General features: G+C 67.5%; 110 protein-coding genes, 1 tRNA gene and 1 other RNA gene (2 of these 112 running past the window's edge). 36 read left to right on the top strand and 76 right to left on the bottom strand.

Annotated elements, in window-relative coordinates:
- From CQW49_RS11605 to CQW49_RS11585, 5 genes are all read right to left on the bottom strand, one after another.
- On the bottom strand, positions 1-197 hold the 5' end (the start) of the coding sequence (locus CQW49_RS11605; protein ID WP_003614069.1) for a hypothetical protein. 793 nt of this gene lie to the left of the window's left edge; 197 of the gene's 990 nt are visible here — the first part of the coding sequence; it begins with the start codon at positions 195-197; its stop codon lies off the left edge, out of view.
- A 39-nt stretch (positions 198-236) separates the two neighbouring features.
- On the bottom strand, positions 237-2,084 hold the full coding sequence (locus CQW49_RS11600; protein ID WP_024749754.1) for a hypothetical protein: 1,848 nt from the start codon (positions 2,082-2,084) through the stop codon (positions 237-239).
- Entirely contained in the window at positions 2,081-2,524 is a 444-nt protein-coding gene (locus CQW49_RS11595; protein ID WP_003614239.1) for a GtrA family protein, read from the bottom strand. The genes CQW49_RS11600 and CQW49_RS11595 overlap by 4 nt, the downstream gene beginning before the upstream one ends.
- The gene (locus tag CQW49_RS11590; RefSeq protein ID WP_003614241.1) at positions 2,525-4,024 is read right to left on the bottom strand and encodes an NAD(P)/FAD-dependent oxidoreductase; all 1,500 of its coding nucleotides are present in this window, start codon (positions 4,022-4,024) and stop codon (positions 2,525-2,527) included.
- 100 nt (positions 4,025-4,124) lie between these two features.
- Positions 4,125-5,048, bottom strand: coding sequence for a 50S ribosomal protein L11 methyltransferase (locus tag CQW49_RS11585; RefSeq protein ID WP_003614242.1), 924 nt, complete (start codon positions 5,046-5,048; stop codon positions 4,125-4,127).
- A 274-nt stretch (positions 5,049-5,322) separates the two neighbouring features.
- Between CQW49_RS11585 and CQW49_RS11580 the strand changes: the two genes are divergently transcribed.
- From CQW49_RS11580 to CQW49_RS11570, 3 genes are all read left to right on the top strand, one after another.
- Positions 5,323-6,543: a beta-ketoacyl-[acyl-carrier-protein] synthase family protein gene (locus tag CQW49_RS11580; RefSeq protein WP_003614244.1), complete on the top strand. Its 1,221-nt coding sequence runs from the start codon at positions 5,323-5,325 to the stop codon at positions 6,541-6,543.
- 58 nt (positions 6,544-6,601) lie between these two features.
- A tRNA-Arg gene (locus CQW49_RS11575) sits at positions 6,602-6,678 on the top strand.
- 146 nt (positions 6,679-6,824) lie between these two features.
- The gene (locus tag CQW49_RS11570; RefSeq protein ID WP_003614246.1) at positions 6,825-7,550 is read left to right on the top strand and encodes a class I SAM-dependent methyltransferase; all 726 of its coding nucleotides are present in this window, start codon (positions 6,825-6,827) and stop codon (positions 7,548-7,550) included.
- Between the two features lie 145 nt (positions 7,551-7,695).
- On the opposite strand, the gene CQW49_RS11565 is transcribed toward CQW49_RS11570, so the two are convergent.
- Both CQW49_RS11565 and CQW49_RS11560 read right to left on the bottom strand, forming a co-directional pair.
- Complete coding sequence (locus tag CQW49_RS11565; RefSeq protein ID WP_003614248.1) at positions 7,696-8,397, bottom strand: pyridoxamine 5'-phosphate oxidase family protein; 702 nt, start codon at positions 8,395-8,397, stop codon at positions 7,696-7,698.
- Between the two features lie 68 nt (positions 8,398-8,465).
- Positions 8,466-8,930 carry a nuclear transport factor 2 family protein gene (locus CQW49_RS11560; protein WP_003614250.1) on the bottom strand — a complete coding sequence of 155 codons (465 nt, stop codon included), beginning with the start codon at positions 8,928-8,930 and terminating at the stop codon, positions 8,466-8,468.
- Between the two features lie 127 nt (positions 8,931-9,057).
- Between CQW49_RS11560 and CQW49_RS11555 the strand changes: the two genes are divergently transcribed.
- Complete coding sequence (locus CQW49_RS11555; protein ID WP_003614252.1) at positions 9,058-9,957, top strand: LysR family transcriptional regulator; 900 nt, start codon at positions 9,058-9,060, stop codon at positions 9,955-9,957.
- 78 nt (positions 9,958-10,035) lie between these two features.
- Here the strand turns inward: CQW49_RS11555 and CQW49_RS11550 are convergent, their stop codons facing one another.
- Positions 10,036-10,941 (bottom strand): LysR family transcriptional regulator, encoded by a 906-nt coding sequence (locus tag CQW49_RS11550; protein ID WP_040567272.1) that lies wholly within the window; start codon positions 10,939-10,941, stop codon positions 10,036-10,038.
- Between the two features lie 90 nt (positions 10,942-11,031).
- Here CQW49_RS11550 and CQW49_RS11545 point away from each other — a divergent pair, with 90 nt between their 5' ends.
- Positions 11,032-11,526 carry a DUF4260 domain-containing protein gene (locus tag CQW49_RS11545; protein WP_003614257.1) on the top strand — a complete coding sequence of 165 codons (495 nt, stop codon included), beginning with the start codon at positions 11,032-11,034 and terminating at the stop codon, positions 11,524-11,526.
- A gap of 232 nt (positions 11,527-11,758) precedes the next feature.
- Here CQW49_RS11545 and bufA2 read toward each other — a convergent pair whose 3' ends face one another.
- From bufA2 to CQW49_RS11485, 9 genes are all read right to left on the bottom strand, one after another.
- Positions 11,759-12,025: a BufA2 family periplasmic bufferin-type metallophore gene (gene bufA2, locus CQW49_RS11535; RefSeq protein WP_003614259.1), complete on the bottom strand. Its 267-nt coding sequence runs from the start codon at positions 12,023-12,025 to the stop codon at positions 11,759-11,761.
- 828 nt (positions 12,026-12,853) lie between these two features.
- Positions 12,854-13,894: an ACR3 family arsenite efflux transporter gene (arsB, locus tag CQW49_RS11525; protein WP_024749757.1), complete on the bottom strand. Its 1,041-nt coding sequence runs from the start codon at positions 13,892-13,894 to the stop codon at positions 12,854-12,856.
- Positions 13,895-13,982: 88 nt separating this feature from the next.
- On the bottom strand, positions 13,983-15,752 hold the full coding sequence (arsA, locus tag CQW49_RS11520; RefSeq protein WP_003614264.1) for an arsenical pump-driving ATPase: 1,770 nt from the start codon (positions 15,750-15,752) through the stop codon (positions 13,983-13,985).
- A gap of 10 nt (positions 15,753-15,762) precedes the next feature.
- The gene (gene arsD, locus CQW49_RS11515; RefSeq protein WP_003614266.1) at positions 15,763-16,119 is read right to left on the bottom strand and encodes an arsenite efflux transporter metallochaperone ArsD; all 357 of its coding nucleotides are present in this window, start codon (positions 16,117-16,119) and stop codon (positions 15,763-15,765) included.
- 18 nt (positions 16,120-16,137) lie between these two features.
- Positions 16,138-16,575 carry an arsenate reductase (glutaredoxin) gene (arsC, locus tag CQW49_RS11510; protein ID WP_003614267.1) on the bottom strand — a complete coding sequence of 146 codons (438 nt, stop codon included), beginning with the start codon at positions 16,573-16,575 and terminating at the stop codon, positions 16,138-16,140.
- Entirely contained in the window at positions 16,572-17,084 is a 513-nt protein-coding gene (locus CQW49_RS11505) for an ArsI/CadI family heavy metal resistance metalloenzyme (RefSeq protein ID WP_003614269.1), read from the bottom strand. Before CQW49_RS11505 ends, arsC begins: the two co-directional genes overlap by 4 nt.
- Positions 17,081-17,425, bottom strand: a complete 345-nt coding sequence (locus tag CQW49_RS11500; RefSeq protein ID WP_003614270.1) for an ArsR/SmtB family transcription factor — start codon at positions 17,423-17,425, stop codon at positions 17,081-17,083. Before CQW49_RS11500 ends, CQW49_RS11505 begins: the two co-directional genes overlap by 4 nt.
- 143 nt (positions 17,426-17,568) lie before the next feature.
- Positions 17,569-17,901, bottom strand: coding sequence for a sensor histidine kinase (locus CQW49_RS26345; RefSeq protein WP_081735707.1), 333 nt, complete (start codon positions 17,899-17,901; stop codon positions 17,569-17,571).
- A gap of 601 nt (positions 17,902-18,502) precedes the next feature.
- Positions 18,503-19,114 carry a helix-turn-helix domain-containing protein gene (locus CQW49_RS11485; RefSeq protein WP_003614275.1) on the bottom strand — a complete coding sequence of 204 codons (612 nt, stop codon included), beginning with the start codon at positions 19,112-19,114 and terminating at the stop codon, positions 18,503-18,505.
- 147 nt (positions 19,115-19,261) lie between these two features.
- Here CQW49_RS11485 and CQW49_RS11480 point away from each other — a divergent pair, with 147 nt between their 5' ends.
- The gene (locus tag CQW49_RS11480; protein WP_003614277.1) at positions 19,262-19,762 is read left to right on the top strand and encodes a GlcG/HbpS family heme-binding protein; all 501 of its coding nucleotides are present in this window, start codon (positions 19,262-19,264) and stop codon (positions 19,760-19,762) included.
- Positions 19,759-20,703: a serine O-acetyltransferase EpsC gene (gene epsC, locus CQW49_RS11475; protein WP_003614279.1), complete on the top strand. Its 945-nt coding sequence runs from the start codon at positions 19,759-19,761 to the stop codon at positions 20,701-20,703. The genes CQW49_RS11480 and epsC overlap by 4 nt, the downstream gene beginning before the upstream one ends.
- A 140-nt stretch (positions 20,704-20,843) precedes the next feature.
- Here epsC and minE read toward each other — a convergent pair whose 3' ends face one another.
- The 6 genes from minE to CQW49_RS11445 all read right to left on the bottom strand — a co-directional run bounded on the left by minE (position 20,844) and on the right by CQW49_RS11445 (position 26,364).
- Complete coding sequence (minE, locus tag CQW49_RS11470; protein WP_003614281.1) at positions 20,844-21,119, bottom strand: cell division topological specificity factor MinE; 276 nt, start codon at positions 21,117-21,119, stop codon at positions 20,844-20,846.
- Positions 21,116-21,931, bottom strand: a complete 816-nt coding sequence (gene minD / locus CQW49_RS11465) for a septum site-determining protein MinD (RefSeq protein WP_003614282.1) — start codon at positions 21,929-21,931, stop codon at positions 21,116-21,118. The genes minE and minD overlap by 4 nt, the downstream gene beginning before the upstream one ends.
- Before the next feature lie 13 nt (positions 21,932-21,944).
- On the bottom strand, positions 21,945-22,724 hold the full coding sequence (minC, locus tag CQW49_RS11460) for a septum site-determining protein MinC (protein WP_003614285.1): 780 nt from the start codon (positions 22,722-22,724) through the stop codon (positions 21,945-21,947).
- Between the two features lie 233 nt (positions 22,725-22,957).
- Positions 22,958-24,475: an acetaldehyde dehydrogenase ExaC gene (gene exaC / locus CQW49_RS11455; RefSeq protein ID WP_003614287.1), complete on the bottom strand. Its 1,518-nt coding sequence runs from the start codon at positions 24,473-24,475 to the stop codon at positions 22,958-22,960.
- Between the two features lie 138 nt (positions 24,476-24,613).
- Positions 24,614-25,564, bottom strand: a complete 951-nt coding sequence (locus CQW49_RS11450) for a helix-turn-helix domain-containing protein (protein WP_003614289.1) — start codon at positions 25,562-25,564, stop codon at positions 24,614-24,616.
- A 218-nt stretch (positions 25,565-25,782) separates the two neighbouring features.
- A complete protein-coding gene (locus CQW49_RS11445) occupies positions 25,783-26,364 on the bottom strand; it encodes a recombinase family protein (protein WP_003614293.1) in 582 nt (193 codons plus the stop codon).
- A 564-nt stretch (positions 26,365-26,928) separates the two neighbouring features.
- Here CQW49_RS11445 and CQW49_RS11440 point away from each other — a divergent pair.
- From CQW49_RS11440 to purQ, 3 genes are all read left to right on the top strand, one after another.
- Positions 26,929-27,477 carry a hypothetical protein gene (locus CQW49_RS11440; protein WP_198586445.1) on the top strand — a complete coding sequence of 183 codons (549 nt, stop codon included), beginning with the start codon at positions 26,929-26,931 and terminating at the stop codon, positions 27,475-27,477.
- A gap of 343 nt (positions 27,478-27,820) precedes the next feature.
- Positions 27,821-28,060, top strand: coding sequence for a phosphoribosylformylglycinamidine synthase subunit PurS (gene purS / locus CQW49_RS11435; RefSeq protein ID WP_003614174.1), 240 nt, complete (start codon positions 27,821-27,823; stop codon positions 28,058-28,060).
- Between the two features lie 272 nt (positions 28,061-28,332).
- Positions 28,333-29,016, top strand: a complete 684-nt coding sequence (gene purQ / locus CQW49_RS11430; protein WP_003614175.1) for a phosphoribosylformylglycinamidine synthase subunit PurQ — start codon at positions 28,333-28,335, stop codon at positions 29,014-29,016.
- Between the two features lie 4 nt (positions 29,017-29,020).
- Here purQ and CQW49_RS11425 read toward each other — a convergent pair whose 3' ends face one another.
- From CQW49_RS11425 to CQW49_RS11415, 3 genes are all read right to left on the bottom strand, one after another.
- The gene (locus tag CQW49_RS11425) at positions 29,021-30,028 is read right to left on the bottom strand and encodes a CorA family divalent cation transporter (RefSeq protein WP_003614177.1); all 1,008 of its coding nucleotides are present in this window, start codon (positions 30,026-30,028) and stop codon (positions 29,021-29,023) included.
- A gap of 141 nt (positions 30,029-30,169) precedes the next feature.
- Positions 30,170-30,523, bottom strand: a complete 354-nt coding sequence (locus tag CQW49_RS11420) for a hypothetical protein (protein ID WP_003614179.1) — start codon at positions 30,521-30,523, stop codon at positions 30,170-30,172.
- A 148-nt stretch (positions 30,524-30,671) separates the two neighbouring features.
- Complete coding sequence (locus CQW49_RS11415) at positions 30,672-31,505, bottom strand: hypothetical protein (RefSeq protein WP_003614181.1); 834 nt, start codon at positions 31,503-31,505, stop codon at positions 30,672-30,674.
- Between the two features lie 251 nt (positions 31,506-31,756).
- Between CQW49_RS11415 and CQW49_RS11410 the strand changes: the two genes are divergently transcribed.
- Complete coding sequence (locus tag CQW49_RS11410) at positions 31,757-32,062, top strand: hypothetical protein (protein WP_003614184.1); 306 nt, start codon at positions 31,757-31,759, stop codon at positions 32,060-32,062.
- 30 nt (positions 32,063-32,092) lie between these two features.
- On the opposite strand, the gene CQW49_RS11405 is transcribed toward CQW49_RS11410, so the two are convergent.
- Positions 32,093-32,338 carry a hypothetical protein gene (locus tag CQW49_RS11405; RefSeq protein WP_003614186.1) on the bottom strand — a complete coding sequence of 82 codons (246 nt, stop codon included), beginning with the start codon at positions 32,336-32,338 and terminating at the stop codon, positions 32,093-32,095.
- Positions 32,339-32,527: 189 nt separating this feature from the next.
- Between CQW49_RS11405 and CQW49_RS11400 the strand changes: the two genes are divergently transcribed.
- The 3 genes from CQW49_RS11400 to CQW49_RS11390 all read left to right on the top strand — a co-directional run bounded on the left by CQW49_RS11400 (position 32,528) and on the right by CQW49_RS11390 (position 37,545).
- Positions 32,528-32,995, top strand: a complete 468-nt coding sequence (locus tag CQW49_RS11400; protein WP_003614187.1) for a MarR family winged helix-turn-helix transcriptional regulator — start codon at positions 32,528-32,530, stop codon at positions 32,993-32,995.
- A 99-nt stretch (positions 32,996-33,094) separates the two neighbouring features.
- Complete coding sequence (locus CQW49_RS11395) at positions 33,095-36,280, top strand: efflux RND transporter permease subunit (RefSeq protein ID WP_003614188.1); 3,186 nt, start codon at positions 33,095-33,097, stop codon at positions 36,278-36,280.
- Complete coding sequence (locus CQW49_RS11390; protein ID WP_003614189.1) at positions 36,277-37,545, top strand: efflux RND transporter periplasmic adaptor subunit; 1,269 nt, start codon at positions 36,277-36,279, stop codon at positions 37,543-37,545. The genes CQW49_RS11395 and CQW49_RS11390 overlap by 4 nt, the downstream gene beginning before the upstream one ends.
- 221 nt (positions 37,546-37,766) lie before the next feature.
- On the opposite strand, the gene CQW49_RS11385 is transcribed toward CQW49_RS11390, so the two are convergent.
- Both CQW49_RS11385 and CQW49_RS11380 read right to left on the bottom strand, forming a co-directional pair.
- Positions 37,767-38,015 (bottom strand): exodeoxyribonuclease VII small subunit, encoded by a 249-nt coding sequence (locus tag CQW49_RS11385; RefSeq protein WP_003614190.1) that lies wholly within the window; start codon positions 38,013-38,015, stop codon positions 37,767-37,769.
- A gap of 145 nt (positions 38,016-38,160) precedes the next feature.
- Entirely contained in the window at positions 38,161-39,564 is a 1,404-nt protein-coding gene (locus CQW49_RS11380; protein ID WP_003614191.1) for a cation diffusion facilitator family transporter, read from the bottom strand.
- Between the two features lie 167 nt (positions 39,565-39,731).
- On the opposite strand from CQW49_RS11380, the gene CQW49_RS11375 reads away from it, so the two are divergent.
- Positions 39,732-40,445, top strand: coding sequence for a glycosyltransferase (locus tag CQW49_RS11375; protein ID WP_003614192.1), 714 nt, complete (start codon positions 39,732-39,734; stop codon positions 40,443-40,445).
- Between the two features lie 79 nt (positions 40,446-40,524).
- Here CQW49_RS11375 and rplA read toward each other — a convergent pair whose 3' ends face one another.
- The 8 genes from rplA to CQW49_RS26075 form a co-directional block, all read right to left on the bottom strand.
- Positions 40,525-41,229 carry a 50S ribosomal protein L1 gene (gene rplA / locus CQW49_RS11370; protein ID WP_003614194.1) on the bottom strand — a complete coding sequence of 235 codons (705 nt, stop codon included), beginning with the start codon at positions 41,227-41,229 and terminating at the stop codon, positions 40,525-40,527.
- A 4-nt stretch (positions 41,230-41,233) separates the two neighbouring features.
- Positions 41,234-41,662, bottom strand: a complete 429-nt coding sequence (gene rplK, locus CQW49_RS11365; RefSeq protein WP_003614195.1) for a 50S ribosomal protein L11 — start codon at positions 41,660-41,662, stop codon at positions 41,234-41,236.
- Between the two features lie 258 nt (positions 41,663-41,920).
- Positions 41,921-42,451 (bottom strand): transcription termination/antitermination protein NusG, encoded by a 531-nt coding sequence (gene nusG, locus CQW49_RS11360; RefSeq protein WP_003614196.1) that lies wholly within the window; start codon positions 42,449-42,451, stop codon positions 41,921-41,923.
- Between the two features lie 132 nt (positions 42,452-42,583).
- On the bottom strand, positions 42,584-42,775 hold the full coding sequence (secE, locus tag CQW49_RS11355; RefSeq protein ID WP_003614197.1) for a preprotein translocase subunit SecE: 192 nt from the start codon (positions 42,773-42,775) through the stop codon (positions 42,584-42,586).
- A gap of 180 nt (positions 42,776-42,955) precedes the next feature.
- The gene (locus CQW49_RS11350; protein ID WP_003614198.1) at positions 42,956-43,174 is read right to left on the bottom strand and encodes a hypothetical protein; all 219 of its coding nucleotides are present in this window, start codon (positions 43,172-43,174) and stop codon (positions 42,956-42,958) included.
- 41 nt (positions 43,175-43,215) lie between these two features.
- Positions 43,216-44,079, bottom strand: coding sequence for a 16S rRNA (adenine(1518)-N(6)/adenine(1519)-N(6))-dimethyltransferase RsmA (gene rsmA, locus CQW49_RS11345; RefSeq protein ID WP_003614200.1), 864 nt, complete (start codon positions 44,077-44,079; stop codon positions 43,216-43,218).
- Positions 44,076-45,083 (bottom strand): 4-hydroxythreonine-4-phosphate dehydrogenase PdxA, encoded by a 1,008-nt coding sequence (gene pdxA / locus CQW49_RS11340; protein WP_003614202.1) that lies wholly within the window; start codon positions 45,081-45,083, stop codon positions 44,076-44,078. The genes rsmA and pdxA overlap by 4 nt, the downstream gene beginning before the upstream one ends.
- Before the next feature lie 132 nt (positions 45,084-45,215).
- On the bottom strand, positions 45,216-45,350 hold the full coding sequence (locus CQW49_RS26075) for a hypothetical protein (protein WP_274541219.1): 135 nt from the start codon (positions 45,348-45,350) through the stop codon (positions 45,216-45,218).
- Positions 45,351-45,579: 229 nt separating this feature from the next.
- On the opposite strand from CQW49_RS26075, the gene ccmI reads away from it, so the two are divergent.
- From ccmI to CQW49_RS11310, 5 genes are all read left to right on the top strand, one after another.
- Positions 45,580-46,668, top strand: a complete 1,089-nt coding sequence (ccmI, locus tag CQW49_RS11330; RefSeq protein ID WP_003614205.1) for a c-type cytochrome biogenesis protein CcmI — start codon at positions 45,580-45,582, stop codon at positions 46,666-46,668.
- Between the two features lie 4 nt (positions 46,669-46,672).
- Positions 46,673-47,113, top strand: a complete 441-nt coding sequence (ccmE, locus tag CQW49_RS11325) for a cytochrome c maturation protein CcmE (RefSeq protein ID WP_003614207.1) — start codon at positions 46,673-46,675, stop codon at positions 47,111-47,113.
- A 106-nt stretch (positions 47,114-47,219) separates the two neighbouring features.
- Positions 47,220-49,196 carry a heme lyase CcmF/NrfE family subunit gene (locus CQW49_RS11320; RefSeq protein WP_003614209.1) on the top strand — a complete coding sequence of 659 codons (1,977 nt, stop codon included), beginning with the start codon at positions 47,220-47,222 and terminating at the stop codon, positions 49,194-49,196.
- 182 nt (positions 49,197-49,378) lie between these two features.
- Positions 49,379-49,822 carry a cytochrome c-type biogenesis protein gene (locus CQW49_RS11315; protein WP_040567278.1) on the top strand — a complete coding sequence of 148 codons (444 nt, stop codon included), beginning with the start codon at positions 49,379-49,381 and terminating at the stop codon, positions 49,820-49,822.
- Between the two features lie 214 nt (positions 49,823-50,036).
- Complete coding sequence (locus CQW49_RS11310) at positions 50,037-50,963, top strand: outer membrane protein (RefSeq protein WP_003614212.1); 927 nt, start codon at positions 50,037-50,039, stop codon at positions 50,961-50,963.
- Positions 50,964-51,001: 38 nt separating this feature from the next.
- On the opposite strand, the gene lpxC is transcribed toward CQW49_RS11310, so the two are convergent.
- The 29 genes from lpxC to rimP form a co-directional block, all read right to left on the bottom strand.
- On the bottom strand, positions 51,002-51,943 hold the full coding sequence (gene lpxC, locus CQW49_RS11305; RefSeq protein ID WP_003614213.1) for a UDP-3-O-acyl-N-acetylglucosamine deacetylase: 942 nt from the start codon (positions 51,941-51,943) through the stop codon (positions 51,002-51,004).
- Positions 51,944-52,242: 299 nt separating this feature from the next.
- The gene (gene ftsZ, locus CQW49_RS11300; protein WP_024749761.1) at positions 52,243-53,979 is read right to left on the bottom strand and encodes a cell division protein FtsZ; all 1,737 of its coding nucleotides are present in this window, start codon (positions 53,977-53,979) and stop codon (positions 52,243-52,245) included.
- Positions 53,980-54,074: 95 nt separating this feature from the next.
- Positions 54,075-55,394, bottom strand: coding sequence for a cell division protein FtsA (ftsA, locus tag CQW49_RS11295; RefSeq protein WP_003615778.1), 1,320 nt, complete (start codon positions 55,392-55,394; stop codon positions 54,075-54,077).
- The gene (locus CQW49_RS11290) at positions 55,391-56,191 is read right to left on the bottom strand and encodes a cell division protein FtsQ/DivIB (protein ID WP_244441315.1); all 801 of its coding nucleotides are present in this window, start codon (positions 56,189-56,191) and stop codon (positions 55,391-55,393) included. The genes ftsA and CQW49_RS11290 overlap by 4 nt, the downstream gene beginning before the upstream one ends.
- A gap of 176 nt (positions 56,192-56,367) precedes the next feature.
- Positions 56,368-57,303 (bottom strand): D-alanine--D-alanine ligase, encoded by a 936-nt coding sequence (locus CQW49_RS11285; protein ID WP_003615781.1) that lies wholly within the window; start codon positions 57,301-57,303, stop codon positions 56,368-56,370.
- A gap of 75 nt (positions 57,304-57,378) precedes the next feature.
- The gene (locus CQW49_RS11280) at positions 57,379-57,621 is read right to left on the bottom strand and encodes an AbrB/MazE/SpoVT family DNA-binding domain-containing protein (protein WP_003615783.1); all 243 of its coding nucleotides are present in this window, start codon (positions 57,619-57,621) and stop codon (positions 57,379-57,381) included.
- On the bottom strand, positions 57,618-59,210 hold the full coding sequence (locus CQW49_RS11275; RefSeq protein ID WP_003615786.1) for a hypothetical protein: 1,593 nt from the start codon (positions 59,208-59,210) through the stop codon (positions 57,618-57,620). The genes CQW49_RS11280 and CQW49_RS11275 overlap by 4 nt, the downstream gene beginning before the upstream one ends.
- Positions 59,207-60,115, bottom strand: coding sequence for a UDP-N-acetylmuramate dehydrogenase (gene murB / locus CQW49_RS11270; protein ID WP_003615788.1), 909 nt, complete (start codon positions 60,113-60,115; stop codon positions 59,207-59,209). The genes CQW49_RS11275 and murB overlap by 4 nt, the downstream gene beginning before the upstream one ends.
- Positions 60,116-60,359: 244 nt before the next feature.
- A complete protein-coding gene (murC, locus tag CQW49_RS11265; RefSeq protein WP_003614705.1) occupies positions 60,360-61,766 on the bottom strand; it encodes a UDP-N-acetylmuramate--L-alanine ligase in 1,407 nt (468 codons plus the stop codon).
- Entirely contained in the window at positions 61,763-62,863 is a 1,101-nt protein-coding gene (gene murG, locus CQW49_RS11260; RefSeq protein ID WP_004448589.1) for an undecaprenyldiphospho-muramoylpentapeptide beta-N-acetylglucosaminyltransferase, read from the bottom strand. Before murG ends, murC begins: the two co-directional genes overlap by 4 nt.
- Positions 62,860-64,008, bottom strand: coding sequence for an FtsW/RodA/SpoVE family cell cycle protein (locus CQW49_RS11255; protein WP_004448590.1), 1,149 nt, complete (start codon positions 64,006-64,008; stop codon positions 62,860-62,862). The genes murG and CQW49_RS11255 overlap by 4 nt, the downstream gene beginning before the upstream one ends.
- Positions 64,005-65,426 (bottom strand): UDP-N-acetylmuramoyl-L-alanine--D-glutamate ligase, encoded by a 1,422-nt coding sequence (murD, locus tag CQW49_RS11250; RefSeq protein ID WP_004448591.1) that lies wholly within the window; start codon positions 65,424-65,426, stop codon positions 64,005-64,007. The genes CQW49_RS11255 and murD overlap by 4 nt, the downstream gene beginning before the upstream one ends.
- A 3-nt stretch (positions 65,427-65,429) precedes the next feature.
- On the bottom strand, positions 65,430-66,512 hold the full coding sequence (gene mraY, locus CQW49_RS11245) for a phospho-N-acetylmuramoyl-pentapeptide-transferase (RefSeq protein ID WP_004448592.1): 1,083 nt from the start codon (positions 66,510-66,512) through the stop codon (positions 65,430-65,432).
- Positions 66,513-66,523: 11 nt separating this feature from the next.
- Positions 66,524-67,948: a UDP-N-acetylmuramoylalanyl-D-glutamyl-2,6-diaminopimelate--D-alanyl-D-alanine ligase gene (locus CQW49_RS11240; protein ID WP_004448593.1), complete on the bottom strand. Its 1,425-nt coding sequence runs from the start codon at positions 67,946-67,948 to the stop codon at positions 66,524-66,526.
- Positions 67,945-69,396: a UDP-N-acetylmuramoyl-L-alanyl-D-glutamate--2,6-diaminopimelate ligase gene (locus CQW49_RS11235; RefSeq protein ID WP_004448594.1), complete on the bottom strand. Its 1,452-nt coding sequence runs from the start codon at positions 69,394-69,396 to the stop codon at positions 67,945-67,947. Before CQW49_RS11235 ends, CQW49_RS11240 begins: the two co-directional genes overlap by 4 nt.
- Complete coding sequence (locus tag CQW49_RS11230) at positions 69,397-71,145, bottom strand: peptidoglycan D,D-transpeptidase FtsI family protein (RefSeq protein WP_004448595.1); 1,749 nt, start codon at positions 71,143-71,145, stop codon at positions 69,397-69,399.
- Positions 71,142-71,531: a cell division protein FtsL gene (ftsL, locus tag CQW49_RS11225; RefSeq protein ID WP_004448596.1), complete on the bottom strand. Its 390-nt coding sequence runs from the start codon at positions 71,529-71,531 to the stop codon at positions 71,142-71,144. Before ftsL ends, CQW49_RS11230 begins: the two co-directional genes overlap by 4 nt.
- On the bottom strand, positions 71,531-72,547 hold the full coding sequence (gene rsmH, locus CQW49_RS11220) for a 16S rRNA (cytosine(1402)-N(4))-methyltransferase RsmH (RefSeq protein WP_004448597.1): 1,017 nt from the start codon (positions 72,545-72,547) through the stop codon (positions 71,531-71,533). The genes ftsL and rsmH overlap by 1 nt, the downstream gene beginning before the upstream one ends.
- 250 nt (positions 72,548-72,797) lie before the next feature.
- Positions 72,798-73,186: RNase P RNA component class A (gene rnpB, locus CQW49_RS11215), an RNA gene on the bottom strand.
- A 407-nt stretch (positions 73,187-73,593) separates the two neighbouring features.
- Complete coding sequence (murI, locus tag CQW49_RS11210; protein WP_004448599.1) at positions 73,594-74,436, bottom strand: glutamate racemase; 843 nt, start codon at positions 74,434-74,436, stop codon at positions 73,594-73,596.
- A 22-nt stretch (positions 74,437-74,458) separates the two neighbouring features.
- On the bottom strand, positions 74,459-75,007 hold the full coding sequence (locus CQW49_RS11205; protein WP_004448601.1) for a GrpB family protein: 549 nt from the start codon (positions 75,005-75,007) through the stop codon (positions 74,459-74,461).
- A gap of 34 nt (positions 75,008-75,041) precedes the next feature.
- Complete coding sequence (gene truB, locus CQW49_RS11200; RefSeq protein WP_004448603.1) at positions 75,042-75,941, bottom strand: tRNA pseudouridine(55) synthase TruB; 900 nt, start codon at positions 75,939-75,941, stop codon at positions 75,042-75,044.
- On the bottom strand, positions 75,938-76,327 hold the full coding sequence (gene rbfA, locus CQW49_RS11195) for a 30S ribosome-binding factor RbfA (protein ID WP_004448605.1): 390 nt from the start codon (positions 76,325-76,327) through the stop codon (positions 75,938-75,940). Before rbfA ends, truB begins: the two co-directional genes overlap by 4 nt.
- Before the next feature lie 61 nt (positions 76,328-76,388).
- Positions 76,389-76,730, bottom strand: a complete 342-nt coding sequence (locus CQW49_RS24565) for a hypothetical protein (protein WP_155931276.1) — start codon at positions 76,728-76,730, stop codon at positions 76,389-76,391.
- The gene (locus tag CQW49_RS24560) at positions 76,727-76,963 is read right to left on the bottom strand and encodes a hypothetical protein (RefSeq protein WP_155931277.1); all 237 of its coding nucleotides are present in this window, start codon (positions 76,961-76,963) and stop codon (positions 76,727-76,729) included. The genes CQW49_RS24565 and CQW49_RS24560 overlap by 4 nt, the downstream gene beginning before the upstream one ends.
- A gap of 292 nt (positions 76,964-77,255) precedes the next feature.
- Entirely contained in the window at positions 77,256-79,952 is a 2,697-nt protein-coding gene (gene infB, locus CQW49_RS11185; protein WP_099831782.1) for a translation initiation factor IF-2, read from the bottom strand.
- The gene (locus CQW49_RS11180; RefSeq protein WP_003614629.1) at positions 79,945-80,661 is read right to left on the bottom strand and encodes an RNA-binding protein; all 717 of its coding nucleotides are present in this window, start codon (positions 80,659-80,661) and stop codon (positions 79,945-79,947) included. Before CQW49_RS11180 ends, infB begins: the two co-directional genes overlap by 8 nt.
- A gap of 21 nt (positions 80,662-80,682) precedes the next feature.
- Positions 80,683-82,350 (bottom strand): transcription termination factor NusA, encoded by a 1,668-nt coding sequence (gene nusA, locus CQW49_RS11175; protein ID WP_003614632.1) that lies wholly within the window; start codon positions 82,348-82,350, stop codon positions 80,683-80,685.
- Between the two features lie 39 nt (positions 82,351-82,389).
- Entirely contained in the window at positions 82,390-83,154 is a 765-nt protein-coding gene (rimP, locus tag CQW49_RS11170; RefSeq protein ID WP_040566472.1) for a ribosome maturation factor RimP, read from the bottom strand.
- Between the two features lie 435 nt (positions 83,155-83,589).
- Between rimP and CQW49_RS11160 the strand changes: the two genes are divergently transcribed.
- The gene (locus CQW49_RS11160; RefSeq protein ID WP_003614636.1) at positions 83,590-84,528 is read left to right on the top strand and encodes a DUF1152 domain-containing protein; all 939 of its coding nucleotides are present in this window, start codon (positions 83,590-83,592) and stop codon (positions 84,526-84,528) included.
- 71 nt (positions 84,529-84,599) lie between these two features.
- Positions 84,600-85,094, top strand: coding sequence for a hypothetical protein (locus CQW49_RS11155; RefSeq protein ID WP_003614638.1), 495 nt, complete (start codon positions 84,600-84,602; stop codon positions 85,092-85,094).
- 23 nt (positions 85,095-85,117) lie between these two features.
- Here CQW49_RS11155 and mutT read toward each other — a convergent pair whose 3' ends face one another.
- Both mutT and CQW49_RS11145 read right to left on the bottom strand, forming a co-directional pair.
- Positions 85,118-85,519 carry an 8-oxo-dGTP diphosphatase MutT gene (mutT, locus tag CQW49_RS11150; protein WP_003614640.1) on the bottom strand — a complete coding sequence of 134 codons (402 nt, stop codon included), beginning with the start codon at positions 85,517-85,519 and terminating at the stop codon, positions 85,118-85,120.
- Positions 85,520-85,533: 14 nt separating this feature from the next.
- Positions 85,534-86,070 carry a hypothetical protein gene (locus CQW49_RS11145; protein WP_003614642.1) on the bottom strand — a complete coding sequence of 179 codons (537 nt, stop codon included), beginning with the start codon at positions 86,068-86,070 and terminating at the stop codon, positions 85,534-85,536.
- A 262-nt stretch (positions 86,071-86,332) separates the two neighbouring features.
- On the opposite strand from CQW49_RS11145, the gene recA reads away from it, so the two are divergent.
- The 4 genes from recA to CQW49_RS11125 all read left to right on the top strand — a co-directional run bounded on the left by recA (position 86,333) and on the right by CQW49_RS11125 (position 92,026).
- Positions 86,333-87,409, top strand: coding sequence for a recombinase RecA (recA, locus tag CQW49_RS11140; protein WP_003614644.1), 1,077 nt, complete (start codon positions 86,333-86,335; stop codon positions 87,407-87,409).
- 209 nt (positions 87,410-87,618) lie between these two features.
- Positions 87,619-90,312, top strand: a complete 2,694-nt coding sequence (alaS, locus tag CQW49_RS11135; RefSeq protein ID WP_003614645.1) for an alanine--tRNA ligase — start codon at positions 87,619-87,621, stop codon at positions 90,310-90,312.
- On the top strand, positions 90,309-91,556 hold the full coding sequence (locus CQW49_RS11130; RefSeq protein ID WP_003614647.1) for a cyclic nucleotide-gated ion channel: 1,248 nt from the start codon (positions 90,309-90,311) through the stop codon (positions 91,554-91,556). Before alaS ends, CQW49_RS11130 begins: the two co-directional genes overlap by 4 nt.
- A gap of 44 nt (positions 91,557-91,600) precedes the next feature.
- A complete protein-coding gene (locus CQW49_RS11125) occupies positions 91,601-92,026 on the top strand; it encodes a universal stress protein (RefSeq protein WP_003614649.1) in 426 nt (141 codons plus the stop codon).
- A 6-nt stretch (positions 92,027-92,032) separates the two neighbouring features.
- On the opposite strand, the gene CQW49_RS11120 is transcribed toward CQW49_RS11125, so the two are convergent.
- Positions 92,033-92,422, bottom strand: a complete 390-nt coding sequence (locus CQW49_RS11120) for a hypothetical protein (RefSeq protein ID WP_024749768.1) — start codon at positions 92,420-92,422, stop codon at positions 92,033-92,035.
- 87 nt (positions 92,423-92,509) lie between these two features.
- On the bottom strand, positions 92,510-93,007 hold the full coding sequence (locus CQW49_RS11115) for a Spy/CpxP family protein refolding chaperone (protein ID WP_003614653.1): 498 nt from the start codon (positions 93,005-93,007) through the stop codon (positions 92,510-92,512).
- A 394-nt stretch (positions 93,008-93,401) separates the two neighbouring features.
- On the opposite strand from CQW49_RS11115, the gene CQW49_RS11110 reads away from it, so the two are divergent.
- Complete coding sequence (locus tag CQW49_RS11110; RefSeq protein WP_003614655.1) at positions 93,402-94,022, top strand: transglutaminase-like cysteine peptidase; 621 nt, start codon at positions 93,402-93,404, stop codon at positions 94,020-94,022.
- A 3-nt stretch (positions 94,023-94,025) separates the two neighbouring features.
- Here the strand turns inward: CQW49_RS11110 and CQW49_RS11105 are convergent, their stop codons facing one another.
- Both CQW49_RS11105 and CQW49_RS11100 read right to left on the bottom strand, forming a co-directional pair.
- Positions 94,026-94,556: a gamma carbonic anhydrase family protein gene (locus CQW49_RS11105; protein ID WP_003614656.1), complete on the bottom strand. Its 531-nt coding sequence runs from the start codon at positions 94,554-94,556 to the stop codon at positions 94,026-94,028.
- A 130-nt stretch (positions 94,557-94,686) separates the two neighbouring features.
- The gene (locus CQW49_RS11100) at positions 94,687-96,150 is read right to left on the bottom strand and encodes a lipopolysaccharide biosynthesis protein (RefSeq protein ID WP_003614657.1); all 1,464 of its coding nucleotides are present in this window, start codon (positions 96,148-96,150) and stop codon (positions 94,687-94,689) included.
- 316 nt (positions 96,151-96,466) lie between these two features.
- On the opposite strand from CQW49_RS11100, the gene CQW49_RS11095 reads away from it, so the two are divergent.
- From CQW49_RS11095 to CQW49_RS11080, 4 genes are all read left to right on the top strand, one after another.
- Positions 96,467-98,287 (top strand): alpha/beta hydrolase family protein, encoded by a 1,821-nt coding sequence (locus CQW49_RS11095; RefSeq protein WP_003614658.1) that lies wholly within the window; start codon positions 96,467-96,469, stop codon positions 98,285-98,287.
- Positions 98,284-99,258, top strand: coding sequence for a glycosyltransferase family 2 protein (locus CQW49_RS11090; protein ID WP_003614659.1), 975 nt, complete (start codon positions 98,284-98,286; stop codon positions 99,256-99,258). Before CQW49_RS11095 ends, CQW49_RS11090 begins: the two co-directional genes overlap by 4 nt.
- Positions 99,255-100,538, top strand: a complete 1,284-nt coding sequence (locus CQW49_RS11085; RefSeq protein ID WP_003614661.1) for an O-antigen ligase family protein — start codon at positions 99,255-99,257, stop codon at positions 100,536-100,538. Before CQW49_RS11090 ends, CQW49_RS11085 begins: the two co-directional genes overlap by 4 nt.
- Before the next feature lie 99 nt (positions 100,539-100,637).
- Entirely contained in the window at positions 100,638-101,552 is a 915-nt protein-coding gene (locus tag CQW49_RS11080) for a DUF6492 family protein (protein ID WP_003614662.1), read from the top strand.
- A gap of 289 nt (positions 101,553-101,841) precedes the next feature.
- On the opposite strand, the gene CQW49_RS11075 is transcribed toward CQW49_RS11080, so the two are convergent.
- From CQW49_RS11075 to CQW49_RS11065, 3 genes are all read right to left on the bottom strand, one after another.
- A complete protein-coding gene (locus CQW49_RS11075) occupies positions 101,842-103,125 on the bottom strand; it encodes an MFS transporter (RefSeq protein WP_003616042.1) in 1,284 nt (427 codons plus the stop codon).
- Positions 103,126-103,164: 39 nt separating this feature from the next.
- Positions 103,165-104,535, bottom strand: a complete 1,371-nt coding sequence (locus CQW49_RS11070) for a glycosyltransferase family 4 protein (RefSeq protein WP_003616045.1) — start codon at positions 104,533-104,535, stop codon at positions 103,165-103,167.
- A 171-nt stretch (positions 104,536-104,706) separates the two neighbouring features.
- Positions 104,707-106,275: a glycosyltransferase family 4 protein gene (locus CQW49_RS11065; RefSeq protein WP_099831781.1), complete on the bottom strand. Its 1,569-nt coding sequence runs from the start codon at positions 106,273-106,275 to the stop codon at positions 104,707-104,709.
- Between the two features lie 246 nt (positions 106,276-106,521).
- Here CQW49_RS11065 and CQW49_RS11060 point away from each other — a divergent pair, with 246 nt between their 5' ends.
- Positions 106,522-107,253 carry a response regulator gene (locus CQW49_RS11060; RefSeq protein ID WP_003609840.1) on the top strand — a complete coding sequence of 244 codons (732 nt, stop codon included), beginning with the start codon at positions 106,522-106,524 and terminating at the stop codon, positions 107,251-107,253.
- A gap of 631 nt (positions 107,254-107,884) precedes the next feature.
- The gene (locus CQW49_RS11055; protein WP_244593380.1) at positions 107,885-108,793 is read left to right on the top strand and encodes an ATP-binding protein; all 909 of its coding nucleotides are present in this window, start codon (positions 107,885-107,887) and stop codon (positions 108,791-108,793) included.
- A 39-nt stretch (positions 108,794-108,832) separates the two neighbouring features.
- On the opposite strand, the gene CQW49_RS11050 is transcribed toward CQW49_RS11055, so the two are convergent.
- The gene (locus tag CQW49_RS11050; RefSeq protein ID WP_024749770.1) at positions 108,833-109,372 is read right to left on the bottom strand and encodes a TetR/AcrR family transcriptional regulator; all 540 of its coding nucleotides are present in this window, start codon (positions 109,370-109,372) and stop codon (positions 108,833-108,835) included.
- A gap of 147 nt (positions 109,373-109,519) precedes the next feature.
- Between CQW49_RS11050 and CQW49_RS11045 the strand changes: the two genes are divergently transcribed.
- From CQW49_RS11045 to CQW49_RS11030, 3 genes are all read left to right on the top strand, one after another.
- Positions 109,520-109,975, top strand: coding sequence for a copper uptake system-associated protein (locus CQW49_RS11045; RefSeq protein WP_040566473.1), 456 nt, complete (start codon positions 109,520-109,522; stop codon positions 109,973-109,975).
- A gap of 353 nt (positions 109,976-110,328) precedes the next feature.
- The gene (locus tag CQW49_RS11035; RefSeq protein ID WP_003609846.1) at positions 110,329-110,739 is read left to right on the top strand and encodes a DUF2946 family protein; all 411 of its coding nucleotides are present in this window, start codon (positions 110,329-110,331) and stop codon (positions 110,737-110,739) included.
- Positions 110,740-110,814: 75 nt separating this feature from the next.
- On the top strand, positions 110,815-111,695 hold the beginning of the coding sequence (locus CQW49_RS11030; protein WP_003609848.1) for a TonB-dependent receptor family protein. The gene runs 1,315 nt beyond the window's last position; only the first 881 of its 2,196 coding nucleotides appear in the window; its start codon is at positions 110,815-110,817; the stop codon falls past the right edge of the window.

Raw genomic sequence — 111,695 nt, 5'->3', positions numbered from 1 at the left:
GCGCGCACGCGCGGCGAGACGAAATCGAGCTCGATATTGTCCTTCTCGGCGCAGAGCTCCGGCGCGGATTTGTTCTCGATCCGTACTTGCAGATCGTCCTCCGCCTCGTGCGGAGCTTCGGCGAAGGCGCTCTTCGTGAGCGCGAGGCCCGACGCGGCGACGAGCAGGCGGCGGCGGTCGATGGGACGGGACAGCATGGGATTCCTGTGCGGGCGGACCAGAATGAGGGCGCGATCTTATTGCGCCGGCCGCAAGGCGAAAACACGGACGGGCGTCGCGCCGAGCGGAATTTCCGCGAGCCCTGCCGGCGTCTCGCCGCGCGCCAGCGCCGCCGCGAGGCCGGCGCGCGCTTGCAGCGCCTCGGCGGTCTCGCCGCCGCCGCACCACAGCAGCAGATCGGCCCCGGCCGCGCGCAGCAGCGCCTCGGCTTCGGCCGGCGGCGCGAGAAAGGCGTCGACGACGATGCGGCCGCCGTGATTGTCGCGGTGATAGGGCGCGGCGAACACCGAATGCGGCGTGAAGGCGAGGAGATGCGCGCCCATATCGATCGGCGCGGCGATGCGCGCCGGCGCGAGCGTGGCGAGCGGCGCCAGCGCGGCGCTCTCGAGGCAGGCGCGGCCATTGGGCTTCGGCGCCGCCTCGCGATCCGAATGCAGGGCCAGCGCGAGCCCCATGGGCGAGACCGCGAGCGCGGCGACGGTGGCGGCGAGACCGCGCAGCAGCGCCGAGGCGCGCAGCGTCCGCGTCGCCGCCGCGATGGCGCAAGCGAGCGCGACCATGGCGAGCGGCGTCACCGATGAGACGACGCGAATCTGCCACAGCGCCGCAGCGAAGCCGGTGACGATCGTCGCGGCCAGAACCGCCCAGCGCCGGCGGGCGACGCCTTGCGCGCGAAAGGCGAGGGCGAGCGCCGCGGCGAGGCCGGCGAGCACGGGCGCGGCGGTCGCCGCCAACGTCGCCGGATCATCGGCGACGGCGAGCAACGGCTTGGCCTCGGTCACATGCGAAAGCCACAGATCGCGCAGCAGCGGATCGAGCACGCCGAGCGGATGACCGAAGCACTGCGGCGCCGTCAGCTGGATCGTCGCCAGCGCCATCGCGCCGACGAGGGCGACGCCGACGGCGCGGGCCTTCGCCGTGACGAGGCGCGGCGAAGCGAGCGCGAGCGCGCCGAGGCCCGCAGCGCCGAGCAGCACTGGGCAGAGCTGCGCGGCCGAAAAGGCGTCGCAGGTGAAGAGCGCATAGCGCGATGGCGCGACGACCGCTGCGAAGCACAGCGGAAAGAAGAACAGCAGCCCGAGCGCGAAGCAGAGGATGCGCGTCTTCGCGCGCGCCCCCTCCTGCACGAAGAGCAGCGCGACCGCGGCGATTAGCACGATGAAGAAGGGCAGGTTCTCGAGGCTGACGGCGCAGGAGAGCGCCATGGAGGCGGCGGCGATGAAGAGCGCGCGCGGCGTCGCGGGATCGAAGCCTCTCGACGCGAGGCCGATCGTCGCCATCAGCAGCAGAATCTGCGGCGCATGATGATCGATGCGTCCCGGCGCGAATTGCCCGAAGCCGGGAGCGGAGAGGAAGATCAGCCAGACGGCGAGGAAGGCGGCGGCATTTTGCGACCCGCGAGGCTCGCGCTCCAGTGCGGCTGTGGACCGCGAGCCTTCAGGCTCGCCTCGCAGCGCGCGCGCGGTCCACGCCGCGAGCGCGAGCAGCGCGATGAGGCAGATGAGCGGAAAGGCGAGGCGTGTCGCCCGCTCGGCCGTCTCGGGCGAGAGAAACAGGCCGAAGAAGAGATCGAGCGCGGCGAGCGGAACATCGACGATCCGCGTCCAATGCATGAAGACCGCGGCGGGCGGATCGACGCGATAGGCGTTCATGTCGAACCAAGACTGGCCGGCGAGCCAATCGCGCACTTGCACGGCGCGCATGGCGTCGTCGGAATCATAGAACTCGCCGGCGCTCCACACCGCGCGGGCGCGGGGGAGGGTGAGCAGCGCCGAGCCGAGCGCGGCGGCGACGATCGCCGGCCACAGCGGAAAGCGCGCGACCCGCGCGCGTGGCGCCGCCTGCTCGAACGCCGCGGCGCTCACGCAGACGCGCGCGCCCGCAGCGCGGGTCGCGAGAACAAGAGGCCGCGGCGCACGACGAAATTGAACAGGAAGACGAAGCCCGAGGTCGGTAGCTTCGCGAGCTCCGGCACGAGCCCGAAATATTCGATGAACAGATGCATCAAGGTTTCGGTGATCAGCAGGCCGGCGAGGCCGATGGCCATGAAGGCGGAGAATTCGAGGCTCGGCCGCACGCTGCGCCGATCCTCGAACACGAACCAGATGCTGAGCAGATAGACGAGCGCGAGGCCGCTCGAGAAGCCGATGGCCGCGGCGATCGGATAAGAGAGGCCGAAGGCGCGATGGCAGGTGAGCAGCAGCGAATAATCCAGCGCCAGCGCCGCGACGCTGGCGAGGCCATATTTGAAGAGGTCGCCGATCACACGCGGAACGGCGCCCGAAAGGGTGACGAGCGCGCGCATTCAGGCGACCCTTTTCGGCGTGAGACGCTCGCTGGCGAGCGCTTCCTGCGCGCCGGAGACGCCCTGCTCGGTATATTCGGCGTCCTCGTTCACGCCCCAGACGTCATAGACGGCGCGGCCGGCGACGATGTTGAGCGCGGTCAGCATGCCGGTCATCATCGCATGATCCTGATTATTGTATTTGTGCATGCCGTTGCGGCCGATCGGATGCAGCGTCGGAAAGCGCGTCGCGATCTCGAGCCTTACCGCCTTCACATTCTCCGCATAGCTCTCGTCATAGACGGGATAGGCCTTGGGCTGGCGCACGACGCAGGCGTCATAGACATCCGCTGCGTTCATCAGACCGATCTTGCCGATCTCCGCCTTGGCGAGCGCGACGAGATCCGCATCCGCCGCGTTCCACAGCCCATCGCCCTCGAAGCAGAAATATTCGAGGCCGAGACAGGTGGAGACGCCGTCGGCGATCATCTCCGGCGACCAGGATTTGAAATTCTGCACGCGTCCGACCTTCACCGACGGGTCGTGAATATAGACCCAATTATCGGGCAGCTCCTTCTGCGGCCGGCCGATCAGCACGACGGTGAGGAAGTCGCGATAAGAGAGCGCGCGCGCGTTGAACAGCGACAGCGGCTTGGGCTCGATCGCATTCATCACCTCGCGCAGCGGCGCCGAGGAGAGGATGTGCCGCGCGCGATGGCTTTCCTTCGTCCCGTCGGCGCAGGCGACCGAGACGGTCCACAGGCGCGCGCTCTCGTCATAGGCGAGCGCCTCGACCTTGCGGCCCATCAGCAGCCGCCCGCCGAGCTTCTGCATCTTGCGCGCGGCGGCCTCCCACATCATGCCGGGCCCGCGGCGCGGATAGCGGAAGGATTCGATCAGCGTCTTCGCCGCGCCGGCGGAGGCGACGCGCTTGCCGCGGCGCAGCGAGCGCTTCAGCCCGTCGATCACCGCGGCGCCGAGGCTCAATCCCTTGATGCGCTGCGCCGCCCAATCGGCGGAGATGTCGTCGCAGCTCATGCCCCACACCTTCTCGGTGTAGGTCTTGAAGAAGATGCCGAACAGGCGCTCGCCGAACTGATTGCGCACCCATTGATGGAAGGAGCGCGGCTCCTGCACCGGAAAGGCCTTGGCGTAGGCGTAGGAGGCGACGCAGAGCGCGCTCTCGACGACGCCGAGATTCTTCAAAGCCTCGAAGGCCTTCAGCGGATAGGCGTAGAATTTCTCGCGATAATAGATGCGCGAGAGGCGCGGCCGGTCGAGAAAATCATCAGGAAGGAGCTCGTTCCAGAGATCGACGATCTCCTTCGACTTCGAAAAAAAGCGATGTCCGCCGATGTCGAACAGAAAGCCCTTGTGGCTCGCAGTGCGGCTGATGCCGCCGACATAGGTCTCGTCCTGCTCGAGGACGAGGACGTCGCGGCCGTGCTTGGCCAGCGTATAGGCGCCCGTGAGCCCGGCAGGCCCGGCGCCGATGACGATCGTTTCGATGATCTCGTCCATGTCGGCCCTGAGAAAACGCACACGCCGGTCCGGCGGCCGCGCGATGAAGCGAAGCTCCCGGTGCGTAGGGGCACTATGGCGAGGGGTGGTTAATTCGCTGTTACGCTCGCGCCGGGCGAGCCGCCGCTCCGCCGCGGCGCAGGATCAGCGTCGCCCAGCCGTCGATGTCGCGTCGCCGCGCCAGCGCGAAGCCCTGCGCGCGATAGGCGGCGAGCACGCCGGCGACGTCGCGGGCGAGGAGGCCCGAGAGGACCAGCTCCGCCTCGTCGGCGGCGACGGACGCGAGCGAAGGCGCGAGCAGGCGCAAGGGTCTCGCCAGAATATTGGCGAGGATGAGATCGTAGCGCGCCGGCGAAAGGCTCGGGTGGCGCACGCCGAGCGCGATCACCGGCCGCGCGAGCGCGCCGACGCCATTGGCGCGAGCGTTCTCGCGCGCCACGGCGACGGCGACCGGGTCGGCGTCGCCACAGGCGACGCGCGCCCGCAAGAGCCGCGCGGCGGCGATGGCGAGCACGCCGGTGCCCGTGCCGACATCGAGAACGGCGGCCGGCCGGCGGCGATTGCAGATATCGGCGAGGGCGCGCAGGCAGCCGAGCGTGGTGCCGTGATGGCCGGTGCCGAAGGCGAGCGCCGCCTCGATCTCGAGGCCGATGTCATTGACGGCGACGGCGGCGCGATCATGGGCGCCATGCACGAGAAAGCGCCCGGCGCGCACCGGCTTCAGTCCCGCGAGCGAGGCGCCGACCCAGTCTTTCTGCGAAATTTCGAAGAATTGCGCCGCGGCCGCGACCTCCGCGCCGGCCGCCGCGGCGATCAGCGCGCGCACGCCGGCTTCATCGGGCGCGGCGGCGAAGAACACCTCCACCGCCCAGGCGGCGCCGTCCGGCTCCTCGAAAGCGGCGGCGGCGGTCTCGGCCGGATCGAAGGTCTCGACGAGAAGATCGGCGACGGCGCGGGCGCGCGTCTCGCTGGTGACGAGGCGCAGGCCATGGCTGGCGTTGTTGGGCGGGAGTCCTTCGAGCATGTCGGGCGCTCGGAGCTTATCCGATCCGATCGGAAAAGCCCCGACATTCTTTCGTTTGAGCGAATTCTGATCGATCGAACGTTCGATCGGAAAGCGCTCTAGCACGGGCGCGCGGCGTCGTCATCCCGTCGGGCGCGTGTGGCCGATTGCCGCGCTCCTTTCCGGGGAAAATGCGGCCGCGCGCTTGCATGAGCCGCCGCAGGCGGTCAAAACGGGTTATCGTCGGCTCGGCCGGCCGGTCGGCCATCAGGCTGGGGCGAACGAGAGCGTTGCAATGGCGGAGACGAACCAGAGGCGCGTGGTGATTGCGGGAATGGGGGCGGTGTCGGCGGCCGGGCTCGGCGCGCAGACCTTGTGGGCCGCCGCGCGCGAGGGGCGCAGCCAGATCCGCCCGCTGAAGCTGGAGCGGCCCTATGGCGGCCGCATCAAGATCGCCGCCCAGGTTCCCGATTTCGATCCTCTCGCCCATCTCGAGCCGGAGATTCTGCCCTTCTGCGATCCGTTCACCCAATATGCGGTGACCGCCGCCGACGAGGCGATGGCGCAGGCGGGCTTCGCCCGCAAGGACATCGCCGGGCCGCGCACCGCGGTTGTCATCGGCAGCGGCATCGGCGGCTCCAAGACCATCGACGACGAGGCCTATAAAGCCTATGCGCTGAACGAGCGCGCCGATCCGCTGACGGTGCCGCGGCTGATCCCCTCCGCCGCGCCGACCATGCTCGGCATGCGCTTTTCCTGCAACGGCCCGACCTTCACCATCGCGAGCGCCTGCTCCTCGGCGACACAGGCGATCGGCGTCGGCCTGCAGCTCGTGCGCTCGGGGGCGGTCGACCGGGCCATCGTCGGAGGCGCCGAGGCCGCGGTCATCAACGGCTCGCTCCGCACCTGGGAGGTGCTGCGCGTGCTGACGCCGGACCTCTGCCGGCCCTTCTCGATCGGCCGCAACGGCATGACGCTCGGCGAGGGCGCCGCCGTGTTCGTGCTGGAGACGCTGGCGGCGGCCGAGGCGCGCGGCCATGAGCCTTTGTGCGAGCTCGCCGGCTATGGGACGACCAGCGACGCTTTCGACCCGCTGCGCCCCAATGTCGAGGGTCCCTCCACCGCCATGGCGCAGGCGCTCGCCGACGCCGGGCTCGAGCCCGACGACGTCGATTATCTCAACGCCCATGGCACCGGCACCTACGCCAACGACATCACCGAATCGGAAGCGATCCTGCGCGTCTTCGGCGAGCGCGGCCGCAGCTTGCCAGTGTCCTCGACCAAGCCCATCCATGGCCATGCGCTGGGCGCGAGCGGCGGGCTCGAGCTCGTCTCGACCATCTTCGCGATGCAGGAGGGAATCGCGCCGCCGACGATCAATTTCAAAGGGCCCGACCCCAAATGCCCGATCGACCCGGTGGCGCACGAGGCGCGCCGCACGCCGATCCGGGCGGCCATGTCGAATTCCTTCGCCTTCGGCGGGATCAATGCGGTTCTGGTGGTGAAACGACTCTGACGCGACGTCGCGATTGCGAATGACGCGCGCTCGAGGTAGTGAGAGAGAGCGTATCGCTGCACCCGTAGCTCAGCTGGATAGAGCGCCACCCTCCGAAGGTGGAGGCCGCACGTTCGAATCGTGCCGGGTGCGCCAAAATCTCAGCCTATCACGCCGTCACTTTTTCGGGGGCGCTGGAGAGTTGCCGGTCGCCTGGCCGGTGCTGAGAGCCGATCGCCTTGATCCACCGTTCCAGCTTCCTGCATCAGAGATGCGAAGAAAACGTCTTCAAAAAGGGCATCATGAACGAGGATCCTCGAGCGCATCTACCGTTCTCAAACCCGGCCTTCGTGTCGGACTATGCCAGCGAGACGCTTCGCAAGGTGCCGGGCTTGGCGGATTTACATCGCATGGCGATGCTCCTTCTGAGCGAGAGGGCGCCCGAGGCCGCCAAAATCCTCGTCGTCGGGGCGGGCGGCGGGGCAGAATTGAAGGCGCTGGCAGAAGCGCAATCGGCCTGGACTTTCATCGGTGTCGATCCCTCGGCCGAGATGCTCGAACTGGCCCGCCGGACCATCGAGCCGTTCGGGGATCGCGCTGAATTGTTGCAAGGCTACATCGACAGTGTGCCTTCGGGGCCGTTCGACGGCGCAACATGCCTGCTCACATTGCATTTCTTGGCAAAGTCGGAGCGGCTTTGGACGCTGAAGGAGATTCATCGGCGGCTTCGAGCAGGTGGATTTCTGGTGGTGGCGCACCATAGCTCCGCGGACGATGGTAACGCAGAACGCTGGCTGGCGAGGTCGGTGGCGTTTGCCGATCGCAGCGGCGTCGATCCGGCGAAAGCGGCCGCGTCTGCCGCCTCGATGGCCGCGCGGCTGCCTGTCGTGCCGGCTGCTGAAGACGAGGCGCTGCTGCGTGAGGCCGGCTTCGTCGACCTTGCGCTTTTCTATGCCGGCTTCTCGTTCCGCGGTTGGGTCGCCTCAGCGAGCGGAGCTGCTTCGGAGATTACAAAGGCTCCGCAATGATATAGCCGTTCTCGGTTTCATCTTCACGGGCGCCGTTCCTGAACACTATAGGCGCCGACCGCCGTCGAATGGCGAGCCGGAGGCGACGCTCCGGGAGCCTGTGGCTGTCGACCCGCTGTTCGCTTTCATCGCCGAGAGATGAAATTCAGCGCCGCAACTGTTCCACCAGCGCTTCGAGCTCGGCGATGCGCCGATCCCGCTTCGCTAGCAGATCGTCGACCTCGTCGGCGTCGATCTTGCGGGGAATGTGCTGAGGGCAGTTGGCGTCCCAGACCGACACCCTGAACAAAAGCACGCGCTCGGGCGACGCCGCATAGCCGTCTGGCGTCACGGATCGGAGCAAGGCGTCGTCTCCTTCCACCATCGAGGCCTCGCCCCAGATCTTGATGCGGCGGCGGTTCGCATAGTCCATCAGAAAAATGAACGCCTTGCGGCTCTCGAGCAGATTGCCTTGCGAGATGAACTGACGGTTGCCTCTGAAATCGGCCATCGCCAATATGTGCTCGTCGATCGGCCTGAGGAAGCCGCGCGGCCCGCCGCGGTGCTGGATATAGGGTTGTCCTTCGGCGTTCACGGTCGCGAGGTAGAAGCTGTTCTGCCGAGCGATGAACGCCGCCAGTTGCGGGGTGATGCGGTTCTGCCAGCCGTGCGTCTCCATTTTGGCGTAGGCGTCGCGCGAGCCATTGCGGCGCTGGAGCTGCTTCACCGTCTCGGTGAAGGCGATGTCGCTGTTGGGGCTTCGATTGTCCATGATCGATTCCTTCGCGGAGTCGAGGGAGCGGGCGCAGCAGTCGACGAGGCTGTAGCTTTGGTCGAGATAGCGCGACAGTTCGAGCGCGCCTCGCATTTGCCGATCGTTTCCGAAGCGGGCCTTCAGGCGCGCTCTTGTCCACCAGCGTCGGAGTCCGCTCCCCGTCAGAGGCCGAGATCGCTCAAGCCCGGATGATCGTCCGGACGTCTGCCGAGCGGCCAATGAAATTTCCGATCGGCGGCGGAGATCGGAACGTCGTTGATGCTGGCGATGCGCAGGCGCATGAGTCCCTGCTCGTCGAACTCCCAATTTTCATTGCCGTAAGAGCGAAACCAATTCCCGCTGTCGTCACGCCATTCATAGGCGAAGCGGACGGCGATCCGATTCTCGCGGAACGCCCATAGCTCCTTGATGAGCCGATACTCCAGCTCTCGCGACCATTTGCGCTCGAGAAAGGCCTCGATCGAATCGCGGCCGACGATGAATTCGGCGCGATTGCGCCAGCGGCTGTCGATCGAATAGGCCTGCGCGACGCGCTGCGGATCGCGACTGTTCCAGGCGTCCTCGGCGAGGCGCAGTTTCTGGGCGGCGGTTTCGGCGGTGAAAGGCGGCAGCGGCGGTCTCGTCATGATTTCCTCCTCCGATCGGCGCAGGCGAACGAGGCGTCTTGCCTGTCGCTCGGAAAATGATAGATGGCGACCGAAACGATAATCGCCTTTCCCGGCACGACATCGTTGCGGCGGGCGCAGCAATCCGATGGACCGCTTCGACACGATCACGGCCTTCATCGCGGTCGTCGACCACAAGGGCTTCGCGCCGGCGGCTCGAAGCCTCGGCGTCTCGGCGTCGCTGGTGACGCGCCTCGTCGCCGCGCTCGAGGAGCGGCTCGGCGTGCGGCTTCTGCAGCGAACGACCCGCTCCGTCGGCCTGACGGATGCGGGCGCGCGCTTTCTCGAGCGCGCCCGGCGGATCGTCGCCGATCTCGAGGAGGCCGAGCGCGTCGCGGAGAACGAGCGCAGCGCGCCGAGAGGACGGCTGAGCCTGTCCGCGCCGCTGATGTTCGGTCGCATGCATATAGGGCCGCTGATCGGCCGTTATATGAACGCGCATCCGCAGCTTTCGGTCGAGCTATCGCTCTCTGACCGCTTCGTCGATCTCGTCGAGGAAGGATTCGATCTCGCTCTGCGCATCGGCCATTTGTCCGATTCGGCGCTGGTCGCGCGCAGAATGGGGGCGACGCGGCGGGTCGTCGTCGGCTCTCCGGCCTATCTCGAGGCGAGAGGCGCGCCGACGACGCCGGCCGATCTCGAGCGGCATCGGCTGATTTCCTGCACATCCCTGACCTCGGCCGGCCGCTGGCGCTTCTGGTCGGACGGCGAACGCTTCGACATCGACGCGGCGCCCGCCTATGTGACGAATAGCGCCGAGGCGGCGATCTGGCATGCGGAGAACAATGGCGGACTGACCATCGCAGCCGGCTATCAGATCATCGAGCTGGTCCGCGCCGGGAGGCTCGCAGTCGTGCTCGTCGATTATGAGCCGACGCCGCTGCCGATCCATTTCGTCTATCCGAGCGCAAGGCTGCTGTCGGCGAAAGTGCGATCGCTGATCGACCTCGCGGCGCGCGAATGCGAATGGACTTTTGTCGATTTCTGATGCTCGCCCGCCGAGGCGGCCGGGCGAATCTATCCCGTCACCGTCGCTCGAGGCGCCGCGCGAAAGGCGTTTCGAGCATCACACGACGCCGATTCGGCTGAAGCGCTTCAGCCCGGGCTTCAGCGCTTTCATGGTCGCCGCGATCCGCGGAACGCCGATGAGCTGGGGATGCACGGCCAGCCACAGCTCCATGTCGAGCTTCAATTCCGGCAGCATGCGGATGAGATCGGGCGTCCGCAGCGCGAGCGGCGCCTGTATGAAGCCCATGCCGAGGCCCGCGCGCACGGCGGCGAGATGAGCGAGATCATCATCGGACCGGATATGAAAATCCTCGCGCTTCGCCTCGACGCCGAGAGGCTCCATCGCCTCGATGATCGCCGTCTTGCGGTCGTAGCCGATCATCCAGCCGGAGGCGACAGCTTCGGCGAGCGTCGCGGGAACATTCGGCAGAGAATCGACAAGCGACTTCGTGGCGAAGAGGCCGATCTCGACGCCGGCGATATGTTGGGCGATCAGATTTTTCTGGCGCGGGCGCGTCATGCGCAAGGCGATATCCGCATCGCCGCGCAAAATATCCTCGATGCGGTTGCTCGGATGAATCTCGAAGGAAAGGCGTGGATGGCGGCTTCGCAGCGGCGCGAGCAGTCGAGGGAGAACCTCCACCGCTACGACGTCGCTCGCGGTCAAGCGCACGACCCCGGCGAGCTCGTCGCGCTCCGATAAGGCGCGGCGAAGGAGAGCGCGGCTCGACGCTTCCATGGCTTCGGCGACCGGTCGCAGGTCGAGCGCGACGGCGGTCGGCTCGAGGCCGGACGGCGAGCGTGTGAACAAAGGCGTCTTCAGCCTTGTCTCGAGCGCCTCGAGATGGCGACGGATGGTCGGATGCGACACGCGCAGCGCCCGCGCGGCGCCGGCGAGGCTGCCTTCCCGAACAATCGCCAGAAAGCTCCGCCAAAGCGTCCAGTCGATGTCTGCTTCGATCATGACGAAATCGTACAACGAAGAGACGGGATTGTTCAATTCCATTGATGCGCTCGCGCGCCGATCCTATCGGCGCTTCGATGGAGTTGAAACATGGCCACCGCTGAATCATCGCCTGAACTCCTGCTTTCGCAACGCGCCGTGTCGCTCGGCGTGACGACGGGCGCCGTCCGGCTGCTGCTGCGCCTCGAAGGGGGCGTCGTGCTCGCCGCGGCGATCGGCGCATATGACTTCCTCGGCGGCGGCTCGCGAATGTTCGTTCTTCTGCTTCTCGTTCCCGACCTTTCGATCGCCGCATATTTCTTTGGACGAAAGGCTGGGGCTTTCGCCTACAACGCCATTCACAGCTATCTGGGGCCAGCGCTGCTCGTCGCGGCAGCGTGGCGTCTCGACGCTTCGCCGACGTTCCTTCTGATCGCTGCGATCTGGGCCGCGCATATCGGCCTCGACCGCCTGCTCGGCTTCGGCCTGAAATATCCGGTGGGATTCGACTTCACTCATCTCGGCGCGCCTGCGACTTCTCGCTTCGCCCGACGCGAATCCGCCGACGATATAGCCGGCGACGCGTCCGCGCTCGAGCGTCGGTAATTCGCGGCGGCAGGGCGGACGCCATGTCGCCCAGAAGCTCGGCAAGACGACCTTCCCGCGAAGCATGCGTCGACGCGTCGAAGGTCGAGCGCGCGCGAAGACGCAGCCTCCGCGCGTCAGAGCGCCCTTTGACGCGCACGACTCTTCGTCTCGGCAAAGAGCCGGCGACATATGCCGCCGGCTCGGCCACGAAGCGGTCGAGCCGAACATCCCTTCGACCGCGCAGGATCATTTACATCTCTGCGACCGTTCCGCCCTTGGCCTCGCAGGCCTTCGCCGATTTCGCGGAAATCCACCCCTGTCCCTTGCAGGAGTTCATACCCTTGCAGGAGTTGCTCGCGGTCTTGCACGCGCTCATTCCTTTGCAGGAATTGACGCCAGCGCAATGAACCGGCTTTCGCGCGGCCTTGGCGAGCGCGGCGCTCGGCGCGGCGCCATTCAGCGCGAGCGCGATCGTCGCCGCGGCGAGCGCCGCGCCGGACACGACTTTGGTCTTCATCGAGATCTCCTTGATAATTCGTCCGTCGATCGAACGTGTCGGGTCCAGATTGGACCGCAGATCATTCTTCGCTTCCGGGGCCGGCACGGTTACACGCAAGGAGAAGATTGTTCGCCTGCTACGTGTCGCCGCCCCAACGAGGCTCGATCTATGCCGGAATCATCAGCGGTCAGCGCGTCATTGGCGGCGCGCTGAGCTTCAATTTTCTCGCCTTTCAGGACAGTGGGCGCGGGCGTCGAATGGGCGCTCTCGCCCGATTGGTCGGTCGAGAGCGACCATCTGCGCTATGATCTCGGTCCGAACCGCCTCTTTCAACACGCCATGACGGCGTCGGCGCGTTTCGACGGCAATCTGATCCACGCCGGCGCCAATCGCCATTTCGATCTGTTCGCGCCGGCGCCTGTGAGCGAAGAGCGGCGACGCGGCCAAGCCGAGGCGGCCGCTTTGGTCAGGCGAAGGGCGCCGCCTTGGCGTCGAGTGAGCCCGGAACCACGATAAAACCCGACTCATCGTGCTGAGGCGCGAGCGGTCATGGGCCGATGGGTCGGCGAAGAGCAGAGGCGCCGCAAAATTAGGCGGCGGAGGAGGAGTCTCGCCGCGCAGCTTGGCTGAGCCCGCGATCGCCAGATACAGCCACCATGCATGTCTTCGTTCCGCCGGGATCAGATACCAGCAATTGTCTCCCCGCGGATCGAATGTCGCGCTCGGCATGCTCCTCTTCCTTTCTCATGGAGGACCGCCGCAAAGGTCGCGGAGCAATCATCGGGCCGGGGGCGCGTTTCCTCCTATGCGATAACTGAGGCTGCGGCCGCGAGCGGCGATGGCTGCTCAGGCGCGTCGGGCCACGCCAGCGCCTTCGTACCATGCGCGCGAGCGGCGGACGATATGGACGACGGAGAGCATGACCGGAACCTCGACCAGCACGCCGACGACGGTCGCGAGCGCGGCGCCCGACCGGAAGCCGAAGAGGGCGATGGCCGTCGCGACCGCCAGCTCGAAGAAATTGCTGGCGCCGATCAGCGCCGAAGGGCCGGCGACGCACCAGTCGACGCCGAGGCGGCGATTGAGGAGATAGGCGAGGCCGGCGTTGAAATAGACCTGGATCAGGATCGGCGTCGCCAAAAGCGCGATGACGAGGGGCTGACGCATGATCTCCTCGCCCTGCAGGCCGAACAGAATGATAAGAGTGAGCAGCAAAGCGACGAGCGAGAGCGGGCCGAGCACGCGCAGCGTCGCGGCCAGCGCCGCCGCGCCGCCCTTCGCCAGCAGCGCGCGCCGCCAGAGCTGCGATGCGATCACCGGCGCGACGATATAGAGGCCGACCGACAGCAGCAGCGTGCCCCATGGCACGGTGATGGACGACAGGCCGAGCAGCAGAGCGACGAGCGGCGCGAAGGCGACGATCATGATCGTGTCGTTGAGCGCGACTTGCGACAAAGTGAAATGCGGCTCGCCGTCGACGAGATTGGACCAGACGAACACCATCGCCGTGCAAGGCGCCGCCGCCAGCAGAATGAGGCCGGCGATATAGGCGTCGATCTGGTCGGCCGGCAGAAAGGGCCGGAACAGATGCGCGATGAACAGCCAGCCGAGCAGCGCCATAGAGAACGGCTTGACGAGCCAATTGATGCCGACCGTGACGGCGATGCCCCGCCAATGCTCGCGTACCTGGCCGAGCGCGGCGAGGTCGATCTTCAACAGCATGGGGATGATCATCAGCCACACGAGCGCCGCGACAGGCAAGTTCACTTGCGCCAGCGTCGCCGCGCCGATGGCGTGGAAGACGGAAGGCGTCGCCTGGCCGAGCGCGATTCCGACGATGATGCAGAGCGCGACCCATAGGGTCAGATAGCGCTCGAAGACGCCCATGGCGGGCGCTGCGGATGCTTTGCTTCGATCCGGCGCCGTGGCGGCCGGAGTTGCGCGCAGTTCCATCGGACTTCCTCTCGGTGAAATATCAGGCTGTGGCGATTGTGCGGCCCGCCAATTCCAGAAGGCGAGAAACGCCGACCGGCTCTTCCTTCAGCAGCGGGACGATCGCAAAGCGCCGCGCATGCGTGGCGGCGACGGCGGCGATCTCGCGTATTTCGTTGCGGGCGCGCTGACGCAGCAGCGGCGACTGCGGGCGCGCGGCGGCCACGCTATTGTTGATGATCCACGCCCAAGGCTCTATTCCGGCGCGCCGCAGATCGGCCTGCAGGCCGGCCGCCTCCAGAACAGGCGTCGTCTCGGCGAGCGTCGCCAGCAAAACCTTGGTCTGCTTTGGATTCTGCAATTGCATCATCGGCGTCGTGTAATGCGCGCCTTTGGCGTCCAATTGGCGCGCGACCTCGCGATGATAGGCGCCGGTCGCGTCCAGCAGCAGCAGAGTATGGCCGGTCGGCGCCGTGTCCATCACCACGAAGCTCTCGCCCGCCTCGCGGATGATGCGCGAGAAGGCCTGAAACACGGCGATCTCCTCGGTGCAAGGCGAGCGCAAATCTTCTTCCAGAAGCGCGCGGCCGGCGGCGTCGAGCTCGGCGCCCTTGGCGGCTAAAATCTCGCGACGATAGCGCTCCGTTTCCGCATGCGGATCGATGCGGCTCACTGTGAGATGCTCCAATGATCCATGGAGCGTTTCGGCAAGATGCGCGGCCGGATCGGAGGTGGTGAGATGCACGGGCAGGCCGCGGCGCGCGAGCTCCACCGCGACGGCGGCGGCGAGAGTCGTCTTGCCGACTCCGCCCTTGCCCATCAGCATCACGAGGCCGTGACCATCCGCCGCTATTGCGTCGACCAGATCACCGAGGCTCGACGCGTCGAGCGCGATCGGCTCGTCCTCGCTCGCGTTCGCCGGCGATGGCGTTGCGACGAGCAATTGCCGCAAGGCGTCCAGGCCGACAAGATTGAACGGCCTGAGCGCGACGCGATCGCAAGGCAAAGCGGCGAGCTCGGCGGGAAGCGCGCGCAACGCCGCCTGCTCGCGCTCATAGATGGCGGCGGCGAGTCGATCCTGCTTCGCCTCCTCTTCCGGCAGCAGGCCGTTGATGATGAGATATTGCTGCGCAATGCCGATCGCCGCCAGCTCCTTATGCGTGCGGGCGACTTCGGTCAGCGTGGAGCGCTGCGCGCGGGCGACGAGCACGAGGCGCGTGCGCGCGGCGTCGGCCAAGGCCTCGACGGCGCGGCCATATTGCGCACGCTGCTTGTCCAGCCCCGCCAGCGGCCCGAGGCAAGAGGCGTCGCCCTTGCCGGAGTCGAGAAAGCCGCTCCATGCGCCGGGCAATTGCAGCAGGCGGATCGTGTGCCCCGTCGGCGCGGTGTCGAAGACGATGTGATCGTAAGTCGCGGTGAGCGCGGAATCGACCAGCAGCGCGGTGAATTCGTCGAAAGCGGCGATCTCCGTCGTGCAGGCGCCCGATAATTGTTCCTCTATCCCTTTCACCACAGCGTCCGGAAGCAGGCCGCGCACCGGGCCGACGATGCGGTCGCGATAGGCCTGCGCAGCGGCCTGCGGATCGATCTCCAGCGCCGACAGGCCCGGCGCGCCGGGAATGTCGGTCATCCGATTGCCGATAATCGTTCCGAACACCTGCGCCACATTGGACGCCGGATCGGTGCTGACCAGAAGCACGCGGCGGCCGGCCTCGGCGAGCGCGATCGCGGTCGCGCAGGCGATCGACGTCTTGCCGACCCCGCCTTTGCCGGTGAAGAACAGGAAACGCGGCGGCCGCTCGAGGAATTTCATCTGGGGGCCTTCAGCAGCTGCCGCCGCCGCAGCATCCGCTCGGCTTCGCCTCCGTCGCGGTCTCGACGAGGCCGGCCCAGCGCGCGAGCTCGCTGCGGCTCGGATAGCGCCCGGCGAGCGCCACCTCGCCCGAAACGAGCACCAGCGGCAGCGCCTCCTGTCCGGAACGCTCCAGAAAGCCTTTCACGATCGCATTCTCGGCGAAGGCGAGCGGCTGCTGCGCCAGATTGAATCGCTCGATGCGAGCGCCGTTCTGCTTCGCCCAATCGGCGTCGGCGGCGAAATTCACCAGCGCCTGATCGACATCGGTCCCGCACACGCCGGTGCTGCAGCAAAGGGCCGGGTCATAGATTTCGATTGCCGTCACATTCGTCTCCCTCGATTGTTATGCCGTCGCCACGCGCCGGCCGGCGGAATCGACGATGAGCTCGCCGTCCTCCTTGTAAAACGCGCCGCGCTGCGGCAGCGGCAGAATGTCCAGAACCGCCTCCGACGGCCGGCACAGCTTCACGCCCATGGAGGTGACGACGATCGGCCGATTGATGAGGATCGGATGCGCCATCATCGCATCGAGCAACGCCTCGTCGGTCCGCGTCGGATCGCCGAGGCCGAGCTCTTGAAAAGGCGTGCCCTTCTCGCGCAGCAGCGCCCGCGTCGATATCCCCATTCGCGCGATCAGCTGCGCCAGCAGCGCCCGCGTCGGCGGCGTCTTCAGATATTCGATCACATGCGGCTCTATGCCGGCGTTGCGGATGAGGCCGAGCGTGTTGCGCGACGTGCCGCAATCGGGATTGTGATAGATGATCACATCGGGCGCGCTCATGCGGGCTCCTTCGCGCCGCAGCAGGGCGCCTGTGCGGAAAGCTCCGGTTTCGGCGGACAGCATTCGCCTTGCGGCGTCGTCGGCGCGCAGCAGGCGCCAGCCTCGCCCTTCAACGCGTCCAGCGCTGGATCTCCGCCATAGATCGGGCTTTCGCCCGTCGTGAGGAAGGTCTCCCACATCAGCCCTTGCGGATCGGCGATCCAGGATTTTTCTGAACGCGCATAGCAGCAGGTGGTCGCGCCCTCTTCATAGACGCGTCCGCCGGCCTGCTTCAGGCGTCCATAGACGTCTTGCAGCTCATCCGTGGTTTCGACCTGAATGCCGAGATGCTCCAATCCGAGGCTCGACCCGCCTCGCGCCGAAATGGCGAAGTTCACGCGCGGATCGTCGAGCATCCATTTGGCGTAATCGGGCTTCTCGACCGTCGGCGCGGCGGCGAACAGCGCGCTGTAGAAATGGATGGATCGCGGCAGGTCGTCGACGGAGACATGCAGATGCAGGCGCTTCATGGGACCCTCTCGGTCTGGCAGGTCGTATCGGCTTCTGTGACGCAGCAAGCGGCGGCGTCGCCCTTGCAGCAATTCTCCGTCAGATAGGCGAGCAGCGCGTTCATGACGGGATAGGCGGCCGAATAGATCAAGGAGCGACCCTCACGGCGGAAGGTCACGAGATCGGCGTGCTTGAGCTGATTGAGGTGGAAAGACAGCGTCGTCGAAGGAAGCCCGAGCCGCTCGCTGATTTTTCCTGCGGGCAGCCCTGCGGGCCCGGCCTGCATCAGAAGCCGAAAGATTTCGAGGCGCGACTCGTGTGCGAGGGCGACGAGAGCTGTGATCGCGGATAGCTTTTCCATATTTCCAATATAATTGAAATATTGTCGGCGTCAAGGTCGGCTGATAGGGGGCGCAAGCACCGACCCGTGACCCTCAGCCGCCCCGAAATCCCCCACCGCGGATTTCCTGCGCGTCGGCGACGGTTGCGCGCTGGCCAAGGACATCAACCTGGCGGCGACAACGGCCTGGAAGCCTGCTCGGCCGGCAGGAAATGTATCGAAAGCTCCGCGCCTCCACCTGAGCGATTTCCGACCGTGACGAATCCGCCGTGCGCCTCGGCGATGCGCTTTACGATCGAGAGGCCCAGTCCGGCGCCGCCCCGCCGTCGCCGCTGGAAACGTTCGAATATCCGCTCGCGCTCAGCGATCGGAACGCCCTCGCCCCGATCTATGATGCTGGCCGACCCGTCTATTCCGACAAGGATCTCGGCATCCGTTCCCCTTGGCGTGTGATTGAGTGCGTTCTCGACCAAATTACGAATGGCCAGACGCAGCATTTCCGGGTTGGCTTTGATCCAGACCGGCCCTTCTGCGCCGCTCTACGCGACGGCTTTTTCCTGCGCCAACGCAATTGGCGCAATGAATTCTGCGACTTCAGCGCAGACCTGTCGCAGATCGGCCTGCTCGTCGGATCAATGACAACCGCCTCCACCTCAGCGGCGTCGAGGAGCTGGCCGACCACACGGGTCATCCCTTCGACGTCACGTTTCAAGGTTTCCACAGCCAGGAAATTGACGGTCTCGCCGGAGGCGATGGAGAAGTTCTGCCAATTGATGATGGCGCTATTGGTCGACTGCGCGACATTGGTGACGCTGCCGGCGGAGGAGATCGTCGCCGCGCCATCCACCACGACGCCGCCCGTCGGATTGGCGGAGGCGAAGCGCGGAACAGCGAACACAGCCGCGATCGCGGTCATTGTCGTGAGAGACGCTCGCAGCTATATGCGGCAACCGGAATCAGAGGTTGTCGCATGCAGGTTTCGTTGCTGGAGATTTCGGACCATCGTCGCCGGGAAGGCAAGCGGTTCGATCTTTCGACCGTGCTGCACGCGATCGTCGCTATGGTCGCCGGCGCATTGATCTCGTCCCCAGCCGCGAGTCAATCCTCGTCGCTCGCCTCGGCGTAGGACATGACCAGATAGATGGTTGCGGGCACGACTCCGAGATTGCGATAGCTGTGCGGCACATCGGCGAGGAAATCGATGGCGTCGCCCTCGTCCAGCTGCGCCGCCGGCTCGCGTCCGACGACGATCTCGACCGATCCGCGCGCGACGACCAGATTCTCCTTCGTGCCGGGCGCATGGGCCTCCGAGCGCTCGATGTGCTTGGGCGCGATGGTGAGATGGTAGAATTCGACCGGGCGCCTGGAATCATATGGGTAGAGAGCGCGCGAGACGAATGCGCCGCCGACGGATTCGACCGATTGCGGCTCGCTCTTGCGAATGACCAGCAGGTCGCCTCGCTCCTTCGACGCGACGAGGCTGCCGAAGGGAACGCCGAGCGCATTGGCGATTCGCCACAAATGGCCGACGGAGGGAGCCTGGCGGCCTGCGGCGATACGCGCGATCTCATCGGCGTCGACGCCGCTCACTTCCGCGAGGCGTGTCAAAGACCGTCCGCGTCGATTGAGCAGTCGCTCGAGTCGTTCCGCGACGATGCGGGAGAGCCGCTCGGGGGAGGGCCGTGAGCGCTTGATGAGGGTAGGTTCCATCGATAAATCCTCTCGTCTGAGTCGGTCTTCAGCCGAGCGCTTGCCTAAGATGCGCGTCATTCTCGAGCATGACACATAATCATATCCTTGCAATAGATATATTAAGTGCTAGCATGCCCGCATCCCTCGAAAATGGATGGATCGACCATGAAGCTCGTCCTCGTCTCCCGTCTCGTTCTCGTCTCGATGGTCGCCGTTGCGGCGGCTGCGCCGACGGCGCGGGCCGATCTGCCGGCGCATAAATTTCTCCCCGTCGCCGCCGCTCTCTCGATCGCGCAAGGCGCCTATGACGCCTGCATTCAGCAAGGCCATCGCGTTTCGGTCACAGTCGTCGGAGGGGAGGGGCAGACGATCGTCGCTCTTCGCGGCGACGGCGCTTCGCCGCATACTCTGGAAAACAGCCAGCGCAAGGCCTACACCTCGCGCACCTTCCGCGCGCCGTCGGGCGACATCGCTCAGCGCGTGAAGGACAATCCCGGTCTCGGCCTCGTCCATCTCACGGGCGTCGTCGCCATTCAGGGCGCGCTGCCGATCAAGGTCGGCGACGAGATCATTGGCGCGGTCGGCGTCTCCGGCGCGCCGGGCGGCGAGAAGGACGAGGTCTGCGCCAAGGCCGGCATCGACAAGATCGCGGATCAATTGAAATGAACGCCCGATTCGGCGATGCTCGGGACGCCGTCGAGGCGCGCGACGCGGCGGTCGACGAGGTGGTCGACGCGCTGCGCGCCTTGCGCAAGACGTCGCAAAAGAGCCGCTACAAGAGCAGCGCTCTGCCCGAGCTGCCGTCGCGCGCCGCGGTCGTCGACATCGTCGCCGATCTGGTGGCCATTCTCTATCCGCGCCATTTTGGCCCTTCGCATCTCACCATCGAGACTGTCGACGGCTTCGTGGCGGCGACGTTGAAACGGACGATGCATTCGCTCGGCGAGCAGATCGGCAAGGAATTGCGCCTGTTCGCCGACGCGGACGCCGGCGGGAGGCGGGAGGCGGACACGCAGCGGATCGCCGACGCCTTTCTCGGCGCTCTGCCGCGCGTGCGCTCGTTGCTCGACACCGACATACGCGCCGCCTTCGAGGGCGATCCTGCGGCGCGCAGCCTCGACGAGATCGTATTCTGTTATCCGGGAATCGCCGCCGTTACCCGCCATCGTCTTGCGCACGAGCTCTATTGTTTGGGCGCGCCCATGCTCGCGCGCATCATCGCCGAGATCTCGCATTCCGAGACGGGCATCGACATTCATCCGGGCGCCGACATCGAATCGAGCTTCTTCATCGATCACGGCGCCGGCGTCGTGATCGGCGAGACGGCGCGCATCGGCAAGCGTGTGCGGCTCTATCAGGGCGTCACGCTCGGGGCGAAGCGCTTCGAGGCGGATGCGAGCGGCGCTCTCGTCAAAGGCCGGCCGCGTCATCCGATCGTCGAGGACGATGTGGTGATCTATGCCGGCGCGACGGTCCTCGGGCGCATCACCATCGGCAAGGGCTCCTCGATCGGAGGCAATGTCTGGCTGACGCACAGCGTCGCGCCGGGAAGCAACATCACCCAGGCGCGCGCCATCGAGATTTTCGACAATGGTGGCGGAATATGAGATTTCGACTGTGACGTCGCTCTGCTCACATTCCGCTCGCGGCCGAGGCGCAGACAGCGCCTCCGCTCACGGGGGGCCAGGCGCTTTCGAGCCGATGCGCCCGGCGTCAGACGTGAAAAGCCGAAAATAGAGCGCGGCGCTTACGCCGCTTCGCCGATGTCGGTGCGCTTCATCGCCGCGTCGATCTCTATGTCGATCTCGAGCAGGGAGACCTTGTCGCGCTCGCGCAGATTGACTTCCACGCGCTCGGGATCGATCGCGATGTGCTTCGACACCGCGGCGAGCACTTCCTTGTGCAGCAGCGCCACGAGATTGGCGTTGCAGACCGAGGCGCGCTCATGCGCGAGGAGAATCTGCAGCCGCTCGCGCGCGACTGGCGCCGAGGCGCGACGATCGAGGAACTTGAATAAATTCATGCCGCCCTCCGGCCGAACAGACGCACCAAGAGTCCTTTCTTGTCGACGGGAATGTCCATCGGCACATCGACGCCGCAGAGGCGCCGCGCCGCATCCATATAGGCGCGCGCCGGCGCGCTCGTCGTCGTGTGCAGCGTCACCGGGCTGCCGACATTGGAGGCGCGCAGCACATCCTCGCTCTCGGGAATGATGCCGATGAGCGGGATCGACAAAATCTCCAGCACGTCGTCGACATGCAGCATCTCGCCGCGGGCGGCGCGGCCCGGGTCGTAGCGCGTGAGCAGCAGATGCTTGTCGAGGCGCTCGCCGCGCTCGGCGCGCTCGGTCTTGGCGTCGAGCAGGCCGATGATGCGATCCGAATCGCGCACCGAGGAGATTTCCGGATTGGCGACGACGACGGCGACGTCGGCGAAGCGCATCGCCAGCGTCGCGCCACGCTCGATGCCGGCAGGGCTGTCGCAGACGATCCAGTCGAAACGCTCGCGCAATTCGTCGATCACGCGGCGCACGCCCTCCTCGGTGAGCGCGTCCTTGTCGCGCGTCTGCGAGGCGGCGAGCAGATGCAGCGTGTCGACGCGCTTGTCGCGGATCAGGGCCTGATGCAGCTTGGCGTCGCCATTGGCGACATTGATGAGATCATAGACGACGCGCCGCTCGGCGCCCATCACCAGATCGAGATTGCGCAGGCCGACGTCGAAATCGACGACGGCGACCTTGTGATTCGACTGAGCGAGCGCCGCGCCGAGCGCCGCGGTCGTCGTCGTCTTGCCGACGCCGCCCTTGCCGGATGTGACTACCAGTATTTTTGCCATTCGCCGTCCTCCCTCAGTCGAGCCTGACGATCTTGATCGTTTCATCCTGCAGAAAGGCGTGCACCGCACGCCCACGCAGATCGGCGCGGATCTCGTCCGCGGTCATGTAGAAGCCGCCGACGGCGACGAGCTCCGCCTCCAACTTGCGGCAGAAGATGCGCGCGCGGGTCTCGCCATAGGAGCCGGCCATCACGCGGCCGCGCACCGCGCCATAGACATGGATGGAGCCGCCGGCGACGACGTCCGCGCCGGAAGCGACCGAGCCGACGACGATGACGTCGCCGCCCGGATGAAAGATGGATTGGCCGGAGCGCACCGGCTTCTCGACGACGAGCGGCGCGACATGGCGGCGCTCGCTCTCGACGCTTTCGGCGAGCGCGGGCTTTTCCGCCCGCAGCGCCGCGCCGATCTCGGCGAAAGTGGTTTGCTCCTGCGGCGTCAGCGTCGGCTGCGGCGCTGCGGCGCTCGGCTCCTCGTCGGCGGCGTAGGCGCGTCCGCTGAGGAGGATCGGCGGCAGCTCGTCGCAGGCCCAGGACGGCTCGACGCCGGTGAGGCCCATGACGCGCACCTGGCGCTCGGAGAGCCGGCCCATGAGGCCGACGACCTCGTCGCGCTCGAGGCCGAGCTTGGAGACGTCGACGACGATCGCCTTGCGCGCGAAGAAGGCGGGCGTGCGCTCGAGACAGGCGTCGAGCTTCTCGATCCAGCCGTCGATCGGCGCATCGGGCTCGATGGCGAGGACCGGAAAGGAGCGGCCCCGGAAGCGAATGTGAGAGGATGAAGATTCGGTCAACGGGCGGACTCGCAAGCTCTGCTGCAAGTCCCATTTCAGGCCAGGATGGTTAACGGCGAGTTAAATTACCTAAGGGTAAATGCGTTATGACCAGGGAATCGCCCCGCGGCCCTGGATTGCTTCGCTTCACTCGCAATGACGACGACCCCGAGGGGCGCCGTCATTGCGAGGAGCGGAGCGACGAAGCAATCCAGGGCCACGGGGCGCGGCGCCGGATCGCTTCGCGCGAGCGATCAAAAGAAGCCGAGGCTGTGCGGATCGTAGGACACCAGCAGATTCTTGGTCTGCTGATAATGATCCAGCATCATGCGGTGATTCTCGCGGCCGACGCCCGATTGCTTGTAGCCGCCGAAGGCGGCGTGCGCCGGATAGGCGTGATAGCAATTGGTCCAGACGCGCCCGGCCTGAATGGCGCGGCCGACGCGAAAAGCGCGATTGACGTCGCGCGTCCACACTCCCGCTCCGAGGCCGAAGATCGTGTCATTGGCGATCGCCACCGCTTCTTCGTCCGAATCGAACACGGTCACCGAGACCACGGGCCCGAAGATCTCCTCCTGGAACACGCGCATCTTATTATTGCCGGCGAGCACGGTCGGCTTCACATAGAAGCCGCCGGAAAGCTCGCCCTCGAGCTCGGCGCGGCCGCCGCCGATCAGAATGTCGGCGCCTTCATTGCGGCCGATGTCGAAATAGCTCAGGATTTTTTCCATCTGCTCTCGCGAGGCCTGCGCGCCGAGCATGGTGCGCTTGTCGAGCGGGTCGCCCTGCACGATGGCGCCGACGCGCTTCAGCGCGCGCTCCATGAAGCGGTCATAGATGCTTCTGTGCACCAGAGCGCGGCTCGGGCAGGTGCAAACCTCGCCCTGGTTCAGCGCGAACATGGCGAAGCCTTCGAGCGCCTTGTCGAGCAGCGCGTCATCCTCGGCGGCGATGTCGGCGAAGAAGATGTTGGGCGATTTGCCGCCGAGCTCCAGCGTCACCGGAATGAGATTGCGCGCGGCATATTCGCCGATGAGGCGTCCGGTGCTGGTCTCGCCCGTGAAGGCGATTTTGGCGATGCGCTTCGACGAGGCGAGCGGGCGCCCGGCCTCGAGGCCGAAGCCGTTGACGATATTGACGACGCCGGGCGGCAGCAGATCGCCGACGATCTCGGCCCATATGAGAATGGAGGCCGGCGTCTGCTCGGCCGGTTTCAGCACCACGCAATTGCCGGCGGCGAGCGCGGGCGCGAGCTTCCATGCCGCCATCAGCAGCGGGAAGTTCCACGGGATGATCTGGCCGACGACGCCGAGCGGCTCATGGAAATGATAGGCGACCGTGTCGTGGTCGAGCTCCGATATGCCGCCCTCCTGCACGCGAATGGCGGAGGCGAAATAGCGGAAGTGATCGATGGCGAGCGGTACGTCGGCGGCGAGCGTCTCGCGGATCGGCTTGCCATTGTCCCAGCTCTCGGCTTCGGCGAGCGTCGCCAGATTGCTCTCCATGCGGTCCGCGACGGCGTTCAGCACGCGCGCCCGCTCGGCGACGCTGGCGCGGCCCCAGGCCTCGCGCGCCGCATGGGCGGCGTCGAGCGCCGTCTCGATATCGGCTTCGTCGGAGCGGGCGATCTCGCAGAGAATCTTGCCATTCACCGGAGTCTTGTTCTCGAAATAACGGCCGGCGGCTGGGGGGACCCAACGGCCGCCGATGAAATTCTCATAGCGCGGTTTGAACTGCGGCTCGGCGGAGCGGATGAATTCGGGCCTCGTCATGGGGGTTTCCTCTCGTCACGCGCCTTTTGCGTTTTCGTCTCGGCGTCGCGGCGCGATTGTCGACCCGCGCACGTGCGCCCGCCAGAGAGGAAACGCACGACGGGGTCGGAAGTGTCGCATTCTTGCGACAGGCGCCGTTCAGCGCAGGCCGAAACGGCTCAGCTTGCGATGCAACGTCGCGCGGCTGACGCCGAGCAGCTTCGCTGCGGCCGAGACATTTCCTTCCGCCCGCGCCAGCGCCCGCCGCAGGGCGCTGCGCTCGGCCTCCTCCAGCGCCTCGCCGGAGCCGCAGCGCAACAGATCGGCGGCGGGCGGCGTGGCGGCGAGCGCTGCGTCGGTGACGCCGAGCTCGAGGCGCGCGGCGCGGGTGGCGCCGATGACGAGATCGTCGCGATCGACGGCGAGGAGAGATACGGCGCCGCGCTCGGCGCCCGGCGCCAGCAGAATGCGCGCATCGGCGAAGGCGGCGCGAAAATGCGCGGCCTCGATCGCGCGCGCCGCCTCGGCGACGGCGGCGGCGACGAGCCCGATCATGCCGGGGACGAGCGTCTCGTGGCGGCAGGAGACATCCAGCGCCGCGGCGAGACGACCGCAATGGTCATGGATCGGCGCGACCGTGCAGCTCAGCGCCGTGTTGCGCGTGCGAAAATGCTGGTCGCGATGAATGGTGAGGGCGCGTCCCTCGGCGAGGCAGGTGCCGATGCCATTGGTGCCCTGCTGCGCCTCGCTCCAGATGGCGCCGGGCCGCAGTCCGCGCATGTCGAACTCCGCGGCGTCCGTGGCGGCGCTGCGCCGCTCGACGGGCGCGCCCTCGGCGTCGGTGAGCAGCACGCAGCAGCCGAGCTCGACCACCGCGGCGGCGAGCCGGTCGAGCGGCGCATGGGCCGCCCGCATCAAGGGCTCCAGCCTTTCGCGCGCGGCGCGCAGCTCGGCGGGGCCGAGCATTTCGGGCGCGCGGGACTGCTCGGGGTCGAGGCCGTAGAGCGTGACGCAGCGCCGCCAGGAGGCGGCGACGACCGAGGCGGCCGGAGCGGCGCCGTCATCGACGGCGGTGAGGATGCGATGGGCATGAGCGTCGCGCCGAGCCATGGCGGGGGGCCTCCCGTAGAGATCGGACTATAGCATCGGGGAACAAATGCCGAAGCGTTGTTGTGCAGCGCTTCGGAATGCGAGATCTGCCCGGGAAGCGCAGATCCTATCGGGACCCGACGCTCTTTCCCGCGATGATCTCGAATCCAAACCAATCGGGATCAGCTCGAATCTTTCACGTTTTATCGCAACATGAAAAGAGTTCTCCGCGCCTTTTTCTAATCCAATTGCTCGCTCCGACCGGGAAACGCGTTGCGCAGGCTTCGCCGCAGCGTGCGAACGGAGACGCCGAATTCCTCCGCGACGTCCTGCATCTGCGTTTTCTCGCTGCGAATGGCTTCGAAGGCGTCAGCGATCTGATTGGGGCTGAGCGATTTCGGTCGGCCGAGCGTGCAGCCGCGCGCGCGCGCGGCGGACAGACCCGCCCGCGTTCTTTCGCTGATGAGGGAGCGTTCGAACTCGGCCAGCGCCGCCATCATATGGAACATCAGCCGGCCGCCGGACGAGGTCGTGTTGATGTTCTCGGTCAGGGACTGAAAATTGACCCCGCGCTTGCCGAGTTGATCCATTAGCGTGACGAGAGCGGGCAAAGATCGGCCGAGCCGATCCAGGCGCCACACAACCAAAGTGTCTCCAGATTTCAGCTTTTTGAGCGCGCTCTCAAGCCCGGTACGACAAAAATCAAGTCCGGATCGGCCGTGATCGGTAAAAACTTCATCACATTGTACATTTTCCAACGCCTTTAGCTGCAGATCGAGTTTCTGCTCGTCTGTAGATACGCGTGCATAGCCGATGATCATTATTCGTTCTCGTGTCTCGATGCCGAAATAGCGCCGCCACGTCGTAAAGAATCGGTTTTTGTCTACGAACCTATCTCGTTACGGGACAGGAAGGCTTGACAAAACCGGTCCTTTCTTTCCGGCGCCTTGAAATATGCGCTCGGTTAAAATAATCCTGTAATTACAACGCTAACATGCGCCCGATGTCACAGGATTTTTGCGCGCTAGTTATGGTCATAAAGGACCGTTTATGCCGCGAAATCGGGAGTTCAAAGTAGTCGCCCAGCGCCGACCCGACTCATCGTTCGGCTGCAACGAGCTTGCTGTACCAGACGAGCGCGCGCGCCCCGGCGCACTCGAGGCCGGCGATGGCAGCGTGTCGGACACCGTCTGCGGAATGATGATCGCCGCAGTTTCTGGCTCGGTCGTCGGGCTTCTGGCCCGCGGAGGAGTAGCTTGCGCGGCGCTGGTTTTCGTGGCGGTGGTTGTCGGCGTCTATGCAGGCTGGCATGCTCGAGGCGACGACTGATGGCGAGTCGTTTCACCCGAGCCTCCGCCGGCGCGACGCCATTCGGACGGCGTGGCGTGCGCCGCCACGACGAGCCGAGCGGCCACCACCGATCAGGCGACGACCGGAACATGTATCGACGCGTCAGGCTGCGGGCGCTCGGCGCAGAGCTGACGCTCGTATATGTCGCGGACTTTCAAGGCCTGGCTCCGCAATTTCTCGTGCGGTTCGACGAAGACGGACCGTATCTCTCCGTGGGGGATCCGGTCGCGTTTTCGCTGGCGTCGAAGGACGAACCGATTGGAAAGGGTCCTCGCGTCCTCGTCGACGCCGCTTCGAGCCGGAATGGAATCCTGCTCGTCGCCGGAGAAGAGGGCGCGATCGATCGCGCAGCCACTCAACTCCCGCAAAGCCATGGACAAATTCCGCTCGACACAGCGGACATAGCCGTGGACATGCTCATTGGCTATTCGATCGAGGCCGTCGAACGCCGGCTTGTCCTGCGCACATTGCGCCGTTTCAACGGCGATTATCGCCAAACTGCATTCGCACTGGGCCTCTCGGTCGAAGCGCTGTCGGCGAAATTGTTGGCGCTTCTCTACCCGGCAAAGGATGAGGACCTTTAGCTGTTGTTTCGAATCAGTCCGCCGCTCGCCCCATCATCGCCGCCGCGGAATCGCCTTCTCGTGGACGACTGCGGCGGCGAGGTCATGTCCTCGCCCGGCCGCCGCAGGCCGCTCGCGACGGCGTTACGAAAAAGCGCGCGACAACTGCGCGAATATTTTCGTGCTGACGACGGGAGATTCTGGCAAGAGAGCGCCTGTGCGCGGTTCAGTCGCGATACAAAATTATCACCCGTCTATTATCGAGCTATCGGTGGCTTTCGACAGGCCCTGCATCTTGCCCTTGCGCTCCGCGTCCTTGCCCGGTAACCCTGCGCCCGAGATCAGCGAAGGAAAGCCCAAGCCCATGAAAGCGCGCGTCATCGTCACCCTCAAGGCCGGCGTGCTCGATCCGCAGGGCAAGGCCATTGAAGGCGCGCTGCGCTCGCTCGGCGTCGAGGGCGTCGCCGGCGTGCGGCAGGGCAAGGTGTTCGATGTCGAGCTCGACGCCGCCGACCGCGCCGAGGCCGAGGCGCAGCTGAAGGCCGCTTGCGAAAAGCTGCTCGCCAATCTGGTCATCGAGAATTTCGCCATCGAGATCGCTTGATGGGGCGTGGAGAGAGCGAGCCTGGGAACTTCTGCCGCAGCATCTTTCTCGCAGGTAAGGGCGCATCCCACTCCCAGAGGGAGAGGGTGGCCGCTGAGCGGCCGGGTGAGGGGTTTCCTCTCTCCGATTTCGGCGCGGCGTTCCCATCATCCGACCCCGCTTCGCGGGGCCACCTTCTCCCTATGGGAGAAGGAGTCCGCGCCCGACCGCGATTGGCTCCATTCGGCGCCGCGGGAACGGTGCCCACAAACACCTGATAGAGAGGACCGCGCATGAAAGCCGCCGTCGTCGTCTTCCCCGGCTCCAATCGCGAGGGCGATATGGCGCGCGCGCTGCGTCAGGCGACCGGCCGCGCGCCGGCCATGGTCTGGCACGCCGAGCATGAGCTGCCGGCCGGCACGGATCTCGTCGTGCTGCCCGGCGGCTTCTCTTATGGCGATTATCTGCGCTGCGGCGCCATCGCCGGCCGCGCGCCGGTGATGGAGGCGGTGCGCGCCCATGCGGCGCGCGGCGGGCTGACGCTCGGCGTCTGCAACGGCTTTCAGATTCTCTGCGAATCCGGCCTGCTGCCGGGCGTCTTGATGCGCAACGCCGGCCTGCGCTTCGTCTGCCGCATGCAGCATTTGCGCGTCGAGCGCGCCGATGCCGCCTTCACCCGCCATTATGCGCCGGGCCAGACGATCGAGGTGGCGATCGCCCATGGCGAAGGCAATTACGAGGCCGATGACGAGACCATCCACCGGCTCGAGGGCGAGGGGCGCGTCGCCTTCCGCTATTGCGACGCGGCCGGCGTCGTGGGCGGCGCCGCCAATCCCAATGGCTCGCGCAACGACATCGCCGGCATTTACTCCGACGCGCGCAATGTGCTCGGCCTGATGCCGCATCCGGAAAATCTCATCGATCCGCTGGTCGGCGGAACCGATGGCCGCGCTCTGTTCGCGAGCCTCGCCGCGTGAAGCGTCACTCGGCGCCGCGCTTGCGGATATAGGCGAGCGCGAGCAGCGCGGACGCCGCCGAGGCGACGCACAGCGCCGCGGCGTAGAGCGTGCCGTTCTCACTCTCGGCGAAGAACAAATTCTTCGTGTTCATGCCGAAGATGCCGGAGACCAGCGTCGGCGGCATCAACAGCGTGCCGAGAATGGTCAGCACATAGAGCTGGCGATTGGTCTCGGCGGTGAGATTGGAGACGATCTCGTCCTGCAAGAGGCGGGCGCGATCCTGCAGCGCCTCCAGCTCCTGATGCAGAGAATCGAAACGCTGCGAGAGCCGCCGCAGCGTCGCCTGCGCCGCTTCGCCGATGCGCGCCGATTGTCCGGCGCGGGCGAACACGCGCTGCGCGTCGGCGATCTCGCGATGCAGCCTGATGGTCTGCCGGCGCAAGCCGCCGAGCCGGCGGCGCTCGTCGCGCGCTTCATCGTCGAGCACGCGATCCTCGATCTCGTTGAACTCGCGGAACAGATTCTCGATCGCGGAATCCATGCCGGCGAGCGTCTCCTCGACGATCTGCTCGAAGAGATCGAGCGGCGATGTGATGCGGGCGCCGGCGAGCGCCGCCTGCCGGACCGCGGCGGAGGATTGCACGGCGTAGCGGCGCGCGGTGACGACGCCCTGCGCGGTGACGGCGATGCGCAAATGGCGCAGCACATCCTCGGGCCGCTCGAGATCGCGACCGCGGTCGGGCAGCACGCCCCACAGCGACGATTCATCGGCGGCGAGGCGCTGATGCGTGTCGGGCTCGACGAGCAGCGCCTTCGCCTCTTCGGGAATTTGCGGCTGCGCGGCGACCCAGTCGCGATAGCGCAGATCGGCGACATTGAGATGCACCCAGACGAAGCCGCCGTCGTCCGAGGACAGGCTCGGCGCATCCGGCGGCGAGACGAGAGTCGCCGCGCCTTCGGCGTCGAAGCGCAGAACCCAGAGAAAAGGCGAATCGCCGACGATGGCGCCGCGCGGCGGCCGCAGCTTCATGAGGTTCGGTCTCCCGCTGCGCGAAGCGAGCATCAAAATCACGTCTTCGAGCGGCGCCGCGCTTTCGCGCCGACGCAGCTGTTCATGCGGACCGAGCTTTATCTCCCCGATGCGACAATTCGCCGACGCCGCTCCCGGGCGTCACGGACCCCAGAAGGGGACGCCGTCGCTATAGGGCACCACATCGAGCCGATAGCGCTTCGGCAGGACCTCGTCTCCGTACCAGTTGGGCTGATTGCGCTCGATCGGATGATAGGCGAAGAAGGTCGTCTCGACGAAATAGCGATTGGTGGTTCCGACCGGAACGACCGGCCCCGGATCCAGCCAGCTGCGGCGCGGAACGGCGAGCGGCACGCGCGCATAGGGAATGGGACCGGACGCGACGACGACGACCTCGCGAACCGCGTGGCGCCGGTGCTTGGCGAGCGCGTCTCCGGCCGTCGTGACGGCGCAGAGGCAGGCGAGGCCCGCCGACAGACTGACGAAATGACGCATCTCCATCTCCCGATTCCGACAAGGGCGCACAGATCATAGCCGCTCGCGCGCCGATGCGATACGCCGCCCGAGGCCTTCGCGCGGCCTTGTTCGCGAATGTGTCCGACGAAACGTTAAAGCCGCGCGCGCAATCGTCGGTTTAATCGCGTCAATGACGCGCGCCGCGCTTCTTCGCCGGGCGCGCCGCCGCGGCGTTCGCCTCGGTTGTCGGGGCGGCGAAGCAGGACGGCGCGTCGACCTTGGCGAAGGCTTTCTGCAGCGCCTCGTTCTTGCCGCCGGGCAGATAATAGAGGCGGTCGAGCAGGCAGGTCGCGACGCGGCGGTCGACCGGATGGCCGGGCGCTCCGCAGGCCAGGCCGGCGATCTCGATCGACAGGGTGGAATCGATCATTCGCACCGCCGCGCAGCTGCGCTCGGTCGCCGGGCCGTCGCCCTGGCGCTGCGACAGGCGGATGTCGGCGGCCTCGAAGGCGCCGGCGCGGCCCGCGAGCGGCGTCGGCTGGGAGATGCGCACCACCGCGAGGCCCGCCTCCGCGGCATGGCGCGCCATATCGAGGAAGAAGTCGGAATTGCCGAGCTTGGCCCCTGCCGGCTGGAGAATGTCGACGCGCAGAAAGAAGCGGCCGGCGTCGAAGCCGCCGAAGCTCATGGACTCCTGCCGCCCGCCCGCCTGCCGCGCCGGCTCGACGGAGACGCTCTTCTCCTTGGCGAGCTCGGGGACATCGAGATCGAAGGCGGCCTTGGGCGCGACCGGCGCCGGCGCCTCGGCCCTCACGGGAGCGTTCGGCCGCGGCGCTATGGTGGCGGTGGGGAGGTCGTCGACCTGCGGGGGCGCGACGGGGCCGAGGAACAGCGCGGCGCCGACCAGCACGAGGCTGGCCGTGAGCCCCATCGAGGAGGCGGCGAGGCTGCCGAGGGGCCGCGCCCGCGCCGGCCCGCTCTCATAGACCGAAATGTCTTCGTCGGAAGCCGACCAACTCATAACGCCACTCCAACCGCCGGCGGCGCGCGCCGGTAACGCCACGATTCCTCGCACACTGCCGAATGATCTCGAGTTCGAGGTTTCACTGCCGCCACCATTTGCGCGAAGGGTAAATATTCGGTTGCGCGCGATCACCTTTCCGAAGCGAGGCAGACAAACTTCGGACAAGAAATTCATCGAGAGGGAGGAGGGCTGCAGCGTCGATCGCGACGCGGGGGGAGAGAAGCACCGACACATCTCGAGGAATCGGCATGAAGCTCCCTGCGCTCGCGGCCTTGGCGACCTGCCTGTCGCTCCCCGCCTACGCGGAAAAAGTCACGATCGGCTGTCCGCTGGTGGCTCAATACAGCGATAATGACATCAATTATCTCATCGGCGAGGTGCGCTCTGTGGTCGGTGATCAGGAAGCCGGCCGCATCTACGCGCATTACCTCGATCTGAGGAACGCCTGTCGGGTCAATGGCGACGCCGTGCGCACCGTCACCGTCTCCCCGACCTTGCGCGACTGGCTGGCCCAGAACGGCGTCGACATTCGCCGTTTCGCCCGGCGTCTTTGAGCCTTCGCGCTCCGAGCGCGTCGCCGCCGCTCAATGGCGGCGGCCGCGCTTCTTTCCCTTGGACGCTCCGAGGATTTGCGCCCGGCAGGCGCGGCTGAGCGAGCCGAGATTGGCTCTGAGGCATTGCGCCACCGTGTCAGCGTCGGGGACGAACCGCTCGCAGAAGCGATAGGCGTCATTGGTGCAGGCCGAGCGCTGCTTGGATGTGCCCTGGGCGGAAGCCGGCGCGGCGGCCATGAGCGCGATGAAAAGCGAGAACCCGAAAATCATTCGCATTGCGGCGTCTCCTGTGGCGGCCGCGGGCTGCGGCCGCATGGGGTCAATGATAGGGCGCGGCGGCGCTCGGCAATTCCCCGGGCGATTAACCTTTCCTCGTCGAACGCCGGCGCAAGGGCTTGCTTTCGCTCGCGGTGAGGCATCTAATAAGCTAGCTCATGAGAAGCATTGCTAAGAGCAGCTCGGTCAATGAACCTGCCGCCGCCCAACACCTTCTGCTTTCTGCTGTCCGACGCGGCGCGGCTGATGCGCAAGCGGTTCGAGCAGAATGCGCGCGACCTCGGCCTGACGCGCGCGCAATGGCACGCGCTCGCCTATCTGGCGCGCAACGAGGGGGTCAACCAGTGCGCGCTGGCCGAGATGCTGGATGTCGAGCCGATCACGCTCGGCCGGACGATCGACCGGCTGGAGTCGCAGGGCCTCGTGGAGCGGCGTCCGCACGACACCGACCGTCGGGCGTGGCGACTCTATCTGCGTGCGGCGGCGCTGCCGCTGCTCGAGGCGATGGCGCCGATCTCGGAGCAGACGCGTCGCGAGGCGCTGGCGGGGCTGGGCGAGGCGGAGACGGAAGCTCTGATGCGCGCGCTCGAGGCGACGCGCGCCAATCTGAGCGAGGCGAGCGCGCCGCCCAAGCGGCCGAAGGCAAAGACGGAATGAGGACGGACCCGCCGGTCGCGAGACGCGAACGGCATCGCTCGAGTTGATTGGCTCGCCGGAGCGCGGCTCGTCCCGCTTCCGGCCATGAGGTCGAATCCGATGGAGCTCGTCAAATATGCGCTCAAATTCCGGCTGACGTTCTTCGTCATCGCCATTTTGACGACGCTCCTCGGCGGCGCGGCGATCGTGTCGACGCCCAAGGACGTGTTTCCGAACGTCGATATTCCCGTGGTGACGGTGATCTGGACCTACACCGGCCTTTCGACGACCGAGATGGCGCAGCGCGTCACCACCTACGCCGAGTTCTCGACCTCCAACAACGTCAACGGCATCAAGAATATGGAAAGCCAGACGCTGCAGGGCGTCGCGGTGATGAAGATTTTTTTCCAGCCGGATGTGAATATCGAGCTCGCCATCGCGCAGGTCGTCTCTTCGATGAACTCGATCCGCGCCTTGATGCCGCCGGGCATCAATCCGCCGACCGTGATCCGCTACACGGCGTCGCAAGCACCGGTGCTGCAGCTCGCCTTGTCGAGCAAGAGCTTTTCCGAGCAGCAGCTCTATGATTTCGGCCTCTACCGCATTCGCCAGGCGCTCACGGCGACGCCCGGCGCCACTCTGCCGACGCCCTGGGGCGGCAAGCAGCGGCAGATCATGGTCGATCTCGATGTCGCCAAGCTGCAGGCGCGCGGCCTCACCCCGCTCGACATCGTCAACGCCGTCACCGCGCAAAACGTCACCGTTCCGTCCGGCCTCGTGAAATTCGGCGAGCTGCAATATGTGGTGCGGCTCAACTCCACGCCGGAGGCGCTGGAGACGCTCAACAATATTCCGGTGCGATATGTCGACAACGCGCCGGTGCTGCTGCGCGACCTCGCTCAGGTGCGCGACGGCTATCCGCCGCAGCAGAACATCGTGCGCGTCGACGGCGTGCGCTCGGTGCTGCTCACCGTGCTGAAGAACGGCAACGCCTCGACGCTCGACGTCGTCGAAAACGTCAAAGCCGCGATCGCCAAATTGCGCGCGGCGATCCCGCCGGAAATGCGCATCGACGAACTATTCGATCAATCCGTGTTCGTCTCCCATGCGATCGCCGACGTGCTGCGCGAAGGCGCCATCGCCGCGGGCCTCACCGGCCTCATGATCCTGCTGTTTCTCGGCTCCTGGCGCTCGACGCTGATCGTCGTCATCTCGATCCCGCTGTCGATCCTCGTCTCGCTCGCGGTGTTGAGCGCGCTCGGCCATACGATCAACATCATGACCCTCGGCGGCCTCGCCCTCGCGGTCGGCATATTGGTCGACGACGCCACCGTCGCCATCGAGAACACCTATCGTCTGTTCGAGGAGGGCAAGGAGTTCCGCCATGCGGTGGCGGAGGGCGCCTCCGGCATCGCCAAGCCGGCGCTGATCTCGACCCTCGCCATTTGCGCGGCCTTCGTCTCGGTGCTGTTCCTCACCGACGTCGCCCGTTATTTGTTCACGCCCCAGGCGCTGGCGGTCGTCTTCGCCATGCTCGCCTCCTATTTCTTCTCGCGCACGCTGACGCCGATCCTGATGGATCAGCTGCTCGCGCATGAGCATCACGGCCGCGAGCTCGAGGGCGACGCGCGGCGCTCCGGAATAGCCGGCGGCCTCGCGCGCGTGCAGCTCGCCTTCGAGCATGGCTTCGAGCGCATGCGCGCGCAATATGGCCTGCTGCTGGCCGCAGTGCTGCGTCGCCGGGCGCAGACGCTCGCCGTCATCGCCGTCGTGCTGGGGCTCGGCGGCGTGCTGTTCGTCAATGTCGGCGAGGATTACTATCCGCAGATCGACGCCGGGCAGATGACGTTGCATGTGCGCGCGCGTCCGGGTCTGCGCATAGAGGATACGGAGCTGTTCTTCCAGAAGGTGGAGCATGTGATCCGCGAGATCGTGCCGGAGCGCGACCTCGCGCTGCTCATCGACAATATCGGCCTGCCGCAGATCACCTATAATTTCGCCTTCACCGACGGAACCGTCGTCGCTTATTTCGACGGCCAGATCATGATGTCGCTGCACGAAGGCCATGCGCCGACGGCCGGCTATATGAAGAAGATGCGGGAGATTCTGCCGCAGCGATTTCCCGAGGCGATCTTCTATTTCCAGTCCTCGGACATCATCACGCAGATCCTCAACTTCGGCCTGCCGTCGCCGATCGCGCTGCGCATCGTCGGCCGCGACGCGGAGGGCAATCAGCTCATCGCCCGCAAGCTGCTGGAGCGCGTCAAGGGCGTGAAAGGCGTCGTCGACGCGCATATTCACCAGATTCTCGACGCGCCGGAATTCTTCGTCGACATCGATCGCTGGCGCGCGCTGCAGCTCGGCGCCACCACGCAGCAGGTGGCGAACAACGTCAATATTTCGCTCTCCTCCTCCTTCCAGGTCGCACCCAATTTCTGGACCGATCCGAAATCCGGCATCCCCTATCAGGTCGCCGTGCAGACGCCGGAATATCGCATCGCCTCGCTCGACGCTTTCGCCGGCACGCCGGTCTCGGCCGTCGTCAATGCGCCGACAGCGCAGGTCGATCTCTTGACCAATCTCGCGCAATGGCGGCGCGGCGTGGAGCAGACCGTCGTCAACCACTCCAACACGCAGCCGACCTATGACATCTACGCCAATCTGCAGGATCGCGATCTCGGCTCCATCGAGCGCGATCTGCGGCAGGTGGTCGCCGAGCTCGAAGGCGAATTGCAGCCCGGCAATCAGATCGTGCTGCGCGGCCAGATCGAGAGCAAGAATCTGGCCTTCCGCCGCATCGGCCTCGGCCTCATCGCCTCCATGGCCTTCGTCTATCTGCTGATGGTGGTGAACTTCCAGAGCTGGGGCGACCCCTTCGTGGTGATTCTCGCGCTGCCGATCGCCTTCTGCGGCATCGTCTTCGCGCTCTTCGTCACCGGCACGACCTTCTCCATTCCGTCATTGATGGGCGCCATCATGTCGGTCGGCGTCGCCTCGGCCAATTCGATCCTGCTCGTCACCTTCGCGCGCGAGCATCGCGAGGCGACCGGCGCTTCGGCCGAGGAGGCGGCCTATCTCGCCGGCGTCACCCGCATTCGTCCTGTCCTCATGACCGCCACGGCGATGTTCGTCGGCCTGCTGCCGATGTCGCTCGCGCTCGGCGACGGCTCCGAGCCGAACGCCGTGCTGGCGCGCGCGGTCATGGGCGGCATCGCCTTCGGCACCTGCTCGACTCTACTGCTGGTGCCGCTCCTCTATTCGATCTTGCGCCGCGGCGAGCCGCAGGCGCCGAGGGACTATCTATGACCGACACGCCGCATCCCCGCGGCCCTCTCGCTCCCGTCCCGGTCGCCGGCGCGCGCGAGAAGCCGCGCCTGCGCAAGGGACCGCTCCTGCTGATCGCTCTGCTGCTGCTCGGCGTGTTGTGGCGCGGCGCCGTGCGCCATGCCGACCGCGATCGCGAAGCGGGCGCCTTTCAGCAGGCGCAGGCCGACGCCGTGCTCAGCCTGCGGGTCGCCGAGGTGAAGAAGATCGCCGGCCCCTATCACATCGAGCTGCCGGCGCAGACGCTCGCTTTCGAGCAGGCGCGGCTGTTCGCCCGCGCCACCGGCTATATCGCCGAACGGCGCGTCGACATCGGCTCGAAGGTGAAGCAGGGCGATCTGCTGCTGCGCATCGCCGCGCCCGATCTCGATCAGCAATATGCGCAGGCGAAGGCGAACCTCGCCCTCTCCAAGGCGCAGCTCCTGCAATCGAAGGCGCAGGTCGAGCAGACCAAGGCCAATCTCAATCTGGCCAAGATCACCTATGGCCGCGCCTCGACGCTCGCCAAGAACAATTACGAGAGCAAGCAGAACGCCGACAATGCGCGCGCCACTGTCGAGACGCAGACCGCCAATCTGCAATCGGCGGAGGCCGGCGTCGCGGTGGCGCAGGCGACGATCGACGCCAATCAGGCGAATCTCGACCGGCTCGCGCAACTCGTCGGCTTCAAGGATGTGACGGCGCCGTTCAAGGGCGTCGTCACCGTGCGCAATGTCGACATCGGCGATCTCGTCAGCGCCGACGCCAATGGCGGCACCGCGCTGTTTCAGCTCGCGCGCGACGATGTGCTGCGCGTGCAGGTGTCGGCGCCGCAGGCGGAAGCGCAAGGCCTCGTCGATGGATTGGAGGCGAGGATTCTCTCGACGGAGCTCGGCAAGACGTTCAAGGGCCGCGTCACGCGCAACGCGGTTTCGCTCGATCCGGCGTCGCGCACGCTGCTCACCGAAATCGACATTCCCAATCCCACCGGCGAATTGCGTCCGGGCCAGTTCGTGCGGGTGGTCCTCGACATCCCGCGCGTGCGGGCGCATGTGAATGTGCCGGCGCCGGCGATTCTGTTCGGCGCGCAGGGACCGCGAGTCGCCGTGGTCGGCAAGGACGACGTCATCCGCATGGCGTCGATCGTCATCGCGCGCGACTATGGAACGAGCGTCGATGTCGAGGAGGGGCTTTCTGGAGACGAGCGCGTCGTGCTCGATCCGCCGGTCGACATCCGCGACGGCCGGAAGGTGACGATCCGGCAGTGAGCGAATAGCGAGTAGCGAGTTATATATTGCGCCATTCGAGGACCGATATCGTCAGATGAGACAACAAAAGCCGGGGCCGTCATTGCGAGGAGCGAAGCAAGCCAGAGCCGCAGGGCGGCCCCTGGGTTACGTCGTCGCTACGCTCCTCGCAATGACGCCGCCCCGATCGTTGCGGCCATTCGTGATGAAGACGTAATGAGTGTCTATTCGCTACTCGCCCTTCACTCCACATCCAGCGGCGCGACGCCCTTGGGCTGGCCGTCGGCGGCGAGCGTGATCTTCTCGATGCGCGCCTCGGCCTCGCGCAGCAGAGCGTCGCAGCGCTTCTTCAGCGCTTCGCCGCGCTCGTAGAGCTTCACCGAGTCGTCGAGAGAGACGCTCGCCTTCTCGAGCTTGCCGACGATCTCCTCGAGCTCCTGAATGGCCTTCTCGAACGGCAGGGCGTCGATGTCGGAATTGGCGTCGGACATGGGCCGAGCTCCCTTGCGGCTCTTTGGATCCTTCGCTGCTTCTATCACGAAACGGCGCGTGAGCGTTACCTATGGGACGTCATTGCGAGGAGCACAGCGACGAAGCAATCCAGAGCCGCCCCGCGACCGCCAGGGGGCAATCGCATTACATGTGATCGTCGATCTCGGCATGGCCTGCGATGCGCAGGATCTCCGGAAACTCCGCGCGGATCGCCCGCTCGGTCGCGTCGACCGCCGTATGGACGGCCTCGACCGAGAGCCGCGGATCGACGCAGCAGTGATAATTGACGACCAGCCCGTCGGCAGTCTCGCGGACCCGCACGTCGTGAATGCTCGTCAAGGTCCCGAGCTGCGCCGCATGCCGCGCCAACGCCTCCTCGATGCGGCTGCGGGTGTGCGGCTCGGCGTCGCGCCCGTTCAGCAGATGCGGCTCCAGCGGCTCGATATGGGTCTCGATCTCGACGGCGGGGCCGAACTCCTCGAGAATGGCCTGCTCGAGGCTCGTCGCGATCGCATGGGCCTGACCCTGCGGCATCGCGCCGTCCAATTCGAGATCGAGCGTGATCGAGAGACGCTCGCCGATCTGCTGCGCGATGATGCGATGCACCTGTAGGCGCCGCCGCGCCGCGACCAGCAGGATGCGCTCGAGCACGGTCTCGTCGTCGAGTGCGATCGGCTGGGCGGCGAGTGCGACCAGCGCGCCGGGAAAAGCCTCGACGATCGCCGCGGCGGCGTCATCCTTGATGCGGGCGGCGCGCTCCAGCGGCAGCGTGCGCGAGACGCCGATCACCGCCTCGCCCATCAGTTTCGGCCCGGCCATGCGCAGGCGCAGACGCTCCACGGCGATGACGCCCTGCGTCGCGCGCAGGATCGCGTCGACGCGCGGAACGATCTCCTGCGGCGCGGCGTCGAGCAGAGTGGCGACGGTGCGGCGGCCGAGACGCCAGCCGGCGACGGCGATGAAGGCGGCGACGCCCATGGCGGCGAGCGCGTCGCCCTGCGGAAAGCCGGCGCGCGTCGCCAGCAGGCCGACGACGACCAGCGCCGAGGAGACGAGATCGCTGGAAAAATGCAGGGCGTCGGCGGCGAGTGCGTCGCTCTGCGTCTCCTTGGCCACGGCGGCGAGGCGGCGCGAGCGGAAAAAATCGACGATGATCGAGCCGCCGAGCGCGGCGAAGGCCGGCCAGCCGGCGTCGATGGCGAGCTCGCCGCCCTGGAGGCGCAGCGCCGCCTGGACGGCGACGATCAGCGCGAGGCCGAACAGCAGGCCGGTCTCGATCAGCGCTGCGAGCGACTCCACCTTGGCGTGGCCATAGTGGTGCTTTTCGTCCGCCGGCTTCTCGGCCTGGCGCACGGCGTAATAAGTGAGGACGGTGGCGGCGACGTCGGCGGCCGAATGACCGGCCTCGGAGATGAGCGCCAGCGAGCCGGACCAGACGCCCGCGGCGAGCTTGGCGATCGTCAGCCCCGCGCTCGCGGCGATCGACGCCTTTGCGGCGGCGGCCTTGCGCGCGGCGACATCGTGACCGAGGATGACCGTGTCCTTCATGTCCCTATGCTCCGCAAGCAGCGTGCGCGAGCTCGCTCGTTTAGCAAGCCGGCGCGCGATCAGCAACGTCATATCCGGGCTCGGACAGAATTGGAGCGCGCGCTGCCGAATTCGAATACGACGATGCGGGAGCGCCCTGGCTCTCGACTTTTCATCATCGAGCCCATATGGTCGCCAAGAGAAATTTGCTTGGCGAGGCGCTTTCTGTGTTCTTTACCTTCTGGAGTGGACTCGAGGCGCATGAGCCGGAGGCCGTTCACGCTTGGCGCCGATCATATCCGAGCTTCACCCTCTTCGGCGACGCCGACGTCCTGCCGCTGTTCGACAGCGACGCCCAGCGTGAGATTTATAAGAAAATTCGCATTCCCGCATGCAAGTCCGATGTCGCGCGGCTCGCCCTGCTTCGCCACCACGGCGGATTATATGTCGATGCGCATACTGGGCCGTCCTCCAGCGAACGGCTCGCCGAAACCCTGGGCGATCTCGCTCGATACGAGCTGATCTTGTTCAGCAAGGGATGGGAGACCAACTTCAATTTCATGAATGGCGTGCTGGCGGCGCGCCGCCGACTGCCAATTTTCGATCGACTGCTCGAAAGGGCGTTCGACAATCTCGTCGCGCACAAAAGACGGGAGGCGGAAACGACGGGACATGTCGAATACAACATATTCCGATTGACGGGAACTCGCGTGATGCTCGAACTCATGTTCGACAATGTGCGCAGGAATTGGGAGATGAAGCCCGAATTCAGAGAAAACATTCACTTTCACGTCATGGCGTCGGACTCGAGCCCTGGCTTTCAGATCTATAAATATCGCTATCGCAAGCCGGGCGCTCATTGGAGCGAACGCCAGCTGACCGAGCGTCTGTTCGAAGACTGACCGCGACAGGCGTGGCCAGAACGACTGCGGGCCGGCGAGAGCCGCCGGCCCTTTGACGAGTTCGGCGAAAGCCGACGCCTTACGCCTGCGGCGCGCCGAGCGACCCCACATCCACCTTGACGCCCGGCCCCTGCGTGGAGCTCAGCGCCACGCGCTGGATATAGGTGCCCTTGGCGCCGGCGGGCTTCGCCTTGGCGACGGCGTCGACGAAGGCGCGGATGTTCTCGACGAGCTTGCCCTCCTCGAAGGAGGTCTTGCCCACCGTGCCCTGCACGATGCCGGCCTTCTCGACGCGGAACTCGACGGCGCCGCCCTTGGAGGCCTTCACCGCGCCGGCGACGTCCATCGTCACCGTTCCGACCTTCGGGTTCGGCATCAGGCCGCGCGGGCCGAGCACCTTGCCGAGACGGCCGACGAGCGGCATCAGCTCCGGAGTGGCGATGCAGCGGTCGAACTCGATCGTGCCGCCCTGGACGATGGTGACGAGATCCTCGGCGCCGACGATATCCGCGCCGGCGGCCTTGGCCTCATCGGCCTTGGGGCCGCGCGCGAACACGGCGACGCGCAGAGTGCGGCCGGTGCCATTGGGCAGATTGACCACGCCGCGCACCATCTGGTCCGCATGCTTGGGGTCGACGCCGAGATTCATGGCGATCTCGACCGATTCGTCGAATTTGGCGCTCGCATTGGCGCGAACGAGCTTGATGGCGTCGTCGACGGCGTAGAGCTTGGTGCGCTCGACGTTCTGGCGAGCCTTGGCGATGCGTTTTCCGATATGCGCCATGATCTCACCCCACCACTTCGAGGCCGATGGAACGGGCGGAGCCCTCGATCATCGCCGCGGCCGAATCGACCGACGTCGTGTTGAGGTCGGCCATCTTCTTCTCGGCGATCTCGCGAATCTGCGCGCGCGTGACCTTGCCGACGAAGTTGCGGCCCGTCGTCTTGGAGCCGGACTTGACGCCCGCCGCCTGCTTCAGGAAGTAGGAGACCGGCGGCTGCTTCAGCTCGAAGGTGAAGGAGCGGTCCTGATAGGCGGTGATGATGACGGGGATCGGCGTCCCCTTCTCCATCTGCCCGGTCTTGGCGTTGAACGCCTTGCAGAATTCCATGATGTTGAGGCCGCGCTGACCGAGCGCGGGACCGATGGGCGGCGACGGATTCGCCGCGCCGGCCGGCACCTGCAGCTTGATGTAGCCGGCGATTTTCTTCGCCATGTCTCATCTCCAACGAAAGGCGATCACGGGCTCGCGCCCGCGCCGCCGGTTGCAGCTCGTGGTCCGACGCGGTCTCCCTTTGGCGAAGGGCGCGCCCGCCACGTTCTCTCCTCCCCGCACGGGGGAGTTTTTCTTCCTTCTCCCGCTTGCGGGACAAGGTGTCGCGCGACTGCGCGACGGATGAAGGTCCTGGACGGGGCCCTCACCCGACCCCGCTTCGCGGGGCCACCCTCTCCCGCAGAGCGGGAGAGGGGAGTCTCAAACCTTCTCGACCTGTCCGAACTCCAGCTCCACCGGCGTCGGCCGGCCGAAGATCGACACGGCCACCTTGAGGCGGGAGCGGGCGTCGTCGACCTCCTCCACCACGCCGTTGAAGGAGGCGAAGGGGCCGTCGGCGACGCGCACGGTCTCGCCGACCTCGAAGGAGATCGTGGGCTTCGGGCGCTCGACGCCCTCGGCGACCTGCCCCTTGATGCGCAGCGCCTCGGCCTCGCTGATCGGCATCGGCTTGTTGTCGGCGCCGAGGAAGCCCGTGACCTTGGGCGTGTTCTTGATCAGCGAGAACACGGCGTCGGAGAGGTCGCATTTCACCAGCACATAGCCGGGGAAGAACTTGCGCTCCGAGCTGACCTTGCGGCCGCGACGCACCTCGACCACCTGCTCGGTCGGAACGAGGATCTCCTCGAACTTGTCCGAGAGGCTGCGCTGCGCGGCGCCTTCCCGAATGGATTCGGCGACCTTCTTCTCGAAGTTCGAATAGGCGTGGACGATGTACCAGCGCATGCTCATGATGGCGCGACGGCTCCGAATCTCTCAAGCCCTGCCGATCAGGGCGCGCGGGCGCGGCGCGCTCCGCGGGTTCTTGGTCCGAGCGAATTCTGATCGATCGAACGATTCCGTTCGATCGAAAAGCGCTCCAGCTTACTGACCCATCCGCAGCAGCAGCCCGACGGCGACATGCAGCGTCTTATCGACGAGCACGAAGAACAGGCTGGCGAACAGCACCATCAGAATCACCAGTCCGGTGGTGATCAGGGTCTCGCGGCGCGTCGGCCACACGACCTTGGTCGCTTCCGAACGCACGTCCTGCAGGAATTGAAACGGATTGGCCATTTGCTCACCGGGTGTGGTCCACGACGGGACGCCGCAGCCGCATCTTACACGAGGCGCGCGGCGAGGCGCGCCACAAAACAGTCGCGGCGCGGGACCGACAGGCCACGCGCCACGAGAACGCAGCTTATATTCCACATGGGAGAGCGCGCCAAGTGAAATTTCCGAGAGTGAAATTTCCGCTCAGCCCGCCGGCGGGCTCGCGTGGCGGGCGAACCAGGCGCGCGCCTCCTCCCGCGTGCGCTCGAGCTCGCCGAGCGCGGCGTCGAGCTTGGCTTCATATTGCTCCAAAGTCTCGCTCGGGTCGAACACATCCGCCGCGATCGAAAAAGGAGTCGCGATCTTGAGCTCGGCGCGCGGACCCTCTTCGGTCTCGACGGCCGCAAAATAGAACTTCGTCATTCCCGCCTCCTTGCTGCCTCCTCGGCACAGGCGCTGCGGAATTAAGATAGGTCGGCCAGAGCCTGCGCCAATGCGACGAATCCGCCGATGTCGATCTCCTCGGCGCGGCGCGTCTCCTCTATGCCCGCCGCCGTCAGCAGGCTGCCGACGTCGAGCCCGGGAAAGGGCAGCGATTTGAGGCTCTGGCGCAGCATCTTGCGGCGCTGGCCGAAGGCGGCCTTGGTCACCTGCGACAGAAGGCGCGGCTCGCAGGCCGCGGGGGTGGCGTTCGGGACCAGCTCCACCACCGAGGAGGTGACCTTGGGCGGCGGCGTGAACGCCGAGGGCGACAGGTCGAACAATATGCGCGCCCGCGTCCGCCAGCCGCACAGCACGGCGAGGCGGCCGTAATCGGCGCGCTGCGCCGGCGTCGCCACGATGCGCAGCGCCACCTCGCGCTGGAACATCAGAACATAGCGGTCGAAGACGGAGGGCCAGGGCTCGGCCTCGATCCAGCGGGCGAGCAGCTCGGTGGCGATGTTGTAGGGAAGGTTGGCGCAGATGCGCGCCGGCCCGCCGAGGCCATGCTCGCGCACGAGCTGCGCGGGGTCGGCCGCGAGCGCGTCGCCCTCGACGATGACGAGCCGGCCCGGATAGCGCGCCTCGATTTCGCGCAGCGCCGGCATGCAGCGCGCGTCGCGCTCCACCGCGATGACGCGGCCGGCGCCCTCCGCCAGCAGCGCGCGGGTGAGGCCGCCGGGCCCCGGACCGATCTCGACGATGGTCGCGCCCTCGAGCGGACCGGCGGCACGGGCGATGCGGGCGGTGAGATTGAGGTCGAACAAGAAGTTCTGGCCGAGCGCCTTGCTGGCCATCAGGCCGTGCTTGGCGACGACCTCCCGCAGCGGCGGCAGATCGTCGATCATCGCGCCGTCATGCGGTCGGCGAGGCGGATCGCCTCGATGAGGCTCGTAGCGTCGGCGATTCCCCGGCCGGCGATGTCGAAAGCGGTGCCGTGGTCCGGCGATGTGCGCACGAAGGGCAGGCCGAGAGTGACATTGACGCCGCGGTCGAAGGCCAGCGTCTTGATCGGGATCAGCGCCTGATCGTGGGTCGGACAGATGGCGACGTCATAGCGGGCGCGGGCTGCGGCGTGGAACATCGTATCGGCCGGATGCGGCCCGCTGGCGTCGACGCCGCACGCGCGCAGCTCGGCGACGGCCGGGGCGATGACCTCGATCTCCTCGCGTCCCATGGCGCCGCTCTCGCCGGCGTGCGGATTGAGCCCGGCGAAGGCGAGACGCGGCGCCGCAATGCCGAAGCGCGCGGAGAGGTCCGCGGCGACGATCGCGCCGGTCTCGACCAGCAGCGCGCGCGTCAACAGGCGCGGAACCTCTGCGAGAGCGACGTGAATCGTCGCCGGCACGACGGCCAGCTCTTCCGCCCACAGCATCATCACCGGGCGGAAGGCGCGGCCGAAGCGCCGTTCGGCCAGGGCAGCCAGAAATTCGGTATGGCCCGGATGCGCGAACCCGGCGGCGTAGAGCACATTTTTGGCGATCGGATTGGTGACGAGCGCGCTCGCCTCGCCCTGCGTCGCCAGCTCCACGGCGCGCTCGATCGAGAGAATGGTGGCGGCGGCGTCCTCCGGGTCCGGAGCGCCGGGGGCGCCGCGAACCGCGCGCCCGAGCGGCGCCACCGGCAGCGCCTGCGGAAAGATCGCGGCGGCCTGCGACGGCGTCGCCTCGCGCAGCGGAACCTCGAGGCCGAGCGCCGCGGCTGTGCGGGCGAGATGGTCCGGATCCGCGAGGACGAAGAAGGGCGGAAGCCCGCGCTCGTCGCGCGCGCGCCACGCCTTCAGCGCCAGCTCCGGGCCGATGCCGGAGGGATCGCCCTGGGTGAGGGCGAGAGGGGGCAGTGTGGCGGACATGGCGCTACGATCGAAGCTCCTGCTTTGCGAGCCGGAAGGCGCGCGGTCGAAGTTCGAGCGCGCCGCCGGGACCGCGAGCCTTCAGGCTCGCTCTCCTCACCAGGATGACGCCGGCCGGCTGCTCGAAAAGAATCACAAGCTCCAGCATCTCGCGAGGAACAGGAGGGCGCCCAGAAAAACGACGGTCTGCAGGCCGACAGCGACGAGCAGCGCCCGGCTGACCTCGTGCTTGGCCGATTCGATCTTCGCGCCGAGACGCAGCCCCATTGCCCTCGTCTCCCATTGGAGCGCGGCTATTTCCAGCGCGAGTTGGGTCTCCGCCGAGCGCATCTGCATCCTCTATCTGAATGGACTCGAATATGGCCCGGCTGCGCTCTCGCGTCCAGCGCCCGCTTCTCTCCACCATCGGCGACGGCTGACACGCGTCTCTACCGAACTCCCGAAGAATTTCCATCTCCCTTTCCTCTTTCCCGGATTCCCTCTAAACAACCGGGCCATGATCTGGCTCGTCTTCGCTCTTCTCACCGGCGCCGCAGTGATGAGCGTGCTGTGGCCGCTCGCGCGCCGCGGCGAGGCCGCCGATCCGGCGACGACCGACATCGCCTTCTTCGAGGAGCAGATCGCCGAGATCGATCGCGAGACCAACGAGGGGCGCCTCTCGCCTCAGGATCGCGAAACCGCCCGCGCCGAAGCCGCGCGCCGGCTGCTGCGCGCCCGCGCCGCGCTCGGCGGCGACGCCAAGGCGTCGCGCCGCAACGCCGTCGTCGCCGCCGCTTTCGCCATTGTCGTCGTTCCGGCGCTGGCGCTCTTCGTCTATTCGCGCCTCGGCCATTCCGATCTGCCCGATCTGCCGTTGCAGGCGCGGCTCGAGGCGGCGCCCGCCCACAGCGACCTCGCCAGCGCCGTCGCGCGCATCGAGGCGCATCTCGCCGAGCATCCGGAGGATGGGCGCGGCTATGAGGTGGTGGCGCCCTTCTATCTGCGCAACGGCCGCGCCGCCGACGCCATCGACGCCTTCGCGAAGGCGCTGCGCCTCTTGGGACCGACGCCGCATCGCCACGCCTCGCTCGGCGAAGCGCGCGTGATGGCCGAGAAGGGCCGCGTGAGCGAGGAGGCCCAGCGCGATTTCGAGGCGGCGCTGGCGCTCGATCCCAAATCCGCCATCGCCCGCTATTACATCGGCCTCGCCGCCGCGCAGAACGGCGAGCGCGACAAGGCCATCGACATCTGGTCCAAGCTTCTCGCCGATGCGACGCCGGATGCGCCCTGGCGCGAGCGCGTCGCGGCGTTGCTCGAGCAATTGCGCGGCGCGCCGGCGGGCGAGGCGGGCGCCAAGATCGCCGCCATGCCGCAAGCGGCGCAGCAGCAGGCGATCCGCTCCATGGTCGAGCGCTTGCGCGATCGGCTGGAGCAGAATGGCGATGATGTCGAAGGATGGCTGAAGCTCATCCGCGCCTATAGCGTGCTCGACGAGGCCGAGAAGGCGAAAGCCGCTCTCGACGGCGCGCGCAAGGCGCTGGCGAATGACATGGACGGCCGCGCTCGCGTCGACGCTCTGGCGCGCGAGCTCGGCGTCGGAGGATGACGGAATGACGCGCAAAGGCAAGAGGCTGGTTCTGATCGGCGGCGCGCTCGCCGCGCTCGCGCTCGCCGTCGGCCTCGTGCTGTTCGCGCTGCGCGACAATATCGTGTTCTTCTATACGCCCTCCGAGCTGGCGCAGAAGCAGCTCGCGCCCGGCGCGCGGCTGCGCATCGGCGGGCTGGTGAAGGAGGGCGCGGTCACGCGCGGCGAGGGCCGCAATGTCGCCTTCGTCGTCACCGACCGGACGAGCGACCTCAGCGTCACCTACACCGGCCTTCTTCCCGATCTCTTCCGCGAGGGGCAAGGCGTCGTCGTCGACGGAACGCTGGCGCCGGACGGCGTGTTCCGCGCCGACAGCGTGCTCGCCAAGCATGACGAGCGCTACATGCCGCGCGAGGTCGCCGACGCGCTGAAGAAACAGGGCGTATGGAAGGGCGATGGGAAATGAAGGCCGTCATCGCGAGGAGCGTGGGTGACGAAGCGGCGCAGAGCCCGTCCCGCGGCTCTGGATTGCTTCGCTGCGCTCGCAATGACGGCGCGTCGGGGGAGAAGAGATGATCGTCGAGACCGGACATTTCGCGCTCATTCTCGCTCTCGCTCTGGCGATCGCGCAGGCGATTCTTCCCTTCGCCGGCGCGCGCCTGCGCGACGCCTCCTTGATGCGCGTCGCGCGACCGGCGGCGCTCGCGCAATTCGCGCTCGTCGCCCTCGCTTATGGCGCGCTCACCTATGCGCATGTCGTCTCGGATTTCTCGCTCGTCAATGTGATCGAGAATTCGCATTCCTTAAAGCCGATGATCTACAAGATCTCCGGCGTGTGGGGGAATCACGAGGGCTCCATGCTCTTGTGGGTGCTGGTGCTCTCCTTCTTCGGCGCGTTGATCGCCGTCTTCTCCGGCGCCATGCCCGACCGCCTGCGCGCCGACACGCTCGCCGTGCAGGGCCTCATCGGCGCGGCCTTCGTCGCCTTCATTCTGTTCACTTCCAACCCGTTTGCGCGCGTGTCCGATCCGCCCTGGCAGGGGCGCGACCTCAATCCGATCCTGCAGGACCCCGGCCTCGCCATTCATCCGCCGCTGCTCTATCTCGGCTATGTCGGCTTCTCGATCGTGTTCTCCTTCGCCGCGGCGGCGCTGATCGGCGGGCGCATCGACGCCGCCTGGGCGCGCTTCGTGCGGCCGTGGACGCTCGCCGCCTGGATCTTCCTCACGCTCGGCATAGCGATGGGCTCGTACTGGGCCTATTACACGCTCGGCTGGGGCGGCTTCTGGTTCTGGGACCCGGTCGAGAACGCTTCGCTGATGCCCTGGCTCGCCGGCACGGCGCTGCTGCACAGCGCCGCGGTGATGGAGAAGCGCGAGGCGCTGAAGGTGTGGACCATCTTCCTCTCCATTCTCGCCTTCTCGCTGTCGCTGCTCGGCACCTTCCTCGTGCGCTCGGGCGTGCTCACCTCTGTGCACGCCTTCGCCAGCGATCCTGAGCGCGGCGTGTTCATTCTCGCCATACTCGTGCTCTTCATCGGCGGCGCGCTGGCGCTCTTCGCCTTTCGCGCCGGCGCTCTGCCGACGGGCGGCCTCTTCGCGCCGATCTCGCGCGAGGGCGCGCTGGTCGTCAATAATCTGCTGCTGACGGTGATCTGCTTCGCCGTCGTTTTCGGCACGCTCTATCCGCTGGCGCTGGAGGCGCTGACCGGCGACAAGATTTCCGTCGGCGCGCCTTTCTTCAACACCGTCTTGATCCCGATCGCTCTGCCGCTCGTGCTGCTGATGCCGATCGGGCAAATGCTCGCCTGGAAGCGCGGCGATCTCGCCGCCGCCCTGCAACGTCTGCGCGCCGCCTTCGCGGCGGGCGTCGTCGCTATAGCGATCTTCGGGGCGCTGCATGGCGCGCCCTTCCTCTCGGTGATCTGCGCCGGCCTCGCCATCTATCTCGTCGTCGGCGCCTTCTGCGACATTGCGATGCGCGCCGCGCCGCGCGGAACGCCGCTGCGCGCGACTGTCTCGCGTTTGCGCGGACTGCCGCTCTCGGCCTGGGGAGCCTCCATCGCCCATGCCGGCGTCGGCCTCACCCTGCTCGGTCTCGCCGCGACGGGCTGGGGCGTGGAGCAGATCGTGGCGATGAAGCCCGGCGTCGCCTATGACGTCGGTCCCTATCGAATCACGATCGAAGATGTGGCGTCGCGCGCGGGCCCCAATTACTCCGAGACCTACGCCGTGATGGCGGTGCGCGAGGGCGACGCCACGCTCGCGCAGATCGAGCCGGCGAAGCGCTTCTATCAGGCCCGGCGCATGGCGCGCACCGAGGCCGGCATCGTCACGCTCGGCCTCGGCCAGGTCTATGCGGCGCTCGGCGAGCAGCATGAGGACGGAACGCTCGACGCTCGGCTCTATTACAAGCCGCTGGTGCTGCTGATCTGGCTCGGCGCCGTGGTCATGGCGCTCGGCGGCGCCTGCTCGCTCGCCGACCGGCGCCTGCGCATCGGCGTCGCCGCCCGCGCCTGCGTCGCCGCGCAAGCACAGGCGGCCGAGTGATGCGTCTCTTTCCGAATCTCGCCGCTCTTCCTTCTCCCGCTCGCGGGAGAAGGTGGCCCCGCGCAGCGGGGTCGGATGAGGGCTCCCAGGCGGACCCTCACCCGTCTCGACTTCGTCGAGCTCCCCTCTCCCGCAAGCGGGAGAGGGGAGCGGCGCTCCTTCTTTCCACCCTTCTTTTCAACATCGCGCTGCTCTCTCCCGCCCTCGCCATCTCTCCCGATGAGAAGCTCGCGGACCCGAAGCTCGAGGCGCGCGCCCGCGTCATCGCCAGCGAATTGCGCTGCCTCGTCTGTCAGAATCAATCGATCGACGATTCCGACGCGCCGCTCGCCAAGGATCTGCGCATCATCGTGCGTGAGCGGCTGAAGGAGGGAGCGAGCGACGCAGAGGTGCGCGACTTCGTCGTCGCCCGTTACGGCGATTTCGTTCTGCTGCGCCCCCCGGTCAAGCCCGAGACTCTGCTTTTGTGGACGGCGCCGCTGATCGCGCTCGTCGGCGGCTCCATCGTCCTCTATTTCGCCGCACGTCGACGCCGTGCGAGCGGCGGCGCGCTGACCGAGGCGGAGCGCAGCCAATTGCGCGCTCTCGGCGTTTCCCTCGAGGAGCGCGACCGTAAACAACTCTGATCCGGCGCGTTGAATAACGTAAGTATAGATGCTTATGTGATCTCATTGTCACTGCGACGATAATTTTCAGCATTCCTGAAAAGCGCGCAACTGCTCGCATTGACCTGGCGTAAACGACGTCGGTATCATTGCGCCGATCGATTCCTGTTTCGCTTCTCTTCTATCGGGCGCTCCAAATGCCCGAGACCGCTCATTGGATCGAGGGTCCTTGCCGATGAAAGCCTTTTCCTTCGCCGCAGCGCTCGCTGGCGCCGCGCTCTGCGGCCACGCCGTCGCCGCCGACCTTCCCTCGATCGCGCCGCCGCCGCCTCCGCCCCCGGTCTTCTCCTGGACGGGCGCCTATCTCGGCGCCAATGGCGGCTATATCTGGGGCGCGCGCAACGGGGTCGATTCCTATGGCGTCGCCGTCATCGACAAGGACCCCCTGTTCGGCGCGACCTCCGCGCTCGGCGTCGGCAATGTCGCCGCGCCGAATCTGAACGGCGCCTTCGGCGGCGGGCAGGCCGGCTATAATTATCAAGTCTCGCCTCGCTTCGTCATCGGCGTCGAGGGCGACGTGCAGGGAACCGCGGTGCAGGGCTCGGAAGGGCGCTATCGGCTGCTGACCGTGCCCAATCTGCCGCGCTACTCCATCGGCACGCAAACGCAGGTGGATCGCAATATCGATTATCTCGCCACGGTCCGCGGCCGCGTCGGCTTCGCCGTGCTGCCCGACGCGCTGCTCTATCTGACGGGCGGCCTCGCCTTCGGGCGCGTGTCGCAGCGCGTCACCCAGACGCAGAGCGTCTATTGGGCCGGCTCGACGAATTTCCCGGCGGATTCGGACGGCTTCGGCTTCGCCGCGAGCCAGTTCGCGCAGACGCGCGTCGGCTGGGCCGCCGGCGGCGGCGTCGAATGGGCGTTCCGCGGCAATTGGAGCGCCAAGCTCGAATATCTCTATTACGATCTCGGCGGCGTCCGCTCCTCGGGCGCCCTCGCTTTCGACACCAATGCGGCTCCGGGCCCCGGCTCCGGCGGCGTCGGCCTCGTCGCCGTCGAATCTCGCTCGCGCTTCAACGGCCATGTTCTGCGCGCCGGCCTCAATTATCGGCTCGATTTCTTCCGTCCGCCGGTCGCGCCGCCGGTCGTCGCGACCTACTGACAGGGCCGGCTCATCGCTTCGGCGTCGGGGCGGACGCTTCAGCAGGCGGGCCTGCGGCGGCGCGCATTCGCGCCCGCCCGCCCGATGGTCGGCTCTGCGTCGCCGATGAGCTCATAGGCGGAGGGCGTCGCCAGCAGCGTCTCCAGAAGCGCGAGATTGAGGCTGTGGCCGCCGCGATAGGAGCGGAAGGCGCCGATGATCGGCGCGCCGGCGAGGGCGAGGTCGCCGACGACGTCCAGCATCTTGTGGCGCACGAATTCATCCGGAAAGCGCAGCCCCTCGGGATTGAGGACGCGCCCGTCGGCGATGACCACCGTATTGTCGAGCGAAGCGCCGAGCGCGAGGCCGGCGCGCCACAGGCGCTCGGCGTCGGCGAGAAAGCCGAAGCTGCGGGCGCGGGCGAGCTCGGCGCGGAACCGCGCCGGGTTCAGCGCGAGGCGCCGGCGCATGCGGCCGATCGGCGCGGCGGGAAACGAGATCTCCACATCGATATGGAAGCCGCCGTCGGGCGCGGGCGCGAGCTCCGCCCAGGCGGCGCCGTCGCTGACGCGCACCGGCGCGCGCACCAGCAGCGCGCGGCGCGGCTCCGCCAGAAAGGCGAGGCCGGCCTCGTCGATCGCCGCGACGAAAGCCGCGGCCGATCCGTCCATCGCCGGAACTTCCGGCCCCTCGATATCGATGACGGCGTTGTCGACGCGAAGCCCGGCGAGCGCCGCCATCAGATGCTCGATGGTGGCGATCGCGGCTTCGCCGGCGCCGATGCGCGTGCTGAGCTCGCCGGAGGAGACATTGCGCCAGAGGGCGGCGATCGACGTGTCCGGCCCGAAGGCGCGGCCGCCGCGCAAAAAGACGACGCCCGAGCCCGCGTCGCCGGGCGAGAGGACGATGCGCGAGCGACGACCGCTATGCGCGCCGACGCCCTCGATGATCACGGCGGCGGCCAGCGTCGTCTGCAGATTCGTCGAAGGGCGCGATGTCATGACCTCATGCCGACCCGAGCAGGAAAGCGTGATTATTCGGCAAGGCGATCGGGTGCAAAATAAGCTTCCGCACCCTCGTCCTGAGGAGCTCGCGAAGCGGGCGTCTCAGGACGAGGGTGATCGAGGCCGTCTTCCTTTGCCGATCGCCCAGCGTTGTTCGCGATCCATACCATAATCGCGGCCGGGACGGGCGGCCAGTCACGCTTTATTACAGATTGTTGCCAGCTGCGGCGGCGACGCGGCAAAGGAAAGGCCCGCCGAAGCGGGCCTTTCCGTCGATCCTCGCGGAGCCGCGAGGATCAGGAGTTGACCTGGCGGCGCAGGAAGGCCGGGATTTCCAGCTGCTCGTCCTCGAGCGAGCGGACAGGCGCGCGGCGGCCATGCGGATCGAGCCCGGCATGGGCGGCCGGCGCCGGCGCCGGAGCGGCCGGGCGCTTGGCGTAATCGGCGGGGGAGGGCGCCGGCGACGTCATAGGCCGCTGCGGGGCGCGCGGCGCGGCGGGCGCGCCGACCTGCATCGCATCCTCCTGCCGGCTTGCGCCGAAGGAGGCGAGACGCTCGAGCAGCGTGCGCCGGCGCGCCTCCGGCGCCATAGTGGAGGCCGAAGCCGAGGCGGACGGCTGCATCTGCTCGCTACGCGCCTGACGATATTGCTCCTGGATCGGCCGCGGAAAATCCTCGATCTGCGGCAGGCGGGCGCGCGGCAGCTCGGCGGCCGGGGGAATATAGGGGCCCTCTTCCTCGTGCTGCGGGGCGCGCGCCGGCTCCATCAGCGGCTCATGCGCCGCATAGGTCGGACGGGCGGCCTGGACCGGCTCGATATAGACGCCATGCGAAGACACCGGCGCGGGCGCATGCGCCGGCTCCGCATAATAGGACGGGGCGGGCCGCTCGGCGGCCGGGCGCGGCTCGGCATAGGCCTGCGGCGCCGGCTGCGGCGCGGTCTCGACGACGATCGGCTGCGGCGCGGGCTGCGGCGCGCGATAGGAGGCCGCGGTCTGGGCGCGCAGGCGCTCGGCGGCCTCGGCGAGGCGCGCCTCGGCGGCCGCCTTGTCCTCCATGGCGGCGCTCGGCAGATCGATGCCGGTGGCCACCACCGACACGCGGACGACGCCCTCGAGCGACGAGTCGAAGGTCGCGCCGAGGATGATGTTGGCGTCCTCGTCCACCTCCTGGCGGATGCGGCTCGCAGCCTCGTCCACCTCGTAGAGGGTGAGGTCATTGCCGCCGGTGATGGAGATCAGCAGGCCGCGGGCGCCCTTCATCGACACTTCGTCGAGCAGCGGATTGGCGATCGCCGCCTCGGCCGCGAGGCTGGCGCGGCGCTCGCCGGTCGCCTCGCCCGTGCCCATCATCGCCTTGCCCATCCCGCGCATGATCGAGCGCACGTCGGCGAAGTCGAGATTGATGAGGCCTTCCTTGACCATGAGGTCGGTGACCGAGGCGACGCCCGAATAGAGCACCTGATCGGCCATGGCGAAGGCGTCGGCGAAGGTGGTCTTCTCCGTGGCGATGCGGAACAGATTCTGATTCGGGATGATGATCAGCGTGTCGACCGACTTCTGCAGCTCGGCGATGCCGGTCTCGGCGATGCGCAGGCGGCGCGTGCCCTCGAAATGGAACGGCTTGGTGACGACGCCGACGGTGAGAATGCCCATCTCCCGCGCGATCGAGGCGATGACCGGCGCAGCGCCCGTGCCGGTGCCGCCGCCCATGCCGGCGGTGACGAACACCATATGCGAGCCGGAGAGATGGTCGCGGATTTCCTCGCGCGCTTCTTCCGCGGCGGCGCGGCCGACTTCCGGCTGGGCGCCGGCGCCGAGGCCTTCGGTCACCTGCAGACCCATCTGAATGATGCGATCGGCGCGCGAGGAGGCGAGCGCCTGGGCGTCGGTGTTGGCGATCAGAAAGTCCACCCCGGAGAGGCCCGACATGATCATGTTGTTGACGGCGTTGCCCCCGCCGCCGCCGACGCCGCACACCAGAATGCGGGGCTTCAATTCCCGGAGCTCGGGCGCTTTGAGATTGATCGTCATTTTGTGAGGCCTCTCGACTTTATTCAAACACGGCGTCGGCTGCGATTCCCCCGGAGCGCCTCGCCGACGCGCGCGTCGCTCTCTCGTTCGAACTCTTAGAAACTGTCTTTCAACCACTGACCGACGCGGGACATGTAACCGCCCGTTCCCGTCCCCCGCGTCTCCTGCTCGCGCCGCGGCTCGAAATATTCGCGGCCGGCGAATTGCGGATAGACGAGCAGGCCGACAGCCGCGGCGAAAGCCGGGCTCCTGGCCGATTCCGGCAGACCGTCGATGCCGGCCGGGCGGCCGACGCGCACCTGGCCGCCGAGAATGCGCCGCGACGCTTCCGGCAGACCGGTGAGCAGGCAGGCGCCGCCGGTCAGCACGATGCGGCGTCCGGCATGGGCCGGATAGCCCGAGGCGGCGAGACGGTCGCGCAGGAATTCGAGCGTCTCCTCGACGCGCGGGCGGATGATGCGCACGAGATGCGATTTCGGCGCTGAAGCGGAATGCTCGCCGCTCTCGCCCACATGATCGAAGGCGACGGTCTCGCGCTCGTCCGAGGGCGAGGCGATGGCGGCGCCATAGAGCGTTTTCAATCGCTCGGCGTCGGCGAGTCGGCAGTCGAGCCCGCGGGCGATGTCCATGGTGACGTGATTGCCGCCGAGCGTCACCGCATCGGTATGCACGACCGCGCCGCCGGAGAACACCGCGACCGAGGCGCCGCCGGCGCCCATGTCGATGACGATGGCGCCGAGCTCGGCCTCGTCGGCCTCGAGCACGGCGAGGCCGGCGACATAAGGCGCGGCCGCCGCCGCTTCTATGGAAAGATGCGCGCGCTCGATCGCGACCAGCAGATTGCGCATCGACGCCTGATCGACGCTCGCGACATGCAGATCGACGCCGAGCTCGGCGCCGACCATTCCCGCCGGCTCGCGAATGCCGCAGGCGCCATCGAGAGAGAAGCCGGTCGGCAGCGAATGCAGCACGACGCGGCCGCGCTCCGTCACATGGGTGGCGGAGGCCTCGAGCACGCGATGCACGTCGCTCGCCGCGACGGCGGCGCCGTCGATGCGCGTCTTGGCTGCGAAATGCTGCGAGGCCAGCCGTCCGCCGGAGGCGGTGATGATGACGCTGTCGACCTGGGTCCGCGCCATGCGTTCGGCGGCGTCCACCGTGCGGCGGATGGCGGCCTCGGCCTCCTCCATGTCGACGATCTGTCCGGCCTTGACGCCGCGCGAGCGCTGATGGCCGATGCCGAGCACGCGCGCGCGATGCGTGCGGCCGCGCGCGCTCGGGCCGTCGCCGCCGACCGGCGAGAGCCTCGCGATGAGGCAGGCGATCTTCGATGTGCCGACGTCGAGAACGGCGATCGTCGCGCTGCGGCGCGCCGAGAGCTGCTTCATGCGGGGCGGAAACAAACGCGTTCTCATGTCTGGTGGCCCTTGCGTCCGTTTCGCGCCTGCGTCGCCGCCCGCGCCGCCGCGCCCTCCTCGGTGAGGCGGGCCACGACGCGCCCGGGAGCGCGCAGATCGACCGAAAGAATGTCCTTGTCGAGAATTCGCGCCTCGCGCTGCAGCTTGCGCAGCGTCGACAGCGCCGCCTCGGGCTCGCTCTCGGGGAGCTTCACCTCGACGCCATTGGTCATGGTCAAGGTCCAGCGCCGGCCGGAGACCAGCACGCCGGCGCGAATGCGCGATTTCAGCTCGCCGGCCGCCTCGAGCAGCCGCGCATAGTCGCCGACCCGCTTCTCGGCGCCCTCGCCGACGACGAAGGGCAGATCGAGGAAGCGCTCGTCGCGCACCTCGTCGATGACCATGCCGTCGGCCGCGACCACCGAAAGCGCGCCATTGCGCTGCCACAGCGCGAAGGGGCGACGGCCCTCGAGGGCGATCACCAGACGATCCGGGTAGAGCTTGAGCACGCGCACGCTCTCGACTAGCGGCAGCTTGGCGAGGCGCTCGCGCACGGCTTCGGCGTCGAGAAACAGCAGCGATTGGGTCGGCTGCACGCCGGAGGCGGCGAGCACGTCGCCCTCCGTCATCTCGCCGAGGCCGGAGATGGTGACCACCTCTATCGGGAAGCCGATATTGCGGGCGACGACGTCGCGGAGCGCGCCATTCTCGGCGATGAAGCGGTCGTAATCGCCGTTCTGCGTCGCCGCGGTGAGGCCGACGGCGCCGAACAGAGCGGCGGCCGAGACGGGCCCGACGCCGGGAAGGGACAGCAAGGCCGCGAGGCGCGACCAGCGGCCGGACGGCGCGCGCGCCGCCGGCGGAGAGGCCGCGGGAGCGGCCGGAGGGCGTGGACGCGGAGCCGTCGCCGGCGCTGGAAAGGGAGCGGCGAAGGCGGGGCTCTGGACGGGTTGGGCAGGCGCGAGCGGAAAGAGAGCCGAAAGCGGCTCCCTCAGCGATCGCAGGACGCGTCTTCCACCATCCATCTCACAAGCCCGCCAAACGAATAGCCCGCGTGAGCGGCCATTTCCGGTACGAGTGAGGTCTCGGTCATTCCCGGCTGGGTGTTGACCTCCAGAACGACGAGATCGCCCGTGCCGCCGGGGGAATCGTCGTAGCGAAAGTCCGCGCGGCTGACGCCGCGACAGCCGAGAGCCCGATGAGCCTCGAGCGCCAACTGTTGGACCTCTTGGTAAATATTTTGTTTAAGATTTGCCGGAAGCACGTGTTTGGAGCCGCCTTTGGCGTATTTCGCGTCGAAGCCGTAGAACTCCTCGGACACGGGGAGAATCTCGATGACGCCCAGCGCCCTGTCGCCCATCACGGCGCAAGTGAGCTCGCGGCCGTCCACAAAATTTTCGGCGAGCATGAGGTCGCCGTGTTTCCAATCGGCGGCGGCGAGCTCCTGCGGCGGATGCGAGCGCCCCTCCTTGACGATGAACACGCCGAAGGAGGAGCCTTCGCTCACCGGCTTCAGCACATAGGGCGGCGGCAGCGCATGGGCTTTGGCGGCCTCCTGCCGGCTCAGCACGCGGCCCTTGGGAACCGGCACTCCGGCCGCCGCCATGACGCTCTTGGCCACGTCCTTGCGCATCGCCAGCGAGGAGGCCAGCACGCCGGAATGAGTGTAGGGGATGTGCAGAGTCTCCAATATGCCCTGGATGCAGCCGTCCTCGCCGAAGCGGCCGTGCAGCGCGTTGAAGGCGACGTCGGGCTTCAGCGCTGCGAGGACCTCGGCCACGTCGCGGCCGACATCGACGCGCGTGACGCGAAAGCCCTCGCCCTCCAGCGCCTCGGCGCAGGCGGCGCCCGAGCGCAGCGAGATCGGCCGCTCCGAGGAGAGCCCGCCCATGAGAACGGCGACGTGAACGGCGACGGGAGCTGTCATGACGAGGCCTTCGCGGTTGGGGCGTCCTTGCGCCCGATGATGGGATCCGACGCATGCGTCGGCGGCGCGGTCGACTCAGAGATCCGAATAGGCGCGATCGTCATCGTCGCTCGCCCATTCCGTGAAGGTCGCAAAACAGTCGTCCAGCACGTCCGATGACGGAGCCCGTTCGATCCGGATTTCCCCGGCTTCCAGAACAAAGCGCAGACTATCGCCCGGCGTCAGGCCGAGGCGCTGACGCACGGCGGCCGGAAGGAGAACGCGGCACTCTGCATTGACTTTGGCAAAAGCCGACCAATGGCTCGAAAATGTCCTCATGGTCGCCTTTCCTCCTCGGAGCGCGATTGCGCCGTCATTATGGAGGCATTCTCGCTCTGGGGCGACACGGTTTGTTCCGCCCGGCGCCAGATTTCGATGTCGCCGGTCCGCTCGGCGAGGCGATAGCCATCGAGCGTGGCCGCTGTCTCGGGCCGGCCGAGCACGAAGCGCCGCGTCGCCTCATCCTCCACGACGACGATATCGGGCCGCCCTGCGCGCACATCCTCGGCGAAGTCCGAAAGATCGGCGTGGCGCCAGGCTTCGAGCCGCGCCTGCCGCTCCGGGGTGGCGGAGGGGAGCAGGCGGCCGACGAGCGCTGTGACCCAGAGCGCGTTCTGCCGTCCGATCCATTCGCCCTCCAGCCGGCGCACCAGCGGATGGCCGAAGTCGAGCTGGCGGGCGATGGTCGCGACGCGCGGATGCGGCGGGGCCGCCGAGGCCGCCGCCTCCATGAGGCCCGGATGCTCCTCGGCGTCGGCGATTACATCGGCGAGGCCGAAGCAGAAGGGCGCGCCGACGAGCGCCGGAACGAGCAGGAATTTGACCAGCGCCGCGCGTCGCGGCGTCCGCTCGCGGCCGCCCGCGAGCAGCGTCCAGGCGATGAGGATGAGCGCGAGCGCCGGATAGGCGTGGTTGATCCAGCCCTTCCCCTGGATGAGGAAGGCGGCGAAGCCGCCGATCGAGGCGAGCAGAAACACAAGCGTCGCGCGATCGAGCGCGCCGCGCGCCGCGACGAGAAAGCCGGCGAGCAGCGCCAGATAGGCGGGCGCCAGCGAATGAGTCAGCAGATGCGCGAGCCCGTCGCGCGACGGCCCATAGACCTCGAGCGCCAGCGGCAGCGCACGCTCGACATAGGCCGGGAACAGCAGGACGACCGCGATGGCGTAGGCCGCTGCGCCGAGCGCCGCGGCGATGAGCTCGTCCCGCCACAGCGCGCTCACACGGCGCTCGCGCCAGGCGATCGCCAACGCCGGCAGGGCGATGGCCAGCGCGAAATGCGGCTTGAGGGCGATGGCGAGGCCGCCGCCGAGGCCGGCGAGGATGCGGGCCGCCCGGGCAGGAGCCGGCCGTCTCTGCTCCACCGAGAGCGCGGCGAGCAGCGGCAGCATCGCCAGCACGGCGATGTGCTCGCGTTCGGCGAAGGCGAGAGCCGGCGCGAAGATCAGCAGAAAGACGAGGGCGTTGAGCAGCAGCATCGAGGCGCGCCGGCTGCGCGCGGCGCCGAGCCGCAGCAGGCGGAAGGCGAGCCAGATCGTGCCGGCGGCGAAGACGAGCGCCATCGTCGCGACGCAAGCCTCCGGCGCGACATGCAGCGCGCGGGCGAGCAGCACGGCGGGAACGAGCGAGAGAAAGGAGGCGGGCGGATTGGGGTCGGTGACGTCGACATAAGGAGTCGCGCCGTCCACGAATTTTTCCGCGAAGGTCAAGAACCAGGAGACGTCGCAGTCGATATGGCCGGCGAGCTGCGCGGCGATGGCCGCGACCGCCAGCCCCGCGCCGAGCCAGGGGCTGCCGAGCGCGCGCGCGAGCGGGTCCGGCGCGGCCGGGCCGCTTCTCACGATCGTGCGGCCCTTCTCGAGCGTGTTCATGGAAGGCCGATCCGCTTGATCTCCCAATGCAGCAGAATGCCGCTCGCCGCCTGCACCCGCCGCCGCACCTCCTCGCCCAGCGCCTCGATCTCTGCGGCGGTGGCCTTGCCGCGATTGACGAGGAAATTGCAGTGCATCTCGCTGACCTGCGCATCGCCGAGCGTGAGCCCGCGGCAGCCGGCGGCGTCGATCAATTGCCACGCCTTATGGCCGGGCGGATTCTGGAAGGTGGAGCCGCCGGTCTTCTCGCGAATCGGCTGCGAGGCTTCGCGCGCCTGCGTAATCCGCTCCATCTCGGCGAGAATGGTCTTCGGATCGCCCTTGCGGCCCTGGAACAGCGCCTCGGTGAAAATCACATCCTCGGGCGCCTCGCTGTGGCGATAGGAGAAGCCCATCTCTGCAGTCGAGAAGACATGGATTTTGCCGGAGCGGTCGACGCCGCGCGCCTCGAGCAGCGCGTCCTTGGTCTCGCCGCCATGGGCGCCGGCGTTCATGCGCAGCGCGCCGCCGACCCCGCCCGGTATGCCGCGATAAAAGGCGAGCCCGTCGATCCCGCCGTCGGCCGCGGCGCGCGCCACCTTCACATCGGGGACTGCGGCGCCGACGCGCAGACGTTCGCCCGCTTCGATCTTGATCTCGCCGAAGCCCTTGGCGCCGAGGCGGATGACGACGCCGGCCACGCCGCCGTCACGAATGATGAGATTGGAGCCGAGGCCGATGGTGGTGACCGCAATGTCGCGCGGCAGGCGCTCGAGGAAATAGGAGAGGTCGGCTTCGTCCGCCGGCGAGAACAGAAATTGCGCCGGCCCGCCGACGCGAAACCATGTGAAGGGCGCGAGCGGCTCATTGGCCGAGAGGCGTCCGCGCAGATCGGGGACGAGAGCGGAGAGCTCGGAGAGATTCATGCTCGATCTCCGCGCGTTCTCGGGCGTGGGCCCTCATCCGAGCTTCGAATCGCGAAGCTGCGGAATCCTTCTCCCACTCGTGGGAGAAGGTGGCCCGACGAAGTCGGGTCGGATGAGGGCGCCTGTCGTGTGCGCGGAACGAAGTCGCCATCGCGGCGTGGACCCTCATCCGACCCCGCTGCGCGGGGCCACCTTCTCCCACGAGTGGGAGAAGGGCTGCGCGCTCTGAGAGTGTGCGCAATCATCATCGCGACAGCTCCGCGAGCTGACCGGGCAGCGCATAGGCCCACTTCGTTATGTCGCCCGCGCCGAGGAACACCACATAATCGCCAGGCGCCGCGATCTTTGCGATGAGCTGCGGCAATTCGTTCGACGAGCCCAGCGCCCGCGCATCCGCGTGTCCCTGCTCCTGCGCCGCGCGCGCCAATGCGGCGCCGTCGACGCCGGCGATCTTCGCCTCGCCGGCCGGATAGACATCGGCGATCAGCGTCACATCGGCGTCGGCGAAACAGCCGGCGAACTCACTGAACAGAGATTGCAGCCGCGTGTAGCGATGCGGCTGCATGATCGCGATCACCCGGCCCTTGGTCGAGGCGCGGGCGGCGCGCAGCACGGCGGCGATCTCGACCGGATGATGTCCGTAATCGTCGAAGATCGATACGCCGTTCCACTCGCCCGTCTTGGTGAAGCGCCGCTTCACGCCCGCAAAGCCAGCGAGCCCGCTGCGAATGTCGTTCAGAGAGACGCCGAGGCGATGCGCCACCGCGATCGCCGCCGTGGCGTTGAGCGCATTGTGCCGCCCTGCGGCCGGCAACACGAGTCGATCGATGCGTGTCTCGACGCCCGTGTCGCGGTCGCGGATGAGCACTGCAAATCGTCCGACTCCGCCCTCGAGATCGAGATCGACGAGACGCGCTTCGGCGCGCTCGTCCTCGCCATAAGAGATGACGCGCCGATCCTCGATCTCGCCGATGATCTCGCGCGCGGTCGGATGATCAATGCACACGGCCGCGAAGCCGTAGAACGGGAGATTGTCGATGAAGCTGCGAAAGCCGCGCTTCACGGCGTCGAAGTCGCCGAAATGATCGAGATGCTCGGGATCGACATTGGTGACGATGGCGATCTCCGCGGGCAATTTCAAAAACGTGCCGTCGCTCTCGTCGGCCTCGACCACCATCCATTCGCCGGCGCCGGGACGCGCATTTGTTCCGTAGGCGTTGATGATGCCGCCATTGACCACGGTTGGATCCAGGCCGCCGGCGTCGAGCAATGTCGCGACCAGCGAGGTCGTCGTCGTCTTGCCATGCGTTCCGGCGACGGCGACGCAGCGCTTGTCGCGCATCAGCTCGGCGAGCATTTCCGCACGCTTCACCACGGGCAGCCGGCGCCGGCGCGCCTCGGCGATCTCGGGATTGTCGCGCTTGATCGCGCTCGACGCCACGACGACGGCGGCGTCGCCGAGCCATTGCGCGTCGTGGCCTACATGCACGCGCGCGCCCTTGGCGGAAAGGCGTTGCAGATTGGCGCCGTCGGCGGCGTCCGTGCCTTGCACGTCATAGCCGCGCGCGAGCAGAATCTCGGCGACGCCGGACATGCCGATGCCGCCGAGGCCGATGAAATGAATGGGGCCGAGCTTCGCCGGCAATCTCATCTTGCGCTCCTTCGCTCGGGCAAGGCCAGCACGAGATCGGCGAGCCGCTCGGCCGCATCGGCGACGCCGACCGCGCGCGCGGCTCGCGCGCGTTCCGCAAGCAGCTCGGGATGCGCGAACAGATCGGCGATGCGCGCGGCGAGCCATTGCGGCGTGAAATCTTTTTGCGCGACGACCTCCGCCGCGCCCGCCTCCGCGAGCACGGCGGCGTTGGCCGCCTGATCCTGATCGAGCGCATGCGGCAGCGGCACCAGAATGCTCGGCCGGCCGATGACCGCGAGCTCGGTGACGGTGGAGGCGCCGGCGCGCGCGACGACGAGATGCGCGGCGGCGATGCGCTCGGGAAGATCGGCGAAGAAGGGCGCGATCTGCGAGACGATTCCGGCGCGTGCATGAGCGGTCGCGACGCGCGCGAGATCTTCCTCGCGCGTCTGCTGCGTCAGCTCGATGCGCTCGCGCAATTCCTGCGGCAGCAGCTCCAGCGCGGGCGGCGCGATGTCGGCCATGATGCGCGCGCCCTGCGAGCCGCCGGTGACGAGCAGCCGCAATTTGCCATCGGCGAAATCCGGATAGGGACGCTGCGCCGCCGCCAGCGCGGCGGGGCGCAGCGGATTGCCGGTGACGGTGATTTTTCCGGCGAGCGCCGCCGGCGCGCCGGCGAGCGGAAAGCCTGCCGCTATGGCGTCGACGCGCTGCGCCAGAAAGCCATTGGCGCGGCCCATCACCGCATTGGCCTCGTGCAGCACGGTCGGAATGCGCAGCAGCGTCGCCGCGAACAGCGGCGGAACGCTCGGATAGCCGCCGAAGCCGACCACCGCGCGGGGGCGCATACGCAAGAGATGACGCAGCGCCTGCAAGGTTCCGAGGCCGAGCAGCGCGACGGCGCGCGCCTTGTCGATCGCCGAGCCGCCGCGCGGAGTCGCCGCGGAGATCGTGTGCATGGCGCGCGCCGGAAATTCGCCGCCATAGCGTAGCGCGCGCTCATCGGTGACGAGCTCGACCGGAACGCCGCGCGCGCCCAGCGCATGGGCCAGCGCTTGCGCCGGGAACAAATGGCCGCCAGTGCCGCCGGCGGCGAGAAGCACGGGGCGCGTCACGCCGTCGCTCCCGCGGCGGAGAAGCCGGACGCGGCTTCTATGTTCGGGCGCCTGCGCGTGACCGCGAGCAGAAAGCCCATGCCGAGCGCGAGCGAGATCAGCGACGATCCGCCATAGGAGACGAAGGGCAGCGTCATGCCCTTGGCCGGCATCAATTGCAGATTGACCGCCATATTGATGCAGCTCTGCAGGCCGAACAGCATCACGAGCCCCGCTGTGGCGAAGCCGCAGAAGGCGTCCTCGTTGCGCGCCGCCGAGAGCAGGCCGCGCAGCACGATGAAGGCGAAGACGGCGGCGAGCGCCATGCAGACGATGACGCCGAACTCCTCGCCGATGACGGCGAAGATGAAGTCGGTATGCGCGTCGGGAAGGATGCGCTTCATCGTGCCTTCGCCCGGTCCCTTGCCGAGCCAGGAGCCGCCGATGAAGCTGTCGAGCGCGGTGTCGGCCTGAAACGTGTCGGCGACGCCCTGGCCGGTCGCCTGCGGCTCCAGAAAGCGGGTGACGCGCGCATGCACATGCGGCAGGAATTTATAGGCCGCCACCGCGCCCATGAGACCTGCGCCGCCGACGCCGACGATCCAGAACCAATGAATGCCGGCCATGAACAAAAGGCCCGCCCAGACCAGCGAGATCAGCATGGTCTGGCCGATGTCGGGCTGCAGCACCAGCGGCGCGATGGTGACGGGCAGCAGGCCGATGGCCAGCACGCTGCCCGGCACATCCTTGCGCTTCGCCCCTTCCGAGAACGCCCAGGCGGCGACGACGACGAAGGCGGGCTTCAAGAATTCGGAGGGTTGCACGCCGAAGATCCAGCGCCGGGCGCCCTTCACCTCCTGGCCGAAGAACAAGGTGGCGACGACGAGGGCGAGCGCGACGATCCACAGCGCCAGCGCGGCGCGCCGCACATGGCGCGGCGAAAGGAAGGAGACGCCGATCATCACGACGAGCGCCGGCGCGAGATACATCACCTGCCGATTGACGAAGTGAAAGGTGGAGAGATGCAGTCGTTCGGCGACCGCCGGGCTGCCGGCCATCGAGAAGACCAGGCCGGCGACGATCAGCAGCGCGATGCTGGCGAGCAGCCAATGATCGATGGTCCAGGCCCAATCGGAAAAAGTGGTGCGCTCCGCGCGCGAGATCATGGCGTTTCCCCGGCGTCTCGAGTGGCGTGCAGTTCCTGCGCGAGGCGGCGAAAGGCGTCGCCGCGCGCTTCGAAATTGGCGAATTGGTCGTAAGAGGCGCAAGCCGGCGACAGCAGCACGACCGGCTCGCGCGCGTCGCTCAGCGCCGCCTCCTCGGCCGCGCGGGCGAGCGCGCGATCGAGCGTTCCGCATTGCTCGAAAGCGACGGCGCCCTCCAGCGTGCGCGCGAAATCCTGCGCCGCCGCGCCGATCAGATAGGCCTTGCGGATGAGCGGAAACAAGGGACGCAGCGGCTTTATGCCGCCTTCCTTGGCCTTGCCGCCGGCGATCCAGAAAATGTCGTCGAAAGAGAGCAGCGCCTTTTCGGCGGCGTCGGCGTTGGTCGCCTTCGAATCATTGATGAAGAGGACGCGGCCGCGCCGGCCGACCTCCTCCATGCGATGCGGGAGGCCGGGATAATCGGCGAGCCCATCGGCGATCTCCTCGCAGTTGAGGCCACAGTGCCAGACCGCGGCGGCGGCGAAAGCCGCATTCTGCGCATTATGCGCGCCGCGCAGCGCTCGCGCATCGCCAAGGTCGCCGAGCGTCTCCGCCTCCTCCGGTCCATGGCCGGATTGGCGATAGATCACCTTGCCGCTCTCGATGTAGAAACCCCAGTCGAGCGCGCGCGTCGCCGAGACGGGAATGACGCGCTGGCCCTCGCAATGCGCCTGCGTCAGCCGCGCGCCGATCGCATGGCAATAGACGTCGTCGACGCCGATGAGCGCGATGTCGGCGCCATCGACGAGCCGCTCCTTCACCGCCGCGTAATCGTCCATCGTGCCGTGACGGTCGATGTGGTCGGGCGTCAGATTGATCAGAATGCCGATCGTCGGCGCCAGCGAGGGCGTCAGATCGATCTGGAAGGACGAGCATTCGATGACGTGAATGCGCTCCTCCGACGGCGGCTCGAGATCGAGGATCGGCGTGCCGATATTGCCGCCGAGCTGCACATCCTTGCCGGCGCGGCGCAGAATATGCGCGATCAGCGCCGTCGTCGTCGATTTGCCATTGGTGCCGGTGATGGCGATGAAGGTCGCGCCTGGCGCATGTCGCTCGCGCTCGCGGCAGAAGAGCTCGATGTCGCCGATGATCTCGATCTGCGCTTCATGCGCCCGCTCCACGGTCCAATGCGGCTTCGGATGCGTGAGCGGAACGCCGGGCGAGAGAATCAGCGCGTCGAAAGCCGACCAATCGGCGCTCGTCAGATCGACGAGCGTGACGCCTTGCGCCTCCGCCTTGGCGCGGCCGGCCTCGCTATCGTCCCAGGCGGCGACGCTGGCGCCGCCGGCGATCAGCGCGCGCGCGGTCGAGAGGCCGGAGCCGCCGAGGCCAAACAGAGCGACGCTGCGATGCGCGAATGTCGTGACCGGCGTCATCGCTCACCTCAGCTTCAGGGTCGAGAGGCCGATGAGGGCCAGCACGAAGGAGATGATCCAGAAGCGGATGACGATCTGCGGCTCGGTCCAGCCCATCTGCTCGAAATGATGATGGATCGGCGCCATGCGGAACACGCGCTTGCCGGTGAGCTTGAACGACGCGACCTGCACGATCACCGAGGCGCCCTCGAGCACGAACAGGCCGCCGATGATGACGAGCACGAACTCTTGCTTAATGGCGACGGCGATGGCGCCGAGCAGGCCGCCGAGCGCCAGCGAGCCGGTGTCGCCCATGAAGATCTGCGCCGGCGGCGCGTTGAACCATAGAAAGCCGAGCCCCGCGCCGATCACCGCGGCGCAGACGATGGTGAGCTCGCCGGTGCCGGCGATATGGTTGATGCCGAGATAATCGGAGAAGATCGAATTGCCGGCGAGATAGGCGATGATGGCGAAGGCCGCCGCGGCGATCATCGACGGCACGATGGCGAGGCCGTCGAGCCCGTCGGTGAGATTGACGCAATTGCCGGCCGCGACGACGACGAAGGCGCCGAAGCCGAGAAAGAACCAGCCGAGCGAGAAGGCGAATCCCTTCGCCATCGGCAGCGCGAGCTTCGACATGTTCTCGCCGCCGATGCGCGTCAGCGCATAGCAGGCGAGCGCCGCGACGAGGAATTCGAGCGCGAGCCGCGCTTTGCCGGAAAAGCCCTTGTGCGACTGTTTCGTCACCTTCAGATAATCGTCATAGAAGCCGATGGCGCCGAAGCAGGCGGTGACGAGAATGACGATCCACACATAGGGATTCTTCAGATTGGCCCATAGAAGAGTGGCGACGAGAAGACCCGAGAGGATCATCAGGCCGCCCATGGTCGGCGTGCCCTTCTTGGTGAGCAGATGGCTCGCCGGCCCGTCCTCGCGGATCGGCTGGCCCTTGCCCTGCTTGATGCGCAGCGCCGCGATGATGCTGGGGCCGAAGAAGAAGACGAAGGCGAGCGCCGTCGCCGCCGCGCCGGCGGCGCGGAAGGTGATGTAGCGGAAGAGATTGAGCGGACTGAAGAGATTGGAGAAGTCCGCGAGCAGCGTCAGCATAGAATCGTCCTCTACTGCTCGGTCGCGCCATCCGACGCGGGAGCGAATTTCGTCCTTATCGCTTCGACGATCCGCGTCATGCGCGAGCCGTTCGAGCCTTTGATCATCACAACGTCGCCGGCGCCGAGCGAATCGAGCACTGCCTCCTCGAGCTCGCGCGCCGTGGCGCGATGCGCGCCGCGCATTCGCTCGGGCGCGGCGTAATAGAGCCGCGCCATCAGCGGTCCGGCGGTGAAGAGAAGATCGACGCCCGCCGCCTCCAGATCGGACGCCAGCTCGGCGTGCAATTCGGCGGCGCTCGGTCCGAGCTCCAGCATGTCGCCGAGCACGGCGACGCGCCGGCCGATCGGCCGCTCGGCGCCGAGCAGCTCGAGCGCGGCGCGCATCGAGGTCGGATTGGCGTTGTAGCTCTCGTCGATCAAGGTCAGCGGCACGGCGCCGGCGGGCAGCTGCTCGCGCCTTCCGCGACCCTTGGGCGGCGCGAATTCCGCGAGCGCCGCCGAGGCTTGCGCGAGATCGAGATCGAGCACATGGGCGATGGTCAGAACGGCGAGCGAGTTGAGCGCGAAATGGCGTCCCGGCGCGCCGATGCGATAGCGCAGCCGGCGCCCGAAAATATCGGCCTCGACGCTGTTCTCGCGCGGATCATAGGAGAGCAGCCGCGCCTGCGCGCCTTCGGACACGCCGAAGCCGAACACATGCGCGGCGCGCGAGGCGGCGGCGGCCTCGAGCATGCGCTCGAAGGTCTCGTCGTCGCGATTGAGTATGGCGACGCCGCCGTCGACGACGCCGGAGAAGATTTCCGACTTGGCGTCGGCGATCGCCTCTAGGCAGGCGAAATGCTCGAGATGCACCGGCGCGACGCGCGTCACCAGCGCGACATGCGGCTCGACCAGCGGCGCGAGCGCAGCGATCTCGCCGGCGTGATTCATGCCGATCTCGAACACGCCGAAGCGCGTCGCCGCCGGCATGCGCGCCAGCGACAGCGGCACGCCCCATTGATTATTGTAGGATGCGGCGGAGGCGTGCGCGGCGCCGAAGCGCGACAGCACGGCGGCGGCCATTTCCTTCGTCGAAGTCTTGCCGACGGAGCCGGTGACGCCGACGACATAAGCGGCGGAGCGCTCGCGCGCGCGCGCGCCGAGACGCTCCAGCGACTCCTGCACGTCCTTGACGACATAGAGCGGCGCGCGCCCGGCGAGCGCTCCCGCATGGGCCTCGTCGACGACGGCGCCGGCGGCGCCGCGCTCGAAGGCGGCGGCCACGAAGTCATGGCCGTCGCGCGCTTCGCCCTTGATCGCGAAGAAGAGGTCGCCCGGCGCGAGCGTGCGCGTGTCGATCGAGATTCCGGACGCGTCGCGCGGCAGGCCGCCGCTGACGCGCGCGCGCAGCGCTCCGACCAATCCGAGCCCCGACCATAGGGATTCTGCTTTCATTCGGCCTTGCCTCGCAACGCCGCCTCGACGACGGCCCGATCCGAAAAGGGGAGGACCTGATCGCCGATGATCTGGCCCGATTCATGGCCCTTGCCGGCGACGATCAAGGCGTCGCCGTCGCGCAGCCAGGAAATCGCCGTCTCGATCGCCGCGCGACGATCGCCGATCTCGTGAATCTGCGCGCTCCCCGCCGCGCGCGCGGCGGCGACAATGGCGGCGCGGATCATCGCTGGCTCCTCGCTGCGTGGATTATCGTCGGTGACGACGACGATGTCGGCGGCGCGCGCGGCGATCTCGCCCATGAGCGGCCGCTTGCCCTTGTCGCGGTCGCCGCCGGCGCCGAACACGACGACGAGCCGGCCCTTGGCCAATTCGCGCGCCGTCGCCAGCACCTTGTCGAGCGCGTCGGGCTTATGCGCATAATCGACGAACACCGGCGCGCCGTCGCGCTGGCCGATCAATTCGAGCCGCCCCGGCGCGCCGCGCAGGCTCGCGAGCGCGGCGAAGACGCGGCCCGGCGCTTCGCCGCTCGCGATCGCCATGCCGGCGGAAACGAGCGCATTGGAGATTTGAAAACCGCCGGCGAGCGGAAGATCGACGTCATAGGTCTCGCCCGCATGGCGCAGCGTCAGGCGTGTCGCGAGCGCGCTCGGCGCCACAGACAGCAGCTCGATCGCGCGGCCCTTCGCGCCGACATCGAAGAGCGCGAGGCCGCGGGCCGCGCAGACCGCCGCGACCCGCTCCGCGACCGCGCTGTCGGCGTCGATCACCGCGGTCTGTCCCGTCTGCAGCAGCGTGTCGAACAAGCGCATCTTGGCGGCGAAATACTCCTCGAGATCGCGGTGATGATCGAGATGGTCCCGCGAGAAATTGGTGAAGGCGCCGACGCAGAGCCGCACGCCGTCGAGCCGGCGCTGGTCTATGCCGAGCGAGGAGGCTTCCATCGCGAGATGCGTGACGCCGCCTGCGCAGAGCTCGTCGAGAGTCTGATGCAGCGCGACGGGACCGGGCGTCGTCAGCGCGCCATAATGCGCGCCGCTCTTGTCGATGAGGCCGATGGTGCCGAGCGAGGCGGCCTCGCGGCCGAGCGCGATCCAAATCTGGCGCAGGAAATCGACGACCGAGCTCTTGCCGCTGGTGCCGGTGACGGCGGCGACGATCCGCGGCTGGCGCGGATAGAATCGCGCCGCCGCATGGGCGAGCGAGGCGCGCACGTCGGGAACGACGACGAGCGGCAGGCTGACCTCCGCCGCGCGCGGCGCGACGACGACGCTCGCCCCGCGCGCGCGCGCGTCGGCGGCGTAGCCGAGGCCGTCGCCAGCATGTCCCGGCACGGCGAAGAAAGCGTAGCCGGTCCGGACCTCGCGGCTGTCGGCCGTGACGCCGGCGATGTCGAGATCGCCGAGCCCGGCCGTCGCCGCTTCGCCGAGCAGCTGCGAGAGCTTCATTCAATGTCCTCCGCCGCCGGTCGCCGGCGTGTTGGCGCGGGTGTAGCCGAGCTTGGCCAGGAGCGGGAACGGCTGCTGCGGCGCCTCGAAGCGCGGCGGCAGGCCGAGGATCGGCCCCGTGCGCTCGATGATCTGCGCCGTCACCGCGCCGGAATTATAGGCGGCGGTGGCGTAGCCGTGGGTCTCGGGCAGCCCCTGCGGCTCGTCCATGATGGTGAGGAACAGATATTTCGGCTTGTCGGACGGCGCCACGGCCATGAATGTGGTGAACAGGCGATTCTTCGAATAATGCTTACCGACGACCTTTTCGGCCGTGCCGGTCTTGCCGCCGACGTAATAGCCCTCGACGTCGACCTTCTTGGCCGTGCCGATCTCGGCGTTGAGCCGCATCAGATAGCGCATGGCCTCGCTGGTCTCGGCCTTCACCACCTGCGGCGCGTCCTTCTTGGCCTCGGCTTCGCTGCGCTTCAGAAAGGTCGGGGTGATGAGATAGCCGCCGTTCATCAAGGCGCCGACGGCCATCATCGCCTGCAGCGGCGCGACGGCGAGACCATGGCCGAAGGCGATGGTCATGGTGTTGAGCTCGCCCCAGTTCCGCGGCACGATCGGCTCGGCGCTCTCGGGCAGCTCGGTGCGCATGCGGCTGAGCTGGCCCATCTTGCGCAGGAACGCCTTATGCCGCTCGACGCCCTGGCCGAGCGCCATGCGCGCCGTTCCGATGTTGGACGAATAGGTGAACACTTCCGGCACGGTGAGCGCGCGGTTCTGCGCGTGATAATCGTGAATGCGGAAGCGGCCGAAGCTCAAGGCGCCGCGCGCGTCGAGCCGCGAGTTGAGATTGATCTTGCCGGAATCGAGCGCCATGGCGATGGTCAACGCCTTGAAGGTCGAGCCCATCTCGTAGACGCCGACATTCATGCGGTTGATATAGGTCTGGTCGCGCATGTCCGGGGGCTTGTTCGGATCATAGTCCGGCAGCGAGGCGAGGGCGATCACCTCGCCCGTGTTGACGTCGAGGATCGCCGCCGCGCCGGCCTTGGCCTTGAAATGCTCGACGCCGCGCGCCAGCACGTCGCGCAGCGCATGGGTCGCCCTGATGTCGACGGAGAGCGAGATCGGCCGCAGATCCTCCGGCGTGACGCTGAAGCCGAAGCCGTGCAGATCGGCGAGGCCCTGGCCGTCGATATATTTCTCGATTCCGGCGATGCCGGCGTTGTCGATGTTCACATAGCCGAGCACATGGGCGGCGATCGGTCCCGCGGGATAGACGCGCTTGTTCTCCGGCAGCAGGCCGACGCCGGGGAGGCCGAGATGGAACACCTCGTCGCGCTGATGCGGCGTCACCTCGCGCTTCACCCAGACGAAGCCCTTGCGCGAGCCCAAGCGCTCGCGCAGCTCGCGCGGGTCGACATTGGGCAGCACGGCGGTGAGCAGCTCGGTCGCCTCGTCCTTGTCGATGAGGCGGCGCGGCTCGGCGAACACCGACATGGTCTTCACATCGGTCGCGAGAATCTCGCCATTGCGGTCGAGCACGTCGGGGCGCGCGGCGGCGACCGCGTCGGCGGCGGCGCGGCGCATGGTCGGCGGCTCCGGCTTGAAGCCGAGATAGACGAGGCGCGCGCCGATGCCGAGATAGAGGCAGAGAAAGCCGCCGGCGACGAGGCGCATGCGGCCGCCTGTCTTGGCGATCGAGGTCGTGAACAGCGCCGAGAGCAGGCGCGGCTTCGGCGCGGTCGGTTGCGTCGTCATCGCGCTTTTCCTTTCGGCGTGGTCGGCGTCGGCTCGCTGGCGGCGGGCGTCGTCGCCGCGCCGCCGAGCCCGAGCGCGTCGAGCTTGCGGGCGATCGAATCGACGCGCTCCGCCTTCTCCGGCAGCGATTGGGCGGTCACGATCCGGCGGACGTCGAGCGGCTCGAGGTCGAGATATTTGTCGGAGAGCTCCTGCACGCGCTCGGGACGAGTGATGAACGACCATTCGGCGCGCAGCACCGCGATGGCGTCCTGCTCGGCCTTCACCTTGTGCTTCAGCTTGGTGATCTGCTCGGCGCGCAGGATCGTCTGATATTTGATCGAATAGGCGTAGACCGCCGATCCGATCAGCGCGACGATCGCGACGACATTGAGAAAGCGCAGCATCAGCGTCTCCTCGGAACGCGTTCGGGCAGGCGCGCGAGGCGCGCGAGCGCGTCGCCGACCGGCCGCGGCGGCGCGTCGGTCCGCGTCGCGACGCGCAGCCGCGCCGAGCGTGAGCGCGGATTTGCGGCGATCTCCCGTTCGGACGGCGCCAAAGGCTTGAAATCGTCGACGATGAAGGTCGGCGGCGGCGGGACCGGCTCGCCCGGCAGCCGCCGCGAGCGCGTCTCGCCGCGTCCCGAGCGCTCGGCGAGGAATTGCTTGACGATGCGGTCCTCGAGCGAATGGAACGAGACGATGACGAGCTTTCCGCCCGGCTTCAGCGCGCGCTCGGCGCCGGCGAGCGCGGCGACGAGCTCGCCGAGCTCGTCATTGACGGCGATGCGCAGAGCCTGAAAGCTCTTGGTCGCCGGATGAATCTCGCCCGGCCGGCCCGGCGCCGCGCGCTCGATGATCGCCGCCAGCGCGCCCGTCGTCTCGATCTTCCGCTCCAGGCGCGCATGGACGATGGCGCGGGCGATGCGCCGCGACGCTCGCTCCTCGCCGTAATGATAGAGGATGTCGGCCAGCGCCTCCTCCTCCGCTTCGGCGACGATATCGGCGGCGCTGCGGCCGCTGCCCTCCATGCGCATGTCGAGCGGGCCGTCGTTGCGGAACGAGAAGCCGCGCTCGGCCTCGTCGAACTGCATGGAGGAGACGCCGATGTCGGCGACGATTCCGTCGAGCGGCGCGAGGCCGGTCCGCCCGGCGACCTGCGCCAGCTCCGAAAAGCGCGCCTCGACGAGGGTGAGGCGCCCACCCGCGGCCGCGACCAGCGCCGCGCCGTCGCGAATCGCGCGCGGGTCGCGGTCGAGCGCGAGCACGCGGGTATTCTCATGGGCCAGAAGGGCGCGTGTGTAGCCGCCGGCCCCGAAAGTGGCGTCGAGATAGACGCCGCCGGATCGGGGGCCGAGCGCCGCCATCGCCTCGTCGAGCAGCACGGGAATATGCCGCATGGGCTGTTCCGGGGGCATGGTCATGAGGGCGCTCCGCGCCATGCGCGCCGGGCGCCGGCGCGCGAAGGACGGTCCCGCCGAGCGTCGGGAAGCATCATCGTATCGAGCACGAACGGAGAGCATGGAGAACCGAGAGGCGTCGAAACCGGCGCTGCGAGCGAAATAGCGGCATGACGCCGATGCGCCATTAAGACGTCCTCAGGGTTAAGGGAGCGTTGACGGGGTGGGCGGTCGGCGACAGGGCCGCGCCGGCCGACTGCCCACTGCCCCGAAACGAGCCAGCCGGCCTGTAAGCCGGGTTCTGTAAGGCGCGGGTTTCCCCGCGCGCGATGGCCATTCCTCTGGGACGGCAATTGCGTGCCGCCTCTAGCGACCAACCCGGGCGACGGCCCGGAGACAGGCCGTGGAAACATCGCTGCTTCCGAATTCGCCCCTATTCGGTCTTGCTCCCGGCGGGGCTTGCCATGCCTCGGACGTCGCCGCCCGAGCGGTGCGCTCTTACCGCACCCTTTCACCCTTGCCGCCGGCCCGAAGGATGGCGGCGGTTTGCTTTCTGTGGCGCTTTCCCTGGGGTCGCCCCCGCCGGACCTTATCCGGCGCCGTGTCTCCGTGGAGCCCGGACTTTCCTCTGCTCGTGAGAGCAGCGGCCATCCAGCCGACTGACTCCTCCGAGCGATAGGCGTCGCGCCCCGGAAGGTCAAGAAAAATGGGCGGGCGCGGCAGGCCGGCGCGGCGTCGGGGGAGCGCCGTCGCCGGTTCGGCGGCGCCGAATATTCTGCCGGCGTCGGCTCCGTCGGAGATTCATGAGACTTTCAGCTGTTAAGCTCGTGATGCGCGTCGGCTCCTGCAGGAGGCGGATAATCTTCGCCTTCATCCAAATGCAGGCCTGTTCCGGGCTCGGCGCGCATCCATTTTCGAGGGTCCGATTTTGAGCCAGGGTGGGTGAGATCGTCACGTCTTCGGACGGGTCCTCGCCGGCCACGGCGCCAAGCGGCTCGACGCAGGGGCGTTCCTCCGGCGATTTTCGAGCATTGGGGGCGAGGCGGCGTCCTCCGCGGCGCGTCTCGCCCTCAGCCTTGTGGGGCGTTTCGAGGCGACGCCGCGAATCCGAGGCGCGACAGAGCGGCGGCCAATGGCGGGACCGGCCGGGCGCCGCTGGTGAAGATCGCCCGAGGCGGCTCTCGAAACCCGATCCGATCGGCGCCGAACCGCTGCAGGAGCAGGCGGTCCGCCTGGCGGGCGATGGCCGGCGCCGGATCGATCCATTCCACCGGCCAGGGCGCGAGGCGACGGAAAAAATCCAGCAGCAGCGGATAATGCGTGCAGGCGAGCACGACCACATCGGTGCGCGCGCCGTCGGGACGCTGGACGAAGCAAGGCGCGATCTCGGCCGCGATCTCCGCCTCCGATACGGCGGCTCCGCGCAAAAAATCCTCGGCGATCGGGGCGAGACGCGACGAGCCCACCAAAGTCGCCTCGCAGCCCTCGGCAAAGCTGGCGATGAGCGCGCGCGTATAATCGCGCGTCACCGTGCCGGGGGTCGCCAGCACCGAGATGAGCCGCGAGCGCGAGCGTTCGGCCGCGGGCTTCACAGCCGGCACAGTGCCGACAAACGGAAGGTTCGGCCAGCGCGCCCGCAGATGCGGCAGAACGCGCGTGGAGGCAGTGTTGCAGGCGATGACCACGAGATCGGGCGCATGAGCGGCGACGAGGCTCTCCATCACCAGCATCACGCGCGCGACCAGCGCCTCTTCGGAGAGCGGCCCATAGGGGAATCCCGCATCGTCGGCGCAATAGAGAAGCGTCGCATGCGGACGCAGCTTGGCGACCTCGACAAAGACGGTGAGGCCGCCGAGTCCGGAGTCGAACACGAGGATTTTTGGCGCGGAAGAGATTGTTGGCGCGGAAGACATGGGCGGCCGGCTCCGATGTGCTTCAGCTCGCGAGGCGATGCGAGGGTCGCCCTTCGCTCACCCACAGCAGCGCCCGTTTTTCCGCTTCCTCGATCCAGGCGGCTTTCTCGTCTCCATAAGCGTGCGAATCGTTCGGGTGCAGATCGCGCGCGCGGCGCTTCTCGCGCGCATAGTCGCGAGCCGCTTCGGGATGCGCGCGCAGATAGTCGCGGAAAGCGAGATGGCGCTCCACATTCGGCGCCCCCGCTGCGAAGAAATGCAGCTGCGCGCGGCGGTGGCCGATGTCGTCGAGCGTGCAATAGCGTCGGCCCGCAATGCCCAGCTCGCCATGCCATTCGAAGCCGAGGCTCTCCACGCGGGAACGGAGCTGGTCGAGCGCGTCGACATCGGTCACGACCGGCATGAGATCGATGATCGGCTTGGCGACGAGCCCCGGGACCGAGGTCGAGCCGATATGATGGAGCGTCGCCAGAACCGAGCCGAGAACCTCGAGGCGCGCCGCCAAGCCGGCCGCGATCGCCGGCCAGGCGGGATCATAGTCGGCGAGGACCACGGGGATCGGCGGCGGCATGAGGCTCTCCGGCGAAGCAATGCCCGACTCTAGCTCAAAACGGCAGGTTGAACACGCGCGTCGGCTCGAGCGCGCCTTCCACGACCGGCCCGAAAGCGACCGGCACGCCGCCGCAGGCCGCATAGACGATGCCGTCATGCGGCGCGTCGCGCCCGCGCAAGATCAACGAGCCGCCTCGGCGCAGCCGCGCCGCCGCGTCGCGATCGACGATCACGCAGGGCAGCTCGGTGAGCCCCGCCTCGACGGAGAGCAGCGCATTGCCGGCCTCGCCGCCCTCGATCTCGTCGAGCGTGTAGGAATCGTCCTCGAAGAAGGGGCCGACGCGCGTGCGGCGCAGCGCCGTCACATGGCCGAAGCAGCCGATCAGCCGGCCGAGATCGCGCGCGATCGAGCGCACATAGGCGCCCTTGCCGCATTCCATCACGAGCTTGGCCTCATCCGCATTCGCGTCGACGAGGGTGAGCCGATGGATGGTGACGGGGCGCGGCTTCAGCTCCACGGTCTCGCCGTCGCGGGCGAGATCATAGGCGCGCTCGCCGGCGATCTTGATCGCCGAATATTGCGGCGGAATCTGCAGAATGTCGCCGGTGAAGCGCGGCAGCAGCGCCTCGATGTCGGCGATCGTCGGACGCGCCTCGCTCTCGCGCGTGGCCTTGCCGTCGGCGTCGTCCGTGTCGGTCTCTATGCCCCAGCGCACGGTGAAGGAATAGGCCTTCTCGCCGTCCTGCACGAAGGGCACGGTCTTGGTCGCCTCGCCGAAGGCGACCGGCAATATGCCGGAGGCGAGCGGGTCGAGCGTGCCGGCGTGTCCGGCCTTCTTGCCATTGTAGATGCGCTTCAAGCGCGAGACCGCATGCGTCGAGGTCATGCCGACGGGCTTGTCGAGCACCACCCAGCCGTCGACGACGGTGCGGGTCGATCTTCTCTCATTCATTGGCGGGCGCCGTTCTCGTCTTTTTCTTGATCCGAGGGGTGCTCCAAATCGCGGCGCACGCGCTCGGAATTCAGCAGCGCGTCGATGCGCGCGACATTGTCGAAACTGTCGTCGATGCGGAAGCGCACTTCGGGCGCGAATTTGAGATTGACGTGATGCGCGATCTCGCCGCGCAGGAATTTCTTGTGCCGCTCGAAGGCGCGCACCACCTCCTCCCCGTCCTTGCCGCCGAGCGGCATCACATAGACGGTGGCGAGCTTCAAATCGGGGCTCATCGCCACGCGCGAGACGGTGACGACATGCGTCTCGAGCACGGGATCGACGATCTCGCCGCGCGAGAGCATCTGAGCGAGGGAATGGCGGACGAGCTCGGCGACGCGCAACATGCGCTGCGACGGCTCCGCCCCATGGGCGTGATGGGTTCTGGACATTTGGCTCTTGGGGTGGCTATTCGATTTCGCGCTGCGAACCACGGATCATGGAGAGCAGCCGTTCGAACGCGCGAATTTCGGCCTTTTCCACACGCGCGTCGATCTTGTCCTCTATCGCTCCGGCGACGAACTCGGAAACGCCTTCCAGCTTGCCCGCGATCCGATCCACTTGGCGTTGAAGCTCGTGCAAATCTTTGCGAAGCTCTTTGTTCTCGGCTTTCAGAGACGCTACCGACCGTTCCAGGTCGAGGATGTTTTTTCCAAACTCTAGAAAGCGCCCCCAAGACAATTTCCATCCGCTCGTTTCGGGCTCTGTCGTTGGTGGAGGCGTGTGTCGTGTGTCGTTTTCGCCAGTCATTGCGATAGCCCGAGCCGACTATCGAAGATGTTGTCGATTCGCGTCAGCGTGCGGTCGATTTGCCGCCGTCGTATCTCGAATTCGAGACGGTCATGACGAGTCTCTTCGACAATCTCTCGCATCATTTCGGCGCTACGCTCCAATGACGCGAGAGCCGCCTCCATAGCAAGACTCGGATCTCCGATCGACGTATCGCCGTAAGACGCTTCTGTCAAAAAGCCCGGCTCGCCCACGACCCTCTTCGATGGCGAGAGCGTTCTCGAGAAACCTCCTCCACCTTCCGCGGAAAGGATTCTCGTCGAAACCGCGTCTGCTTTCAGCCGCCGTCCACTCGCGATCGAATCGTCGTCTTGCTCATGAGCCGCCGAGTCGATTCTGTCTCGCCAACTCTGAAGCTCGCGAGACAGCTTCATCAAATCCGAGGCGGCGCGAGGCAGAGCCGCGATCAGCTCGACGACCTCTTCCGCATTGAACGGGAACGATCGGCTCATCATTCGCTCCTCAGAAGGCTCGCAGCTTCGGCCCTCACAGCGTCCGCTTGATCTCCTCGATGCGATAGCACTCGATCACGTCGCCGACGCGCATGTCCTGATAGTTCTCGAACGCCATGCCGCATTCCTGCCCGGCCTGGACCTCCTTGACCTCGTCCTTGAAGCGCTTGAGCGTCGACAGCTTGCCCTCGTGGACGACGACATTGTCGCGGATGAGGCGCACATTGGCGCCGCGCTCCACCGAGCCGTCGGTGATGCGGCAACCCGCCACCTTGCCGACCTTGGTGATGTCGAACACCTCGAGGATCTGCGCATTGCCCAGCATGGTCTCGCGCAGCGTCGGCGCCAGCAGGCCGGACATCGCCGCCTTCACATCATCGACGAGATTGTAGATGATGTTGTAGTAGCGGATTTCAATGCCGCCGCGCTCGGACGCCTCGCGCGCTTCCTTATGGGCGCGCACGTTGAAGCCGATGACGACGGCGTTCGAGGCTTCCGCGAGGGCGATGTCGGACTCGGAAATTCCGCCGACGCCGGCGTGCACGATGCGCGCGCCCACCTCGTCGGTGCCGAGCTTGTCGAGCGCAGCGATGATGGCCTCCACCGAGCCTTGCACGTCGCCCTTGATGACGAGCGGGAACTCCTTGCGGCCGGCCGTCTTCAGCTGGCTCATCATGTCGGTGAGCGAGGTGCGCGCCCCGCCGCCGCGCGCCACCAGCTTCTCGCGGCGCTGACGCTCGCGATATTCGGTGATTTCGCGCGCGCGAGCCTCGGACTCGACCACAGCGACACGGTCGCCGGCCTCAGGCGTGCCGGAGAAGCCGAGAATCTCGACCGGGAAGGACGGGCCCGCGCTCGGGCAGACGGCGCCCTTGTCGTCGAGCAGCGCGCGCACGCGGCCCCATTGCGAGCCGGCGACGATGATGTCGCCGATGTGCAGCGTGCCGCGCTGCACCAGCACGGTGGCGACCGGGCCGCGGCCCTTGTCGAGCCGCGCCTCGATCACCGTGCCTTCGGCCGAGCGCTCGGGGTTGGCCTTGAGGTCGAGCACTTCCGACTGCAGGATGATGGCGTCGAGCAGCTTGTCGAGATTGAGCTTCTCCTTGGCGGAAACCTCCACCTCCAGCGTCTCGCCGCCGAAGGTCTCGGTCTGCACCTCGTGCTGCAGCAGCTCGGTGCGCACGCGCTCCGGCTTGGCGTCGGGCTTGTCGATCTTGTTGATCGCGACGATGAGCGGCACCTCCGCCGCCTTGGCGTGATGGATCGCCTCGATCGTCTGCGGCATGACGCCGTCGTCGGCCGCGACCACCAGGATCACGATGTCGGTCACCTTGGCGCCGCGTGCGCGCATCGCCGTGAAGGCGGCGTGGCCGGGCGTGTCGATGAAGGTGATCGGCGCGCCGTTCGGCGCCGTCACCTGATAGGCGCCGATATGCTGCGTGATGCCGCCGGCTTCGCCCGCGACCACATTGGCCTGGCGGATCGCGTCGAGCAGCGAGGTCTTGCCGTGGTCGACATGGCCCATGATGGTGACGACCGGCGGACGGCTCTCGAGCGCGTCCTCGGCGTCGGGCATGTCGAACAGGCCTTCCTCCACATCCGACTCGGCGACGCGCTTGACGGTGTGGCCGAGCTCCTCGGCGACGAGCTGCGCCGTGTCGGCGTCGATCACATCGGTGATCTTGTGCAGCGCGCCCTGCTTCATCAGCAGACGGATCACATCGACGCCGCGCTCCGACATGCGGTTGGCGAGCTCCTGAATGGTGATGGTCTCGGGCAGGATGACCTCGCGCGCGATCTTTTCCTTCTGCTCGGCCTGGCCGAAGGATTTGAGGCGCTGCGTGCGGCGGCGGAAGGCCGCGACCGAGCGCGTGCGCTCCTCCTCCTCCGACGTCGCGGTGGAGACGGTGAGGCGGCCGCGGTCCTTCTGCGCGCCGCCGCGCGACGGCGTCGGGCGCGGCGGCGTCGGCGCCTTCACCGCGATCACGCCGGCGGGGCGACGGGCCACGAGGCGCTTGGCGTCGGCGTTCTCGCCGGCCGGCTGCGGCGCGGCTCCTCCGGCCGGACGCGGGGCGCCTTCGCGCGGGGCCGTCGTCGTCGGACGGGGAGCGGCGGCGGGACGCGCCGCCGCGCTCGCGGGCTGCGGCTCGGGCGCGCCGCCTCCGGCCAGACGCCGACGCGCCTCCTCCTCCGATTTGCGTTTCGTCTCGGCTTCACGCGCGAGACGGGATTCCTCCTCGCGCTTACGCGCTTCGGCGGCGGCGCGCTCGGCGCGCTCGCGCTCCTCGCGTTCGGCGCGCGCCTTGGCCTCCGCCTCGGCGCGGCGGCGATCCTCCTCCTCGCGCGTGCGCGCATCGACCAGGGCGCGAGCGCGGGCTTCGCGCTCCTCGTCGGTCAGAGCGCGCAGAACGACGCCGGCCCCTCGCTTGGGCGCGGGCGCATGCGACCTCTCGGCGCGCGGGGGAGGCGGCGGCGGCGACGATGGAGCGGGCGCGGACGGAGCCGCCGCCGACGGAGCCGCTGTGGACGGCGCCGCCGCGGCGGGCGTGGGCTTGGTCGGCTCGACATGCCCCGGGGCGCGGCGCTTCACCTTCTCGACCACGACCACCTTCGAGCGGCCGTGGGGGAAGCTCTGCCGCACCATGCCGCCGTGTTCCGTCGGACGCTGCTTCAGATGCAGCGTCTTCGACGGGGCGGTCCCCTTCTCGCCGGTGTTCTCGGTCTCACTCATCCAGTTTCCGATCCTCGGGCTGCGCCGGTTCGTTGGCGTCGGCCGTCGGGCCGACGGTGTTCGCGTGATCGTCGCCGCTCTCTTCCGCTTGATTCCGAGCGTTTTCGCCTCGATAGGCGGAGAGACGGCGGCAGCGCGTCAAAAAGGCCTGCGTCGGTCCGCCCGGCGCGAGGGCTGCATGTATCACATTTGTGCGGCCCAAAGCCAAACCCAATTGCGACGAATCGAAGAGAGCGATCGTCGCGGGCGGCTCGGCCGCTCCTCCTGCGGCGGAGGCCGCGCGACGCGCCGCTTGCGCGAGCTTGCGCCTGCCCTCCGACGAGCCGTCGCGCGCCTCGAGCACCGCGGCCACAGCGCCTTTCTCGAGCGCGTCGCAGACCTTGCCGAAACCCGTCGTCACCGCGCCGGCCTTGTTGGCGAGAGCCAGCGACTGCAGGCAATCGGTCTCGAGCAGACGGTCCACATCCTGCGGCAGCGTCGGCGAGACGGAGATCTCGGCCTTCAACTGACGGGCGAAAGCGCGCTTCTTCAGAGCCTCGGCGACGAGATCGGAGCGTCCCGTCACCCAGGCTCCGCGGCCCGGCAGGCGCGCCCTTATGTCCGGCGTGAGAACGCCGTCCGGCGCGCGCACGAAGCGGATCATCGCCTCCGGCGCGTCGCGCCGTCGCGTCACGATGCACATCCGCTCGCTCGCCTCTGCGTCTCTCACCTGGACCCCGCTCCTATTCCGCTATTCCGCCGCGCCGTCGGCCGCTTGCGCCGGCGTCTCCTCGACCGCTGCTTCGGCGGTTCCTTCGACCTCGCCTTCGGTCGCTTGCTCCGCCTCTTCCCCGCTCTCCTCGGCGGGCGCCGGCGCCTCGATCCAGCCGGCGCGCACGCGCGCGGCCATGATCATCGCCTCGGCCTCCTCGCGCGAAATGTCGACGCCGTCCAGGAAGCCCGTCTGCTTGATGGTCTCGCCATTCTTCTTCTCGGTCCAGCCGACGAGGTCGTCGGGCACGCAGCCCGCGAGATCCTCGATCGACTTCACATCGTTCTCGCCGAGCTTGACCATGATGGCGGTGGTGATCCCATCGATCTCCTTCAACTCGTCGAGCACGCCGAGCTCCTTGCGGCGGGCCTCGTTCTCGGCCTCGACCCTTTCCAGATAGTTACGCGCGCGATTCTGAATCTCGGCGGCCGTGTCCTCGTCGAAGCCCTCGATCGTCGCCAGCTCGGCGAGATCCACGAAGGCGAGATCCTCGACCGAGGTGAAGCCTTCGGAGGCGAGCAGGCGTCCGACCACCTCATCCACGTCGATGGCGTTCATGAACACTTTGGTCCGCTCGATGAACTCGCGCTGACGGCGCTCCGATTCCTCGGCCTCGGTCAGAATGTCGATGTCCCAGCCGGTGAGCTGCGAGGCGAGGCGGACATTCTGGCCGCGCCGTCCGATGGCGAGCGACAATTGATCGTCCGGCACCACCACCTCGATGCGCGCCGTGTCCTCGTCGAGCACCACCTTGACGACCTCGGCCGGCTGCAGCGCATTGACGATGAAGGTCGCGGCGTCCGCCGACCAGGGAATGATGTCGATGCGCTCGCCCTGCAGCTCGCCGACGACCGCCTGCACGCGCGAGCCGCGCATGCCGACGCAGGCGCCGACCGGATCGATCGAGGAATCGCGCGAGATGACGGCGATCTTGGCGCGCGAGCCGGGGTCGCGGGCGACCGACTTCACCTCGATGACATTGTCGTAGATCTCCGGCACCTCCTGGCGGAACAGCTTGGCCATGAATTGCGGATGCGTGCGGGAGAGGAAGATCTGCGGCCCGCGCTGCTCGCGGCGCACGTCATAGACATAGGCGCGCACGCGGTCGCCGGGGCGGAAGGTCTCGCGCGGGATCATCTCGTCGCGGCGGATGATCGCCTCGCCGCGGCCGAGATCGATGATCACATTGCCATATTCGACGCGCTTGACGACGCCGTTGACGATCTCGCCGATGCGGTCCTTGAATTCCTCATATTGGCGGTCGCGCTCGGCCTCGCGCACCTTCTGCACGATAATCTGCTTGGCCGATTGCGCGGCGATGCGGCCGAAGTCGAAGGGCGGCAGCGTCTCGGAGATCCAGTCGCCGACCTGCGCCGCCGGATTGCGCTTGCGCGCGTCCTCGATGGAAATCTGCGTCGCGTCGTTGTCGACGAGATCGACGACGAGCAGCAGGCGCGAGAAACGCACCTCGCCGCTCTTCGGATTGATCTCCGCGCGCACCTCGGTCTCCTGCCCATAGCGCGAGCGCGCCGCTTTTTGCAGCGCGTCCTCCATGGAGGCGATGACGATCTGGCGGTCGATCGATTTCTCGCGCGCGACCGCATCGGCGATCTGCAGGATTTCCAACCTGTTGGCGCTGACGGCCATCTGTCGCTCCTCAATAAGAGCCGGCTCCGGAGCGGCGCGTCAGACGCGCGTGCGACCGGGCCCGCCTCCTTTTTTCAACCCCGCCTGAATTCCGGCTGGAACCAGCGGCTTGGCCTTTTGCTTCGCCGCGGCGGCGAAACGGCCCGGACCGCGGCGCGGACGCTCCTGCGCCGCGCCGGCCTCCTCTTGCTCTTGGTCTTGCTCCGCGTCGGCCTTGCCGGCGCGCAGCGATTCACGGATCAGCGCCTCGGTCAGCATCAACTTGGCCTCGTCGAGGTCGCGCAGAGGCAAGCGCACCGTCTTCTCTTCGTCCGGCGGCGCATCCTTGCGCTCGAGCGTCGCCACCGCCTCGCGTCCCTCGCCCTCGACGGCGATGATATCGCCTCGAAATCGCTTGCGGCCAGACGCCAGCGGCAGCGTCAGCTCTATTTTCGCCTCCTGGCCGATGGCGCGGCGAAAATCCGAGACCCGCACCAGCGGCCGATCGATGCCGGGCGAGGACAATTCGAGCCGATAGGCGTCGGCGATCGCATCCTCGACGTCGAGCTCGGGCGAGAGCGCCTGGCTCGCGGCCTCGCAATCCTCGATCGTCATGGTCCCGTCGGGTCGTTCGGCCATGATCTGCAGAATGACGCCGTTCTGCGAAAGAATGCGCGCCCGCACCAGACGATAGCCGAGCTGCGCCAGCACGGGCTCGGCGATATGGGCGATGCGCGCCGCAACGCCGGTCTCGCCGCAGAGGCGCGGCTCGTCGAGCGGAGCGGTGTCGGCGCTGGCGGCGGGCGTTTCTGCCAAGCGGCTCATCCTCGGGTTCGAAGCGTCGGGGCCGGCGCAAACGAAAAAGAGCGGGGTCCCGGCCGGGCCCCACTCTCAAGCAGCGATCACGAGCGTGATCGTTATGAGATGGAAACTGCGGCTTTATAGACTCGAAGGGCGGCCGAATGCAAGGAAAAGCTGCGCCAGCGACGCTTTTGCTCGACCAGCGCGGCGAAGGCTCCGAGGTCGCCTGGCGAGCTGTCGCCGAGCCGGGCGCCGCGCCTCCGTCCGACCTCGACCCGAGCGCCGCCCCGTGGGCCGGCGGCAGAATCGGTCGGCCGTGGCCGCCTAGGAACGATCGTCGGCAGAGAGCCGCCTCAGACTCGACAACGGGCCGAAAAAGCGCCTTCGGCGGCCGTCTTCTGATGATGATTGCCGGATCGATCGAAAGAGAATAGGTTTTCGGTCGAGTGAGATGAATTGATGCGAATTCCTTTTTTTCGTGAGCTGGAAACGTCACGGCGAGTGCTGATCGCCGGTTGCGGGGGCGGTTTCGACATCGTCAGCGGGCTGCCCCTCTATGTCGCGCTCCAACATCAGGGCAAGCGCGTCTTTCTGGCCAATCTCTCCTTCGCGCGAGTCGATCTCGCCTGTCCCAAGAAAATCGGCCCGTCCGCTCGACTCGTCGATTTCGATAGCCGCATGCAGGGCTATTTTCCCGAGCGCCATCTCGTCGACTGGCTGGCTGCGAGGGGAGACGAGCCGAAGATCTTCGCCTTCGAGAAGTCCGGGGTGCGGCCGACATGTCGGTCCTACGAAGCCCTCGTGAGGCTACTCGACATCGACACGCTCATCCTCGTCGACGGAGGAACCGACAGCCTGATGAAGGGCGACGAGGCGGCGCTCGGCACGATCGAAGAGGACGCGCTGTCCATCGTGGCGGCCAATGAGACCGCATGCCCACGCAAGTTTCTCGTCTGCCTCGGCTTCGGCGTCGATCATTTTCATGGCGTCTGCCATCACTCTTTTCTGGAGAACGCGGCCGAGTTGATCCGATCCGGCGGCTTCCTCGGCTGCGTCTCCGTCTCCGCGGGAGAGCCGGAAGGCGACGCTCTGCTGGACGCCGTCGATTTCCTGAACGCGCGGCAGCCGAGCTCGAAAAGCATCGTCGCCAATTCGATCGCATCGGCGCTGCGCGGCGACTTCGGCGACCGGCATGCGACCGAGCGAACGCGCGGCTCGGAATTATTCGTCAACCCACTGATGTCGCTCTATTGGTGCTTCCGCCTCGAAGCTGTCGCCCGGAAAATGGGGTTCTATGACGCGATAGCGGGCTCGGAGACATTCCATGAGATCGAGTCGGCGATCCGCATTCACCATGCGCGCGTCGCCAAGCGAGATTGGAAGAACCTGCCTTTGTAAGCCCATCATGCGTCACGGGCGTCGCGCCTCGGACCCCATAAATTTATGCGAGCCTGTCGAAAGGGCGGTCGATGACAGAAGCAGAAGGCGTGAACCGGCGGCTGTTCTCGTTGGAGCTGGCGATCCTCGTCGTTCCGACTGTCGGCTTTTTTGTCGTCTATTCCTGCGCTCTGACATTCTTGGTCCTGTCTATGGCCGGCGATCTGTGCGCTGCGCTCGTTGCACGACGTCCGCCGCCGTCGGGACTGTTCTGGCTCACTCTCGAGCTCTCCGGTTTCTGGCTGCTCGGCGCTGGAATGTGGCGAGGCGTCTTCTTGCTCGCGCCTGCGGCCGCTCGCTTTCTCCATGGTTCGAGCGTCGAGCCGAAGCATCTGCTGATCGGTTGCGCCTGGATCGCGCCCGCTCTCGTCGCCCTGACGATTTTCACATTCGGAGGGGGCGAGTCGCGTCCCTGGGGCGTTTCGGGAGGCGCTTTTTCAGCGGCGCTGGCGTTTTACGGCAGTGGCTCCGCGCTGTTGGTTCCGCTCGCGCACATGTGGATGGGGATTTCGACCTCTTCTCGCTGACGGCGAGAGCGACGCGGCCCCGCTCAGCCGAGCAGCGCGACGAGCGGCGCGATCAGCGGCGCGTCGGCGGGCGGCATTTGCGCCGCGTCCAGCTCGCCCGGCCGCGCCCAGGCGAGCGCCTGTCCCTCGCGCGACTGCGGCTCCCCGCTCCAGCGGCGGCAGAGATAGAGCGGCATCAGCAGATGGAAGGCCTCATAGGCGTGGCTCGCAAAGGTCAGCGGCGTGAGATCGCGCGCGTCGACGATCACGCCGAGCTCCTCGGCGAGCTCGCGGACGAGCGCCTCCTCGGGACGCTCGCCGGGATCGAGCTTGCCGCCGGGAAATTCCCATAAGCCGGCGAGCTGCTTGCCTGGCGGGCGCTGCGCGATGAGCACGCGATCTTGCGCGTCGACGAGCGCGGCGGCGACGACGAGAAGAAGCGACAAAGACGTCTCCTGCTTCAATTGCCGGAGAGGATCATGCGGATCGGCTCGCTCTCCTTGCCGGTGACCTCGACCTCGTCATACATCGCGCCGCCTTCGCTGAGCCAGCGGCCCGCCGGCGTCCAGGTGAGCTGCGTCGCCACGAAATAGCGGCCGGGCGCCAGTTTGTCGAAGACGAAGCGGCCGGTGGCGTCGGCTTTGGTCGTGCGCATGAAGGAAAGATAGTCGGGGTCGTGCGTCGGCGATTGCGCCTGCTGCGCCGGGACGAATTTCTTGTCGCCGTAGAATTGCGCGAAGCGGGCCCGCGCGTAAGCGGTCGCCGGTATGAGGCGAACGACCTCGCCCGAGGCGTAGCGGACATCCACGCGGCCATGAGGATCGCGCAGGAACGCCTGGCCCTTGAGCGCGGTCTCGCCCTCCCGCCGGATGAAGGCCGCTTCGGCCGGATCGAAACGGCCCTGCGGCGGCGGCGGCGCGGCGCTCTGGCAGGCGCAGAGGGCGCCGGCGAAGAGCGCGACCGACGGGCGAGCCGCGCCGGCGAGGACGAAACGCATCGAACGACTCCTCGACAAAAAACTGTTTGGCCACTCTCGCCGCATCGGCGCGCGAAGACAAGGCTCGGCTTACGTGAAGGCGAACAAAAAAAGAACTTGGCGGCGAGAACAAAAGGGATACAATGATGGCGTTGGATGTTCCCGGGATCGGAGGCGACGAAGGCGAACGGCGCGAGCGCGTCGCCGTCCAATATGTCCTCGCGCGTCGATCCTCATCTTTATTGCGTCAGCCGCCCCACCCGTGCCAGAAGGAATCATCGCCGTGAGCCAAAGCAATCTCCGCCTCGTGGAAGGAACCTCCGTGGACAAGACCAAGGCGCTGGACGCCGCTCTGTCGCAGATCGAGCGCGCCTTCGGCAAAGGCTCCATCATGCGGCTCGGCAAGAACCAGAAGGCGGTCGAGATCGAGACGATCTCGACGGGCTCGCTGGGGCTCGACATCGCGCTCGGCGTCGGCGGCCTGCCGCGCGGCCGCGTCGTCGAGATTTACGGGCCGGAATCCTCGGGCAAGACGACGCTCACCCTGCATGTGATCGCCGAGGCGCAGAAGAAGGGCGGCGTCTGCGCCTTCGTCGACGCCGAGCATGCGCTCGATCCGGTCTACGCCCGCAAGCTCGGCGTCAATCTCGAGGAGCTGCTGATCTCGCAGCCCGACACGGGCGAGCAGGCGCTGGAGATCACCGACACTCTGGTGCGCTCGGGCGCGGTCGATGTGCTGGTCGTCGATTCGGTCGCGGCGCTGACGCCGCGCGCCGAGATCGAGGGCGAGATGGGCGAGGTGCAGCCGGGCTTGCAGGCGCGGCTGATGAGCCAGGCGCTGCGCAAGCTCACCGCCTCGATCTCGCGCTCCAACACGCTCGTCATCTTCATCAACCAGATCCGCATGAAGATCGGCGTCATGTATGGCTCGCCGGAGACGACGACCGGCGGCAATGCGTTGAAATTCTACGCTTCGGTGCGGCTCGACATCCGCCGCATCGGCTCGATCAAGGACCGCGACGAGGTCACGGGCAATCAGACGCGCGTCAAAGTGGTCAAGAACAAGGTCGCTCCGCCGTTCAAGCAGGTCGAGTTCGACATCATGTATGGCGAGGGCGTCTCCAAGGTCGGCGAGCTCGTCGATCTCGGCGTGAAGGCCGGCGTCGTCGACAAATCGGGCGCCTGGTTCTCCTTCGACAGCCAGAGGCTCGGACAGGGACGTGAGAACGCCAAGGCCTTTCTGAAGCAGAACAAGGAGGCCGCCGAGCGCATCGAGGCGGCGATCCGCGAGAACGCCGGCCTCATCGCCGAGCGCATCCTCGACGCCGGCGGCGAGGATGACGCAGCCGGCGAGGAATGAGCCGGACCGCGCCGCGAGCCTCGTCCATCCCGCGGAAAAGCCCTGTTTCCCTTCGCTGGCAAATGCTCTAGAAGGGCTCGGTTCGCGCCCGGGGCCTCGCGATTTTCGCGAGCGCCCGGGCGCGCAGAACGAGAGCGTCGCGGCCGGCCCGCCGCAAGAGGCCGGGCGACGCCGCGACACGATCGGCAACCTCGGGCCGAATGAGCACCATGAGTGGCGTCAACCAGATCCGCACGACCTTCCTCGACTTCTTCTCGCGCAATGGCCATGAGAAGGTCGCTTCCTCGCCGCTCGTCCCGCTGAATGATCCGACCTTGATGTTCACCAATGCGGGCATGGTGCAATTCAAGAATGTGTTCACCGGCTTCGAGAAGCGCCACTATGCGCGCGCGACCAGCGCGCAGAAATGCATGCGCGCCGGCGGCAAGCACAATGATCTCGACAATGTCGGCTACACCGCCCGGCATCTGACCTTCTTCGAGATGCTCGGCAATTTCTCCTTCGGCGATTATTTCAAGGAAGGCGCGATCGAGCTGGCCTGGACGCTCGTCTCTCGCGAGCTCGGCCTGCCGCGCGAGCGCCTTCTCGTCACCGTCTATCACGACGACGACGAAGCCTATGGCCTTTGGAAGAAGATCGCCGGCTTCTCCGACGACCGCATCATCCGCATCGCCTCCAGCGATAATTTCTGGAGCATGGGCGATCTCGGCCCCTGCGGCCCCTGCTCGGAAATCTTCTACGACCAGGGCGAGAGCGTCGCCGGCGGACCGCCCGGCAGTCCCGACGAGGACGGCGACCGCTTCCTCGAATTCTGGAACCTCGTGTTCATGCAATATGATCAGACGGCGCCGGGAGAGCGTGTCCCGCTGCCGCGTCCGTCGATCGACACCGGCATGGGCCTCGAGCGCATCGCCGCTCTGCTGCAGGGCGTCCATTCGGTCTTCGATATCGATCTGTTCCGCCGTTTGACCGGCGCGGTCGCCGACGCCACCGGAGTCGACGCCGCTGGACCGCAGGCCGCGAGCCATCGCGTCATCGCCGATCATTTGCGCGCCTCCGCCTTCCTCGTCGCCGACGGCGTCACGCCTTCGAACGAAGGTCGAGGCTATGTCCTGCGCCGCATCATGCGCCGCGCCATGCGCCATGCCCAGCTGCTCGGCGCCGCCGAGCCGCTGATGCATCGGCTCGTCGGCGCGCTGGTCACGGAAATGGCGCAGGCCTATCCCGAGCTGACGCGCGCGGAGCGCCTGATCCGCGACACGCTGCTGACCGAGGAGACGCGCTTTCGCCAGACGCTGGCGCGCGGCCTCGCCATCCTCGACGAGGAGACGGCGACGCTCGCGCAGGGCGGCAGCCTCTCCGGCGAGACCGCCTTCAAGCTCTACGACACTTATGGTTTTCCGCTCGACCTGACCGAGGACGCGCTGCGCTCGCGCGGGCTTTCCGTCGACAAGGCCGGCTTCGAGACGGCAATGGCGCGTCAGCGCGCCGAGGCGCGCAAGGCCTGGGCCGGCTCGGGCGAAACGGCGACCGAATCGGTCTGGTTCGCCATCGAGGAGCGTGTCGGCGCCACGGAATTTCTCGGCTATGACACCGAGAAGAGCGAAGGGATCGTCGTTGCGCTGCTGCACGACGGCGCCGAGACCTTCCGGCTCGAGCCCGGCGCACGCGGCGCCGTTCTCCTCAACCAGACCCCCTTCTACGCCGAGTCCGGCGGCCAGATCGGCGACATCGGCGAGATGCGCGCCAAGGGCGTGCGCTTCCGAGTGACCAACACACAGAAGAAGCTCGGCGGCCTCTTCGTCCATGAAGGCGTCGTGGAAGAAGGCGCGATCACTCCCGGCCTCGCGCTCGAGCTCGAGATCGACCACTCTCGCCGCAACGCGGTGCGCGCCAATCATTCGGCGACGCATATTCTGCACGAGGCGCTGCGCCGCGTGCTCGGCGATCATGTGGCGCAGAAGGGATCGCTCGTCGCGTCCGACCGACTGCGCTTCGACTTCACTCATCCAAAACCCCTCACCGAGGAGGAGGTCGCAGAGGTCGAGCGCATCGCCAATGAGGTGGTGCAGGACAATGCGCCCGTCGACACGCGGCTGATGGCGCAGGACGACGCCATCCACTCCGGCGCCCGCGCGCTGTTCGGCGAGAAATATGGCGACGAGGTGCGCGTCGTCTCCATGGGCTCGCTGTCGACGGGCCAGCCCTCGACGGACCTTGCGCCGACCGACCAGCATCACGCCTTTTCGGTGGAGCTGTGCGGCGGCACGCATGTGCGCCGCACCGGCGACATCGGCCTCGTCAGCATCGTCTCGCAGGGGGCGGTCGCCTCCGGCGTGCGCCGCATCGAGGCCAAGACCGCGGAGGCGGCGCGCGCGCAGCTCGTCGCCGATTCGCGGGCGTTGCGCGAGGTCGCGGCGCTGGTGCGCGTCCCCGTCGACGAGACGCCGGCGCGTCTCGCCGCTCTGCTCGAGGAACGAAAGCAGCTGGAGCGCGAGCTCGCCGAAGCCAAGCGCAAGCTGGCCATGGGCGGCGGCGCCAATGGCGCGGCCCCAGTGCGCGAGATCGACGGAATCAAGCTGTTCGCCAAAGCGGTGAGCGGCATCGACCCGAAGGATTTGAAGTCTCTGGTCGACGAGCAGAAGAAGGCGCTCGGCTCCGGCGTCGTCGCCATCGCCAGCGCCTCGGCCGACGGCAAGGCCGGCATCGTCGTCGGCGTGACCGCCGATCTGACGACGACCTACAACGCTGTCGATCTCGTGCGCGCCGCTAGCGAAAAGCTCGGCGGCAAGGGCGGCGGCGGACGCCCCGATCTCGCCCAGGCCGGCGGGCCCGACGCTTCCGCGCTCGAAGCGGCGCTCGCCGCCATCGAGGATCAGATGCGCATGAAGGCCGCGCAGTGAGGGACGAGGCGCAGCCGCTGCGCCTCGTCCGGCTGCGCCGTCGCACTCATTTCCTTCTCGACAGCGGCGGGGTCGGGGACCGAACCGCGCAATTGGTTCATGGCGCGCTGGTGACGCTCGTCATCCTGTCCGTCGCCGCGGTCGTTCTCGAGTCCGACGCCGACATCGCCGCGCGCTATGGCGCGATCTTCGCCGCCATCGAATATGTCGCCGTCGCGGCCTTCTCGGTGGAATATGCTCTGCGCCTCTGGAGCGCGCCCGAGCACAGGCTCTACGCCGATCTCCCGCCGCTGAAGGCGCGCGCCGCCTTTGCATTGTCGGCCTCGGCTCTCGTCGATCTCGCCGCCATCCTGCCGGCTCTTCTCTCCTTCTTCCTCACCGCGGATCTGCGCATCCTTCTGATCCTGCGGCTCGCGCGCTTCTTCAAGCTCGCCCGCTATTCTCCCGGCATCCGTTCGATCGTCGCCGTGCTCGAGGCCGAGCGAAAGGCGCTCGCCGCCACGGGAGTCGTCCTGTTCGGCGTCGTGCTGCTGATGGCCGCAGCCATGTATGTGGTCGAGCGCGACGCCCAGCCGGAGCATTTCCGCTCCATCCCCGCCTCCATGTGGTGGGCCATCCAGACCGTCGCCACGGTCGGCTATGGCGACGTCACCCCGACGACGGCGGCCGGCCGCATCGTCGCCGCTGTGACCATGGTGATGGGCTTCGTGATGCTCGGCCTGCCGGTCGGCATCGTCGCCACCGCCTTTGCGGAGGAAATCCACCGCCGCGATTTCGTCGTCACCTGGAGCATGGTGGCGCGAGCGCCGCTGTTCGCCACGCTCGACGCCTCGGCCATCGCCGAAATCATGCGCTATCTGCGCGCGCAGTCCCTGCCGCCCGGCGCTCTCGTCGTGCGACGCGGCGAACCGGCTCATTCGATGTATTTCATCGCCGCCGGCGAGGTGGAGATCGAGCTCGCGGAAGGCCCGGCGCGCCTCGGCGAAGGCCAGTTCTTCGGCGAGGTGGCGCTGCTGCGCAAGACCAGCCGCACAGCCAATGTGCGGGCGATCACGCCGATCAAGCTGCTCGTCCTCGACGCTTTCGACCTACATGTGTTCCTGCAGCGCAATCCCGAGGTGGGGCGGAGGATCGAGGAGGTCGCCGCCAGCCGCGCGGAGTTCCGCGCCCGTTCCCGCGACGGAGATTTGATCGAAGCGGAGATCGACGAGCGCGACATCGCGTCGCGCGCCGGCGCGCCCTAAAAACACGGCGAAGCGCGCCTATATCGAAGAGAGGAGGGCGCGGCATGTTCACAAAAATACTCGTTCCACTCGACCTCACCGAACCGGACCTCATCGGTCAGGCGCTCGACGAGGCGCTCGTCGTCGCCAAGGGGGGCAATGCGCGCCTGCGGCTCGTCAATGTGCAATCGCTGGTGCCGGTGGCCTTCATCGACTACATCCCCGCCAATTTCGACGAGGAGCTGCGCCTCTCCGCCGAGCAGGATCTCGCCGATGTCGCGGCCAAGCTCGATTATCCGAAGGAGCTGGTGACGACCATCGTACGCTTCGGCGCGATCTATCCGGAAGTGCTGGCCGAGGCCGAGGATTGGGGCGCCGATCTCATCGTGCTGAGCTCGCACCGGCCGGCCATGTCGACCTATCTGCTCGGCTCCAACGCCAAGACCATCGTCCGCCACGCCAAATGCTCGGTGCTGGTGGTTCGTCGCTGAGCGCCTTCACTCGCGCGTCCGCTCCTTCACGCAATCGCGCACAAAGTCGCGCAGCGCGGATTTGTCGACGCCCTTCGCCGCCGCCTCGACCCGGCAGCGTTGCCGCTCGCCTCTGTGGCCGAGACGACCGACATAGCAGCCGGCGATGAAGGCGTCGCGCTCGGCTCCGGCGAGTCCGCGCTCGCCGGCGTGGGCGGCGCAGGCGTGCCGGATCTTTCGGGATTCATATTTCGACAGCCGTCGTCGCAGCGACTCGGAACGTGGGCCGGCGACGCTGGCTCCCTGTTGCGGGGCGGGGAGAGGATGGTCCTGCGCCGCGAGGCTCGGCGCTGTCGCGAGCGCGAGCGCAAGGACCGCGCGCGCCGTCCGCGCGAGTCTCGGGGAGATCAGCTTCATCCAGACTTCTCGCATCGAGAGCGCTCTCGTGTTCTTTCTTCGAGCGAATTCCGATCGATCGGACGATTCCGTCGATCGGAAAGCGTTCTAGCCGTTCTTATCGGGGCGAAGCCCGCGTCGCCGGAACACGTCGCGCAGGTTCAGCGTGTCTCGCGGAATCATATCATCGGCGATGCGTCTCTGCTCGTCGGACAGCGATGCGAAGAAGGATGATTCGGCGTCGGCGAGGGCGCGCAGGCTCTCCGCGTGCCGGCTGAGCCGCTCGGCCCGCGCCCGCAGCGCCGCGCCGGGATCGCGGGCCGAACGAGGCTCGCGATTGCGGTCGATGGCGGCGGCGACGATGGCGGCGTCCCTCTCGTCGGCGACGCGCTGCAAATGAAGCTCCATCGAGCGGAACAGCCGGTCCTGCTCGCCGCTGAGGCGCAGCGCCTCGCGCCATTCGTCGAAACGCCGCTCGAGCGGCGGCGCCGGCGCGACGAAGGGATTCACCACCGCCGCGCGATCCAGCGGCTCGGCGATGGGCGGGGTGGAAAGCAGGCAAACGAGCAAAGTCGTCGCCAAGACAAAGCCGATGCGCAGCAACATCGCTGTCGAACCTTCGAGCCGAACCGCGAAACGAATGGGCGAGCCTTATGCGCCGCCATTGAGACGGAACCAAGGCCGCGCCCCGCTTCGGCCGCGCCGCTTCCGCCGCCGCCTTTAACCTTGCTCGCGCCGCCGCGCCGCCGATTCCCGCCTCGCCGGGCGGCCGTCGCCACCGCGCCCCCGTCGCCGCCGTGCGCGGACCCATGAAGAAGCGTCAGCGCGGCCAAGCCGATCGTGCGTGATCGCCCGCCTTCGATCCATCTCGTTCACCGGAAGTTATCCTTCGCGCCGTTCGATCAAAGTCTGAATCGGTTCGCATAAAATCCGAGCTGTCGGCTTAGATCGAGAGAAAAAGCCAAAAACTATTCTCGTCTCTGGATCGAGGAGACGAGCGATGTCCGGCATCGGAACGAAAACAGTGGCAGCGCTGGCGCTCTACAGCGTGATCTACATCGCGCCGGCGGAGCGGGCACGCGCGAGCGAGCAGATCGTCTACGCCGCGCTCGGCCCGGAAACCAGCATTCCCTTCGGCTGGCTCGATTTCTGCCGCCGCTATCCCGGGGAATGCGTCGGCTCCGCCGCCGCGCCGCGCGACATCGATCTCACCGCCAAGACCTACAAGGAAATTCAGAGCGTCAATCTCTTCGTCAATCATTCCATCCAGCCGGTCTCGGACATGGATCATTGGGGCGTCGTCGACCAATGGGATTATCCGACCGATGGCAAGGGCGATTGTGAGGATTTCGCGCTGGCCAAGCGGCGCCTGCTGATCGCGCGCGGCTATCCGCGTCAGGCGCTGCTGATGACCGTCGTGAAGGAGGCCAATGGCGACGGCCATGCGGTGCTGACCGTGCGCACCAATCGCGGCGAGCTCGTCCTCGACAATATGAGCGACGCGGTCAGGCCCTGGACGCTGACGCCCTACCGTTTCGTCAAGCGCCAGTCGCAGCTCGACCCCAATGTCTGGGTCGCGCTCGAGGGCGGCGGGCCCGCGCCGATCTATGTGTCACGCTGAGCGTCAGCCGATCGGCTCGAGCCCGCTCGCATAGCGGCGCGCGTTCTCCACATAATGGTGGGCCGATTCGAGATGGCGGGCGAGCGCCCCCTCGTCGAGCACGCGCACGACGCGCGCCGGCGCGCCGACAATCAGCGAATTGTCGGGAAACTCCTTGTTCTCGGTGACCAGCGCATTGGCGCCGACGAGACAGTTGCGGCCGATCTTCGCGCCGTTGAGGATGGTCGCGCCCATGCCGATGAGGCTCGCCTCGCCGATCACGCAGCTGTGCAGAATGACGCCATGGCCGATGGTGCAATCGGCGCCGATGGTCAGCGGAAAGCCCATATCGGTGTGGAGAATGCTGTTCTCCTGAATATTGGTGCGCGCGCCGATGGTGATCCATTCGTTGTCGCCGCGCAGCACGCAGCCGAACCAGATGTTGGCGTCCTCCTCGAGATGCACGCGGCCGATCACATGGGCGCCGGGCAGGACGTGATAGCGGCCGGACTCCGGCACGCGCGGCGCGATTCCATCGATCTTGTAGAGGGGCATGGGTGTTCGTCTCCTGAGAATCCTCCGCGCGCCACGCCGGGCCGAAGGGCGTTGGGCCCGTCTTAAAGCCATTCGGCGTTCGGAGGAAAGAGCAGGCGAGAAGCGAGCCTGAAGGCTCGCGGTCCAGATTTCACTCGGCGCGTCGCCAGCGTCGCGGTCCGGCCGCGGCCAATCCCGACTTTGTGAAGAGGCGCAGGGCCGCGCCGCTCGCGAGCGCCCGCAGCTCGGCGATGTCGAGCGCGAAGGCGACCGCCGCATAGGCGCCGGCGCCGGCCGCGACCTGCAGAAGCAGCCCGGCGAGCGGCGGCAAGGTCGCAGCCTCGCCGGAGAGAGCGCGCACGACCAGCGCCATCGCCGCCGTCGCCGCGACGACGCGGGCGATGCGGCCGAAAGGGAAGGGCAGCACGAAAGCGCGGCGGCTCAGCACATAGGCGTTGGCGAAACCGAAGATCTCGGCGGCGAGGCGCCCCCACACCGCGCCATCGAGGCCGAAGCGCAGAATCAGCAGAGCCGACACGATCAGATTGAACAGCAGGATCGAGCCGGTGTTGATGAGATAGAAGAGATTGCGGTTCGACAGCAGAAAGCTCGTATGGGTGTATTGCTGCGTCAGAATCTGGAACGCCACGGCCATCGCCAGCACCGGCATGGCGAAGCGCGCCGTCGCGCGGAAATCCGGGCCGAGCAGAAGATCGGCGAGCTGCGGCGAGACGAGAGCCATGCCGACACAGGCCGGCAGCGCCGCGGCGAGCAGCAGCTCGAGCGAGCGGGCGAGACCGGCGCGAGCCGCCGCCTCGCCCTCCTCGGCGAGCAGGCGCACCGCCATGGGCACGAAGGCGGCCGAGACGCTGACCGCGGGAATGAGCAGCGCCTGGCGCACGAGATCGAGGCTCGCCGCATATTCGGCCGCGGCGCCGACGCCGGCGAGCTCGGCGAGCAGGAAGCGGTCGGCGACGGTGGCGAGCGCCATCAGCGCCATCGAGAGGGTGAAGGGCGCGCCGGCGCGGGCGATGGCGCGAAACCGGGCGCGGTCGAAGACCGGCCGCGCCGAGCCCCAGGCGGCGCGCCAGAACAAGGTCGCGGCGAAGAGATAGGCGCAGGCCGAGGCGGCGAGCAGCGCCGCGCCATGGGCGGCCGCCAGCGCCACGCCGACGCCGAGCGCCGACACCGAGAGCGCGCGCAGAACCGTGCCGCGCAGATAGGGCGTCGTCTTCTGCTCGGCGCGCAGCACGTCCTGCCCGATCTCGAACAGCGACATGGCGAGCGCCAGCAGGGTCGCGCTCGCCGCGACGAGCGGCGCGAGGCCGAACAGCCGTCCGCCGAGATAAAACCCCGGGACGGCCGGAAGAAACAGCAGCAGGGCGGCGAGCACGACGCCGCGAATGTCGTTTCCGCGCGCCTGCTCGCGCAGAATGGCGAGCTTGAGCGCGCTGCCCAGCACCGAGACCAGCAGAGTGGCGTAGGCGAAGCCGAGCAGATATTCGCCATAGGCCGTCACCGCGAAGAGACGCGTGAAGATCATCGTATTCGCGAGGCCGAACACGGCCGAGAACAGATTGGCGGCGAAATAGACGGCGGTTTGCCTGGCGAGCATCGGGCGTGTCATTCCCTCGATAGGGGCGGCGTCGCCGCCTCTGATCCACAGCTATCCTGTGAAAGTTTCCGCAATGCTGCGGAATCCGCAGATAGAGAGCGCTTCTCTCCCGCGTGTCCCGATCGGGGACGGCGGGCCGATCGCCGCGAGCCGAGGTCCAAAAAGCGCGCCAGAGCGTTCGCTCGCGCCGATTGGCACAAATCCTTCTTCCCTTCCACGAAAATGCAAGTCTCTGCGTCGAATCGCAACAGCAACGATCGAGCTATGCTGAGCATAGCTTCGCTATCGGCAAGACGGAGTAGAGAATATCGCGATCATGGCAACGAAGGATGTGGATCACTCTTGCGCGATCCACACGAGCAGAACCACAGCTGTGAACATCGGGCCGAGCTTCGGCTGGTTTCATCACGCAGATGGCGATCGTGGCGTCGTTCTCTGCGCGTCGATCGGCTATGAGGGTCTCTGCGCGCACCGATCCTGGCGCGCCCTCGCCGACGCTTTGGCCGCGGCCGGCCTGCCGACGCTGCGCTTCGATTATCCGGGCGAGGGCGATTCGCTCGGCGACAGCGAGGATTCGCTGCTGCTCGATCGCTGGCGCGGCTCCATACGCGCTGCGGTCGACTGGATGCGCGAGACCGTCGGCGTGCGCGAGGTGGCGCTCGTCGGCCTGCGCCTCGGCGCGAGCCTCGCCGCCGAGGTCGGCGGCGTCGAGCGTCTCGTCGAGATTGCGCCCGTGGTGAAGGGGCGGTCCTATCTGCGTGAGCTCGACGCGATGGCGCGCATGCTCGCCGCCAGCGCCGGCGCGCCGACGAGCCCCAAGGGGCAGGAGGTCGAGCTCGAAGGCTTCGTCCTGTCCTCCGCGACCTGCGACGCGATCTGCGCCGTCGATCTCACGCGCCTTGCCGCTGCGCCCGCGCCGCGCATATTGGTGATGCGCGATCCGACGACGCGCTCCGTCGCCGACCATGTCGCCCGCCTCGAAGCGCTGGGCGCCGTGGTGGAGACGCGGGAGCTCGCCGATTATGCGGCGCTGACGCCGGCGCCGCTGCCGGCGCCGCCGCCCATGGATGATTTCGCCGCCATCGTCGCTTTCGTCGGCGCGGGGGCTGCGCGCGCGCGCATCCTTGCGCCGGCGCCGGGGGGGCTCGCCACCGACGTCTTCACCGAGACGGCGCTGCGCTTCGGCGCGGACGGCCGTCTCGCCGGCGTGCTGTGCCTGCCGCGCGGCGCGCCCGCCGCTACGGTGGTGATGCTCGACACGGGCGCCAATCATCACATCGGCTGCGGACGCTCCGCCGTGATCCATGCGCGCGCGCTCGCCGAAATGGGCGTCGCTTCGCTGCGCATGGACAGCCTCGGCGTCGGCGAGTCCGCTCCGGTCGCGGGCGGGCCGCGCTCGGCGCTCTATCGCGCGGAGCGCGCCGAGGACGTCGTCGCCGCGCTCGATTGCCTCGCCGCGCGCGGGTTGAAACGGATCACTCTGTTCGGCGTCTGCAGCGGCGCGACGCTGGCGATCTTCGCCGCTCTGCGCGATCCGCGCGTCGAGGCGATGATCCTCGCCAACGCGCAGGTGTTCGGCCGCATCGATGATGCGGCGATCGACGAATTGCTGACGACCGGCTTCGGCGCCACCTCGACCTATGTGTCCAAAGCCATGAGCGCCCGCGCCTGGGCGCGCGTCGCCTCCGGCGAGGTCTCGCTCGGCAAGCTCGTCTCCATCTTCGCCGCGCTGGCGCGGCGCAAGACGATGAGTCTGCTGCGCGCGACACGTCTCGGGCCGGGACATGGCAAGGCGCTGGAGGCGCGGCGCAATTTCGCGACGCTGGCGCGCCGCGGCGTGCGTATGCTGCTCGTGCATGGCGACCGCGACGTCGGTCGCGAGGAGGTCGACCTCTGCTTCGGCGCCGACGGACGCTTTCTGCGGCGTCTCGACGGCGTCTCGCTCGATGTGATCTCCGGCGCCGATCACGCGCTGGCGTCGCAGCTCTCGCGCGAGGCGATGCTGGAGCGAATATCGGCGTTTCTACGCTCCGCGGAGATGCGGGTCGCCGCGCCGCGGCGCAGATCGAAGACCCTCGTCGGCGCGCTGACTCTCGCGGCCATCGGCGCCCTCGCCATGTTGATGCATCTCGAATGACGCGCGCTCTTCCCCTTCCCGACGCGGCGCCCTGCGCGCAGGACCCCACGCATGTCGAGGCGGTCGTCTGCGTTCCGACGTTCCGCCGTCCCGAAATGCTCGCGGCGACTTTGAATTCGCTCGCGGCGCAGGCGACGCATGTCGCCTTCCGCGTCGTCGTCGTCGACAATGACGCGCGTGAGATGCGCGGCGTCGAGGTGGCGACGCGCTTCTTCGCCGAGGGCCGTCTCGACGGGCTGGTCTCGGTCGAGCCGCGGCAGGGCAATGTCTTCGCCATCAACGCCGCGTTCGGGCTCGCGCGCGAGCGCTATCCCGCGGCCGATTATTTCCTGATGATCGACGACGACGAGATCGCCGAGCCCCTGTGGCTGGAGGAGATGGCGCGAACCGCGCGCGAGCAGGGCGTCGACATCGTCGGCGGGCCGGTGCTGCCGGAATTTCCGGAGGGCGCGCCGACGGCCTATCGCCATCATCCGGTGTTCTGGCCGGCCTTCATGCAGAGCGGTCCGGCGCCGATGATCTACGGCACCGGCAATTGCCTGATCGCGCGCCGCGTGTTCGAGGGATTGGCCGCGCCCGCGCTCGACGAGCGCTTCAATTTTCTCGGCGGCGGCGACACCGAGTTCTTCACGCGCTGCCGCCGCGCCGGCTTCACCTTCTACTGGCGCCAGGAGGCGCGCATTCACGAGCATGTGACGCCGGGCCGGCTCACTCTGTCCTGGGTGTTGCAGCGCAGCCTCGCGACCGGCGCGATCAATTACAGCATCGATCGGCTGGCGGCGCGCAGCCCCTATGCGCGCCTGCGTCTCTTCGCCAAGAATGTCGCGGTGACGCCGCTCTCGCTGCATCGCGCGATGCGAATGCTGGCGGCGCGCCGGCATCCGCTCGCCGCCGCGCATCCGCTCGGCGTCGCCGTCGGGCGCTGGCTCGCGTCGTTCGGGCTGCTCCCGCAGCCCTATCGCCACTCGTGATCGCGTTGCGGGAGCAGGACGGGCTCGGCGAGCGCGAGCTCAGGGCGGCGCTGTTCTGCGCCATCCTGTTCATCGCTTGGATCACCTTCAAGCCGTTCAGCGATCTCGCCTCGCCCGACACTCTGGAGCTCGCTGACGGACGCGACGTGCAGCTCTACGTCGCCTTCGGCCTGATGGCGGCGGCCGCCGCCGTCTTCGTCTGGCGCAGCGATCGCGCTGGCCTCGCCGCGCTCGCGACGCCGGTCAATCTCGCTTTCGCCGGCTGGATCCTCGCGACCTGCGTCACCTCCGCCGATCCCTCCACGTCGGTGAAGCGCGTCGTCATGCAGATCTGCGCCTCGATATGCTGCCTCGCTCTCTTCCTGCTGCCGCGCGACCGCGCCGAGCTGGCGCGGCTCGCCGGCTTCGTGGCGCTGGTCATCGTCGGCCTTTCTTATTTCGGCGTGCTGTTCATGCCGGATCTGTCGATCCATCAGGCGACCGATATCGGCGAGCCGCAGCTCGCCGGCGACTGGCGCGGCATTTTCGGTCACAAGAATATCTCGAGCGCCATGTTCTCGATCCTGTCCTTCATCGGTCTGTTCGTGCTGCGCGCCGGGCGGAAGGCCGAAGGTTGGCTCATTTTCGGACTGTCGCTCGTCTTCGTCTTCGCTTCGGGCGGCAAGAGCTCGACCGCCATCTGCCTCACCACCATCGTCCTCTCCTTCGCCGCGGCGCGTATCCGCAATGCGGCGCTGTGGTGGATCATCGTGATCACGCCCTTGGCGCTGCTCACAGTTTTCGGGCTCGGCGGCGTCGTCTTTCCGCAATTGAAAGCGCTCACCGCCGCTCTGCCGGTCGACGCCAGCTTCACCGGCCGGATCGATATCTGGACGATGGCCGTGCCGAAAGCGCTGGAAAAGCCGATTTTCGGCCATGGACTCGGCGCATTTTGGAACACTGCCGAGCTGCGCTTCGGCGGCGACGACACCAATGTCTGGGCCGGCAACGCCGCTCATGCGCATAATGGCTATCTCGACGCCGTGCTCGCGCTCGGCTTGCCGGGCCTCCTGCTGCTCTTCGCCGCGATGATCGTCCAGCCGGCGCGCGATCTGCGCCGTGTGCTCGCGCGCGGCGACGAGCCGGCTCTCGCATTGATGTTCCTGCAAATATGGATGTTCAGCCTGTATCTGAACGCGCTCGAGACCATCTATCTCGATCGCGCCAATCCGAGCTGGATCGCCTTTCTGTTCGCGGTCTTCGGAATTCGTTATCTCGCGCAGTTCAAGATCAGACGCTGACTCACGGCGGTCGGTCCCGCCTTTGCGACCCATCTACCAAATGCGCCGACGTGTCCTATTTTGACACGGACAGTCTCTCACAGCCCGACGAGGACCGCCATGACCAAACGGATCGCGCTGATCACGCCGACCTATCGCGGCGATCTCGACCAGTTCGAGCTCCTGTGCGAGAGCGTCGACCTGCGTCTTTCCGGCTATGAACGGCATTATGTCATCGTCAATGACGACGACATGCCGCTGTTCGCGAAATTCTCGGTCGGGCGGCGCATCGTGCTTCCGTGCTCGCGCTTTCTGCCGCGCTGGCTGCGGCTCGTGCCGCCGTTCCTGCTGCGCAATGGACGGCGCGTCTGGTGGTCGTTCCGCTCGCCTCCGGTTCATGGCTGGCATGTGCAGCAGATCATCAAGATCGCCGCGGCGTTGCAGTTTCCGCAGGATCGATTCTGCCTTGTCGACTCGGACAATGTGATCATCCGCAATTTCGACATCGGCGCTTATGCCGGCGGCGCGCGCGCGCCGCTCTATGTCGCGCGCGGGGCCATCGAGGCCGACGCGCCGCTGCACGCCAAATGGACCGCCAATTGCGACCGCCTGCTCGGACAGGAGCCGACCGCCTTTCCGGCCGACGACTACATCGGCAATCTCATCGTCTGGGACAAGAACGCGCTGGGCGACATGACGCGCGCGATCGAGGCGGCGACCGGCGTCGACTGGTTCCTCGCTCTGTGCCGTACGCGCTCCTTCTCGGAATATCTTCTCTACGGCCATTTCGTGCGCAACAGCCCGACGCATCGCGCCGCCCATGACCTCGTCACGCGCAGCCTCGCCGTCGCTTATTGGGACGCCGAGCCGCTTGATCGCGAACGGCTCACCGCTCTCGTCGCGAGGGCGTCGAGCTCGAAGATCGCGCTCTGCGTCGAGTCCTTTTCGCATACGCCGATCGAGGCGATCCGCGACGTCGCGGGCCTCGCGCATCTGCCCGAATCGTCGCCTTTCGCTGGTGACGCGGCGGCGTGAGGGAAAGGCATCCGAACGGATGGGTCGCGTCCCTTCTCCCGCAGGGCGCGCAGGGCGGGAGAAGGTGGCCCGGCCATAGGCAGTCCGTCAGGACGCCCGTCGCAAGCGACGGGCTACGGCCGGGTCGGATGAGGGCCTGCAAAGGATAGCCGAGCCTTCGAGAGCAAACATCTCGCAGAACAAAAATCACGCGCAATTCTGGGGGCCCTCATCCGACCCTCGCTGACGCGAGGGCCACCTTCTCCCACAAGTGGGAGAAGGGAGCGCCCGTTTCTGCGAGGTTCGGGAATCACGCATCATCGATGCGCGACATCTTCTTCGTGTCCGTCATGCTCGCATAGACCAGCAGCGAGCAGAAGATCACCGCGGTCGCATACCAATAGAATCCGCTCTCATGGCCGGCGTTCTTGAACCACAGCGCCACATATTCCGCCGTGCCGCCGAACACCGAGACGGCGAGCGCATAAGGGACCGAGACGCCGGTGACGCGCACGGCGGCGGGGAACAGCTCCGCCTTCACCACCGCGTTGATCGACGTATAGGCGCCGACGATGAGCCAGCCGGCGCAGACGAGCGCGAAAGCGGCGAAGGGATCGCGCGCGTCATGCAGCGCCGACATCAGCGGAACCGTGAACAAGGTTCCGAGCACGCCGAAGCCGAGCAGCAGCGGGCGCCGGCCGATGCGATCCGACAAGGCGCCATAGGCCGGCTGCAGGCACATGGCGAAAACCAGCGAGCCGGCGCTGACCCATGTCGTCTGCGCGTCGGTCAGCCCCGCTGACAGCTTCAGGAATTTCTGCACATAAGTCGTGTAGACATAAAAGGCGAGCGTGCCGCCCATGGTGAGGCCGACGACCGTCAGCGCCTCGCGCGGATACGCCGCGAGCTCGACGAGCGCGCTGCGCGTCCTTGACTTCACGGCGGCGAAGGCGCGCGTCTCGTCGAGATCTCGGCGCATCACGAAGGCGAACAGCGCCAGCGCCGCGCCGATGGCGAAGGGAATGCGCCAGCCATAGGCGCGAAGCTCCTGCGGCGAGAAGACGAGGCTCTGCAGCGCCAGCAGCACCAGCAGCGCCAGCAATTGCCCGCCGATCAGCGTCACATATTGGAAGCTCGAATAGAAGCCGCGGCGGTCCGGCTCGGCCATTTCGGCGAGATAGGTGGCGCTCGATCCATATTCGCCGCCGAGGCTCAATCCCTGCAGCAGCCGCGCGAACAGCAGGATCGCCGGCGCCGCTTCCCCGATCGTCGCATGGGTCGGCGTCACGGCGACGATCAGCGAGCCGAGGCACATCAGCAATACGGAGAGCGTCAGCGCGCGGCGGCGGCCATAACGGTCGCCGATCTCACCGAACAAAGCGCCGCCGATCGGCCTCATGAGGAAGCCGAGCGCGAACACGCCCGCCGCCGACAGCATCTGCGCGAGCGGATCGTCGCCCGGAAAGAAGGAGGGCGCGAAATAGAGCGAGAAGGCGGAATAGACGTAGAAATCGTACCATTCCACGAGATTGCCGAGCGAGCCGACGAGGATCGCCCGCAGCCGCCGCGCCGTGTCGCCGAGCTGCGCGCGCAATCGCCCTCCGTTCCGCCGAGACGCTCGAACCTCGCGCGACTATGAAGCAGCGGCGCTCGCGACGCAAACGGGGGCGAAGGGGCGAGGCTCCGTCAGCGGCGCGGGACGCCATTGATAGGCGCCGGTGCGGATCATGTCGAGCAGCGCCTGCGTCGACTCCCGCCAGGTGACGACGCGCGCGGGCGTTCGCAGCCGTGGCTCGGTCAGCGCGCGACGAATGCAGTCCGCCAATGCGTCGGCGTCGAGGGGCGGGAAGAAGGTCGCGCGCTCGCCGGCGATCTCGCGGAAGACCGGAATGTCGCTGGCGATGACCGGCAGACCATGAGCGGCCGCTTCCGCCACCGGCAGGCCGAAGCCTTCCGCGAATGAAGCGGCGATCAGCGCATGGGCGTGCTCATAGAGGCGCTGCAGCGAGGCGTCGTCCGCATCCTCGAGCCAGAACAGGCGCCGGCCGAGCTCGTGATGGCTGCGAATGCGCCGCACCAGCGCCTCGCAACGCCATCCGCGCCGGCCGACGATCACGAAGCGCGCGTCATGGCCCGCGGCCCACAGCCGCTCGAAAGCAGTGAGCGCGACCGCATAGGCCTTGCGCGGCTCCAGCGTGCCGACCGCGAGGAAGTAAGGCGTGCGGCCGGCGGCGACGCCGGCGGCGTCGGCGCTGGGCTGCGCGGAGTCGATCTCGAAATCGGCGCCGAGGCGCCACCAGCCGATCCGCTGCGCTCGCATCGCGGGGCAATCAGATTGCGCGAGATGATCGACGAGGCTCTGCGCCGTGCTGCGCGAGACGCAGACGATGGCGTTGCACTGCGGCGCCAAGGTCTCGAACCAGCGCTGAAAATCGAGAAAGGCGGCGGGGGTGAAGGCGCCAGGATAAAGGAGTGGAAGCAGGTCGTGGAGGCCGAGAACAGTTTCGCCGCCCGCGTCGGCGACGCGGCTGATGATCGGGAGATAATCGTCGACCAGGGGAAAGCTCGCATCGAGCAACAGCAGCTTGTCGCCGGGCTCCGGCTTCACGACATCGGGAAGCGACGACGGCCGCCGCCAGGCGCGCAGGCGTCCATTCTCGATGAACACGGGCAGGCCGTCTCCGGTCGCGACCGCGCAACGGGCGATTTCGCGCACGACTCTTTGAATGCCGCTGCGCTCGTCCGTGCGCCGTATCGCGGTCATGTCGATGAACACGCGCGGCCGCTTCATCAGCGGGGCGAATCCGGCGAAGTCCGGGGCCTTGGCGGGCGCCGGGCCGCTCCGCTGCGCGATCCCCGCCGCGCGCGTCACGGTCCAATAGAATTCCTTCGCGCGCGCGTAGACATATCCCGTCACCGGATCGAGCTCATAGAGGTCGCGGCTGCGTTCGCGCTGCCGCTCTTCATTGGCGAGATAGACGGCGATGCGGGTGGAAAGGTCCATTGCTCTTCCCCGAGATTGCGAGAGCGCCCGGCCGCCAGCGGCGCGCCGTTCGGCTGCGACCTTTGTCGCGCGCCGCAATGTCCGCATCTCGTCCGAGGTGTCGCTGGTCTTTTCCGAACCGGGACGGGGCGGCGCCGAAACCATGGCGCGCCCGCCTTGATCGCCCCGCTTTCAGGCGAGCTCGTGGCTCCAATCGTCCTTCGCGATGACCGAGACGATGCGATGGGCGGCCTCGGTCCAGGAGGCGCGGCTGGTCGCCGCCGGGTCGCCGCTGGCGCGCCCGTCGAGGAGATCGGCGACGCGCGCTGCGAGAGCGCTGGGGTCGGTGACCGCAAAATACAGCGCGCCGGCGCCGCCGACCTCGCGAAACACCGGAATGTCGCTGCAGATCGTCGGCCGCCCGCGCCGCGCCGCCTCGGCGATCGGCAGCCCGAAGCCCTCGGCGAAGGAGGGCGCCAGCGCCGCCGTCGCATGGTCGTAGAGAAAAGCGAGCTCGGCGTCGTTCGCATCGTCGAACCAGAACAGCCGCCGCTGATATTCGGCATGGCCGGCGATCTCGGCGACGACAGCCTCTTCGCACCAGCCGCGCCGGCCGACGAAGACGAGGCGGATGTCGCGGCCTTCGCGCCACAGCGCGTCGAAGGCGCGCAGCGCGACGCGCTGCCCCTTGCGCGGCTCGATCGTGCCGACGCAGAGGAAGAGAGGCGCCGGGCCGACGGCGGCGGCGATCTTCTTGCGCGGCGCCGTCGCCGGGCCGCAGGAAATCTCCGAGCCGAGCGGGAACCAGCCGATCTTGAGCCCGCGCCGATGCGGCAGGCCGCGCGCCTCGACGAAATCGGCGAGCTCCTGCGCCACCGTGCGCGAGATGGCGAGAAAGGCGTCGCTCTCGACGAGCGCGCGCGCGAGCCAGGATTCGTAGCGGGCCGGCGTCGTATGATGGCAGGCGCCGGGATGCAGCGCCGGGATGAGATCGAAGATGCAGGAGACGACGGCGCCGCCGGCCTCGTGGACGCGGTCGAAGACGCGCGCATATTCGTCGAGCACATTCCAAGTGTCGGCGAGGGTGAGGAAATAATCGCCCGGCGCGAGGACGATCTCCTCGTCTTCCGCCTCGGCTGTCGCAGCGTCGCCGCAGAGCGAGGCGACGAAGCGGCGGCAGGTGAGGAGGCGCCCGCCCTCGCAGCGCACCGCGATCGCGGGAAGGAGCGGCGCGGCGTCGCGATAGAGCGCCTGCGTCACCATTTTCGCGACCCGCTGAATGCCGGTGCCGGCGTCATATCTGACGGTGGCGGTGACGTCGACGAGGAGGCGCCGGGCTTCGACGCAGCGGGCGAGCGCAGGAGCGCGCGGCGCCGGCGCCGGCGCCGCTGCCGCCGCGACGCAGATGTCGTGGCGGCGACGTAGCGCGCCGCGCAGAGCGTGAAAGCCGCCGACGAGCAACGCCTCGATGCGTCGCAGCGGCCGATAGATGTGGCCGGCCGCCGAATAGGTCATGAGATGGCGTTCGTGCAGAAGATGCAGCATCTCGGCGCGCGCATGCCCGAGCTGATGCTCGAGCAGCGCAATGCGCGCCTCGACCGGGCAGCTATCCTCGGCGGAAGGGAGCTGCGCCGCGATGGGCGTGGGGCGCGTGTCCGTCGCCGGCGCGGGAAGCTGCTCGCGCTCCGGCGAGGGCCCGAGCCAGCGCTCGCCGCCGCTGGAGACGGTTGAAGGAGCCGCCGTGAGGGCGTGAAGGGACATGCGTCTTCCCCGAGGTTTGCGCCGCGGCCGCTGGGAATGTCGAGCGGCCTTCATATCACCTCGCTTTTCGCCACCGCTAGTGTCCGGATGGCGACTGATTTGTCGCCGATGTTTCTGAAACGGGAACGTGCGGCGCCGGTCTGGACCGGACCCGCCCGCGGTTCAGCTCGCCGCAATTCGAGACGCTATGGAAACAATCGCGACAAATTTGCCCGTTAGAGGTCGTCGGATACGGGGGCGCACGGGATGCGGGAAGACGTGACGAAGACCGACGCCATTCTGCTCGTCGAGGACGACGCCGAGATCGGCGAGCTGATCAGTCGCTATCTGGCCACACATCAGATCGAGGCGGCGGTCGTCGCCGACGGCCGCGCCATGGACGCGACGCTCGCGGCGCGCGACTTCGACCTCGTGATCCTCGATCTCAACCTGCCGGGAGAAGACGGCCTCTCCATCTGCCGCAGATTGCGCGACGGGGCCAATCTGCCGATCATCATCGTCACCGCCCAGGGCGAGGACGTCGACCGCATCATCGGCCTCGAGATGGGCGCGGACGATTATATCGTCAAGCCGTTCAATCCGCGCGAGCTGCTGGCGCGCGTGCGCTCGGTGCTGCGCCGCTCCCGCGCCTCGGCGCAGACGAAGGAGCCGGCCGGAGGACGCTTCTATCAATTCGAGGGCTGGCGCGTCGACATCATGGCGCATCAGGTCACCGCGCCGACGGGCATGAAGATCGCGCTCACCGGAGCGGAGTTCGACCTGCTCTATGCGCTCTGCGAGCGGCCCAATCGCGTGCTGACGCGCGACCAGCTGATCGGTCTCACCCATGGCCCGACCGCGAGCCCGTTCCAGCGCAGCATCGATGTGCTGATCAGCCGGCTGCGGCAGAAGTTGGAGAGCGATCCGAAGAACCCCAAGCTGATCCAGACCGTGCGCTCGGAGGGTTATTTGTTCGCCCCGCAAGTGCTGCGCGCGTGAGGAGCTTCTGGAGGCGGCTGCGCCCCGATCATCTCGCCGGACAGATCGCGGTCCTCGTGCTCGTCTCGATCGTGCTGTTCCATGTCGCGGTGACGATCGCCTTCAATTTTCTCGATCGGGACGGCGCCCGCGGACGCTGGCAGCTGGCGGCGGGGGTCGCCTCGGCGATCGATTTCGCGCCGGTCACAGACCGGGCCCAGCTTCTCGCAGAGCTTTCGCGCGCGACGCGGGGGCTGCTGTTCACCCTGCGCGAGGACGCTCCGCCAGCTGCGGCGCGCGGCGTTTCCGAGGCGCAGCTAGCCGAGCTGCGGGCGCATCTGTGGCCGCAGGCCGAGGTCTTCTCGACGACGCCCGCGGGCCGGGCTGTCGCCGTCGCGCTGCGCAAGGGCGGTTATCTCACCGTCACTCTCGCGCTCTCGAGATGGGGCGAGCCGGGTCCCGGACCGGGACCTGGTCCTGGTCCTGGTCCTGGCTGGGGTCCTGGCCCCGGCTTCGGCGCCGGGGACGATCCGGGACCGGGGCCGCGGGCCGAAAGGCCGCCTTTCGGCGCGTCCCCAGACGGCGGACCTCCGCCGCCCCCGGGCCGTGGCTTCCGCCGCCCGCCGGAGGTCCGCCGTCCAGCGTCGGGCCCGTGCTGCCCTCTCCGGGCGTCTGGCTCACCTCGGGTCTGTTCTTCTTGCTCTGCGCGGCGATCCTCACGCTCTGGGCGTCCCGCGCCGTGGTGGCGCCGCTGGTGGATCTCGCCAAGCGGGCGGAGAAATTTCCGACCGAGTCGAGCGAGCGCGAGCTTCTGCCCGAGAGGGGCCCGCAGGAGGTGCGAGAACTCACGCGGGCGCTCAACCGCATGCAGGACCGCATCTATTCGATGATCTCCGCGCGCTCGCGCGCGCTCGCCGCGATCAGTCATGATCTGCGCACCATCATCACGCGCATGCGCCTGCGCGCCGAGTTCATCGACGACGACGCGTTGAGAGCCAAGATGCTGCACGACGCCGAGCTGATGGATTCGATGCTGTGCAAAAATCTCGTCTATCTGCGCGACGAGGGCCGTCGTCCGACGCAGGGCGTCGTCGATCTCGACAGCGTGCTGCAGACCGTCGCCGACCAGTTCGCCGACGTCGGCCGCGAGGTCTCCTATGAGAGCCTCGGCCGGCAGATGGTCAGGGGCGAGGTGACCGATCTGCAGCGCATCTTCGCCAATCTGGTCGAGAACGCCGCCGCGCACGGACAGCAGATTTCCCTCGCGGTGACGCGCCCTTCGCCGCTGCTGGTGCGAATCGATGTGGCCGACGACGGGCCGGGGATATCCGACGAGGACAAGGCGAAGGTCGTGGAGCCTTTCGTGCGCGGCCGGCCGGCGCGCAATATGAACGAGAATGGCGGCTTCGGCCTCGGCCTCTCGATCGTCCGAGCTCTGCTCGAGGAGGCTGGCGGCGCGCTCGAGCTCATCGATCGCGAGCCCCATGGCCTCATCGCCCGCGTCACGCTGCGGTCGGCCGGCGAAGCGACGCAGACGGCGAGCGCCCAAGAGCGAGCCTGAAGGCTCGCGGCCCCGAGACGGGCTAACGAGCGCTGAGCTTCAGGGGCGCGGCTCGCCTTCATCCCCTTGCCTGCGCAAAAGGCCGAGCGTGGCGGCGAGGCGCTCGGCCTCCGCCATGTCGAAGCGCATGTCCAGCTCCAGCAGCGCCCGCAGGCCGGCTCCGCGCATCAGATCGACGAAGGCGGTGGCGGCGGGATCATCGGCGCCGCGGCCGAAGGCGGCGGCGATCCGCCGCGTCAGCTCGTGCGCATGGGCTGCGAGGATCGGGCGCAGCTCCGGCTCCTCGGCGGCGGCGAGCACAATGGCCAGGAAGAAGCGCATCCGCCGCCGGTCGAGCATCAGCGCGAGCGCCTCGGCGACGGGGTCGGCGTCGCCGGCGCGCGGCGCACGTTCGTGCGAGGCCTGCAGCAACGCCACGAGCAGGTCGGGCTTGCGCGGAAAATAATAAGTGAGATGCGACTGGCGCACGCCCGCCGCCTTGGCGATGCGCGGCTGCGTGAGCGCGTCGACGCCCTCCCGCTCGACGAGGTCGAGCGCGGCGCTCAAAATTCGCTGCCTCACGCCCGGCTGCGCTGTCACTGCCACCGTCCCCGCGAAAATCCCGCGCTTGCTACCAAGAATTTCACCGCCGTGCGAGCGCTCGCGCTCACGCCCGTTGCCAGTGCTGTCTTGGTATATTACCAATACCACGAACAGGCGCCGTTGGAAGGCGGCCGGGAGGGAAAAATGACAATTCGACACGCCGGTTTGGGACTGCTCCTCGCGCTGCTGGCCGGGCCGGCGCTCTGCGCGGACGACGAGGCGGCCATTCGCCGCCTGCTGCTCGATCTCTTCGACAAGCCCGACGCGCCGCTCGCGGTCGCTCCCGTCGTCATAGAGGAGGACGCCGCCATCGCCGACTGGAGCCAGGGCGAGACAGGCGGTCGCGCTTTTCTGAAGCGCAAGGGCGGGGCGTGGGAGATCGTGCTCTGCGGCGGCGACGCTCTGCGCCAGAGCGCCTCGCTCGAGAAGCTCGGCCTCTCCAAGCCGCGCGCCGAGGCGCTTGCCGCCGCGCTCGCGCGGGCCGAGCGAGGCCTCCCGCCGGGGTTCGAGGAGCGCATGTCGAAATTCGACGGTGTGGTCGCGGTCGATTCCGCCGGCGGCCATACGCCGCTCGATCCGCACCACAAGCCGATCCCATGATGTCGCGACGCTTTCGCCGCGGCGGATGATCCGGCCCGCTTCCGCGCCCTGTTGAACGGCTTCATGGCCTGAACGATCCGCGCGCCGCCGAGCGTTGCGCCGGACACAGCGACGTCTACACCTGCGGCGCCATTTCGCCGCGGAGGATCGGCCCGAGCTGGTCGCCGCCGCCATCGAGGCTTTGGTCGCGGGTCTCGGCGCGCCGAGCCGTCGTCTCGCTGTGGCGCCGGGGTGACAGTGGCGAAGAAAACCAATGCGAGGCCGTGAAGACGGCGTTCGGCGCCTTGTGGCGATGGTCTTGGTCAATTACCAAAACAACAGCGACGACAAAGCTCGAGAACCGCGAGAGGCGAATGACCGGAGCGTCCGAGAGGCAGAAGGATTTGGCGCCGACGCCGCGCGGCCGCGAATTGGGCGCGCTGTCCATTCTCCTGCTGCTGATCCAGCTCGTTCTCGCCGGCTCGGCCGTCGACGGATCGCGGCTCTTCGCCGCCGACGCCGCTCAGTCGGTCGCGGCGCAGACTTGCGACGCGCCGTCCCATGACCGCGGCGCGCCGGACGGGCGCGCGCGTCATTCCGATTGCTGCCTCCTCTGCCAGTCCGCGCGCGGCGACGACGCGTCGCTCATCCCGCCGGTCGCCGCCTGGACGCCGCGCGCGTTATCGGGCGTGATCTTGCGCCCGCGTCTCGCCGCGACGCCGATGCGGCGTCCGGCCGGCTGGACCGGCTCCTGGTCGTCACGGGCGCCGCCCGCCTTCTCCTGATCCGCCGAAACACGCGGCCTCGCCGCGCTCCCTGCCCTTCGGACGGCCGCCGGCCGTGACTTCAGGAGTTCAAACATGTCCCGCTCGCTTCTGCTGCGCGGCGTCGCCGCCGGCGCGCTCTCGCTATCCGCCGCCTTTTCGTTCGCGCAGGAGGCGCTGCCGCCGATCGACGTCGGCGCGTTCGCCTCCAGTCCTTCGACCGACAAGGGCTCGCTCACCGCGCCGCCGGTTGCCGAGCAGCGCCGCCGTCTCTTGCAGACCGCCGGCTCCGTCGCCTTCGTCGACGCGGCGACTCCGGAAATGGAGACGCGCCATGTCGCCGATCTGCGCGACGCGCTGAAGGATGTTCCCGGCGTCTTCGTCGACACGCGCTATGGCCAGGAGCTGCGTCTCTCCATGCGCGGCTCCAATCTGACGCGCGACTATCATCTGCGCGGCTTCGAGCTGCTGCAGGACGGCGTGCCCATGAACTATGCCGACGGCGGCGGCGATTTCTACGAGATCGACCCGAAATATTTCCGCTCGATCGAGGTCTATAAGGGCGGCAACGCGCTGACTTTCGGCTCCTCGACGTTAGGGGGCGCCATTAATTTCGTGTCGCCGACGGCGCATACGGCGATCGCGCCGAACATGGCCTCGATCGACGGAGGCAGCTTCGGCTCTGTGCGCGGTCAGACGCAGGTCTCGCGCGTCCTCGGCGACTTCGACTTTCTGGTGAATGGAACCTTCACCGCATCGGATGGCTTCCGCCAGCATTCGCAATCCGACTATAAGCAGATCAACGGCAATTTCGGCTATCGCTTCTCGAACGACATCGAGACGCGATTCTATTTCGGCGTCTATGACGTCCATCAGCAGCTGCCGGGCACGCTGACGCTCTCGGACGCGCGCAGCAATCCGTCGCTGGCGACGAGTCCCTATATAGCGGGGGCGGGTCCCAACGGCTTCGGCGCCAA

The organism is Methylosinus trichosporium OB3b (assembly GCF_002752655.1).
Classification (GTDB): Bacteria; Pseudomonadota; Alphaproteobacteria; order Rhizobiales; family Beijerinckiaceae; genus Methylosinus; species Methylosinus trichosporium.
The sequence above is the reverse complement of the archived record's forward strand: the minus strand, read 5'-3'. Positions and strand labels throughout refer to the sequence as shown.

Coding starts and splice junctions, on each gene's coding strand:
- CQW49_RS11595 (WP_003614239.1), bottom strand. CDS start 2,524: ATGCGCGCGCTCGTCACCCTTTCGGGCGCCGTTCCGCGTGTGATCGGC.
- CQW49_RS11590 (WP_003614241.1), bottom strand. CDS start 4,024: ATGGACGAGATCATCGAAACGATCGTCATCGGCGCCGGGCCTGCCGGG.
- CQW49_RS11585 (WP_003614242.1), bottom strand. CDS start 5,048: ATGCTCGAAGGACTCCCGCCCAACAACGCCAGCCATGGCCTGCGCCTC.
- CQW49_RS11580 (WP_003614244.1), top strand. CDS start 5,323: ATGGCGGAGACGAACCAGAGGCGCGTGGTGATTGCGGGAATGGGGGCG.
- CQW49_RS11570 (WP_003614246.1), top strand. CDS start 6,825: ATGAACGAGGATCCTCGAGCGCATCTACCGTTCTCAAACCCGGCCTTC.
- CQW49_RS11565 (WP_003614248.1), bottom strand. CDS start 8,397: ATGCGAGGCGCGCTCGAACTGTCGCGCTATCTCGACCAAAGCTACAGC.
- CQW49_RS11560 (WP_003614250.1), bottom strand. CDS start 8,930: ATGACGAGACCGCCGCTGCCGCCTTTCACCGCCGAAACCGCCGCCCAG.
- CQW49_RS11555 (WP_003614252.1), top strand. CDS start 9,058: ATGGACCGCTTCGACACGATCACGGCCTTCATCGCGGTCGTCGACCAC.
- CQW49_RS11550 (WP_040567272.1), bottom strand. CDS start 10,941: ATGATCGAAGCAGACATCGACTGGACGCTTTGGCGGAGCTTTCTGGCG.
- CQW49_RS11545 (WP_003614257.1), top strand. CDS start 11,032: ATGGCCACCGCTGAATCATCGCCTGAACTCCTGCTTTCGCAACGCGCC.
- bufA2 (WP_003614259.1), bottom strand. CDS start 12,025: ATGAAGACCAAAGTCGTGTCCGGCGCGGCGCTCGCCGCGGCGACGATC.
- arsB (WP_024749757.1), bottom strand. CDS start 13,894: ATGGGCGTCTTCGAGCGCTATCTGACCCTATGGGTCGCGCTCTGCATC.
- arsA (WP_003614264.1), bottom strand. CDS start 15,752: ATGAAATTCCTCGAGCGGCCGCCGCGTTTCCTGTTCTTCACCGGCAAA.
- arsC (WP_003614267.1), bottom strand. CDS start 16,575: ATGAGCGCGCCCGATGTGATCATCTATCACAATCCCGATTGCGGCACG.
- CQW49_RS11505 (WP_003614269.1), bottom strand. CDS start 17,084: ATGAAGCGCCTGCATCTGCATGTCTCCGTCGACGACCTGCCGCGATCC.
- CQW49_RS11500 (WP_003614270.1), bottom strand. CDS start 17,425: ATGGAAAAGCTATCCGCGATCACAGCTCTCGTCGCCCTCGCACACGAG.
- CQW49_RS26345 (WP_081735707.1), bottom strand. CDS start 17,901: ATGCTGCGTCTGGCCATTCGTAATTTGGTCGAGAACGCACTCAATCAC.
- CQW49_RS11485 (WP_003614275.1), bottom strand. CDS start 19,114: ATGGAACCTACCCTCATCAAGCGCTCACGGCCCTCCCCCGAGCGGCTC.
- CQW49_RS11480 (WP_003614277.1), top strand. CDS start 19,262: ATGAAGCTCGTCCTCGTCTCCCGTCTCGTTCTCGTCTCGATGGTCGCC.
- epsC (WP_003614279.1), top strand. CDS start 19,759: ATGAACGCCCGATTCGGCGATGCTCGGGACGCCGTCGAGGCGCGCGAC.
- minE (WP_003614281.1), bottom strand. CDS start 21,119: ATGAATTTATTCAAGTTCCTCGATCGTCGCGCCTCGGCGCCAGTCGCG.
- minD (WP_003614282.1), bottom strand. CDS start 21,931: ATGGCAAAAATACTGGTAGTCACATCCGGCAAGGGCGGCGTCGGCAAG.
- exaC (WP_003614287.1), bottom strand. CDS start 24,475: ATGACGAGGCCCGAATTCATCCGCTCCGCCGAGCCGCAGTTCAAACCG.
- CQW49_RS11450 (WP_003614289.1), bottom strand. CDS start 25,564: ATGGCTCGGCGCGACGCTCATGCCCATCGCATCCTCACCGCCGTCGAT.
- CQW49_RS11445 (WP_003614293.1), bottom strand. CDS start 26,364: ATGATCATCGGCTATGCACGCGTATCTACAGACGAGCAGAAACTCGAT.
- purS (WP_003614174.1), top strand. CDS start 27,821: ATGAAAGCGCGCGTCATCGTCACCCTCAAGGCCGGCGTGCTCGATCCG.
- purQ (WP_003614175.1), top strand. CDS start 28,333: ATGAAAGCCGCCGTCGTCGTCTTCCCCGGCTCCAATCGCGAGGGCGAT.
- CQW49_RS11425 (WP_003614177.1), bottom strand. CDS start 30,028: ATGAAGCTGCGGCCGCCGCGCGGCGCCATCGTCGGCGATTCGCCTTTT.
- CQW49_RS11420 (WP_003614179.1), bottom strand. CDS start 30,523: ATGCGTCATTTCGTCAGTCTGTCGGCGGGCCTCGCCTGCCTCTGCGCC.
- CQW49_RS11415 (WP_003614181.1), bottom strand. CDS start 31,505: ATGAGTTGGTCGGCTTCCGACGAAGACATTTCGGTCTATGAGAGCGGG.
- CQW49_RS11410 (WP_003614184.1), top strand. CDS start 31,757: ATGAAGCTCCCTGCGCTCGCGGCCTTGGCGACCTGCCTGTCGCTCCCC.
- CQW49_RS11405 (WP_003614186.1), bottom strand. CDS start 32,338: ATGCGAATGATTTTCGGGTTCTCGCTTTTCATCGCGCTCATGGCCGCC.
- CQW49_RS11400 (WP_003614187.1), top strand. CDS start 32,528: ATGAACCTGCCGCCGCCCAACACCTTCTGCTTTCTGCTGTCCGACGCG.
- CQW49_RS11395 (WP_003614188.1), top strand. CDS start 33,095: ATGGAGCTCGTCAAATATGCGCTCAAATTCCGGCTGACGTTCTTCGTC.
- CQW49_RS11390 (WP_003614189.1), top strand. CDS start 36,277: ATGACCGACACGCCGCATCCCCGCGGCCCTCTCGCTCCCGTCCCGGTC.
- CQW49_RS11385 (WP_003614190.1), bottom strand. CDS start 38,015: ATGTCCGACGCCAATTCCGACATCGACGCCCTGCCGTTCGAGAAGGCC.
- CQW49_RS11380 (WP_003614191.1), bottom strand. CDS start 39,564: ATGAAGGACACGGTCATCCTCGGTCACGATGTCGCCGCGCGCAAGGCC.
- CQW49_RS11375 (WP_003614192.1), top strand. CDS start 39,732: ATGGTCGCCAAGAGAAATTTGCTTGGCGAGGCGCTTTCTGTGTTCTTT.
- rplA (WP_003614194.1), bottom strand. CDS start 41,229: ATGGCGCATATCGGAAAACGCATCGCCAAGGCTCGCCAGAACGTCGAG.
- rplK (WP_003614195.1), bottom strand. CDS start 41,662: ATGGCGAAGAAAATCGCCGGCTACATCAAGCTGCAGGTGCCGGCCGGC.
- nusG (WP_003614196.1), bottom strand. CDS start 42,451: ATGAGCATGCGCTGGTACATCGTCCACGCCTATTCGAACTTCGAGAAG.
- secE (WP_003614197.1), bottom strand. CDS start 42,775: ATGGCCAATCCGTTTCAATTCCTGCAGGACGTGCGTTCGGAAGCGACC.
- CQW49_RS11350 (WP_003614198.1), bottom strand. CDS start 43,174: ATGACGAAGTTCTATTTTGCGGCCGTCGAGACCGAAGAGGGTCCGCGC.
- rsmA (WP_003614200.1), bottom strand. CDS start 44,079: ATGATCGACGATCTGCCGCCGCTGCGGGAGGTCGTCGCCAAGCACGGC.
- pdxA (WP_003614202.1), bottom strand. CDS start 45,083: ATGTCCGCCACACTGCCCCCTCTCGCCCTCACCCAGGGCGATCCCTCC.
- CQW49_RS26075 (WP_274541219.1), bottom strand. CDS start 45,350: ATGGGGCTGCGTCTCGGCGCGAAGATCGAATCGGCCAAGCACGAGGTC.
- ccmI (WP_003614205.1), top strand. CDS start 45,580: ATGATCTGGCTCGTCTTCGCTCTTCTCACCGGCGCCGCAGTGATGAGC.
- ccmE (WP_003614207.1), top strand. CDS start 46,673: ATGACGCGCAAAGGCAAGAGGCTGGTTCTGATCGGCGGCGCGCTCGCC.
- CQW49_RS11320 (WP_003614209.1), top strand. CDS start 47,220: ATGATCGTCGAGACCGGACATTTCGCGCTCATTCTCGCTCTCGCTCTG.
- CQW49_RS11310 (WP_003614212.1), top strand. CDS start 50,037: ATGAAAGCCTTTTCCTTCGCCGCAGCGCTCGCTGGCGCCGCGCTCTGC.
- lpxC (WP_003614213.1), bottom strand. CDS start 51,943: ATGACATCGCGCCCTTCGACGAATCTGCAGACGACGCTGGCCGCCGCC.
- ftsZ (WP_024749761.1), bottom strand. CDS start 53,979: ATGACGATCAATCTCAAAGCGCCCGAGCTCCGGGAATTGAAGCCCCGC.
- ftsA (WP_003615778.1), bottom strand. CDS start 55,394: ATGAGAACGCGTTTGTTTCCGCCCCGCATGAAGCAGCTCTCGGCGCGC.
- CQW49_RS11285 (WP_003615781.1), bottom strand. CDS start 57,303: ATGACAGCTCCCGTCGCCGTTCACGTCGCCGTTCTCATGGGCGGGCTC.
- CQW49_RS11280 (WP_003615783.1), bottom strand. CDS start 57,621: ATGAGGACATTTTCGAGCCATTGGTCGGCTTTTGCCAAAGTCAATGCA.
- CQW49_RS11275 (WP_003615786.1), bottom strand. CDS start 59,210: ATGAACACGCTCGAGAAGGGCCGCACGATCGTGAGAAGCGGCCCGGCC.
- murB (WP_003615788.1), bottom strand. CDS start 60,115: ATGAATCTCTCCGAGCTCTCCGCTCTCGTCCCCGATCTGCGCGGACGC.
- murC (WP_003614705.1), bottom strand. CDS start 61,766: ATGAGATTGCCGGCGAAGCTCGGCCCCATTCATTTCATCGGCCTCGGC.
- CQW49_RS11255 (WP_004448590.1), bottom strand. CDS start 64,008: ATGATCTCGCGCGCGGAGCGCACCACTTTTTCCGATTGGGCCTGGACC.
- murD (WP_004448591.1), bottom strand. CDS start 65,426: ATGACGCCGGTCACGACATTCGCGCATCGCAGCGTCGCTCTGTTTGGC.
- mraY (WP_004448592.1), bottom strand. CDS start 66,512: ATGCTGACGCTGCTCGCGGACTTCTCCAATCTCTTCAGTCCGCTCAAT.
- CQW49_RS11240 (WP_004448593.1), bottom strand. CDS start 67,948: ATGAAAGCAGAATCCCTATGGTCGGGGCTCGGATTGGTCGGAGCGCTG.
- CQW49_RS11235 (WP_004448594.1), bottom strand. CDS start 69,396: ATGAAGCTCTCGCAGCTGCTCGGCGAAGCGGCGACGGCCGGGCTCGGC.
- CQW49_RS11230 (WP_004448595.1), bottom strand. CDS start 71,145: ATGACGACGCAACCGACCGCGCCGAAGCCGCGCCTGCTCTCGGCGCTG.
- ftsL (WP_004448596.1), bottom strand. CDS start 71,531: ATGCTGCGCTTTCTCAATGTCGTCGCGATCGTCGCGCTGATCGGATCG.
- rsmH (WP_004448597.1), bottom strand. CDS start 72,547: ATGACCATGCCCCCGGAACAGCCCATGCGGCATATTCCCGTGCTGCTC.
- murI (WP_004448599.1), bottom strand. CDS start 74,436: ATGTCTTCCGCGCCAACAATCTCTTCCGCGCCAAAAATCCTCGTGTTC.
- CQW49_RS11205 (WP_004448601.1), bottom strand. CDS start 75,007: ATGCCGCCGCCGATCCCCGTGGTCCTCGCCGACTATGATCCCGCCTGG.
- truB (WP_004448603.1), bottom strand. CDS start 75,941: ATGAATGAGAGAAGATCGACCCGCACCGTCGTCGACGGCTGGGTGGTG.
- rbfA (WP_004448605.1), bottom strand. CDS start 76,327: ATGTTGCGCGTCGCCGAGCTCGTCCGCCATTCCCTCGCTCAGATGCTC.
- CQW49_RS24565 (WP_155931276.1), bottom strand. CDS start 76,730: ATGACTGGCGAAAACGACACACGACACACGCCTCCACCAACGACAGAG.
- infB (WP_099831782.1), bottom strand. CDS start 79,952: ATGAGTGAGACCGAGAACACCGGCGAGAAGGGGACCGCCCCGTCGAAG.
- nusA (WP_003614632.1), bottom strand. CDS start 82,350: ATGGCCGTCAGCGCCAACAGGTTGGAAATCCTGCAGATCGCCGATGCG.
- rimP (WP_040566472.1), bottom strand. CDS start 83,154: ATGAGCCGCTTGGCAGAAACGCCCGCCGCCAGCGCCGACACCGCTCCG.
- CQW49_RS11160 (WP_003614636.1), top strand. CDS start 83,590: ATGCGAATTCCTTTTTTTCGTGAGCTGGAAACGTCACGGCGAGTGCTG.
- CQW49_RS11155 (WP_003614638.1), top strand. CDS start 84,600: ATGACAGAAGCAGAAGGCGTGAACCGGCGGCTGTTCTCGTTGGAGCTG.
- CQW49_RS11145 (WP_003614642.1), bottom strand. CDS start 86,070: ATGCGTTTCGTCCTCGCCGGCGCGGCTCGCCCGTCGGTCGCGCTCTTC.
- alaS (WP_003614645.1), top strand. CDS start 87,619: ATGAGTGGCGTCAACCAGATCCGCACGACCTTCCTCGACTTCTTCTCG.
- CQW49_RS11125 (WP_003614649.1), top strand. CDS start 91,601: ATGTTCACAAAAATACTCGTTCCACTCGACCTCACCGAACCGGACCTC.
- CQW49_RS11120 (WP_024749768.1), bottom strand. CDS start 92,422: ATGAAGCTGATCTCCCCGAGACTCGCGCGGACGGCGCGCGCGGTCCTT.
- CQW49_RS11115 (WP_003614653.1), bottom strand. CDS start 93,007: ATGTTGCTGCGCATCGGCTTTGTCTTGGCGACGACTTTGCTCGTTTGC.
- CQW49_RS11110 (WP_003614655.1), top strand. CDS start 93,402: ATGTCCGGCATCGGAACGAAAACAGTGGCAGCGCTGGCGCTCTACAGC.
- CQW49_RS11105 (WP_003614656.1), bottom strand. CDS start 94,556: ATGCCCCTCTACAAGATCGATGGAATCGCGCCGCGCGTGCCGGAGTCC.
- CQW49_RS11100 (WP_003614657.1), bottom strand. CDS start 96,150: ATGCTCGCCAGGCAAACCGCCGTCTATTTCGCCGCCAATCTGTTCTCG.
- CQW49_RS11095 (WP_003614658.1), top strand. CDS start 96,467: ATGGCAACGAAGGATGTGGATCACTCTTGCGCGATCCACACGAGCAGA.
- CQW49_RS11090 (WP_003614659.1), top strand. CDS start 98,284: ATGACGCGCGCTCTTCCCCTTCCCGACGCGGCGCCCTGCGCGCAGGAC.
- CQW49_RS11080 (WP_003614662.1), top strand. CDS start 100,638: ATGACCAAACGGATCGCGCTGATCACGCCGACCTATCGCGGCGATCTC.
- CQW49_RS11070 (WP_003616045.1), bottom strand. CDS start 104,535: ATGGACCTTTCCACCCGCATCGCCGTCTATCTCGCCAATGAAGAGCGG.
- CQW49_RS11065 (WP_099831781.1), bottom strand. CDS start 106,275: ATGTCCCTTCACGCCCTCACGGCGGCTCCTTCAACCGTCTCCAGCGGC.
- CQW49_RS11060 (WP_003609840.1), top strand. CDS start 106,522: ATGCGGGAAGACGTGACGAAGACCGACGCCATTCTGCTCGTCGAGGAC.
- CQW49_RS11045 (WP_040566473.1), top strand. CDS start 109,520: ATGACAATTCGACACGCCGGTTTGGGACTGCTCCTCGCGCTGCTGGCC.
- CQW49_RS11035 (WP_003609846.1), top strand. CDS start 110,329: ATGACCGGAGCGTCCGAGAGGCAGAAGGATTTGGCGCCGACGCCGCGC.